The organism is Microbulbifer maximicatervae (SeqCode), assembly GCF_052467385.1.
Window position 1 is genome coordinate 1014033 of record NZ_CP174311.1, and the last position, 115343, is coordinate 1129375.

General features: G+C 49.8%; 99 protein-coding genes, 1 other RNA gene and 2 pseudogenes (2 of these 102 cut by a window edge). 64 read left to right on the top strand and 38 right to left on the bottom strand.

The genetic code is table 11. From position 1 onward, the window contains the following. The 3 genes from ACJJIR_RS04415 to ACJJIR_RS04425 form a co-directional block, all read right to left on the bottom strand. Positions 1-405, bottom strand: partial view of a succinylglutamate desuccinylase/aspartoacylase family protein gene (locus ACJJIR_RS04415; RefSeq protein WP_444907468.1) — the start only. It extends 1062 nt beyond the left edge of the window; only the first 405 of its 1467 coding nucleotides appear in the window; the start codon lies at positions 403-405; its stop codon lies off the left edge, out of view. Positions 406-526: 121 nt separating this feature from the next. Then, entirely contained in the window at positions 527-1957 is a 1431-nt protein-coding gene (locus ACJJIR_RS04420) for an MATE family efflux transporter (protein ID WP_444907469.1), read from the bottom strand. A 174-nt stretch (positions 1958-2131) separates the two neighbouring features. Next, positions 2132-2845: an alpha/beta fold hydrolase gene (locus ACJJIR_RS04425; RefSeq protein WP_444907470.1), complete on the bottom strand. Its 714-nt coding sequence runs from the start codon at positions 2843-2845 to the stop codon at positions 2132-2134. A 144-nt stretch (positions 2846-2989) separates the two neighbouring features. Here ACJJIR_RS04425 and ACJJIR_RS04430 point away from each other — a divergent pair, with 144 nt between their 5' ends. From ACJJIR_RS04430 to ACJJIR_RS04440, 3 genes are all read left to right on the top strand, one after another. Beyond that, positions 2990-3607: an HvfX family Cu-binding RiPP maturation protein gene (locus ACJJIR_RS04430; RefSeq protein WP_444907471.1), complete on the top strand. Its 618-nt coding sequence runs from the start codon at positions 2990-2992 to the stop codon at positions 3605-3607. A 47-nt stretch (positions 3608-3654) separates the two neighbouring features. After that, the gene (gene rhlB, locus ACJJIR_RS04435) at positions 3655-5163 is read left to right on the top strand and encodes an ATP-dependent RNA helicase RhlB (RefSeq protein WP_444907472.1); all 1509 of its coding nucleotides are present in this window, start codon (positions 3655-3657) and stop codon (positions 5161-5163) included. 243 nt (positions 5164-5406) lie between these two features. Further along, the gene (locus ACJJIR_RS04440) at positions 5407-6609 is read left to right on the top strand and encodes a hypothetical protein (RefSeq protein ID WP_444907473.1); all 1203 of its coding nucleotides are present in this window, start codon (positions 5407-5409) and stop codon (positions 6607-6609) included. Positions 6610-6662: 53 nt separating this feature from the next. Here the strand turns inward: ACJJIR_RS04440 and cysZ are convergent, their stop codons facing one another. The 5 genes from cysZ to gatC all read right to left on the bottom strand — a co-directional run bounded on the left by cysZ (position 6663) and on the right by gatC (position 11167). After that, entirely contained in the window at positions 6663-7493 is an 831-nt protein-coding gene (gene cysZ / locus ACJJIR_RS04445; RefSeq protein ID WP_444907474.1) for a sulfate transporter CysZ, read from the bottom strand. A 43-nt stretch (positions 7494-7536) separates the two neighbouring features. Further along, the gene (locus ACJJIR_RS04450) at positions 7537-7833 is read right to left on the bottom strand and encodes a PA4642 family protein (protein WP_444896334.1); all 297 of its coding nucleotides are present in this window, start codon (positions 7831-7833) and stop codon (positions 7537-7539) included. 66 nt (positions 7834-7899) lie between these two features. Next, positions 7900-9351 (bottom strand): Asp-tRNA(Asn)/Glu-tRNA(Gln) amidotransferase subunit GatB, encoded by a 1452-nt coding sequence (gatB, locus tag ACJJIR_RS04455; protein ID WP_444907475.1) that lies wholly within the window; start codon positions 9349-9351, stop codon positions 7900-7902. Between the two features lie 11 nt (positions 9352-9362). Continuing rightward, positions 9363-10808 carry an Asp-tRNA(Asn)/Glu-tRNA(Gln) amidotransferase subunit GatA gene (gatA, locus tag ACJJIR_RS04460; RefSeq protein WP_444907476.1) on the bottom strand — a complete coding sequence of 482 codons (1446 nt, stop codon included), beginning with the start codon at positions 10806-10808 and terminating at the stop codon, positions 9363-9365. A 71-nt stretch (positions 10809-10879) separates the two neighbouring features. Then, positions 10880-11167, bottom strand: coding sequence for an Asp-tRNA(Asn)/Glu-tRNA(Gln) amidotransferase subunit GatC (gatC, locus tag ACJJIR_RS04465; protein ID WP_444907477.1), 288 nt, complete (start codon positions 11165-11167; stop codon positions 10880-10882). A gap of 357 nt (positions 11168-11524) precedes the next feature. On the opposite strand from gatC, the gene ACJJIR_RS04470 reads away from it, so the two are divergent. The 7 genes from ACJJIR_RS04470 to msrB all read left to right on the top strand — a co-directional run bounded on the left by ACJJIR_RS04470 (position 11525) and on the right by msrB (position 21056). Then, a complete protein-coding gene (locus ACJJIR_RS04470) occupies positions 11525-12559 on the top strand; it encodes a rod shape-determining protein (protein ID WP_020412569.1) in 1035 nt (344 codons plus the stop codon). A 139-nt stretch (positions 12560-12698) separates the two neighbouring features. Next, the gene (mreC, locus tag ACJJIR_RS04475) at positions 12699-13541 is read left to right on the top strand and encodes a rod shape-determining protein MreC (protein WP_444907478.1); all 843 of its coding nucleotides are present in this window, start codon (positions 12699-12701) and stop codon (positions 13539-13541) included. Continuing rightward, positions 13528-14007: a rod shape-determining protein MreD gene (gene mreD, locus ACJJIR_RS04480; protein ID WP_444896337.1), complete on the top strand. Its 480-nt coding sequence runs from the start codon at positions 13528-13530 to the stop codon at positions 14005-14007. Before mreC ends, mreD begins: the two co-directional genes overlap by 14 nt. Positions 14008-14104: 97 nt before the next feature. After that, positions 14105-14716, top strand: a complete 612-nt coding sequence (locus ACJJIR_RS04485; RefSeq protein WP_444907479.1) for a Maf family protein — start codon at positions 14105-14107, stop codon at positions 14714-14716. Then, positions 14713-16200, top strand: a complete 1488-nt coding sequence (gene rng, locus ACJJIR_RS04490) for a ribonuclease G (protein WP_413663053.1) — start codon at positions 14713-14715, stop codon at positions 16198-16200. Before ACJJIR_RS04485 ends, rng begins: the two co-directional genes overlap by 4 nt. A 36-nt stretch (positions 16201-16236) precedes the next feature. After that, positions 16237-20439, top strand: coding sequence for a YhdP family protein (locus tag ACJJIR_RS04495; RefSeq protein ID WP_444907480.1), 4203 nt, complete (start codon positions 16237-16239; stop codon positions 20437-20439). 74 nt (positions 20440-20513) lie between these two features. Further along, positions 20514-21056: a peptide-methionine (R)-S-oxide reductase MsrB gene (gene msrB, locus ACJJIR_RS04500; protein ID WP_444907481.1), complete on the top strand. Its 543-nt coding sequence runs from the start codon at positions 20514-20516 to the stop codon at positions 21054-21056. A 59-nt stretch (positions 21057-21115) separates the two neighbouring features. Here the strand turns inward: msrB and yjgA are convergent, their stop codons facing one another. From yjgA to ACJJIR_RS04560, 12 genes are all read right to left on the bottom strand, one after another. Then, the gene (gene yjgA, locus ACJJIR_RS04505) at positions 21116-21631 is read right to left on the bottom strand and encodes a ribosome biogenesis factor YjgA (RefSeq protein ID WP_444896341.1); all 516 of its coding nucleotides are present in this window, start codon (positions 21629-21631) and stop codon (positions 21116-21118) included. Between the two features lie 46 nt (positions 21632-21677). Beyond that, entirely contained in the window at positions 21678-23045 is a 1368-nt protein-coding gene (mgtE, locus tag ACJJIR_RS04510) for a magnesium transporter (protein ID WP_413663049.1), read from the bottom strand. 99 nt (positions 23046-23144) lie between these two features. After that, on the bottom strand, positions 23145-23414 hold the full coding sequence (locus tag ACJJIR_RS04515; RefSeq protein ID WP_444907482.1) for an HPr family phosphocarrier protein: 270 nt from the start codon (positions 23412-23414) through the stop codon (positions 23145-23147). 19 nt (positions 23415-23433) lie between these two features. After that, positions 23434-24294: an RNase adapter RapZ gene (gene rapZ, locus ACJJIR_RS04520; protein ID WP_444907483.1), complete on the bottom strand. Its 861-nt coding sequence runs from the start codon at positions 24292-24294 to the stop codon at positions 23434-23436. A 105-nt stretch (positions 24295-24399) separates the two neighbouring features. Beyond that, complete coding sequence (gene ptsN / locus ACJJIR_RS04525; protein WP_444896344.1) at positions 24400-24861, bottom strand: PTS IIA-like nitrogen regulatory protein PtsN; 462 nt, start codon at positions 24859-24861, stop codon at positions 24400-24402. A gap of 3 nt (positions 24862-24864) precedes the next feature. Next, complete coding sequence (hpf, locus tag ACJJIR_RS04530; RefSeq protein WP_108734230.1) at positions 24865-25155, bottom strand: ribosome hibernation-promoting factor, HPF/YfiA family; 291 nt, start codon at positions 25153-25155, stop codon at positions 24865-24867. 196 nt (positions 25156-25351) lie between these two features. Further along, positions 25352-26818 carry an RNA polymerase factor sigma-54 gene (locus ACJJIR_RS04535; RefSeq protein ID WP_444907484.1) on the bottom strand — a complete coding sequence of 489 codons (1467 nt, stop codon included), beginning with the start codon at positions 26816-26818 and terminating at the stop codon, positions 25352-25354. Between the two features lie 194 nt (positions 26819-27012). After that, positions 27013-27738 (bottom strand): LPS export ABC transporter ATP-binding protein, encoded by a 726-nt coding sequence (lptB, locus tag ACJJIR_RS04540; protein WP_444907485.1) that lies wholly within the window; start codon positions 27736-27738, stop codon positions 27013-27015. Between the two features lie 92 nt (positions 27739-27830). Continuing rightward, positions 27831-28388, bottom strand: coding sequence for a lipopolysaccharide transport periplasmic protein LptA (lptA, locus tag ACJJIR_RS04545; protein ID WP_444907486.1), 558 nt, complete (start codon positions 28386-28388; stop codon positions 27831-27833). After that, positions 28375-28944 (bottom strand): LPS export ABC transporter periplasmic protein LptC, encoded by a 570-nt coding sequence (lptC, locus tag ACJJIR_RS04550; protein WP_444907487.1) that lies wholly within the window; start codon positions 28942-28944, stop codon positions 28375-28377. Before lptC ends, lptA begins: the two co-directional genes overlap by 14 nt. Further along, positions 28941-29480, bottom strand: coding sequence for a KdsC family phosphatase (locus ACJJIR_RS04555; RefSeq protein ID WP_444907488.1), 540 nt, complete (start codon positions 29478-29480; stop codon positions 28941-28943). The genes lptC and ACJJIR_RS04555 overlap by 4 nt, the downstream gene beginning before the upstream one ends. A gap of 91 nt (positions 29481-29571) precedes the next feature. Continuing rightward, on the bottom strand, positions 29572-30543 hold the full coding sequence (locus tag ACJJIR_RS04560) for a KpsF/GutQ family sugar-phosphate isomerase (protein WP_444907489.1): 972 nt from the start codon (positions 30541-30543) through the stop codon (positions 29572-29574). A 410-nt stretch (positions 30544-30953) separates the two neighbouring features. On the opposite strand from ACJJIR_RS04560, the gene ACJJIR_RS04565 reads away from it, so the two are divergent. The 5 genes from ACJJIR_RS04565 (at position 30954) to hisD (ending at position 35249) form a co-directional block, all read left to right on the top strand. Next, positions 30954-31607: an MlaC/ttg2D family ABC transporter substrate-binding protein gene (locus ACJJIR_RS04565; RefSeq protein WP_444907490.1), complete on the top strand. Its 654-nt coding sequence runs from the start codon at positions 30954-30956 to the stop codon at positions 31605-31607. 87 nt (positions 31608-31694) lie between these two features. Next, positions 31695-31928, top strand: a complete 234-nt coding sequence (locus tag ACJJIR_RS04570) for a BolA family protein (RefSeq protein ID WP_444896351.1) — start codon at positions 31695-31697, stop codon at positions 31926-31928. Between the two features lie 44 nt (positions 31929-31972). Further along, on the top strand, positions 31973-33235 hold the full coding sequence (murA, locus tag ACJJIR_RS04575) for a UDP-N-acetylglucosamine 1-carboxyvinyltransferase (RefSeq protein ID WP_444896352.1): 1263 nt from the start codon (positions 31973-31975) through the stop codon (positions 33233-33235). 50 nt (positions 33236-33285) lie between these two features. Next, positions 33286-33924, top strand: coding sequence for an ATP phosphoribosyltransferase (gene hisG / locus ACJJIR_RS04580; RefSeq protein ID WP_444907491.1), 639 nt, complete (start codon positions 33286-33288; stop codon positions 33922-33924). Positions 33925-33938: 14 nt separating this feature from the next. Then, positions 33939-35249: a histidinol dehydrogenase gene (gene hisD / locus ACJJIR_RS04585; protein ID WP_444907492.1), complete on the top strand. Its 1311-nt coding sequence runs from the start codon at positions 33939-33941 to the stop codon at positions 35247-35249. Between the two features lie 49 nt (positions 35250-35298). Here the strand turns inward: hisD and ACJJIR_RS04590 are convergent, their stop codons facing one another. Then, positions 35299-35727, bottom strand: coding sequence for a nuclear transport factor 2 family protein (locus ACJJIR_RS04590; RefSeq protein WP_444907493.1), 429 nt, complete (start codon positions 35725-35727; stop codon positions 35299-35301). Between the two features lie 20 nt (positions 35728-35747). After that, positions 35748-36890, bottom strand: coding sequence for a S1C family serine protease (locus tag ACJJIR_RS04595; protein ID WP_444907494.1), 1143 nt, complete (start codon positions 36888-36890; stop codon positions 35748-35750). Positions 36891-37281: 391 nt separating this feature from the next. On the opposite strand from ACJJIR_RS04595, the gene sat reads away from it, so the two are divergent. After that, positions 37282-38472 (top strand): sulfate adenylyltransferase, encoded by a 1191-nt coding sequence (gene sat / locus ACJJIR_RS04600; RefSeq protein ID WP_444907495.1) that lies wholly within the window; start codon positions 37282-37284, stop codon positions 38470-38472. A gap of 84 nt (positions 38473-38556) precedes the next feature. Here the strand turns inward: sat and ACJJIR_RS04605 are convergent, their stop codons facing one another. Next, complete coding sequence (locus ACJJIR_RS04605; protein ID WP_157954137.1) at positions 38557-38997, bottom strand: Z-ring associated ZapG family protein; 441 nt, start codon at positions 38995-38997, stop codon at positions 38557-38559. A 350-nt stretch (positions 38998-39347) separates the two neighbouring features. Between ACJJIR_RS04605 and zapE the strand changes: the two genes are divergently transcribed. The 9 genes from zapE (at position 39348) to ACJJIR_RS04650 (ending at position 47735) form a co-directional block, all read left to right on the top strand. Then, on the top strand, positions 39348-40472 hold the full coding sequence (gene zapE, locus ACJJIR_RS04610) for a cell division protein ZapE (protein ID WP_444907496.1): 1125 nt from the start codon (positions 39348-39350) through the stop codon (positions 40470-40472). A gap of 114 nt (positions 40473-40586) precedes the next feature. Next, entirely contained in the window at positions 40587-41015 is a 429-nt protein-coding gene (gene rplM / locus ACJJIR_RS04615) for a 50S ribosomal protein L13 (RefSeq protein ID WP_108734214.1), read from the top strand. Positions 41016-41030: 15 nt separating this feature from the next. Beyond that, positions 41031-41423 (top strand): 30S ribosomal protein S9, encoded by a 393-nt coding sequence (gene rpsI / locus ACJJIR_RS04620; RefSeq protein ID WP_413663030.1) that lies wholly within the window; start codon positions 41031-41033, stop codon positions 41421-41423. A 302-nt stretch (positions 41424-41725) separates the two neighbouring features. Then, positions 41726-42325, top strand: coding sequence for a ubiquinol-cytochrome c reductase iron-sulfur subunit (gene petA / locus ACJJIR_RS04625; protein WP_413663029.1), 600 nt, complete (start codon positions 41726-41728; stop codon positions 42323-42325). Next, positions 42322-44523, top strand: a complete 2202-nt coding sequence (locus tag ACJJIR_RS04630) for a ubiquinol-cytochrome c reductase (RefSeq protein WP_444896358.1) — start codon at positions 42322-42324, stop codon at positions 44521-44523. Before petA ends, ACJJIR_RS04630 begins: the two co-directional genes overlap by 4 nt. 107 nt (positions 44524-44630) lie before the next feature. Then, positions 44631-45257: a glutathione S-transferase N-terminal domain-containing protein gene (locus ACJJIR_RS04635; protein WP_108734210.1), complete on the top strand. Its 627-nt coding sequence runs from the start codon at positions 44631-44633 to the stop codon at positions 45255-45257. A gap of 25 nt (positions 45258-45282) precedes the next feature. Continuing rightward, the gene (locus ACJJIR_RS04640) at positions 45283-45678 is read left to right on the top strand and encodes a ClpXP protease specificity-enhancing factor (RefSeq protein ID WP_108735312.1); all 396 of its coding nucleotides are present in this window, start codon (positions 45283-45285) and stop codon (positions 45676-45678) included. Between the two features lie 138 nt (positions 45679-45816). Next, positions 45817-47004, top strand: coding sequence for a GGDEF domain-containing protein (locus ACJJIR_RS04645; RefSeq protein ID WP_444907497.1), 1188 nt, complete (start codon positions 45817-45819; stop codon positions 47002-47004). Between the two features lie 107 nt (positions 47005-47111). Then, positions 47112-47735, top strand: a complete 624-nt coding sequence (locus ACJJIR_RS04650) for a Yip1 family protein (protein WP_413663026.1) — start codon at positions 47112-47114, stop codon at positions 47733-47735. Between the two features lie 38 nt (positions 47736-47773). Here the strand turns inward: ACJJIR_RS04650 and ACJJIR_RS04655 are convergent, their stop codons facing one another. Then, positions 47774-49681, bottom strand: coding sequence for a M48 family metallopeptidase (locus ACJJIR_RS04655; RefSeq protein WP_444907498.1), 1908 nt, complete (start codon positions 49679-49681; stop codon positions 47774-47776). A 2-nt stretch (positions 49682-49683) separates the two neighbouring features. Further along, complete coding sequence (locus ACJJIR_RS04660; protein ID WP_444907499.1) at positions 49684-50280, bottom strand: LemA family protein; 597 nt, start codon at positions 50278-50280, stop codon at positions 49684-49686. Positions 50281-50454: 174 nt separating this feature from the next. Between ACJJIR_RS04660 and ACJJIR_RS04665 the strand changes: the two genes are divergently transcribed. Further along, positions 50455-51645, top strand: coding sequence for an acetyl-CoA C-acyltransferase (locus tag ACJJIR_RS04665; protein ID WP_444907500.1), 1191 nt, complete (start codon positions 50455-50457; stop codon positions 51643-51645). A 70-nt stretch (positions 51646-51715) separates the two neighbouring features. On the opposite strand, the gene ACJJIR_RS04670 is transcribed toward ACJJIR_RS04665, so the two are convergent. From ACJJIR_RS04670 to ACJJIR_RS04685, 4 genes are all read right to left on the bottom strand, one after another. Continuing rightward, positions 51716-52306 carry a BON domain-containing protein gene (locus ACJJIR_RS04670; protein ID WP_413663022.1) on the bottom strand — a complete coding sequence of 197 codons (591 nt, stop codon included), beginning with the start codon at positions 52304-52306 and terminating at the stop codon, positions 51716-51718. Between the two features lie 3 nt (positions 52307-52309). Further along, the gene (locus ACJJIR_RS04675) at positions 52310-52900 is read right to left on the bottom strand and encodes an SIS domain-containing protein (RefSeq protein WP_108734203.1); all 591 of its coding nucleotides are present in this window, start codon (positions 52898-52900) and stop codon (positions 52310-52312) included. 64 nt (positions 52901-52964) lie between these two features. Then, positions 52965-53327, bottom strand: coding sequence for a YraN family protein (locus ACJJIR_RS04680; protein WP_413663021.1), 363 nt, complete (start codon positions 53325-53327; stop codon positions 52965-52967). Beyond that, positions 53314-55227, bottom strand: coding sequence for a penicillin-binding protein activator (locus ACJJIR_RS04685; RefSeq protein WP_444896364.1), 1914 nt, complete (start codon positions 55225-55227; stop codon positions 53314-53316). Before ACJJIR_RS04685 ends, ACJJIR_RS04680 begins: the two co-directional genes overlap by 14 nt. A 39-nt stretch (positions 55228-55266) precedes the next feature. Between ACJJIR_RS04685 and rsmI the strand changes: the two genes are divergently transcribed. The 21 genes from rsmI to mutT all read left to right on the top strand — a co-directional run bounded on the left by rsmI (position 55267) and on the right by mutT (position 80444). Next, positions 55267-56109: a 16S rRNA (cytidine(1402)-2'-O)-methyltransferase gene (gene rsmI / locus ACJJIR_RS04690; protein WP_444907501.1), complete on the top strand. Its 843-nt coding sequence runs from the start codon at positions 55267-55269 to the stop codon at positions 56107-56109. Positions 56110-56168: 59 nt separating this feature from the next. Then, positions 56169-56525, top strand: an RNA gene (rnpB, locus tag ACJJIR_RS04695) — RNase P RNA component class A. Positions 56526-56980: 455 nt separating this feature from the next. Beyond that, complete coding sequence (gene mraZ, locus ACJJIR_RS04700; protein WP_282933875.1) at positions 56981-57424, top strand: division/cell wall cluster transcriptional repressor MraZ; 444 nt, start codon at positions 56981-56983, stop codon at positions 57422-57424. Positions 57425-57436: 12 nt separating this feature from the next. After that, complete coding sequence (gene rsmH / locus ACJJIR_RS04705; RefSeq protein ID WP_444907502.1) at positions 57437-58369, top strand: 16S rRNA (cytosine(1402)-N(4))-methyltransferase RsmH; 933 nt, start codon at positions 57437-57439, stop codon at positions 58367-58369. 4 nt (positions 58370-58373) lie between these two features. Next, entirely contained in the window at positions 58374-58649 is a 276-nt protein-coding gene (gene ftsL, locus ACJJIR_RS04710; RefSeq protein ID WP_413663017.1) for a cell division protein FtsL, read from the top strand. A gap of 188 nt (positions 58650-58837) precedes the next feature. Then, positions 58838-60598, top strand: coding sequence for a peptidoglycan D,D-transpeptidase FtsI family protein (locus ACJJIR_RS04715; RefSeq protein ID WP_444907503.1), 1761 nt, complete (start codon positions 58838-58840; stop codon positions 60596-60598). Continuing rightward, positions 60595-62127, top strand: coding sequence for a UDP-N-acetylmuramoyl-L-alanyl-D-glutamate--2,6-diaminopimelate ligase (locus ACJJIR_RS04720; protein WP_444893032.1), 1533 nt, complete (start codon positions 60595-60597; stop codon positions 62125-62127). The genes ACJJIR_RS04715 and ACJJIR_RS04720 overlap by 4 nt, the downstream gene beginning before the upstream one ends. Continuing rightward, positions 62120-63499, top strand: coding sequence for a UDP-N-acetylmuramoyl-tripeptide--D-alanyl-D-alanine ligase (locus tag ACJJIR_RS04725; protein ID WP_444893033.1), 1380 nt, complete (start codon positions 62120-62122; stop codon positions 63497-63499). Before ACJJIR_RS04720 ends, ACJJIR_RS04725 begins: the two co-directional genes overlap by 8 nt. Then, on the top strand, positions 63499-64584 hold the full coding sequence (gene mraY / locus ACJJIR_RS04730; RefSeq protein WP_444893034.1) for a phospho-N-acetylmuramoyl-pentapeptide-transferase: 1086 nt from the start codon (positions 63499-63501) through the stop codon (positions 64582-64584). The genes ACJJIR_RS04725 and mraY overlap by 1 nt, the downstream gene beginning before the upstream one ends. Before the next feature lie 8 nt (positions 64585-64592). Beyond that, positions 64593-65975 carry a UDP-N-acetylmuramoyl-L-alanine--D-glutamate ligase gene (gene murD / locus ACJJIR_RS04735; protein ID WP_444907504.1) on the top strand — a complete coding sequence of 461 codons (1383 nt, stop codon included), beginning with the start codon at positions 64593-64595 and terminating at the stop codon, positions 65973-65975. Further along, complete coding sequence (gene ftsW / locus ACJJIR_RS04740; protein WP_444907505.1) at positions 65972-67195, top strand: putative lipid II flippase FtsW; 1224 nt, start codon at positions 65972-65974, stop codon at positions 67193-67195. The genes murD and ftsW overlap by 4 nt, the downstream gene beginning before the upstream one ends. Continuing rightward, on the top strand, positions 67195-68292 hold the full coding sequence (gene murG, locus ACJJIR_RS04745) for an undecaprenyldiphospho-muramoylpentapeptide beta-N-acetylglucosaminyltransferase (RefSeq protein ID WP_444907506.1): 1098 nt from the start codon (positions 67195-67197) through the stop codon (positions 68290-68292). The genes ftsW and murG overlap by 1 nt, the downstream gene beginning before the upstream one ends. Before the next feature lie 29 nt (positions 68293-68321). Further along, complete coding sequence (gene murC, locus ACJJIR_RS04750) at positions 68322-69785, top strand: UDP-N-acetylmuramate--L-alanine ligase (RefSeq protein WP_444907507.1); 1464 nt, start codon at positions 68322-68324, stop codon at positions 69783-69785. 133 nt (positions 69786-69918) lie between these two features. Continuing rightward, positions 69919-70605: a cell division protein FtsQ/DivIB gene (locus ACJJIR_RS04755; RefSeq protein ID WP_444908402.1), complete on the top strand. Its 687-nt coding sequence runs from the start codon at positions 69919-69921 to the stop codon at positions 70603-70605. A 115-nt stretch (positions 70606-70720) separates the two neighbouring features. Next, positions 70721-71956, top strand: a complete 1236-nt coding sequence (ftsA, locus tag ACJJIR_RS04760; protein WP_282933862.1) for a cell division protein FtsA — start codon at positions 70721-70723, stop codon at positions 71954-71956. 88 nt (positions 71957-72044) lie between these two features. Next, complete coding sequence (ftsZ, locus tag ACJJIR_RS04765) at positions 72045-73286, top strand: cell division protein FtsZ (protein WP_413663008.1); 1242 nt, start codon at positions 72045-72047, stop codon at positions 73284-73286. A gap of 394 nt (positions 73287-73680) precedes the next feature. Continuing rightward, a complete protein-coding gene (lpxC, locus tag ACJJIR_RS04770) occupies positions 73681-74595 on the top strand; it encodes a UDP-3-O-acyl-N-acetylglucosamine deacetylase (protein ID WP_282933860.1) in 915 nt (304 codons plus the stop codon). A 157-nt stretch (positions 74596-74752) separates the two neighbouring features. Further along, positions 74753-75688 (top strand): M23 family metallopeptidase, encoded by a 936-nt coding sequence (locus ACJJIR_RS04775; RefSeq protein WP_444907508.1) that lies wholly within the window; start codon positions 74753-74755, stop codon positions 75686-75688. Between the two features lie 163 nt (positions 75689-75851). After that, entirely contained in the window at positions 75852-78602 is a 2751-nt protein-coding gene (gene secA / locus ACJJIR_RS04780; RefSeq protein ID WP_444907509.1) for a preprotein translocase subunit SecA, read from the top strand. 231 nt (positions 78603-78833) lie between these two features. Continuing rightward, on the top strand, positions 78834-80036 hold the full coding sequence (gene argJ / locus ACJJIR_RS04785; RefSeq protein WP_444907510.1) for a bifunctional glutamate N-acetyltransferase/amino-acid acetyltransferase ArgJ: 1203 nt from the start codon (positions 78834-78836) through the stop codon (positions 80034-80036). A gap of 9 nt (positions 80037-80045) precedes the next feature. Continuing rightward, positions 80046-80444 carry an 8-oxo-dGTP diphosphatase MutT gene (gene mutT / locus ACJJIR_RS04790; protein WP_444907511.1) on the top strand — a complete coding sequence of 133 codons (399 nt, stop codon included), beginning with the start codon at positions 80046-80048 and terminating at the stop codon, positions 80442-80444. 53 nt (positions 80445-80497) lie between these two features. Here mutT and yacG read toward each other — a convergent pair whose 3' ends face one another. The 5 genes from yacG to pilB form a co-directional block, all read right to left on the bottom strand. Next, complete coding sequence (yacG, locus tag ACJJIR_RS04795; RefSeq protein ID WP_108734183.1) at positions 80498-80713, bottom strand: DNA gyrase inhibitor YacG; 216 nt, start codon at positions 80711-80713, stop codon at positions 80498-80500. 52 nt (positions 80714-80765) lie between these two features. Further along, entirely contained in the window at positions 80766-81374 is a 609-nt protein-coding gene (gene coaE / locus ACJJIR_RS04800) for a dephospho-CoA kinase (protein WP_444907512.1), read from the bottom strand. Positions 81375-81484: 110 nt separating this feature from the next. Further along, on the bottom strand, positions 81485-82369 hold the full coding sequence (locus ACJJIR_RS04805) for a prepilin peptidase (RefSeq protein WP_444907513.1): 885 nt from the start codon (positions 82367-82369) through the stop codon (positions 81485-81487). A gap of 6 nt (positions 82370-82375) precedes the next feature. After that, positions 82376-83590, bottom strand: a complete 1215-nt coding sequence (locus ACJJIR_RS04810) for a type II secretion system F family protein (RefSeq protein WP_444907514.1) — start codon at positions 83588-83590, stop codon at positions 82376-82378. Positions 83591-83674: 84 nt separating this feature from the next. After that, positions 83675-85387: a type IV-A pilus assembly ATPase PilB gene (pilB, locus tag ACJJIR_RS04815; RefSeq protein WP_444907515.1), complete on the bottom strand. Its 1713-nt coding sequence runs from the start codon at positions 85385-85387 to the stop codon at positions 83675-83677. Between the two features lie 380 nt (positions 85388-85767). Between pilB and ACJJIR_RS04820 the strand changes: the two genes are divergently transcribed. Together ACJJIR_RS04820 and ACJJIR_RS04825 are read left to right on the top strand one after the other, a co-directional pair. Then, complete coding sequence (locus ACJJIR_RS04820; RefSeq protein ID WP_444907516.1) at positions 85768-86187, top strand: pilin; 420 nt, start codon at positions 85768-85770, stop codon at positions 86185-86187. An 81-nt stretch (positions 86188-86268) separates the two neighbouring features. Next, positions 86269-87108, top strand: coding sequence for a sterol desaturase family protein (locus ACJJIR_RS04825; protein ID WP_444907517.1), 840 nt, complete (start codon positions 86269-86271; stop codon positions 87106-87108). Positions 87109-87885: 777 nt separating this feature from the next. Here the strand turns inward: ACJJIR_RS04825 and ACJJIR_RS04830 are convergent. Next, on the bottom strand, positions 87886-89391 hold the full coding sequence (locus tag ACJJIR_RS04830; protein WP_444907518.1) for a Y-family DNA polymerase: 1506 nt from the start codon (positions 89389-89391) through the stop codon (positions 87886-87888). A 21-nt stretch (positions 89392-89412) separates the two neighbouring features. Next, complete coding sequence (gene imuA, locus ACJJIR_RS04835) at positions 89413-90120, bottom strand: translesion DNA synthesis-associated protein ImuA (protein ID WP_444907519.1); 708 nt, start codon at positions 90118-90120, stop codon at positions 89413-89415. 206 nt (positions 90121-90326) lie between these two features. Here imuA and dcd point away from each other — a divergent pair, with 206 nt between their 5' ends. From dcd to ACJJIR_RS04865, 6 genes are all read left to right on the top strand, one after another. After that, positions 90327-90896: a dCTP deaminase gene (gene dcd / locus ACJJIR_RS04840; RefSeq protein WP_282933840.1), complete on the top strand. Its 570-nt coding sequence runs from the start codon at positions 90327-90329 to the stop codon at positions 90894-90896. Positions 90897-90929: 33 nt separating this feature from the next. Then, positions 90930-92138, top strand: a complete 1209-nt coding sequence (locus ACJJIR_RS04845) for a BaiN/RdsA family NAD(P)/FAD-dependent oxidoreductase (protein ID WP_444907520.1) — start codon at positions 90930-90932, stop codon at positions 92136-92138. Positions 92139-92851: 713 nt separating this feature from the next. Further along, entirely contained in the window at positions 92852-93658 is an 807-nt protein-coding gene (locus ACJJIR_RS04850) for a TnsA endonuclease N-terminal domain-containing protein (protein WP_152454496.1), read from the top strand. Positions 93659-93720: 62 nt separating this feature from the next. After that, complete coding sequence (locus ACJJIR_RS04855; protein ID WP_216646258.1) at positions 93721-95805, top strand: TnsB C-terminal domain-containing protein; 2085 nt, start codon at positions 93721-93723, stop codon at positions 95803-95805. A gap of 59 nt (positions 95806-95864) precedes the next feature. Next, entirely contained in the window at positions 95865-97259 is a 1395-nt protein-coding gene (locus ACJJIR_RS04860; RefSeq protein WP_216646257.1) for an ATP-binding protein, read from the top strand. 22 nt (positions 97260-97281) lie between these two features. Continuing rightward, positions 97282-98697, top strand: coding sequence for a TnsD family Tn7-like transposition protein (locus ACJJIR_RS04865; protein WP_152454494.1), 1416 nt, complete (start codon positions 97282-97284; stop codon positions 98695-98697). Positions 98698-98706: 9 nt separating this feature from the next. On the opposite strand, the gene ACJJIR_RS04870 is transcribed toward ACJJIR_RS04865, so the two are convergent. Further along, positions 98707-99822, bottom strand: coding sequence for a hypothetical protein (locus tag ACJJIR_RS04870; RefSeq protein ID WP_152454493.1), 1116 nt, complete (start codon positions 99820-99822; stop codon positions 98707-98709). Positions 99823-100149: 327 nt separating this feature from the next. Between ACJJIR_RS04870 and ACJJIR_RS04875 the strand changes: the two genes are divergently transcribed. The 3 genes and pseudogenes from ACJJIR_RS04875 to ACJJIR_RS04885 all read left to right on the top strand — a co-directional run bounded on the left by ACJJIR_RS04875 (position 100150) and on the right by ACJJIR_RS04885 (position 103451). After that, positions 100150-100755, top strand: a complete 606-nt coding sequence (locus ACJJIR_RS04875) for a 3'-5' exonuclease (RefSeq protein ID WP_216646256.1) — start codon at positions 100150-100152, stop codon at positions 100753-100755. Between the two features lie 447 nt (positions 100756-101202). Beyond that, a pseudogene (locus ACJJIR_RS04880) lies at positions 101203-102408 on the top strand (IS256 family transposase). A gap of 102 nt (positions 102409-102510) precedes the next feature. Next, positions 102511-103451: pseudogene (locus tag ACJJIR_RS04885) on the top strand (IS1595 family transposase). 57 nt (positions 103452-103508) lie between these two features. Here ACJJIR_RS04885 and ACJJIR_RS04890 read toward each other — a convergent pair. Next, complete coding sequence (locus tag ACJJIR_RS04890; protein WP_152454492.1) at positions 103509-104252, bottom strand: transglutaminase-like domain-containing protein; 744 nt, start codon at positions 104250-104252, stop codon at positions 103509-103511. 555 nt (positions 104253-104807) lie between these two features. On the opposite strand from ACJJIR_RS04890, the gene ACJJIR_RS04895 reads away from it, so the two are divergent. The 6 genes from ACJJIR_RS04895 to ACJJIR_RS04920 all read left to right on the top strand — a co-directional run. Next, the gene (locus ACJJIR_RS04895; protein WP_444907521.1) at positions 104808-105170 is read left to right on the top strand and encodes a hypothetical protein; all 363 of its coding nucleotides are present in this window, start codon (positions 104808-104810) and stop codon (positions 105168-105170) included. 75 nt (positions 105171-105245) lie between these two features. Further along, on the top strand, positions 105246-106577 hold the full coding sequence (locus tag ACJJIR_RS04900) for a TolC family protein (RefSeq protein WP_152454491.1): 1332 nt from the start codon (positions 105246-105248) through the stop codon (positions 106575-106577). Positions 106578-106591: 14 nt separating this feature from the next. Further along, entirely contained in the window at positions 106592-107941 is a 1350-nt protein-coding gene (locus ACJJIR_RS04905) for an efflux RND transporter periplasmic adaptor subunit (protein ID WP_152456399.1), read from the top strand. Positions 107942-107954: 13 nt separating this feature from the next. Continuing rightward, positions 107955-111086: an efflux RND transporter permease subunit gene (locus ACJJIR_RS04910; RefSeq protein ID WP_152454490.1), complete on the top strand. Its 3132-nt coding sequence runs from the start codon at positions 107955-107957 to the stop codon at positions 111084-111086. 457 nt (positions 111087-111543) lie between these two features. Further along, complete coding sequence (locus ACJJIR_RS04915) at positions 111544-112161, top strand: cation efflux transmembrane domain-containing protein (protein WP_253868658.1); 618 nt, start codon at positions 111544-111546, stop codon at positions 112159-112161. Positions 112162-114559: 2398 nt separating this feature from the next. Beyond that, positions 114560-115343, top strand: the 5' portion of a protein-coding gene (locus ACJJIR_RS04920; RefSeq protein ID WP_152454489.1) for a LuxE/PaaK family acyltransferase. Its footprint extends 404 nt past the window's final position; only the first 784 of its 1188 coding nucleotides appear in the window; it begins with the start codon at positions 114560-114562; the stop codon falls past the right edge of the window.

Here is a 115343-nt window from a genome sequence, read left to right on the forward strand (position 1 = left end):
GGCCGTCTCTCCCGGAACCAGGGAGATGGTGCCGGGCTCCGGTAAATCGGGTTGAGGTATAACTATTTCAGTTTCTTTATCGGCAGTGGAAGTGGTTTCGGTAGGGGCTGCCGGTTTATCCAGTTCCTGGATAGGTTGGTCCAGCTCCAGATTTTCCGCTTGGGGCAGGGAAATTTCTTCAGAACCAGCATCTGCCGACTGGGATTGCTCTTCAGTAGGGGCAGCGTTGGTGGGTGGCCCCAGCTCTGTGATCACCGGTTGGTCCAGCTGCATATTGGCAGCCTGGGGGACTGCTTCTGTCTCTTCGCCAGTGCTGTCATCGGCGCTCAGGGCCTGGGTGGATGAAAGCAGTAAAGCCAGGCTTAGCAGGTGTCGGGTCCTTCGGGAGGATTGGCGCGGGATCATTCGGCACTCCGGTCAACTTCGTATATCTGGGTGTGCCGGAGAGCCTTGTGTCCGGCACAGATTGGGACTTTGGAGCGCCAGTATAGTCAATACGTTCCCGAGGAATGTGATACGCGCCGAATTACGTGTATCCGTAGGTTCGCTCGATGGCTCTGCGGCTGGTTCGCCAAAAGCGAATTCCCAGCAGGATTGAAGCCGTTCCCAGGCCGATACAGACACCGGTCCAATAACCGTATACCCCCCAGAAGCTCTCTCCCAGCCAGTAGGCGGTAGAAAGCCCCACCAGCCAGTAGGAAAATAGCTGTATAAACATGGGCGCACTGGTGTCCTTATATCCGCGCAGTGCGCCCCAGGTCATTGCCTGGGTGACATCCACGAGCTGGAATGCGGCACACAGCAATAGCAGGTTGGTGGCCACCGCGATAATTTCTTCATTGCTGGTGTAGGCCTGAACAAACAGGGTGCGCAGGGTAATCAAAAGAACACCGGTGCCCAGTGCGTAGATTAGCCCGCTACTGATGCCCACTTTGCCACAGAAGCGCGCGCGCTTTGGCCGTCCCTGACCGAGTAGTTGGGCGGTGCGGATACTCAGGGCCTGGGCCAGTGCTAGTGCGACCAAGTAAAAAATCGAGCCCACATTCATGCTGATCTGATGGGCGGCGACAATGGCTGCGCCATAAGGGGCAAGCAAAATAGTAAGGCTGGCAAAAAAAGTAACTTCACTGGCTGCACCCACACAAATTGGCAGGCCAACTGCGAGCAAGTGGCGCAGGGTTGGCCAGTGGGGGCGAGGCGGTAACAGCCTAAGTTTTAGCTTGTGGTAGACCGGATCAGTGTTCGCGTGCCAGAAGAGTGCCAGTGCGATCAGGCAGCTGACCGCTGCGGTCGCCCACCCACATCCTGCCCCTCCCATTGCCGGTATGGGGCCGGCACCAAACACCAAAAGAATATCCAGGGGAATATTTAAAATTGCGGCAGTGATATAGATGCGCATTACCGGGCGCACTTGTCCCATACCCTCACAGTAACCGCGCAACGCCGTGCCGAGTGCAAAAGGCAGGGTGCCGACAGTCAGGGCCAGTACATAGCCCTCCATCACCTTGCGGACAGGCTCTTCCGTGTCTATCCAGTGGCTCCAGATAGGAACCGCAAGCAGGGCGGAAAACACCAGGATGCCACCGATCAGTGCGATCCACAGCGCCTGGTGCAGTTGCCTGGCGCAGCCAGCTTCATCGCGGCCACCGCGCAAGTGTGCAACAACCGGGGAGATAGCAGCGAGCAGGCCGATTAGTGTCACTGCGCAAACAGCCCAAATACTGGCCCCCAGGGCGAGCCCAGCGAGACTTACTTCTCCAGCGCGTCCTGCTACCAGAGTATCGACAACTCCCATGCTCACCACAGCCAGGTTACTGACCACCAAGGGGCCTCCCAAGGTGGTTAGGTGCGACAGTTCGGTTTTAGTGGCATTTCGGTAAAGCTTGAACAAAGAAAAACCTGAGCTCTTGTTACTGGTCTCGATAGAGGGTTCTGGGGTCTGGGCTAATTTTGACAAAAAATTAATCCTGCGGGGGGGGTTGTTAACAGGCCCTGGCCTTCGCAAATACAGCTGAAAACGGGCGGCGGGCCAAAGTTCTGAGAGGCTTTCAGTCTGCCGGGAGAAGGCGGGGTAGTACTGCAAAAAGGTTCGACATTCTACGGTACAAACGGCGCCTGCGCCCAGTGCTGATTACGGACTTTCCTCAAGTAGTTTGGCCACAATTTCTGCCTTATTAATGATACAGTCGTGGTTTATTGCTACCTCCCGATAAAGCCACCCGCTTATCCGCTTTGCTTTGCGGCTACTGTAGATGGCTGGTGGGTACTCGGGTTGGGTGCAGTGAATGAAAGTACAAGGAGGGCCCTGTTCTGGAGGGCGCTGTAAATAGATCGGGTCCAGTAGTGTTTTGATGGGATGTGGGGTCATACGGCGGTTTAGCCAGCGGATATCATCGGGGTGGGTTATCCCTAGGTCTTCTGGTGGTGGCGGCATAATGCACAGAGTGCCGTCGATATTTTGCGCCTGCTTTAATCGCTGCTCCTCTATACCGCTGGGAAGTTGGCTGCTGAATGGGCGCCCTGGCTCAGGAACAGCGCCATCCAGGTAGATCAATCGGTGTACCCGTTCGGGTAGAGCGTCGGCGGCACCGGTTGCGGCCATTCCCCCAAAGCTGTGGCCCACAAGGGTGACTTGCTGCAACTCCTCCCAAAGGATTGTATTGATCAGGTCCTGGATAAAGGTATCCAGGCCAACGGAGGGAGAGAGTAGGTGTTTGCGTTCCCCCAGGCCACTATGGGTGGGGGTGAACACTCGATGTCCATTACGTTGCAGGAGGTGGGCGACTCTGCTCCAGCACCAGCCTCCATGAAATAGCCCGTGGACCAGTACGTAAGTTTTCCCCACCAGGTTGCTCTCAAGTTACTTGGGTTCTGCAAGCATAGATGTGCTTTCTTGGGCGCTGAGATAGGGCTGTGTAAGAGTTGGCGATATCACTCGACTAAAGTGAACAAAGACACCGATAAGAGAGTGAGCTAAATGAGTGGAGCTATGAATAGTCTGAGCGGTTGGTACAACTGCTTTGTACATTATGTACGCAAAATAGACTGGCTGGGGCCATTATTACTACGGATTTATTTGGCGCCAATTTTTATCCTGGCCGGCATGAATAAGATGAATAATATCGAAGATGTCGCTGCCTGGTTTGGCAATCCCGATTGGGGGTTGGGGCTTCCAGCGCCGATGTTGATGGCGTGGATAGCTGCATTGGTGGAATTCTTAGGTGGCATCGCCATCTTGCTGGGCGTAGCAACTCGGCTGGTGGCGATTCCCCTGATGTTTGTGATGGCAGTGGCAGCCTATACGGCCCACTGGGAGAACGGTTGGTCTGCGTTGCCGGATAAAACCTTGAGTGTGCCCTGGGAGTGGCGCAAGGATCTGATTGATGAAGCCTCAGTGCGTAAAGAGAAGATTGTCGGTTTACTCAAGGAGCACGGCAATTATGAATGGCTTGTGGAAACTGGAGGAGTGACCATCTTGAAAAATGGTATTGAGTTTGCAGCTACTTATTTCATTATGCTGCTGGCGCTATTTTGTAGTGGGGCTGGGCGGTTTTTCAGTGTGGATTACTGGCTGTGCCGTCACTATAGCGGGCAGGGATCCCCGTAGAGATGTTATACTCGCCGATTATTTGAACATTTGAGCGAGTATTTCACTTGATAGGAAAGTTGTTCCGCCGATCCTCCTCCAAAGAGGATAAGGGCTCCCGCCGGGGAGAAGACAGCTCCGGACGCCGAAAAGAAGGGCAAAAGCCGTCTGATAAGGCTGCCAAGGGGCGTACAAAATCCGCACAAGCGGAGGGGAAGTCGCGCCGGGGCGGTAGCAGAAATGCTCAAAAAGGGCGCCAGCGCAGCAGAAAGCCAGCGGCACCCGCAGCGCCCTGGTCCCTGGATGAATTCCAGGTTCCAGAACAGGAGGGCAAGGTCCGCTTCCACGACCTGGGACTGCCCAATGAGCTGATGCACGCTATCCACGATCTGGGTTTCCAGTATTGCTCGCCAATTCAGGGTCGCTCCCTTCCCCACACCCTCAATGGCCACGACCTGGTGGGTAAGGCACAAACCGGTACCGGTAAGACAGCGGCCTTCCTGATCACAGTGATTGACGATCTGCTCAAGCACCCGTTTGAAGGTGAGCGCTATGCCGGCGAAGCCCGCTCCCTGATTATCGCTCCGACCCGTGAGCTAGTAATGCAGATTGCCGATGATGCCAAGGCACTGTGTAAACACACCGAGCTGGAAATTCATACCCTGGTGGGCGGTATGGATTATGACAAGCAGCAGAGAAACCTGAATGAGCGGCTGGTGGATATCCTGGTGGCGACGCCGGGTCGCCTGCTGGACTTTGTCAGCAATCGGGATTGCTTCCTGGATCAGGTGGAAGTCCTGGTGATCGATGAGGCGGATCGCATGTTGGACATGGGCTTTATCCCCCAAGTGCGCCGCATTGTTCGTCAGACGCCGCGTAAAACTCATCGCCAAACTATGTTCTTCTCCGCCACATTTACTCCCGAAGTTGATGATCTGGTGGAGCAGTGGACGGATGATCCGGTAGTTGTGGAGATTGAGCCGGAGAGGGTTGCCACAGATACCGTGGAGCAGCATGTTTACCTGTCCGCCAGCGAAGAAAAGTACACCTTGCTTTACAACATTGTGCAGCGAGAAGAAGTGGATAGCCTGATTGTTTTTGCCAACCGCCGCGACCAATGCCGCCGCTTGCACGAGCAGCTTCTCGCTCACGGCATTTCTGCGGGCCTGTTGTCCGGTGAAGTGGCGCAAAACAAGCGGGTTCGCACCCTTGATGACTTTAAGTCTGGTAAAACCAAGGTGCTGGTAGCTACCGATGTCGCCGGGCGTGGTATTCATATCGACGGTATCAGCCATGTGGTGAATTTCACTTTGCCTGAAGAGCCGGAGGATTATGTTCACCGCATTGGCCGAACTGGTCGGGCGGGTAAAACGGGCACCTCTATCAGTTTCGCCTGTGAAGATGATGCCATGCGTCTGGAGCCCATTGAGCAGCTGCTCGGTGGCAAGCTCAAGTGCGAAGTGCCGCCAGAAGAGCTTTTGGTTGAACCGCCCAATGTGAAAGTTCAGCGCAGTCACGGCGATCGCGATGGGCGTCGCGGTGGCTCTGGAGGTCATCGTCGTCCACGTCGGCACTGATTCTCCTGTGTGCTGTAAGGGGGTTAGCCCTTACAGCACTTACTACCTGCTCGAGAATGCTTTTCCCCCTCCTGCTATTCACCGCTCCTTTGCTTTGTTAAGGTTTAAACTGTGACGAATGTACCAGTAGAGGCTTTAATTTGATTCAAACTTTCAAATCTGTCCTAAAATTAAACAAATTTGGCCTATTACGTGAAGTAAGGCCCTGCAACTTCAGATGACACCGGTAATACTGGAGTCTACTTGCGGCCTGAAATTGACATCCTTCGTTCAATAAAAATTACAGTTCATATTCGGATGCGTATCCTTTATTTACATATCGGTTTCCATAAAACTGGCTCCAGCTCCCTTCAATTGGCAATGAAGGAGCAAGTACAGGCTCTGGACCAGGCAGGCTTTGGATTTCTTTCCCTTGGGAAAAAGGGGAACTCTTCAGGGTGTATTGATGTATGCAAAGAGAAGGGTCGTGTCCATTTCCAGGTAAATTCCCGACTTGATGAGCTGCTTGCTGCGAGCCGCAGTGAGCAAGTGATAGTTTCAGCTGAGCATCTTTCCTATCTGTATCAGCGCGATAGTATCGAGCTTGTTCAGAGAGTATGTAGCAAGTATTTCGATAAGATTGTGGTAATTGTTTACTTGCGTAGGCAAGACTTACAGGCAATATCTTTCAAGAAGCAAGGAGCTAGAGGAGCGGCCTCCAATCGGAGCTCCTCGAGTAAATTACTCGGCCACGATGAAGGGGCTTTCCCTTCTTTCAGTAAAGATATTGAAATTTACTACGACTATTTTACCAAGTTAAAGTTGTGGGCGGATGTATTTGGAGCTGATTCCCTCAAAGTGAGGCTTTTCAGTCGGGAAGCCTTGCACGGTGGTGATATTGTGAGTGACTTTCTCGCTTTGCTTGGCGGGGGAGTAGAGCTTTCTGCTCGCAGAGTGAATGAGGGGGTAGGCAGAAAGGAGTTTTTGCTGACCCATAAATTACTGGAATTGGGGGTGGCGGAATCTGATTTGATTAAGCTGAAGCCAATGATGTTGGAGGATGACACTCAGTTGCTGCCTTCAAGGGGTGATGCCAAGCAGTTCTTTATGAGGTTCAAAAACTCCAACCATTTGTTAAATAATACTTTTCTTAGTAACGATTCCGGCCTGGCATTCGATACGGATTTTTCTGGCTATCCTGAGCAGGGAAATGATTGGATAACGGTTCGGGATCTGTCTGAGTGGATTCCTGAAATTCTTTCTGCAGGTATTCAGAGGCCAGAGGGGTTGCGTGATGCATTGTTGGCAGACAAGCTCCAGCAGATGGTAAGAAAAAAATTTTCAGGTGAAGTGCTTACCCAGGAGCTTGAGGATTTGGCCAATTGCCTGTCGGCTAGCGCTTATATCGCCAAGGATCAGCAGCCCTGGTATCGCGCACTGAAAAAGAAGAAAACATCGGGAAGATAGAGTCAAAATAAAAAGCCCTCTGTACGAGAGGGCTTCCTATCTTACTGGTAAGGTTACTGAAGTACTGGAGTTTGAGTCCCCGGATCCCCTTCAATACGAAGTCGCTCAATCCACAGAGCCGTACCGCCAGCAACTGCCGCAGGCATAATAAAGATATTTAAAATCGGCACCATTTTGGCAAGCATCACGGTCCCACCAAAGGTAAGGCTAGTGAGTTTACGGCGGCGCAGTACCGTTTTTAATTCATCGAATGGCCGCTGGTGGTTATCCAGTGGGTAGTCAACGTATTGAATAGCCATACACCAAGCGCCCCAAACTGCGGTGAGCACTGCGGGGATAATAATGGTCCAGCTGGTGATGGTGGCAATTATAAATACGATCAAACCCCAAAATATAAAGTAACCCAGCTTACGCAATTCCCGGCCCAGGGTACGCCATACCATTTGAATTATCGGCTCGGCAGGAGGAGCTTTACCGGTTAGCAGTTCCTCTACTTTCTCAGCGAGCAAACCGTTAAAGGGGGCGGCAATAATGTTGGTGATGACGCTAAATAAATAGCCGTAAGCAAGGAAAAATAGGAAAAGCACTATTAGTGCAATAATCCAGGCCAGCCAGCGAAAAACACTGGCGGTCCATGCTGCACCCTTGGCCATAATGGCTTCCCACCAGGACATATTCTCCGTATTTACCGGCGTGTGGGAAAGCAGGCTACTTATATAATCGGTAAGCCCTCCGAGCTGTGAAATCATTATGCTACTGATAATAATAAACAGCACCAGATTTATTAGTAATGGCACCAGGATAAATGGGCGTAACTCACGCCGGGTAATCAAGTGGATACCGCGCACCAATGCGTCGATACCGTGAACGGGATTTGAAGTCATACTCTCACCTTTCGCTGGTACGATGCCTAAATTTCCAGAGTTCTCAGTTGGCGCCAGCGGCTTTTAAAATCTCGCTATATTCTGCGCCCTGGCGGTGTTCAGCAATACGTGCCAGCAGAGTTTTTCCATCGGGACCAGGACTGTTCAGATCCAGGCCTTCAGCGAGAAATAATTTTATAAATGTGGCAAAGCTCTCTGCTTTCATACTTCGGTAGGCGCGCTCGAGAAGATGAAAATCCCGGTTTACGCCTGCGGGAGCTTCGCCAATCAAGAATCCAGCAATACGCTCCTCGTCAAAAACTTCTCCGAGTACTTTCTGTTTGTCTTTTTTCAGGCTCAAAACTATATCCTTGCTACATAAATAGGGGGCGGGCGAAGCCCGGCCCAGGTCTTGAAATGTTGAGGGTTAAAGCAGTGCGTCCAATTTTTGTTTGAGAATTTTATTAATCATCTGTGGGTTTGCCTGCCCTTTGGACGCTTTCATAATTTGCCCGACGAAATACCCCATCATTTTGGGGCGCTTTGATTCATCGGCCTTGCGGTAGTTTTCTACTTGGGCATCGCTTGCAGCGATCACTTCATCCACCATTTTTTCGATAGCGCCGGTATCCGAAACCTGTTTCAGGCCACGTTTTTCGATGACTTCGTCGGTACTGCCCTCTCCGTCGGCAATAGCCTCGAATACCTGTTTGGCGATTTTGCTGGAAATGGTGTTGTCTTTGATGCGCGCGATTAGTCCAGCCAGCTGGTCGGCAGAAACCGGGGATTGTGAAATAGTTAGTTCACGACGGTTGAGCAGCGCTGCCAGTTCACCGTTAATCCAGTTGGCAGCAAGCTTGGATTCGCCACAGGATTTACTCACAGTTTCAAAATAGTCTGCACTGGCACGCTCCTGTGTCAGCTGGTCTGCATCATAAGCGGATAGTTGGTATTCCGCTTGGAAGCGGGCTGCTTTTGCATCAGGCAGTTCTGGCAGGATGTTGCGCAGTTGCTCGACATATTCATCAGTGAGTACAACTGGCAGAAGGTCCGGGCAGGGGAAGTAGCGGTAATCATTGGCCACTTCTTTACTGCGCATAGAGCGGGTTTCATTTTTGTCCGCGTCGTAGAGGCGGGTTTCCTGGGTAATGGTGCCGCCGTCTTCCAAGATATCGATCTGACGTTCAGCTTCGACTTTAATTGCGCGCTCGACAAAACGGAAAGAATTGATATTTTTTAATTCTGTACGGGTGCCGAGTTTTTCTTCGCCTTTCAAGCGCACGGATACATTGGCATCACAGCGCAGTGAGCCCTGGGACATATCACCATCGGAAATGCCCAGGTAGGTTACGATGCTGTGAATTTTTTTCAGGTAGGCCACAGCCTCGGCGGCACTGCGCATATCCGGTTCAGAGACAATCTCAATCAGTGGCGTACCTGCGCGGTTCAGGTCGATACCGGACATTCCGTGGAAATCTTCATGCAGGGATTTACCGGCATCTTCCTCCAGGTGAGCGTGATGCAAACGCACCTTCTTACTGCTGCCATCTTCCAGGTGAATTTCCACTTCACCTGGGCCGACAATCGGCTGTTCCAATTGAGTGGTTTGATAGCCCTTGGGCAAGTCGGGATAGAAGTAATTCTTGCGTTCAAAAACAGAGCGCTTGCCGATCTCTGCGTTCATCGCCAGGCCGAACATTACTGCAAAGCGAAATGCTTCTTCATTCGGTACTGGCAGGGTGCCCGGCATAGCCAGGTCCACAGCGCAAGCCTGGGTATTCGGCTCGGCGCCAAAGCGGGTGCTGGCGCCGGAAAAGAGTTTTGACTGGGTGGAGAGCTGGACGTGAATTTCCAACCCGATAACGATTTCCCATTCCACAATTTATCTCCTTATACGGCGCTGGCTTTGTGCCAGTCGGTTACCTGTTGGTATTGGTGGGCGATGTTGAGCATGCGCGCCTCTTCCAGGTAATTACCGGTAATTTGCAGGCCCACCGGCATATTGTCCACCAGGCCACAGGGTACAGACATACCCGGCAGCCCCGCCAGGTTGGTGGCGATGGTGTAGATATCCTCCAGGTACATAGCTACTGGGTCAGCGCTCTTTGCGCCAAGCTCGAAAGCGGGGGAGGGGGTCGTGGGGCCCATAATCACATCCACTTTTTCGAATGCTTCGACAAAGTCCTGCTTGATCAGGCGTCGGGCCTGTTGGGCTTTGTTGTAATAAGCATCGTAATAACCGGCGGACAGGGCGTAGGTGCCTACCAGGATTCGACGCTGCACTTCTTCGCCGAAGCCTTCACCGCGGGAGCGCATATAGAGATCGCGCAGGTCTTTGGGCTCTTCGCAGCGGTAGCCATAGCGCACCCCATCGAATCGAGATAGGTTGGCAGAGGCTTCAGCGGGGGCGATCACATAGTAAGCAGGTATCGCTAACTCGGTATGTGGCAGGCTGATATCGACCAGTTGCGCACCCAGCTTTTCAAACTCTCTCAAAGCCTCCTGAACCCGGCTTGCGGTTTCAGGGTTAAGACCTTCCCCAAAGTACTCCCGGGGTACTCCGATCCGCAGCCCGGCAATCGGGTTATTCAGTTCGGCGGTAAAGTCAGTGGGCTGCTGCTTCAGGCTGGTGGAATCTTTCGGGTCGTGGCTGGCCATGGCGGATAGCAGGTAAGCCGCATCTTCTGCGTTGCGGGCGATGGGGCCAGCCTGGTCCAGGCTGGAGGCGTAGGCTACGATGCCATAGCGGGAAATACGCCCGTAGGTGGGCTTCAGCCCGGTGGTATTTGTCAACGCTGCCGGCTGGCGAATAGAGCCGCCGGTATCGGTAGCTGTGGCGCCGGGTATCAGTTGTGCAGCAACTGCCGCAGCTGAGCCACCGGAGGAACCGCCGGGCACACAGCGGGTATTCCAAGGGTTTTTTACTGGGCCGTAAAAGCTGCTTTCGTTGGATGAGCCCATGGCGAATTCATCCATATTGGTCTTGCCCAGGGAGACGGTTCCGGCAGCGTTGAGGTTATCTACCACCGTGGCATCGTAGGGAGGGATAAAATTATCCAGCATTTTTGAGGCACAGCTGGTGCGCACGCCGTTAGTGCAAATAATATCTTTGTGGGCGATGGGCACACCGCACAGTGCCGGTGCCTCCCCGTTGGCCAGGCGTTGGTCGGCGGCTGCGGCCTGTGCCAGAGCGCTCTCTTCGGTGACGGTAATAAAACTGTTGTAGTTGCTGTCCAGTTGCTGGATGCGGCCGAGTAAATGGCGGGTTAGCTCTGTACTCGAGAACTCTTTGCTCCGCAATCCACGGATGATCTCGGCGATAGTAAGCTGATGCATATTATTCCCTTAAAGGCTCTAGACGGGCTGAGGGCTGGGTATTTAGGTGAATTTCGTCAGTGTTGGGCCGGCTAATCAATTACTTTGGGAACCAGGTAGAGGCCTTCTTCGGTTTGGGGAGCCAATTCTAGGAAGTCTTTGCGCTTGTCAGTCTCTGTCACTGCGTCGGCACGCAGCTCCTGGATCTCGTCCAGTGGGTGCGCCATCGGAGCGATACCATCGGTATTGGTGGATTGCAGCTGGTCGACCAGTTGCAATACATCGCCGAGGCGGTTGCTGACTTCTTCGATGGTTTCTTTGGATATGGCGATACGGGCCAGTTCCGCCAGTTTTTCTACAGTTTGCGTATCCACTGCCATGGTGATGGACTCCTCCAGCTTGAGTTGCGAGTCGAAAACTGCCCGGATTATTTGCGGCGGGCAGAACCGGCAAATTTAGCACATTGGGGTTATATTCTCACCGGCTCCGGCAGTAATGGATAGCGGGCCTCAAATGACCTCCCTTCAGCCTTGCCCTGATGCCTAGCGGTTGTTAGAGTTTGCCGAATCCTGCCGAGTGATGAGAGACTCCGGTATTTTGCGTAGAATCCGATTCGAAATGCGGCTCGGAACTCAGAATTATTTTTGCGGACTAATTAGGATTTGTATCCATAAAAGAAGCCGCGCCCGCAGTGCCCAACCTGGGGGCTGATAATTAGTACAAGGTAATCGAATTCCATGTTTAAACGTTTGCGGGGTATGTTTTCCAGTGATCTCTCCATCGACCTGGGAACTGCCAACACGCTGATTTACGTTCGCGATCGCGGCGTAGTACTCGACGAACCCTCAGTCGTCGCAATCCGTCACTACAATGGCCAGAAAATCGTTGAGGCTGTCGGAGTAGAAGCCAAACGCATGCTCGGCCGGACTCCTGGCAATATTACCGCTATTCGCCCGCTGAAGGACGGTGTTATTGCCGACTTCCAAGTGACCGAGAAAATGTTGCAGCACTTTATCAAGAAAGTGCATGAAAATAGCTGGATGCGCCCAAGTCCGAGAGTGCTGGTGTGTGTTCCCTGCCAGTCCACAGAAGTGGAGCGCCGCGCGATTCGCGAGTCGGCCCTGGGTGCGGGTGCTCGCGAAGTGTCACTGATCGAAGAGCCCATGGCCGCTGCCATAGGCGCAGGCTTGAATGTCGAGGAAGCGAGCGGCTCCATGGTGGTGGATATCGGTGGGGGCACCACTGAGATCGCCATTATCTCCCTGAATGGTGTGGTTTATTCCGATTCGGTGCGTATCGGCGGTGACCGTTTTGATGAAGCTATCGTCAACTACGTGCGTCGCAACTACGGCAGTGTGATTGGTGATGCAACTGCTGAACGGATCAAAGAGGAAATTGGCTGTGCTTATGCAGGCAGTGAAGTTCGCGAAATTGATGTGCGCGGACGCAATCTGGCCGAGGGCGTGCCTCGCAGCTTTACCTTGAACTCCGACGAAATTCTCGAAGCCCTGCAAGAGCCTCTGACAGGTATTGTGCAGGCTGTCAAAAGTGCACTGGAGCAATCCCCTCCCGAGTTGGCTTCTGATATCGCTGAGCGCGGTATGGTGCTGACTGGTGGTGGTGCTCTGTTACGCGATCTGGACCGTCTGTTGATGGAAGAATCGGGCTTACCGGTAATTGTTGCCGATGACCCGCTGACCTGTGTGGCGCGGGGGGGCGGTAAAGCGCTGGATATGTTGGATCGCAGCCGTCTCTACCTGATGTCTAACTAGTAGACATCGGTATTATGAAAACTGCTAGGGAGCTTGTGGCTATATCCGCAAGCTCCTTGTAATAAAAAAATGCGAGTCATCTTTTGTGGCTTGTACTGTTCTCACCATCTTTGATTGACTTGTTAAGAGGGGATTGCCTGTGAAACCGCTATTTACCCGCGGTCCCTCTGCCGAATACCGCCTGGGCTTTCTCATCATACTCGCGATCACGCTGATCGTTTCCGATCATTACACCAATTGGTTTCAGCCTGTTAGAGAACGCTTATCAGGAGTTATTGCTCCACTGTACTGGGTTACAGGAGCCCCCGAGCGTGTGGGCGATTGGGCCGATGAGCAGTTTCGCTCTCGCGAAGAACTGCAAGAGGAAAATAGCCGCCTCAAGCGCCAGGTTTTACTGCTGGAGCAGCGCAGCCAACTATTGGCGGCCGTAAAAGCGGAAAACACTCAGCTCAAAGAACTGATGAACTCAGCAGAAATGGTCGATGACCGAGTATTGGTGGCTCAGGTAATTGGCGTTACCCCGGACCCTTTGGAGCATGTGCTGCTGATTGACAAAGGCCGCGATGACGGCATTGATATCGGTACCCCGGTAATGGATGCCAGTGGATTGCTGGGGCAGGTGATTGAAGCTGGCGACTCCTATAGTCGTATCCTGCTGATAACTGATTCCAGTCATGCCATTCCCGTCCAGGTTCTGCGCAACAGTATGCGCACCGTCGCCGAGGGTACAGGTGACCTGTATCGCTTGAAGTTACGCCATCTTGCTAATACCAGTGATATTCGGGAGGGCGATTTGCTGCTCAGCTCCGGCTTGGGTAGCCGCTTTCCCGCAGGTTATCCGGTCGGGGAGGTTATCTCGGTGCAGAGAGATCCGGGTAAACCTTTTGCGGAGGCTGAAGTGTTGCCGAGGGGGCGGATGAATCGCAGCCGCTTTGTATTGGCGGTCATTGGCAGTGGAGGACATTCTGTTGCAAGCGAATAACCGCTGGTTTATCGCGGTCACTATTCTGCTGTCACTGCTTCTCTCGGTTATGCCCCTGCCACAGCAGTGGCTCTGGTTTCGGCCGGCATTTCCGGCTTTGCTGGTGATATTCTGGATTACTCGAATGCCCCAGACCTTCGGGGTGGGGTTCGCTTGGATGATCGGTATTGTCCAGGATTTGGCTACGGGGGCGAGCTTGGGAACCCATGCCCTGGCCCTATCGGTACTCGCCTATTTCAGCTTACTGACTTACCAGCGCACCCGGGCATTTAATCCGGCCCAGCAATTGTTGTGGGTATTTGTTCTGGTGGGTATTCATCAAGTGGTGGGCAACTGGGTGCACGGCCTTGAGGGGAAATCGGTACCCGGGCTGACCTTCCTGTGGCCCGCCCTGACTACAGCCCTGCTCTGGCCCTGGGTGACCCCGTGGCTCAGGGGGCTTTCCGGGCGTTTACACGTTCGTTGACCGTCTCGTCGGCACTGTAAATCAGTGTAAAAAATCGATCATTTTTCGAACAGTGCCGCTATAATCAGCCGCTGACCCACAGGGAATATGTAATAGAGTGACAACAAGCGCTTCAGAAAATCGACTTCTTTTGGCCTCTGGTTCGCCGCGCCGCGCCGAACTGTTGGCCCAGATTGGGGTGCCTTTCTCCCAATTGTCCCCCGCTGTTGTAGAACAGCGCCAACCTGCTGAAAGCCCTCTTGAGTACATAGAACGCTTGGCCCACGACAAGGCTGTCGCCGGGTTTCAAGCCGCTGACAGCCCGCAGGGACTCTGGTCTTTGGGAGCGGATACGGTGGTTATGGCAGGTGAGAGGCTGCTGGAAAAACCCCAAGATTTTGCTGACTTTGAGTCCATGATGCTGGCGCTATCGGGAGTAGAGCACTCTGTTTTCACGGCAGTGTGCTTGCGTTCACGGAATCGACAGTTTAGCCGTGTAGTGGAAACTCGAGTCAGGTTCCGCCACTTGTCCAAAGCTCAAATAGCGGATTACTGGAGTACCGGAGAGCCTGTCGATAAAGCTGGCGGTTACGGTATTCAGGGTTTTGGTGCCGCCTTGGTAGAAGCTTTTAGTGGCAGTTACAGCAATGTTGTAGGGCTCCCATTGGAAGCTGTAGTCCCCATGCTGGATCATGCGGGCATTCCCTATTGGCAGGAGGGCCAATCTTGAGCGAAGAGCTGTTAATTAATGTTGCGCCGACTGAGACCCGGGTTGCGCTGGTAGAAAATGGTGTGCTCCAGGAGGTCTACCTGGAGCGGAGTGCGCGGCGAGGGATTGTAGGAAATATCTATAAGGGAAAGGTGATTCGCGTACTGCCCGGAATGCAGGCCGCTTTTGTCGACATAGGCCTCGAGCGTGCGGGCTTTATCCATGCCTCGGATATTGCACCTCTCGACGAAGAGGGTATGGAGGCGCGGGATGCCGAGGTAGCGGATATCCGCGCGCTAGTCAGAGAGGGGCAGTCACTGATCGTGCAAGTAGTGAAGGACCCTATCAGCAGTAAAGGTGCCCGGCTGACTACCCATCTGTCGGTTTCTGCACGTTACCTGGTGTATATGCCGCAGACGCGCCATATCGGTATCTCTAATCGAATTGAAGACGAGAACGAACGCGAGCGATTGCGCCAGTTGGTTGAAGCAGCTTCTCTACGCCTTGCAGAGGATGGTTTGTCGGCCGATGGGGGCTTCATTTTGCGTACCGTTGCCGAGGGGGTGAGTGAGGAAGAGCTGCTGAGAGATATCCCCTTTCTGTACAAATTATGGGGGGAGCTGGATGAGCGCATTAAGGAGCGTCCAGTGCCTTCGGTTATCTATGAGGACCTTCCACTATTTATGCGCGCATTGCGTGACCTTGCGCGCCCTTATACCGAAAAGATTCGTATAGACTCCCGAGAGGCCCACGGCCGTGCGGCAGAATTTGCCGGTAAATATGCGCCGGAAATTGCCGGTCGCCTGGAACACTATCCCGGTGAGCGCCCACTGTTTGACTTATACGGTGTTGAAGAGGAAATAAGAAGGGCACTACACAACAAAGTCACCTTGAAGTCTGGCGGCTATCTGATCGTAGAGCAGACAGAGGCGATGAGTACGATTGATGTCAATACCGGTGCTTTTGTTGGGCATCGCAACCTTGAAGAGACTATCTTCAAGACCAATCTGGAGGCCGCTACAGCGATTGCCCGCCAGCTGCGTTTAAGAAACCTGGGGGGGATTATCATTATCGATTTTATCGATATGAAAGATCCCGAGCACCAGCGACAAGTCTTGCGCACCCTGGAAAAGACCCTGGAGCGCGATCATGCCAAGTCCAGTATCACCGGGGTCTCTGAATTGGGGTTGGTGGAAATGACTCGCAAACGCACCCGTGAGTCACTGGGGCAGATTTTATGTGAGCCTTGCTCTGTTTGTAGTGGGAGGGGCACCTTAAAGAGTGCGGAGACAGTTTGCTTCGAGATTTTCCGCGAGATTATTCGAGAGGCGCGCTCTTACGATAGTGAAAAAATTATGGTACTGGCTAGTCAGGTGGTAATAGATCTTTTGCTGGATGAAGAGTCGGCTAATGTCGCCGATCTTGAAGAATTTATTGGTCGGCCGATTCAGTTCCAGGTAGAGCCCATTTACAACCAGGAGCAATATGACATTGTTCTTGTGTAATCCATTATTCACTCGCCAGCAAGCTAAGAGAGCTTATTGTCAGCGCTCGGTCCATGCCTGTTTGGTGGTGAGGGTATAGCGATGGTTGTAATACGCTGGATTGCAAGAAAGTTCTGGTTACTGTCGGTAAGTTTGGTGATTGCTCTGGCAATCATCGTGCAAACAGGCCGACTGCTGTCCCCGCAGGTAGAGAACTATCGTCCCCAGATTAGTCATTGGCTTAGTGAGCAGCTAGGCGTTCCTGTACAGATGGATCGTATTTCCCTGCGTTGGGAGGCCCTTGAAGTTGCATTGCAGCTGGATGGGCTGCGTCTGGGGGAACACGGTGAGCTGAGAATGGGGCACGGCCTATTCCAGCTGGATCTACTTTCCAGTCTCTGGAACCGGGAATTGGTCTGGAAAGACCTGCAAATGAATCAGTTTTCGGCCGGGCTCAACCGCGATGAAAATGGCCTCTGGTATCTACAGGGGTTTCCCGATGCCCCGCTTAAGCTTGAAGGCAGCACTGCACCCAATCCCGAAGCGGCAGATCCGGCCCGCCTATTCCAGTTGAGCCCCAAAATCCAAATCAGTGATGCAGCGATCACTGTTCGCCTTCCCGATGAGCAGCTGGCAGAAATCAATTTGCCTGAAATCCAGCTGGAAAATAGCGGAGATTTTCACCGACTGACTGCACGGGCTTTTATTTCCCGTGAAGGGGAGAGTAGCCAAGTTGATGAAGAGACCCTACGGGTTGTGTTAGAGGGGCGGGGCAATCCCAAAGATAAAGAGCACTTCTCACTGCGCGGCTATATGCAGCTTAATGAGTTGCTACTGGATGAAGACATTGTCAGCTTGCTTCACGAACTCACCCCGTTACCTGACCGGTTTCACTGGCGGGGGAAGAAGTGGGCAGACGGCCGCTTGTGGCTGCATAGTGATGCCGTAAGTGGGTATCGCATAGTGGGCCAGGTGGACTTGGCCCAAGTAGAAAGCCTGACCGATATGCAAAGGGCAGGAGATGATATAGAAGAGCATACACTGGCTCCGTTGCGCGCTTTTTCTGGCAACTTGTCGGGCCGCTGGTTGCCGGGAGAGCACTGGCGATTAGCGCTGCAGGATATTGAAATCGATTGGCAGGGCTTGAAAATGCCGTCGCTGAACCTGCAGGTTAACAGTGGCCAAGAGGGTATAGCCCTGATGGCAGATCTGGTCGATCTCGCTGGTTGGAGCAGTATCTTAAATCGCTTGTCGTTACTAGAGGGAGCTGCAGATGAATGGTTACGTGCACTAAAACCCCAAGGTCAGTTGCGCAGCCTGCGTCTGCGAGCTGGTGCGGACCGGCAGTTAGAGATCAGCGCAAACTTGGAAGATATTGCGGTCGAGGCGTTTCGAGGAGCCCCGGCAATTACTCAGTTGAGTGGATATCTTCAGGTTGAGGGCGCCAGTGGCCGGGTTGAACTCGACGGTACCTCCCTCGGGGCGCACTTTCCCAGTCTGTATAAGAATGCTTTTGGGTTTGAGCAAGCCAGCGGCACCATAGCCTGGGATGTCGATAAGGCGTTGAACGAAGTCAACGTATTGTCGGGCCCGCTGATGCTTGGCGGTGAACTTGGTCAGGTCGGTGGTCAGTTTATGCTGTCACTACCCTTCCACGCCCAAACACGACCTGTGGATCTGGTGCTTTCCCTATCGATAAAAGATGCGGGGGTTATTACCCAGGAAGAGCTGGTGCCATTTGTGGTTAGCGATGATTTGCGCAGCTGGTTGAAAACTGGCCTGGGTAAGAACAATCAAGGGCGCGTTGAGAGTGCGGCCTTTATCTATCGCGGCAGCAGTTATAGCAAAGAGGGTAAAGAAGAATTCCTTAGAGCATTCGCGACTCACCAGAAGCGCAGAACGATTCAGTTGGCGCTCGACTTTTCAAATGCGAGCCTAGACTACGCCAGTGAGTGGCCTGAGGTCAGGGATGTGGATGGCCGTTTGTTGCTCGATGATGAAATTGTGCGGGTCAATGCCGATAAAGCCAAGCTCTGGAATATGGATGCTGGAAATATTCTGGTTGCGGTAACCCCTCAGAAGGGTGGAGGCTCACGCCTTGATGTACAAACTGAGGTGGTTGGACCCGCTGCCGATGGGTTGCGACTATTGCGTGAATCACCACTCAGAGATCACCTTGGAAGTGCCTTTGATGATTGGAGCCTGACGGGGAATTTGGATGGCGTTGTATCCTTAACTCTACCCTTGGGACAGTCATCCGTAGTTCCCGAGCAACAGGTTGAAGTCAACCTGAAGCACGGTGACCTTCAACTGAAAGGGCTCCGCCTCGATGCGACTGCGTTGAATGGTTTGGTGAAATACGATAGTGCGACAGGCCTTGAAGGGACCCAGCTTAATGGCAAATTGTGGGGCCGCCCGCTGACTGCTCGTATCCAACATATTGGCGAGGGGGATGCACGGGATACCCAGGTGGTTATCGACGGCAATGCATTGGTTGAGTCGGTACACGCTTGGAGTTCGCGGCCAGAACTGCAGTGGCTGGAAGGAGAAATGGATTATCAAGCCCTGGTGACCATTCCTGCAAAATCAGCGGAAACCCCTTACGCCGCAGTATTTGAGCTCACTTCCAACCTGGCCGGTGTGGCTGTAAACCTACCTGACCCACTTGGTAAGACGGCGGAAACAGAAACCAATTTTGTATTGCGAGTGCCGATTGGAGAGCAGGGCAGCTTGTTCCACTTGGACTATGGAGAACATTTACAGGGGCAATTCTGGCTGATTGATGGAGAGTTAGATCGGGCTGCAATCGCCTTGAATGCTGAGGCAAATTTGCCCTCCAAACGGGAGTTGACGGTCACTGGAGATATTTCCACTGTTGACTTGCCTCGCTGGCAGTCTCTGCTGGATATTTACCAGTTGTCTGAACCAGCGAAGCCAAGCGCAGCCAGTTCTGTTGCAAGTAATGCAGAAAATCCAGGAGAGGCTGCGGGTAGTGGCAGTGAGCCACTTCCGATACGCCTGGATCTCAGTACAGATCAGCTTCGGTTGGGCTCTGCAGAAATTGAGCATATCCATGTTACCGGTGAGGGAGTGGGGACGGATTGGAAGCTCAAATTTGACAGTGAAATGATTGCAGGAAATCTAACAGGCTTATTGGATGGCAGTACACCGTTACGCCTCAAACTGGCTCATTTGCGTCTGCCTCAGCCAGAGAAACCGGCTGAAGTCAGTGATGAAGCTTTTCCCTTAGACCCCTTTGCGGAGGAGGTAGTAGCGGATCCTTTGGCGCAGTTTGATTTTACTAGTTTGCCTCAAATCGATTTTAGTGCTGATAACCTGCAAATAGGTGAAGAGGCCCTGGGCCCCTGGTCATTTAAGTTGAGGACAGCTGCAGATCGTTTGGTGGTGAGTGATATCCACGGCACGGTGAGAGGGCTCCGCATCGAGGGACAGGGCAAACACAATGGCGAGCTAGGTGCAGAATTGGTGTGGATGAGGGGTGCCGAGGGGCAGCAATCATCACAATTTATCGGCCGATTGGTGGCTGATGATCTTGCAGATATCCAGCGCAAGATGGGCCATGAGCCGTTGATTGAGAGTAAATCGGCGATCTTTGAAACTGCTTTGAAGTGGGAGGGGGCCCCGACTCAGGTGAAAGGAAGCCTTCTCTCCGGAGAGCTTAAGGTTGATATTCGCGATGGCCGATTCCTGCGATCAACCGGTGCGACAGGCTCTACCGTGTTGCGTCTATTGTCACTGTTTAATTTTGATACCTGGGCGCGACGTTTGCGTCTTGATTTCACTGACCTTTACAAGAGTGGTATGGCTTTTGATAGGGTGCGTGGCGAAGTAGTCTTTGAAGGCGATGGTCAGCTTTTAATCGCTGTACCCATCCAGGTAGAGGGACCCACCAGTGAACTGCAGATGGCGGGGCGGGTTAATTTAGTCCGCGAAGATCTGGATTTAACGTTGGTGGCTACTTTGCCAGTTGGGAATAACCTGGCTTTGGTTGCAGCTCTAGCCGGTGGCTTACCTGCAGCTGCGGGTGTCTACCTGATCAGTAAGGCATTTAAAAAGCAGGTGAAAAAGGTCGCCAGTGTCAGTTACCGAATTAGTGGTGGCTGGTCAGACCCGCAAATGCGATTTGAGAAATTGTTTGATGGAGATGGCGCCAAGCGAGAGGGCGCGGTTCTGGACCACGAGGGGAACAAGACACAGGTTGGGGTCGGCTCTGAAGAGAGGTCTCCTCCTGCAGCTTGAGTTTTAATATCCAGAGGCAGTGTGCAATAGCCATCTAATCTTAGTGAGGATCCCCTGTAAAAGGAGCACTGTAGATGGCGTTGCATTCATTATTGCCCCTCCTTCTTTTTACAGCCGTCACTCTTTCGGCGTGTTCTGAGGCAGATGACCATCAGCGCGACCAGAATATGACGGTCGCTCAAGCTGAAAAGCATATTGCAGAGGGGACTGATCTCGATCAGATCCCTAAGTCTGTGTGGAAGCAGATCCTGCCAGAGGATCGCTATAAGGTTCTCTGGAAAAAAGGTACCGAGCCCGCTTTTAGTGGCAAGCTTCTGAATAACAAAGAGAAAGGGATTTATGTCACAGCGGGTTGCCGTTTACCGGTTTTCAGCTCTGAGCAGAAGTTTGAATCGGGCACTGGTTGGCCCAGCTTTTGGGATGTTGCCTACCCACAAAATATTGTCTTAAAGGACGATTACAGCTGGGGCTTGAAGCGGACTGAGGTGTTATCAAAGTGCGGGGAACACTTGGGGCATGTTTTTAAAGATGGCCCGGAGCCCACTGGTTTACGCTACTGCCTAAATTCTCTCGCCCTGGACTTTGTGCCGGCTTCTGGGGATAAGAAATCGCAATAACTTCTGGTGTCTAGATTGCGGGCGCTGCCAGCCAGTTAACTCTGGAGCGCCCGGAGCCCTTATTCCGCTTCCTGGATAAAGAAGTCGCGAAGATAGCGGAATAATTTTCGTTGATTGGTTGGTGGCTTATTGTTTTTGATTTCTCGATGGGAGTCCCTAATCAGTTGGCGCAGCTGTTGATGGTCGACACCGGGATGCTGGTCAAAGAACTCACCCTGGGCACTATTGCCTTCTTCCAGTAGTCGTTTGCGCCAGTCTTCAGCCATTTTATCGAAACGCAGGTGTTGTTGGTCGCGCTCTTTAAAGCGGCTCAGCACTGTTTCTATCGCCTCTTGGTCGGCACTGCGCATCAACTTGCCGATGTACTGCATCTGGCGCCGGCGAGCTTCATTGGATTTGATCCGATGTAGCGTAGCAATAGCCTCCTGCAAGTCCTCATCTATGGGGACTTCAGCCAGTTGGGCCTTGGAGAGCTCGGTTAGTTGCTTGCCGAGATCCTGCAGCTCGTGCATTTCTTTTTTGACCTGAGTTTTACTTTTCGGCAGGTCGTCATCGTAGTCGTCGTATTCGTACATCTTTGATTCGCTTTCGGTAAATAAGGGGGCTTGGTTCAGAGGTGGTTTAGCTAAAGTACCAAGTGGCCAAGCCCAGAAAAGACATAAAGCCTACTACATCGGTGACTGTAGTAAGGGCTACCCCGCCGGCCAGTGCCGGGTCTATATTCATGGCACGCAATGCTACTGGTAATATCGCTCCAGCGAGTGCGGCGGTTAATAGGTTGATTATCATGGCGGCAAGGATAATTACCGCAATCCATATATCGCCAAACCACATGGCGGTTATCAAGCCCATCACAAGCGCCCACAAAAGAGCATTGAGTGCCGCCGAACCCAGCTCACGGGAAAGTAGCCAGCTTAAATTACTGCGTCCTATCTGGCCTAAGGCCATACCGCGAATGACCACTGTCAGCGTTTGGCTACCGGCCACGCCCCCCATGCTGGCGACGATGGGCATTAGGACTGCTAGGGCTACCACCTTGTCCAGGGTATTTTGGAACAAACTGATCACCCAGGAGGCAAGCAGAGCTGTGAGAAGATTAATACCCAGCCAAACGGCCCGACGCCGCGCAGTGCGTCCTACTGGGGCAAAGGTGTCTTCCTCCTCATCGAGGCCGGCAAGGCTCATCAGGGAGTGATCTGCATCCTCTCGGATAACATCTACTACATCGTCAATGGTGATTCGCCCCAGCAGGCGGTTATCTTCATCGACAACCGGTGCGGTAATCCAGTCATATTTCTCAAATAAGCGCGCGACTTCTGTGTCGGGCATATCTGCGGGTATTGGCTCCACATCGGTATTGACCACTTCGCGAACTGTCACCGATGGATCTGTGGTGAGAAGTTTGGATAGTGGCAAGAGACCGATATATTGGCCCCTCCGGTTAATCACAAAAAGGCTGTCGGTAGATTCCGGTAGTTGTTCATGGCGCCTAAGGTAGCGAAGTACCACATCGAGAGTCAGGTTGGGGCGGACAGAGATGGTGTCTGTATCCATTAAACCGCCAGCAGTGTTCTCATCATAGGCGAGAACACTTTCAACCCGGAGGCGGTCGGTTTCCGTCATCGATGAGAGCACTTCGGCAACAACTCGCTCCGGCAGCTGCTGAAGTATATCGGCGATGTCGTCGGCATCCAGGCCTTCCATCACCTCCACCATCTCCTCGGTATCCATAGTGGCGAGGATCTGGCTGCGCACATCGTCGGTGAGTTCCTGCAGGACCTCACCCTCTATTTCCCTATCCACCAAATTCCAAAGTACCTGGCGGATACGCGGTGGAGAGCTCTCCAGCAATTGCGCAACACTCTGGGGAGTCAGGGTCTTGAGCATGCGCCGGACTTCTTGTCCCGTACCGCTATCCAGCGCGGCATACAGCTCACCCAGCTGATTCTGTGCGCGGAATTTGATTTCGGCTTGGGGAGAGCTGGGCACAACAAGTCCTTACTGCTAGTGGTGGATTTGGGAGGCGATGTAAAAGCTTAGCGATTTAATGTTTAGAGTGAGCTTTTCGTGGCAATAGTATACTGGCCTCTATTCAGCTTCGCCGAATCGATCGGAGATCAGTGTGCTGATAGCTTCCAGGGCGGCACTTTCATCTGTCCCCTCTATTTCCAGTTCCAGCTCCGTGCCTTTGCCTGCAGCTAGTAACATTAGGGCCATCACACTTTTTCCATCTACGGCTTTACCCTGGCAATGCACTTTAATATTGGAGCAGAACTTGGAGGAAGTCTGCGCGAACTTGCTTGCAGCGCGGGCGTGCAAGCCGAGTTTATTGATGATGGTCAGTTGGTGTTTCTGCATTGCGCTGCTCGACAAAAATCTATTTTTGTTGCTCCCTGTGGCGTATCTGGACGTTATCAAACTCTTTGGAAAATTTCTTTACCAGCTGTTCAACCATATAAACTGATCGATGTCGGCCCCCAGTGCAGCCGATAGAGACACAGGTGTAGCTGCGATTACTTTTCTGGTAGGAGGGCAGCCAGTTTTCCAAAAAGTTGGTGATATCAGCCTCCATCTTTGCGGTCTCTGGGTGAGAGCGCAAGAATTCAGCGACCTCGATATCCTTACCGGTTTTTTCTCTTAGAGCTGGTTCCCAGTAGGGATTGGGTAGACAGCGCAAGTCAAAAATCAAGTCTGAATCCACAGGCACCCCATACTTGAACCCGAAGGACTGGAAGAGAATCGCCATGCTGTTTGATTGTTCACCAACAACACGATTTTTAATCAGTTCGCGCAGTTGGTGCAAACTCAGGGTGCTGGTATCAATAACCATATCCGCAATGGTTGAGATAGGGGTGAGCAGCTCTTTTTCCTGATTGAGAGCTTCTAGCAAATGGGTGCAATCATTGCTGAGAGGGTGCTTCCGTCTGGTCTCACTGAATCGCTGTACTAAAACCGGCTCGCGGGCATCGAGATAGATAACATCACATTGAACCCCTGTCTCGCGCAAGGACTCAATAACACTGGGAGCCTGTCTTATGTCTTGCCAGAGGTTGCGGGCATCGACGCCCAGGGCCAGGGGTGTGTTTTCTTTTGGCGGTTGTGCCTTGACCCTCTTAACCAGCTCCGGGAGCAGGCTGGTGGGAAGGTTGTCGATACAATTGAAGCCGACATCTTCCAGTAATTGCAGTGCAGAACTTTTTCCGGAGCCGGAGCGTCCACTAATTATCACCAAGCGCATGGAGAGCCCTTTTCTTTGATCAAGTCTTTATTATTTCGCTTGTTGCACTACCTGAACAATGAGGTGAATGTCAGCTCTGAGACTCAGTTACTAACAAAACCTCCTCTAGGCGGCTGCGGTACTATCAATAGCGAGGGCATATAGCTCATCACTACTTTGTGCTTGCCTTAGCTTATCTCTAACCTGGCTGTTGGAAAACAGAGCGGCGATTTCGGCTAGTGTATCCAGATGTTCCTGCTCAGCATCTTCGGGGACCAGAAGAGTAAATAGCAAATCGACAGGCTGGCGGTCGACAGAGTCAAAATCAATGGCGGGCTGGGTGGTACAGAGAACCCCAATGGGGCTATCACAGCCGGGTAACCTGCAATGGGGAATGGCAACACCATCGCCGATACCGGTGGAACCAAGGCGCTCACGGGCGATCAGTTGGTTAAAAACTGTATCGGAGTCGTGTTGGGGATATTGTTCGGCGATGGCCTGGGCAATATTGAGCAGTAGCTTTTTTTTGCTGCTCCCCGCCAGGTGGCAAAGGCTAAGGCGGGGAGAGAGTAATGCTTCCAGTGTCATAGTTCAGCGATGGTTCTGCAACTTCTCTTTGTGTTTTTTCAGTTGGCGGTCCAGCTTATCGGTGAGCGCATCAATTGCCGCGTACATATCTCTGTCTTCGGATCCAGCACAGAGGTCGTGACCGTTTATGTGTACCGTCGCCTCAGCTTTTTGGATCAGTTTTTCGACGGATAAAATTACTTGCGCGTTGGTGATGTTGTCGTAATGCCTGGACAGCTTCTCCATTTTGCTTTCGCAGTAGCTGCGCATAGGTGAGGTAACGTCAACGTGGTGGCCACTAATATTGATCTGCATGGATTTCTCCTTAAAGGTGCATCACAAGCCGGCGCTCACCCCCTATCGGGTCGCAACCCTACTAGGAAGTGGGCCAGAATGGAAGGATACACTCAAATTTTGGATTTTGGTTGCAGGTTGGGGGCGGAAGGCGCCAGTAGCGTATGACTAGAGGTGGGTTAGGGGTCAGATTAATTGGCTGTATTTAGGGTGTGACTTAAATGAGCCTCTTTCTCTCACTTGAGGAGGGGATACCCATAGATTCGCGGTATTTCGCTACCGTTCGGCGCGCAACCTTGATGCCTTGCTTGTCCAGCTCCTGGGTGATCTTGTTATCTGATAGCGGCTTTCGAGGTACTTCTGTGTCAATCAGCTTGCGAATCAGGGCTCGAATGGCGGTGGATGACGCATCCTCACCGGAATCTGTGCTGACGTGGCTTGAGAAGAAATATTTGAGTTCGAAAACTCCCTGTGGAGTCAGCATATATTTTTGGGTGGTCACTCGGGATATGGTGGATTCATGCATGCCAATGGTTTCAGCAATATCTGCCAGAACCATTGGTCGCATTGCCTCTGGGCCTTCCTCAAAAAAGCCTTGCTGCTTATCCACAATGGACGTGGCGACCTTTAGCAGGGTGTCGTGGCGGCTCTGTAGGCTCTTCAAGAACCAGCGGGCCTCCTGCAAGTGATCCCGCATGAAATTGTTTTCCCGGGAGTTGTCCGCCCGTTTTACCAAGGAGGCGTAGTGGCCATTAATCCGGATCTTTGGAGTGATTTCTGGATTGAGTTCGACCAGCCAGCGGTGATCCTTACGGGACACAATAATGTCGGGAATGACATAAGCGGGCTGTTCCCCGCTGAACTCCTCACCTGGGTTGGGGGTTAGTGTCTGGATAAGGCGGATCACTTCGCCGAGCTGGGCTTCGCTGAGGCGTGTGCGTCGGGTGAGTTGTCTGAAATCCCTTTTTCCAAGTAATTCCAAGTGGCGCTCAATGATGGTCTGCGCTTCGTTTAGCCACGGAGTTTCCGCTGGTAGCTGCTTGAGCTGGAGTAGAAGGCATTCTTGGAGGTTTCTGGCTCCACAGCCAGCTGGTTCGAATTGTTGTACAGCTTTAAGGACTGCAACTACTTCATCTTCTTCGAGCTGAAGGGAGGTGGCTACGTCATCAACGGTGGTATTGAGAAGACCGTTTGGGTCGATGGCGTCAATAAGGTGCTCGCCGATCCATTTATCGTGACTGGAAAGTGCTGTCAGGTTTAATTGCCAGCGCAAGTGGTCTTGAAGCGTGTCGGTGGAAGAGTTGCGCTCAAAATTGGGGTCGTCGCCCTCGGCGGGGCCACTGTAGCTGCTGTAAATGTCGTCCCAGTGAGAATCAACCGGCAGCTCTGTTGGAATATCCTGGTTCCAGTCGGAATCACCAAGCTCTTTTTCCTCAGCGGCTGCGTGGTTTAAATCCTCTCCTATAGCGGCTGGTGGCTCTTGTTGTGCATTGCTCTCGGTATTGGCTGTTGCTTGTTGAGCCAGATCTTCACCCTCAGCTTCCAGCATTGGGTTGCTGTCGAGGGCTGCCTGGACTTCTTGCTGTAAGTCTAGTGTGGAGAGCTGCAGGAGGCGTATTGCCTGCTGCAACTGGGGGGTCATGGTTAGCTGTGCGCCGAGCTTGAGCTGGAGAGACTGCTTCATAATTTAAAGTTGCAGGCCAGTGCGACAAAGGGTTCGTCAAAATTAACCCGAGATGGCGCAGACTACCTTGGCCCTCAAACTATTACAAGCAATAAGCGTGCCGACTATTGCCTGCCAGGAGGTCGATTTCTATGTGAAATATGATATGTTTTTCGAAATTTTACCTATTGAGTTACGCTTGTCATCATTTACCATTATATGGTGAACTCGTGTCCCAAATAGACTTCGCGCACTTGCTGATTAGCGAGGACATCATCGGGCGTGCCTGAGGCAATAATATGTCCCTCGCTAACGATATAAGCAGTTTCACAGATATCCAGGGTTTCTCTCACGTTGTGATCTGTGATCAAAACGCCGATATCCCTGTCCCGTAAGTGGCGAATAATGTGTTTGATATCGTTAACTGAAATAGGGTCTACGCCAGCAAAGGGTTCATCGAGCAAGACAAAGCTTGGGTCTGTAGCCAAGGCTCGTGCAATCTCTACCCTGCGCCGCTCTCCGCCAGATAGGGCCATTCCTAGGCTGTTTTCAATGTGTGTGATATTGAACTCTTCGAGCAACTCCTGGGCTTGCTCTTCGCGCTCTGCACGATTGAGTCCTTTTCGGGTTTCGAGGATTGCGAGAATATTGTCACGCACTGACAGGCGGCGAAAAACAGAGGCTTCCTGGGGCAGGTAACCGATTCCTTTGCGGGCGCGCCCGTGCATTGATAGGCGGGTAATATCTTCGTTGTCGATCAGGACTTGCCCGGCATCGGCCTGCACCAGCCCAGCGATCATATAGAAGCAGGTGGTTTTCCCAGCTCCGTTGGGGCCAAGTAAGCCAACGACCTGTCCACTTGAGACGCTGACAGAGACATCTTGGACAACTTTTCTTTTCTTATATTGTTTGGCGAGGTGTAACGCTTGTAGCGTTGGCATAATGAGTCCTGAAATCTAACCGCGGCCGAGAGGGGCAGCGGATTACATCATTGTAAATAGCGCTGTTTTACAGGCATTGAAATTTGGATGAACTACTGGTCTGTGTCGGTATTAGCTTCAGCAGGCTCGCTGGCTTCGGTGCTCTCAGGTTTCCAGATCATCTCAACTCTGCCTTGGCCAGGCTGGCTGCGAGCGCTCATTTGCTCAGTTGCGAGATCGTAGTCGATTTTCTCCGCAGTTAGGGTGTTGCCATCGCGATCGATATAAGCTTGCCCTGTGAGCTGCAGTTCTTCAGAGCTGATGACATACTCTATGCGCTCAGCGCGGGCTTTAACTGGTTCCTCGCTCTCCAGTATCTTTTGCTGGAAGTGCGCGGGGCGGCCCACAGCAATGACCCGGCTGATTTCATCGCTGGCCGTAAAGTACACTTCCACGCGATCTGCCCTGATTTGGAGTGAGCCCTGTGTGATGACCACATTGTCGCTATATACCACTAAGTTATTGGCGCGGTCGGCTGACATAGATTCCGAGCCCACAGAGATTCTCTGGGTTCTATCATCAGGTAAAGCCTGTGCTACGGTGGTAATAGCTGCCAGCGTAATCGCAGTGAAGGTCTTAAGCATAGAGGGATAGCGGTTATTGGGTGTCATAGCTGCTCTTCACGTCGGATAGAATTTCCATCCGGTTTTCTTTCAGGTAAGCGCGCATCCCCGTTCCTTCAGTGCGGTTGGGGCCGGAGCTAATAGTAACAACTTTGTCGGTCTCGGCGAATTCCCTGTCAGGGAAGATTGTGATTCGCTGTGTCTCCAATTGGATGCCATTCGGGCCAGGGAGTTCATCAATTTGAACGTCGCCACTAAGTACGATACGTTCTCCTCGATTGAAGGCCACACCCCTTTTGGACCGAGTTGCCCACTTGGGCTGGTCGTCCGTATAGAACAGCATGCGCGGCTCTTTAAGGTTGGCTCGATCCCGACGTTTAAATTGAAAATAGGTGATTTGCTCTGCATCCACTCGATAAGCTAGGTTGCCTGCCTGGTCAAAATGGCGAGTTTCAGCCCCTTTGATAACAAGGTCCGCAGCCCGATTTTGTTGCTGAGGAGTGGGCCTTTTGCCTAAGAACTGTTCTGGCGGACTCTCGGAAAACCAGAGCCCGGCACTTATAAGCAGAATGACCAGTATGAGAGGCAACCACGAGCGCATCATTTTTCTCCGATATAGGGGGCGAGCGCCGCGTCAAAGGTCCCTTGTGCAATCATAATGCGGTCGCAGACTTCGCGTACAGCGCCCTCGCCGCCACGGGCCTCTGTGATCCACAGGGCTCGCTCCCGTACGGGGGGGGCTGCATTAGGTGGTGCGATGGGGCATCCGACCTTGGTCATTACCAGTAGATCGGGATAATCATCCCCGACATAGGCGATATCTTCCAGGCGGCATGACTCTTCAGAAAGTAACTCCTGTAGTGCGGCAAACTTGTCCTCCCGGCCCTGAATCAATTTATTGATACCCAGGTCGTGCGCTCGGCGCTCTACAACATTACTGCGCCGGCCGGTAATGATTGCTACACGTACACCAGAGTTTTGCAGCATTTTAATGCCATGCCCATCCAGGGTGTGAAAGGTTTTGAGTTCGTTGCCGCTATTGTCAAAATAAAGCTTGCCGTCTGTCAGGACGCCATCTACGTCTAATACAAGCCAGCGTACATTTCTAAGGGAGTCGTTTAGTAGTTGTTCATGGATCACTAGGGTTATTCCTATAAACTTACTGTCGTGTGCCAATACAAGTCTTTCATTTGAAGTTGCACGATTTATTCCGTGCGCTTCATTTTACTTTTCAGATAACACCGGCACGTAGAATGTCGTGCATGTGAAGTACGCCAAGGGGGTGATGCGTTTCATCTTCTACTACTAGAGCGGTAATCTTGTAGTCCTCCATAATTCGTAGAGCCTCGGCTGCCAGTGTGTCGGTAGAGACCGTTTTGGGGCGGCGGCTCATAACTTCTTCCATAATTGCTTTGTCTAGCTCAATCTTTTGATCGATTACCCTGCGCAAATCTCCATCGGTGAACACTCCTAGCAGCTCTCCCTCATCGTTCACTACGGTGGTTATACCAAAGCCTTTGCTGGTCATTTCAAGTAGGGCTTTTGAAAGTAATGTCTCCGGCGTTACTTGCGGAAGTTCGTTACCGACATGCATTACATCTTCTGTTTTCAATAAAAGCCTGCGCCCGAGTGCGCCACCGGGGTGAGAGAAGGCAAAGTCTTCGGCGGTAAAGCCGCGAGCCTCGAGTAAAGCGACCGCAAGGGCGTCTCCCATCACGAGAGTGACAGTTGTTGAAGAGGTAGGTGCAAGGTTGAGGGGGCAAGCTTCTGTTTCTACAGAAATATCTAAATTAACTTCTGCGGCCTGAGCGAGGGGAGAGTCGGTTTTGCCAGCCATGCTAATAAGTGGAATACCTAAGCGTTTTAATAGCGGCAGTAATGTGAGGACTTCAGCGGAGGAGCCAGAGTTTGATATGGCTATAACAACGTCATCTCGTGTGATCATACCGAGATCGCCGTGACTCGCCTCGCCGGGGTGAACAAAAAAGCTTGGTGTGCCAGTGCTGGCAAGGGTGGCGGCTATCTTGCGGCCAATATGCCCTGACTTGCCCATGCCGGTAACAATTGTACGGCCACGACATTGCATAATCAATTTACAAGCTTGCTGGAATTCTTCGTTTATTCTGTTTTCCAGTGCTGCTACGGCATCGGCTTCCATGCGGACGGTGCGGCGCCCAGCTTCCAAAATTAGATCCTGTGTCATCAACTGCCTCGAATCGCTTACTAGTGCTTTTTAAAAGTTGCCGTAAAACTGTCTAATTATGCGACAGTTTCGATATTTACTTATGCGACAGCGTGGATAATTTTTGTCATATGAGTCCAGTATTTAAAGGCGACTCGACTTTTTGCTGTCGTGCTAATCTATATTAGCGGGCTACTGGCGGCGAAAAAAGCCAGTGCGCATTTTAGATGTGTCAAATGACACGCTCGTACACCGCCACATTACCGGGTGCGGCCATGGTATAGTTTGCCGTCTCCGCTGTCAGCTATGTCACTCAATGGATGATCGACACACTCTCAGTTGGGCTGCGGGAAGGTTGATATGTGGTATTGCTATGGCACTAAATTCTGTCATATGCGTCCAAGGAATGATTTGCTAACTGGAGATAATTTGTGAACGCATCATTTTGGATTGGCCGAAACGGTTTGTCGCGGTGGATTAGATTTGCGCTTTGTGTTGTTTTTGCTTCTGCAGTGGTGCCTGTAGCCAATGCGGCCCAAAATCCATATGTAATGATTAAAGGGGTTTCCGATGAGCTTTTGGGGGTAATTCGTACCAATGCTCAGTATGCAAATTCAGACCCACAAAGATACTACAGTGCTGTTGAAGGGGTGCTAACCCCGGTTGTTGATTTTGACTTTATCGCTCGTGGTGTAATGGGGCGCTATGCCAAGCAGGCGACTGCCGATCAACGCTCTCGCTTTACGGATGCTTTTCGTCGCGATCTTGTAGCGACATTTGCTCGTGGCGTGGCAAATTTTGGCGACCTGGATGTAAAAGTGGTCAATCCCGGCACCACACCTCAAGGTAATCGTGTAAATGTACTGCAGGAAGTTCGCAGTAAAGAGGGTATAACAAAAGTTTCGTATACCTTGGTGCGCAATCGGGCAGGTCAGTGGAAGTTGATCAATGTGATTCTGAATGGGGTCAACCTGGGTAAGACTTTCCGCAGTCAGTTCTCGCAGTCAATGCAGACTTATGGGGACATCGACAAGGTGATTTCTAATTGGTCAGCGGCAGACGATGCCGCAAATAAAGTGAGTTGATCCGCGAACTTTGGAGTGCGTAGCTGCGCACTCCGCTTGATTCAAGTACACTTGCGTGCTGTTTTTAACCAATCGCAAGTCCCTCCTATGCAACCAGACGAAATCAAGGCCCTAATTGAAGGGCAAATTCCCGACAGTACTGTTGAAGTGGCTTTTGAAGGTAGTCACCTGATGGTCACTGTAGTGAGCAGTTCCTTTGAAGGTCTGAGTCGTTTAAAAAAGCAACAGCTTGTCTATGCCGCTCTTGGTGAAAAAATCGCCGACGGCACCTTGCATGCCGTGCAAATGCAGACTCTGACTCCAGAAGAAGCCAGTCGTTAACTTGCCATTGCCACTGAGGTGTTGGCTATCTAGAAAGAAATTGAATGGATAAGTTGATAATAGAGGGCGGCAGCCCAATTTCCGGGACTCTGCGGATTTCTGGTGCTAAGAATTCAGCCTTGCCGATTTTGGCTGCTGCTTTGTTGGCTGACGGGCCCGTGCAAATCGATAATTTGCCGCATCTCAACGACATTACCACCATGATTACCCTGCTCCGGTGCATGGGGTGTGATGTCACTATTGATGAAAAGCTGGGTGTTGAAATTGACCCTCGCTCAGTCAATGACCTGACCGCTCCCTATGAGCTGGTTAAGACGATGCGGGCCTCAATCTTGGTTCTTGGGCCCCTGCTGGCTAGGCATGGAGTTGCGAATGTCTCCTTTCCCGGTGGTTGTGCAATTGGTAGCCGCCCAGTCGATATTCACCTGAAGGGCCTTGAGGCGATGGGTGCTGAGATAACCATCGATGGTGGTTTCATTCGGGCGCGCTCCAATGGTCGTCTTAAGGGAGCCAATATTGTCATGGAGAAAGTGACAGTTGGCGGCACTGAAAACCTGTTGATGGCAGCGGCACTGGCAGAGGGAACTACGACTCTGCACAACGCCGCTCGCGAGCCTGAAATCGTCGATTTGGCAGAGTTCCTTATTGCTATGGGGGCTCAGATTGAAGGGGTTGGCACTGACACCCTGCGTGTTCACGGTGTACCTAAGCTTACCCCCTGCAAGTTCACTGTTATGCCGGACCGTATTGAAACTGGAACCTTCCTTGCGGCAGCTGCAGCGGCGAGGGGCAAAGTGCGCCTGCTCAATACTCGTGCCGATATCCTCGATGCGGTTATGGTTAAGTTCGAAGAGGCTGGGGCTCATATCAGTTGTGGTGATGATTGGATTGAGCTGGATATGAAAGGCAATCGCCCTAAAGCGGTGAGCTTTCGTACAGCGCCTTACCCGGCTTTCCCTACAGATATGCAGTCCCAGTTCACAGCAATGAACGCTGTAGCCGAAGGAAAGGGGACTGTAGTTGAGACAATCTTTGAAAACCGCTTAATCCAGGTTCATGAGCTGAATCGAATGGGAGCGGATATCACCCTGGAAGGCAATACGGCAATTGTTACCGGGGTGGAGAAGCTTAAGGGCGCTCCAGTAATGGCTTCAGACCTGCGCGCGTCAGCTAGCTTGGTTATTGCTGGTATGGTGGCAGAGGGCACTACTATGGTGGATCGTATTTACCATATTGACCGCGGCTACGAGTGTATTGAAGAGAAGCTCCGACAGCTGGGCGCGAATATTCGGCGTGTTCCCGGTTGATTGCTACGAAGTTAATCCCAAGAGCCAATGACGGACTGGCGTAAATCGAAATGACTGCACAAATTACAATCGCACTGACAAAAGGGCGGATTCTTCAGGAGACCCTACCGCTTCTTAAGGCGGCAGGGTTGGAGCCTGCTGAAGAACTAACTAAAAGTCGAAAGTTGATATTTCCGACGAATCGCGAAGGGGTGCATCTCCTCCTCCTGAGGGGAGTGGATGTGCCCACTTATGTGCAGCATGGAGCCGCAGATATTGGTGTGGCGGGGAAAGACACTCTACTCGAGCATAGTTCTGATGGTATATACGAGCCTCTCGATTTGGGCATTGCCCGCTGCCGCCTGATGACCGCTGGTGTTAAGGGGGGGCAACTGCCCAGTGGCCGAATTAAGGTCGCTACCAAGTTTGTACAGAGTGCCAAAAAGCACTATGCCTCGATTGGCCGTCAGGTTGACATTATTAAGTTGTATGGGGCTATGGAGCTTGCTCCGCTAATGAATTTGGCCGACGAGATTGTCGATATTGTAGATAGTGGCAATACGCTAAAGGCCAATGGCCTTGAAGCCCGAGAGACTATTGCGCAAATCAGTAGTCGATTGATCGTCAACAAGGCAGCCATGAAGATGAAATATGCACCAATCAATAGTTTGATTGAGAAGTTGGCATCGGCTGTTGCACAAACCAAATAGATACCCGAAGCATTATGACGAGCAAAGTAATTCGCCGGCTAAATACGGTCGATAGAGATTTCGATGGCCAATTGAAGCAGCTATTGGCTTGGCAGGCAGTGGCAAATCAAGAGGTTGGAAGTATCGTTGCAGAAATATTGCAGCGTGTTCGCGCTCATGGTGATAAGGCTGTTATCGAGTTCACCAACCGCTTTGATCATCGGCACCTGGAAAGCGCGAAAGACTTTGCTCTGCCGGCTGCTGAGCTTACCGCGGCTCTAGATCGTATAAGTACCGAGGAGCGCGAGGCCCTGGAGGCAGCTGCTAATAGAGTTAGGCGTTACCACGAGCATCAAAGACAGGAGTCCTGGCGCTATACGGAGGCCGATGGGACTGTGCTGGGGCAGCAGATTACCCCAATGCAAAGTGTCGGCATTTATGTTCCTGGAGGTAAGGCGAGTTACCCTTCTTCCGTGCTTATGAATGCAATTCCTGCAAAAGTTGCTGGGGTTGACGCCGTAAATATGGTGGTGCCGGCTCCGAAAGGGGCGCTGAACGACCTGGTGTTGGCGGCAGCGGCAATAGCAGGGGTGGACCGGGTGTTTACGATTGGTGGTGCCCAGGCAGTAGCGGCACTAGCCTATGGTACTGAGTCTATTCCTGCGGTGGATAAAATTGTTGGTCCGGGGAATATCTTTGTGGCCAGTGCCAAGCGTGCTGTTTTTGGTCATGTTGCTATCGACATGATTGCGGGCCCTTCTGAAATTCTGGTTATTTGCGATGGGCAAACAGATCCTGACTGGATTGCCATGGATCTATTGTCACAGGCTGAACACGATGAGCAGGCGCAGTCAATTCTATTGTGTCCTGACTCCAAATACTTGGATCGGGTTGAGAGTTCGCTGCAAAGGCTTTTGGCCGAGTTGCCCCGAGCTGAAATCGCTTCCCGCTCCCTTGCTGATCGTGGGGCGTTGATCCAAGTGGAGTCTATACAGCAGGCGATAGAAATCTCTAATCAGGTTGCACCGGAGCACCTGGAAGTTTCAGTAGGTAATCCTGAGGCTTACCTTCCTGAGATCCGGAATGCCGGAGCCATTTTCCTCGGGCGCTATACGGCAGAGGCATTGGGGGACTACTGTGCTGGCCCCAATCATGTCCTTCCTACCAGTGGCACTGCCCGTTTTTCCTCACCGCTGGGGGTTTACGACTTCCAGAAGCGCAGTTCGGTGATCTACTGTTCTGAAAAAGGCGCTGATACCTTGGGGCGCGTAGCGCATACTCTTGCGCTCGGGGAGGGGTTAGAAGCTCATGCCCGCTCTGCGGGTTTTCGGGTCAAGGATTTCTGAGTAATACACCCCGACAGATTCCTCTATGCGGGGTGTGTACATAGTGCACTTATTCTGTAGGGGGTATGCGGGTAGCCTGCCAGGCTAGGGCGCGCCACTCACCGTCTCGTTTAACAAACATGCCGGTGTTGAAGTAATAGCTTTGTTCCCTTTTACTGCTGTCATTAGTCGATAGTTTAAATGCAGCAATAGCGGTATCTCCTAACAATCGAATGTCAATTTCCTCGGCGGCATAGCTCGTTGTCACTGGTTCAGTGGGAGGTGTTTGCATTCCTTGCATAATTTCGCTTTTGCCAAAGCGCTTTCCGTTTGAGCTGGTGTATACCAGGTCCTCGGCCCAAAAGCGTTGGTGGGCCTGGGGATCAGAGGCAGCTTTGCTGATAAAATCAATCAGCAGTTTTTGTAAGTCTTCCTTATCTTCCGCTACTGCGGGGGTTACAGTTATTGTAAAAAGCAGAGCTAAAACCATTGAGCGCATGGAGGCTCCTCCTTGAGGGGTTATTCTATTGCTGTTTTTGTCTGTGGCTCTTCTGAAACTGTGGCATTAACTGTATGGGAAGCACCTTCTCTAATAAAGGTTATTGAGATGGTATCGCCGGGGCGCAGAGTTGCCATGGTGGCCTCTCCCTGTTTGCCATCGCCGATAGGGAGACCGTCAATATGTGTGATGACATCTCCGGGCTGAAGACCTGCAATGTGCGCGGGGCCCTCATTGTAAATAGCTGTTACTAATACGCCACCAGTAGAGTTTAAATTGAACTCCTTGGCCATTTGAGGGCTAATGCCAGTAGCTTCAATGCCCAGCCAGCCGGGTACAACCCGTCCGTAAGCGATAATATCTTGCATGACTTTGAAGGCAATATTGGCAGGAATAGCAAAGCTGATTCCGCCTGAATAGCCGGATTGATTGAGAATTGAGGTGTTGATGCCGAGCAGACGCCCTTGAGAGTCAACCAGTGCGCCGCCAGAGTTTCCAGGGTTGACCGCAGCATCTGTCTGCAAAAAGTTCTGTAAGTAGCTGCCGGTACCTGAGTTTTCAAGGTGGCGGCCTTTCGCACTGATAATGCCTTGAGTCACAGTTTGCCCGACTCCAAAAGGGTTGCCGATTGCGAGGACGATGTCGCCCACCTGTGCTCTGTCGGGCTCACCAACAGAAATGGAGGTCAGGCCGTCAAGGTCAATTTTGAGGACGGCCAAGTCAAAATCTGTATCGCTTCCGACGAGTCTTGCCTGTGCTTCCCGTCCATCAGCTAAAAGAATAACAATGGCATCTGCCTGGTCGACTACATGATGATTGGTCAGGATGTAACCGTTGTCACTGGCAATGACACCTGAGCCAAGATTGGATTGCATCCTCTGTCTTTGCGGGACATCCATGTTGTCGAACAAGCGCCTAAAAAGGGGGTCATTGAACAGAGGGTGCTGGCGTTGTGGCATGGCCATTCGGGTGTAGATATTGACTACAGCAGGGCCTGCCACATTGACGGCATGGGCATAGGAAACCGGACCTTGGGTATTATTTCCATTGGCCTCAGGGGCGATACCACGCAGTTGTGGGAATATAACCAAGAGCAGGGCAGCCATGGCAAGGCCTACCAGGGTTGGTAGGATCCAATCTTGTAAAAATCGGTTTTGGGACACTCGTGACTCCTCTTTGCGCTGATTATACACACGTCTCCGGGCGGAATCGCTGCACATGGACTTTGTTAGAGGAAATAGTTTCTTTTGGCTGGGTGGTTGTTCACGGCACAACAATTAGCATATAGGGGCTCTACAAAATGGCTTGGACAGAGGGGCAGTTTGTGAGCCTAATTGGAGGGCGCTTGTATTTCTCACTCCACTATATAGCGATTGCCCAGTGTCCGGGTCTGCTTGCTTGGTTTTTGAGACCCTGGAGTTGCTCAGGGAGTGGAATTTGGGAGGTATAATCTAACTCCTGTATGGCAATGGCATTGGTCGCTTACGATAGATGCGTATAATGGCCAATCGAAATTTTAAGACTAACCGGTAACTACTGTTTTTGGAGACCTAAATGTCCCTAGTTCGCCCCCATGGCAGCGTTGAACTTCAGCCACGCTTTGTATATGACAGTGAGAGGCATCACCAGTTGATGCACGAAGCGGAGTCCCTACCGTCAATCGTGGTCAGTTCGGCAGCTGCCGCTAATGCGGTAATGCTTGGGGCAGGATACTTCAATCCGTTACACGGCTATATGAACCTGGCAGATGCCATGAGTGTTGCTGAAACCTTGCGCACAGTAGATGGCCTGTTCTGGCCGGTGCCGGTTGTTAATGTTGTTAAAGACGCCAGTGAAATTGAGGGTGCCTCCCGTATAGCCCTGCGTGACCCAAATGTCGAGGGTAATCCGGTTCTCGCCGTGATGGATGTTGAGGCGATCGAAACCATTTCAGAAGAGCAAATGGACACCATGGCTGAGCTGGTGTTTGGCACTCTGGATGAGAAACACCCCGGTGTCGCAACCTTTAAATCTGCGGGGCGAACCCTGATATCGGGCCCGATCGAAGTGCTGAACTTTAGCTACTTCCAGAATGACTTCCCGGATACTTTCCGCACTGCAGTAGAGATTCGCAATGAGTTCAAGGAGCGTGGCTGGAATAAGGTTGTAGCCTTCCAGACTCGCAACCCGATGCACCGCGCGCACGAAGAGCTGTGCAAGATGGCCCTCGACGGGGTGGAGGCCGATGGTGTGCTGATTCATATGCTGCTTGGCCAGCTGAAGCCCGGTGATATCCCCGCTCCGGTGCGCGATGCTTCCATTCGCAAGATGGTAGAGCTGTACTTCCCGGCGAATACTGTGATGGTTACCGGTTACGGCTTTGATATGCTGTATGCGGGCCCGCGCGAAGCGGTATTGCATGCGGTATTCCGCCAGAATTGTGGCTGTAGTCACCTGATTGTCGGTCGCGATCACGCCGGCGTTGGCGATTACTACGGCGCTTTCGATGCTCAGACAATCTTCGATGAAAAGGTGCCTGAAGGCGCTCTAGAGATTGAGATTTTCCGTGCTGACCACACCGCTTATTCCAAAAAACTGAATAAGGTGGTGATGATGCGTGATGTTCCTGATCACACGAAAGAAGACTTTATTCTGCTTTCAGGTACTAAAGTGCGTGAAATGTTGGGTGATGGTATTGCGCCGCCTCCTGAGTTTTCTCGCCCTGAAGTGGCGCAGATTTTGATGGATTACTATCAGAGCCTGTAAATGCCGAATAAAAAAGGCGGGTGATTACCCGCCTTTTTCTATCTCTTGGAAAGCTGCGCTTCATCTCGTACAGCTTGTTAATTATTAGCTGCTCTCATGGGCCTCTTTTTCGAGCCCGTAGTCCTCAGCAAGTGTGCCTTTGGCGCCAGGTTCCTTAGGGGCCCAGTCGCGAGGCGGCTCTATATCCTGCAATTTCTCATCGTTGTCTTTTAATTTTCCACTGCCGGCTTTTAGCATCTGGCGGCCAATATCCTGGCTAGATAAGCGCAGCGCACTATTAGATAGGTATTCGTGAACCTCTTTATAGCTCTCGGTGAGGTTGTGAACAAGTTGTGACGTTTGATCAAAGTGATCGTTGACCTGCAACTGGAAATCTTCGAGTTTGTTGTTGGCTTCGCGGAGTCTCTGCTCCAGTTCCTCTGAGCGCTCCACACTGGTACGCCCGCGCACAGCCAGGAATGCGAGGAATGCACCCAGGGTCATACCGAGGACGCCGACTAGAATTAATACCGATGTAGAGTGCACTTACTACCTCCTCAACTTGCTTTTTTATTGTACAGATCGCCTCGCGGAGAGATGAGGCTGCCAATCTTGGCCCAGCCGGTTTCTGCACTTTGGGTAGCCCGCGTTCGTGGCTATTGCCCCTCATAATAGAGAGGCCAGTATACGCGATTATTACGCTGACAATTAATGTTGTCGGTCAATTGCGGCAGAATGGTTAGTGCCTGGTTCCAGTTTGCGGGGAGGGCTGGCTATTTCGGGTAGTTGCACTGTTGTAAAGGGTGCCAACCATGTCTCTCCGCGGTCTATGCGTAGATTGGTTGAATTTGATAGAGTGCGCGCCAGTTATTCAGTAGTCGAAGAAATTTTCCTCTATGTTGCCCGCCAAACCACTATTTTCTTCCCCTCTTGAGCGTTATGAGAGTGATCTTCAGCGTCCAGACTTTGTTGAGGATCAATCCCAGCGTCAGGCAGTTGAGGAGCTGCAGGATCTTCATCGGCGCCTGGTGGCCCGGTCTGAGCGCGGTGCGATCATCAGTTTTTTGTCCCGCATTCGCTGTCGCGCTAATGAGCCCGAGAAGGGTCTCTACTTTTGGGGTGGGGTAGGCCGCGGAAAAACCTACCTAATGGATGCGTTTTTTGAGTCCCTGCCGTTCGCGGAAAAACAGCGCACCCATTTCCATCGCTTTATGCGTCGGGTTCACCAGGATCTAAAGGAGTACGCAGGGGAGAAGAATCCGCTGGAGAAGGTGGCGGATAAGATTGCCCGCCGCGCTCGGGTGCTCTGCTTTGATGAGTTTTTCGTCTCAGATATTGCCGATGCCATGATATTGGCCGGTCTGTTGGATGCGCTGTTCCGTCGGGGGGTGGCCCTGGTGGCGACTTCGAATATTGTGCCCAAGGGCTTATATAAAGATGGGTTGCAGAGGGTACGGTTCCTTCCGGCCATCGATCTGCTGGAGAAGTACACCAAGGTGGTTAATGTCGATAGCGGTACCGATTACCGGCTGCGCACCCTGGAGATATTGGAGTTATATCATTCTCCGCTGGGACCTGAGGCGGATAGCAGTCTGGAGCAGAGTTTTTCGCAGCTGAGTGTCAGCGGCTGCGAAGCTCGTAGCGAAGTTCAGCTGCAAGTGGAGGGGCGCCCAATTCGAGCCTTGAAAGTAGCGGATGATGTTGCGTGGTTTGATTTTGTGGATTTGTGCGATGGGCCGCGATCGCAAAATGACTATATCGAGCTGGCCAGGGAGTTCCATACGGTGCTTCTGGGGTCGGTGGTCAGGTTTGATGAGCGTATGGATGCCCAGGCGCGTCGCTTCATTAATCTGGTGGATGAATTTTACGACCGGTGCGTGAAGTTGGTGATTTCTGCGGAGGTTCCAGCTGAGGAGCTGTACGTCGGCCGGAATCTTAAGTTTGAGTTTGAGCGCACGGTGAGCCGGCTTTTGGAGATGCAGTCCCGCGAATATCTGGAGCGACCCCATCGCCCCGAATAAGTCTGTCGAGTCGGGGTAAATTCCGCTTGAAAAGCATACACTCCTTTTGTACTATCCGCGCTCTTTTGTGGGACGGCCCCTAATTCTGGGGGTCATATTACAGGTGTTTATAACATGAAGACTTACAGTGCCAAGCCAGAGGCGGTAAAACGCGACTGGTACATTGTTGACGCTGCGGACAAGACCCTCGGCCGTATTGCTGCCGAGATCGCAACCCGCCTGCGCGGCAAGCACAAGCCTGAATACACGCCCCACGTGGACACTGGCGATTACATCATTGTAATCAACGCAGAAAAGGTTCGCGTGACCGGTAACAAGGCCAAAGACAAGATCTACCACAGCCACTCCGGCTACCCTGGTGGTCTTAAATCCATCAGCTTCGAAAAGCTGATCGAAAAAGCGCCCGAGCGCACCGTTCAAAGCGCCGTTAAAGGCATGCTGCCGAAAGGTCCTTTGGGTCGTGCCATGTTCAAGAAGCTGAAAGTATACAGCGGCAGTGAACATCCTCATGTGGCTCAACAGCCGATTGAACTGGCGATCTAAACGGGAATTAATCTGATGGCAACTACTCAATACTACGGTACCGGCCGCCGCAAGACCTCCACTGCTCGTGTATTCCTCACAGCAGGTGAAGGTAAGATCACCGTAAACGGTCGCACCCTGGACGAATACTTCGGCCGTGAAGTGGCTCGCATGATCGTGCGTCAGCCGCTGGAAAAGGTTGAAATGGTCGAGAAATTCGACATCACTGTTACTGTTAAAGGTGGCGGTTCCTTTGGTCAGGCGGGTGCTATCCGTCACGGCCTGACCCGTGCCCTGATGCAGTACGACGAAGCGCTGCGTCAACCGCTGCGCGCCGCTGGTTATGTTACCCGCGACGCCCGTGAGGTTGAGCGTAAGAAAGTGGGTCTGCGCAAAGCGCGTAAGAAGCCGCAGTTCTCCAAGCGTTAAGCTTTCTTTTTGGCCCGGCTTTTGCCGGGCTTTTTTATATTCCCGTATCTGTGGTTATCCAGCGCTCTTATGACTTTTGCTGGATTTATCGCGGTTTCGCCGCGTGATTCCCGACGTTCCCCATAGCATTGCCTTGTATCAAATTGGCATTTTCTTTAACATTGCGCCGATTTGTATCCGCTTGATTTGTGGGGTTTATTCGCGCGGGCAATCTGCCGGGGCGGGACTTCTTTCAAGACTTTTTGGGTTTGGGCCAGCGAATCTCCGGGCTATCGGGGTCGCTGTGATGGGAGAACTACGTCATGAGTGATGACGGTGTAAATGTAGGACGGCGCCGTTTTCTAACCGCTGCCACCTCAGTTGTTGGTGGCGCGGGTGCGGTGGGGGTTGCCGTTCCCTTCGTCGCTTCCTGGAAGCCGAGTGCCAAGGCGAAAGCTGCGGGCGCTCCGGTTAAATACAACATTAGCAAAGTTGAGCCGGGCCAAATGGTCACTGTAGAGTGGCGAGGTAAGCCGGTCTATGTTGTGCGCCGTACCGATGAAATACTGCAAGACCTGGAGAAAGTGGAGCCTCTACTGCGCGACCCTAACTCCGAGGAGTCTATCCAGCCAGCTTATGTAGATCCGGAAAACCGCTCTATCAAGCCAAAGCTGTTGGTGTTGGTTGGTCTGTGTACGCACCTTGGCTGCGCGCCTATGTACCGCCCGGAAGTGGGTGCTGCCGATCTGGGTGGCGATGAGTGGATGGGTGGCTTCTTCTGTCCCTGTCACGGTTCCAAATACGATATGGCTGGCCGTGTTTATACCGGTGTTCCCGCGCCTACCAACCTGGAGGTGCCGCCTTATTCCTATGAAAACGACGATGTAATCGTGATTGGCGTAGACCAGGAGGGCACCGCATGAAATGGCTCGCAGATTTCGGTGATTGGGTAGATCAGAGACTACCCATTTACCAGGCCTGGGATAAGCATATGGGCAAGTACTACGCGCCCAAAAACTTTAACCTGTGGTATTTCTTCGGCGTTTTCTCCCTATTGGTCCTGGTCAACCAGCTGTTGACCGGTATTTGGCTCGTTATGAGCTACAACCCCTCTGCCGAGGAGGCATTTGCCTCGGTTGAGTACATCATGCGCGATGTGGAGTGGGGTTGGTTGATACGATATCTTCACTCCACAGGTGCGTCTGCCTTCTTCGTGGTGGTGTACCTGCATATGTTCCGCGGTTTGATGTACGGCTCTTATAAGCCGCCTCGCGAGCTGGTGTGGATCTTCGGTATGTGTATCTACCTGGTGCTGATGGCAGAAGCCTTTATGGGTTACGTACTGCCCTGGGGCCAGATGTCCTACTGGGGTGCCCAGGTAATTGTTTCTCTGTTTGGAGCAATTCCCGGTATTGGCGATAGCCTGGTTGAGTGGATTCGCGGAGACTACCTGATCTCTGGTATTACCCTGACCCGCTTCTTCTCCCTGCACGTTATTGCACTGCCGCTGGTATTGGTATTGCTGGTAGTTCTGCATATCCTGGCGTTGCACGAAGTGGGTTCCAACAACCCAGACGGCATCGAGATCAAGAAGAACAAGGATGAGAACGGCATCCCCAAAGACGGTATTGCTTTCCACCCTTACTACTCTGTTCACGACCTGGTAGGTATCGCGGTATTCCTGTTTATCTTCGCAACTGTTGTGTTCTTCTTCCCGGAAATGGGCGGCTTCTTCCTGGAGTACGCTAACTTCGAAGAAGCGAACCCGCTGAAGACACCACCGCATATCGCTCCGGTTTGGTACTTCACGCCGTTCTACGCAATCCTGCGTGCGGTTACCATGGATATCGGTCCGCTTACTGCGAAATTCCTTGGCTTGGTAGCTATGGGTGCCGCTATTGCTGTGCTGTTTGTGCTGCCTTGGCTGGACAAGAGCCCGGTTCGCTCGATCCGCTACAAGGGTTGGTTGCCGAAGGGCTTGCTGCTTCTGTTTGCTGCAGTATTTATTATCCTTGGCTACCTGGGTGTTAAATCTCCGACCCCGGATCGTAACTTCCTGTCTCAGGTAGCGACCCTGTTCTACTTCGCCTTCTTCCTGACCATGCCGGTTTGGACGAATCCGAAGAGTAAGAAAGGCATTGGCTCCTGGGCTGTTTGTGTCATCTTCGGCGTGCTGTTCCTGTGGATGGCGGTAGCTAATTACTCCGTGAATACTTTCATGGTGGTTGTAACTCTGCTGCTCGCTGCCTTCTTTACTTTGCTGCCCTGGATTACCAATCGCGATGAGGTTTACCCAGAGCCCGAGCGTGTAACCAGCCCGTCTGGTGGTAAAACTTTCGGCATCCTGTTTATCGGTATTATCGTTGTCGGCCTGCTGACCTTTATCCCGATTAAAGCGGTAGGTGCAGAATCTGAAGTGGAGCTGGATCACATCAATATCGATCTGCGGGACAAGCCGTCCCTGCAGCGCGGTGCCAAGTACTTCGTCAACTACTGCATGGGGTGTCACAGTGCCAATTACTCCCGTTGGGAGCGTGTGGCCACTGACCTGGATATCCCGGTTGAGTTGATGATGGAGAACCTGGTTTTGGGTGATGACAAAATCGGCAACCTGATGACGATCTCCATGCGTCCAGATGATTCCAAAGTATGGTTCGGCGCCGCGCCGCCGGACCTGACGCTGGTTGCTCGTTCTCGCTCACCGGAATGGCTCTACACTTACCTCCGCAGCTTCTATAAGGACGACAGTCGTGCTACCGGGGTAAATAATAAGGTCTTCCCGAGTGTGGCCATGCCTCACGTTCTGATGGAGCTGCAAGGCTTGCAGGAGTGTGCCCCTGGCCCTAAGCGCGACCACGGTAAAGTTGTCCGCGATGAGCTCGGCAACCCGATTATGGATGCTGCCTGTGGTAGTCTGGAGGTGGGTAAGGTGAAAGGCTCTATGACACCTGAAGAGTTTGATGGGGCAATGTATGACCTCGTCAACTTTATGGAGTACATTGCTGAGCCGATGGCTGAAGATCGCAAACGTGTTGGCTTCTATGTGCTGGCGTTTATTTTTGTGTTCTTTATCTTCGCCTGGTTGCTGAACCGCGAATACTGGAAAGACGTGCACCACTAAAGCCGTCGCTAGTTTGTCTCTAATGGGTGGTGGGTTTACTCACTGCCCTTTTATATTTTGAATAAATGGTCGGCTCTAGCCGGCTTAAAGTTTGAGGTAGTTTGAACATGGGTGTGCCTACCAACAAGCGCTCCTCGATGACCTTCTTCTCCGATGGTCGCAGCCACTATAGCCACCGAGTACGTATCGTACTTGCAGAGAAAGGGGTTTCCGTCGATATCACCGATGTGGACGCCGATGATAAACCAGCTGAACTCGCTGACCTCAATCCTTACAACTCCCTGCCAACCCTGGTAGATCGCGACTTGGTTCTGTTCGAGACCAAAGTGATGATGGAGTATCTGGACGAGCGTTTCCCGCATCCGCCGCTGCTGCCAGTTTACCCGGTTGCCCGCGCGCAGAGCCGCCAGATTATGCATCGTATCGAGCGCGATTGGTGTCCTCTGGTGGACAAGATCCTTGCCGGTGGTAAGGACGCGGCCTCCGCTCGCAAAGAACTGCGCGACAACCTGGTTGGTATCGCTCCGATGTTTACCGACCTGCCGTACTTCTTTAATGAAGAGTTTTCTCTGGTAGATTGCTGCATGGCCCCGCTGTTGTGGCGCCTCGAGCAGTTTGAAATCAGCCTTCCGAAAACCAAACAGGTTAAGCCGTTGCTGGATTATATGGACCGCCTGTTTGCCCGCGAGGCATTCCAGCAGAGTCTGACCGAATACGAACGGGAAATGCGTTGAGGGAATACTGGTGAGCAAGCCGGCCATGACATCCAATCGTCCCTACATTCTGCGGGCGTTTTACGAGTGGATAACCGATAACCGGTGCACTCCTTATATTCTGGTTGATACGCACCTCCCCGGTGTTTTGGTGCCGCAACAACATGTGAACGACGATGGTCAGATAGTGCTGAACATCTCGGAATCAGCGGTTGCCAGTCTGACTATGGATAATTACGCCATCAGGTTTAACGCCCGTTTTGGCGGGGTTCCGACAGATATCCAAGTTCCAGTGGGATCTGTGGTCGGAATCTACGCGCGGGAAAACGGGCAGGGGATGGTATTTGAGGCCGAGGAAACTCCAGAGCCGCCCGAACCGACGCCACCCACCAGTTTGGGTAAAAAATCGGTGAAAAAACCGGCTCTGCGTGTCGTTAAATAGTGCTCCTTTTCGCTGGTAGGGCAGATTTCTAAGGCCCTGCCAGCTCCCCCCTTCGCTTCAATTTTGTGACCTAGTTCCGGGTATACGCTTGTCCCAAGTCCGTATAATGGCGCGTTATCTTTTATTGCCGCGAATGTCATGCCGCCATACCTTCAATGGCTGCGCTTTATTTGGCTGCCAGGGATGCTTCTGGTGCTTCTCGTTGCGCAGTATCTTCCCTGGATTGATCTGACCCACTTATACAGTCCGCAGTTGCCAGTCTTATTATTGGCTGTGGCGGTATTGCTCAGTTTTGGTTTTCGCTCGAGCCGGGTTGCGCTTTCAGCACTGCTTATCATGGCCCTATACATAGCGGCTCACTCCCAATTGCTCCCCAGCTTGCACAGGGATCTCCCGCTTTATCTCTCACTGGTTGCAGTAAATCTTGTTCTGTTTACTTGCAGCCGTGATCGCAGTGTCTTCAGTATTTTTGGGCTGCTATGGGGCCTGTTTTTGCTGGCTGAGGGGGTGGGTTTTGTCTTGCTCTATGATTGCTGCGCGCCGCTGAGGTTGGCATTTCCTGTCGAGAATTTGCCCAGCGGGTTGTCCGGGTTTTTACCCGACGCATTTTCGTTGCCACAATTGATTGGCGCTGTCTCCGCTCTCGGTGCTTTTGCCTTACTTTTTCTCTACCCTGGCCCCACCGCTATGGGTCTATTTAGCTGTTCTATTTTGCTGTTGTGCAGTGTTTGGTTGAGCCTTCCTCTCGAGTTTACCGGCTCTGTAGCCGGAATATTATTGGTCGCTTCGCTGCTTGGGGCCAGTTATGAATTGGCGTTTCGCGATGAGCTGACTGGGCTTCATTCCAGGCGGGCCTTCCGCTATCAGATGCTGACGCCAGCATGGAATTACAGTCTTGCCATGGTTGATATCGATTATTTTAAAAAGCTGAATGATCGCTATGGCCATCAGGTGGGTGATCAGGCTTTGCAAATGGTTGCGGCTCAACTCGCGCGCCACTCTCACGGTACCGTGTTTCGCTATGGCGGTGAGGAGTTTGTTATTTATCTTCCGGGCCGCAGTCGCCAGGCGAAAGAAGCTTTATTGGAAAAAATCAGGGAGAAAATCTCAAGTTACCCACTGCGCCTAAGGTCATCGGGGCGTCTTTCCGCAGGGGCTTCGCTCAGGGGGAAGGGTGGGGGGAAGCCAGTAAAAGTTACCGTGAGTATTGGCGTTGCCCACCGCAATAAAAAACTAAAGAAACCCGAGAGTATCCTTAAAGCGGCTGATCAAGCGCTTTATAAAGCAAAGCGCAGCGGGCGAAATTGCCTGTCTGTCCACAGCTGATATAAATCAAGTAAATTTGAAAGTGACGCTTAATTCCCTTTTGGCATTGGTCAATCTGTTGTGCGCCACCGATACTGCAAAGCAGGGCATTGGAAGGGAGATTTGGTGTGCGGATACTCAGTCATACAATAGGTATTCTTACCAACCCGGAAAAAGAGTGGAAAGCGATACGCGCTGATCGCCATTCTTTTTTTGAGGTGTTTGTAACTCATGTGCCGCTTCTGGCGTTGATTCCTACCGTGGCCGGTTACTTTGGGGTTACCCGGGTAGGCTTTCAGGTTGGGGGACATCTGGCAAAGCTGACACCTGAAAGTGCAGCTGTTCTGTCGGTTGTTACTTATTTTGCATTGCTGGTTGGCGTCTATTGCCTCGGAGAGTTTATTAACTGGATGGCGCGATCCTACGGAGTTGAGGGAGATGAGCCCACGCGCCATTATGAAGGCACGGCACTTGCGGTGTTTATTACTACGCCAATCTTCCTGGCGAGTATCGTCGTCCTTTATCCACACCCCTGGCTCACGATGGCGTCGGTAGGCATTGCCGGGATGTATTCTATTTACCTGGTCTTTGCTGGCATTCCGATCCTGATGAATATGAATAAGGATCGAGCATTTCTGTATGCCTGTGCAGTATTAACCGTTGCCTTGGTAATGATGGTTACGGTGCTTATTGGCTCCGTCATTTTATGGAGTGTGGGCATCGGGCCGGTTTATCAGCACCACGCCCATTAAGGTTTCACAACGCCAGCATTTGTGCTGGCGTTGTGCGGCTACCTAGACTTATCGACAATCGGTGGCATAGGGCAGTCCAGGCTGTCAGCGACGGCCCTTAACAGTTCGATCTCCTCCGCTTTAATTACCCCATTGTGATTCAAGGTGATCACAATCGCTTTCAGTAAGTCGGGTTTCTCCAGGGGCGGTATAAGGCTGGCGATTGCAATGGCCTTGTCCAGTCTTGGCAGGGTGATATCAGCGATGCCGGGTAGCGGGGTTATTTCAAGCCTGAGAGCACTGAGTCCCTTCTCATGAGCACGTTTTGCTGGAAGGTATTGGCTGTTTCCCGCATGGGCGATGGCTGCAATGATAAATCGTGAAGCATCTTTGTTGGCATGTTTGCTATGGGACAGGCGCTGTCGATCTGGAGCGCCGTCGAGCGCGTGCATTAATACCCGGTACAGGGCCCATTCCCAAACTTCAACTTTCCCATCGCTGTGTAGAAGCTTGATAAGATTTCGTTTAAAGATCTGGTACTGCTGAGGGACTAGGGCACGTAAGGCCGGGATACATAGGTCAATCAATGCGAGGCGAGCGTTGCTCGGCAGTGATTCCATATGTGGTGTGAGTTTTTTCATCTCGCGGATAACAGCAGGATGGGCAATTTTCTCCAAGAGGTTTAGCTGTTTGTCTCGCTCGGTTTTATCCTTGTGCAGAAGAAGGTAGTAGACCAGTGCCCGGGCGGTAAAAGGTTCGTGTGCAGCCTGTTGGATAAGGGGTGGAATAGAACCCAGCAGTTGATGTCCAAGCTCAACTTGGTGTGTATCTGGTTTGGCAATACTGTTGTCCACTGCATCCAGAGCAGCCTGGAAAGGCGTCGTAGGAGCGGCCATGGCGAGCTGCGGATTTTGCAATTCACTGAGTTTTACAGTCTCGGCTTCACTTTTTACCTGTTCTTCCGTATTGGCGAATAGGCCATTCCAGGTGGGTTCTAGCCTCTTGATGCGCACTGGCAGTGGAGGGTGAGTGGCAAAAAGGCTGAGCAGGGAGCGTTTTACCCCAACCGCGAACAACATATGGTTAAACTCTGCTGCGTTGGGGCTGCTGAGTTCTGAGCCTAAATCGCGGCCACCGATCTTTTTCAGCGCGTTGGCAATACCGAGGTTGTTGCGAGTAAATTGTACTGCGGAGGCATCGGCAAGAAACTCCCGTTGCCGACTGACAGCGGCCTTGATCAGGTTGCCGATTAGCGTACCGGTGTAGCCGAGGATAATCAGAGTTATTCCCAGGCCTAGTAGAGGATATCTTATGGGGGTTACGCGCCGGTGGGGTGCCGGGCTTCTGACAAGGAGCTGTCCCAAAAGTCCAATAATTAAGATTCCATGTAACAGCCCGGTGATCTGGGTGTTTAGACGAATGTCTCCATTGAGAATATGACTGAACTCGTGGGCAACAACGCCCTGTAGCTCCTCCCGGGTAAGCTTTTCCAAGGAGCCCCGCGTCAGGCCAATAACGGCATCGATAGGGTTTTGGCCAGCGGCAAAGGCATTGATGGTGCTGTCCTCAATGATGTAGACATCGGGTACCGGAATACCTGTTGCAATAGCAATCTCTTCCACAATATTGAGTGCTCTCTTTTCCCGCTCAGTTCGCGCGGAAGTATTAAGTTTGTGCCCTCCCAGGGATTCCGCCACAGCCTTTCCCCCAGGAGATAATTGATGGAACTTGTACAGACTGCCCAGGATAACAACGGTACCGATGACAAAGGCTATTGAGCCAAGGGTCTCCCAGCCCAGAAGTTGCACAACTTCAAAGGGAGTAAATGGTTGGCCGCGAGACAGTGACACCATGGACGCCGTAGCCAGGGTGCTCAAACTAATTAGGGCAATGAGGGCCAGGCTGAACAGGAAAACCAGCAAACGACTGCTGTGCTTGGCTTTGTCCTGGTGAACGTAAAAGTTCATATTTAAAACTCGATACGTGGCGCGACTTGAAAGGTTTCTGAGTCTGCGAACTCAAGCATTTGGGCGTTGGCTCTGTGGCCAAAAAGGCCGGCCAGAAATACTGGAGGGAAGCTCTGTTTGTAGATGTTGTAGCTGGTGACGCAGTCGTTAAAAGCTTGGCGTGCAAATGCCACGCGGTTTTCGGTGCTGTTTAACTCCTCGTTGAGTTCGCGAAGGGTCTGGTCGGCTTTCAGTTCCGGGTAGGCCTCAATCACCATATTCAGGCGACCCAGAGCGCTGTTGAGAAGGCCTTCTGCGCGGCCGAGCTTATCGATAGCGGCCGGATTGGTAGGGCTTTTAGCGGCAGATTTAAGGTCTGAAATTGCGGTATTACGCGCACTGATTACCGTTTCCAGGGTTTCCCTCTCGTGATTCAGGTATGCCCTGGCACTCTCTACCAGATTTGGTACCAGTTCGTGGCGTCGCTTTAACTGTATCTCTATCTGCGCAAAAGCATTTTCGCTGTGGTTTTTCAGTGAAACCAGTTTGTTAAAGATACTGATGATGAAAAAGAACAGTGCGATGACCACCGTCAGCACAATAAGTCCCGTAGACCCCATAACGCTCCCCTATTTATCCCTGTTGGTGGCGTAAATAGTAACACGATGGGCTGATACTGATACGCACCGGCCGCACCCCTGGCGGAGCGGGGTGGGGCTTCGGCTATAATGCGGCGACATTAAAACAATTGCCGCCACCACAGTGATGGCGGCACAGAACTTGGAGCAGCCAGAATGAGTGATGTAACTTCGGACCCTGTAGTGATTGTCGGAATGTCGCGTACGCCAATGGGCGCTATGCAGGGCAGCCTTTCAGCCCTCACTGCCCCGCAGTTGGGTGCTGCGGCGATTCGCGCAGCCCTTGAGGACGCGGGTGTGGCACCTGCCGATGTGGATGAAGTGCTGATGGGTTGTGTGCTCCCGGCAGGTGTCGGTCAGGCTCCGGCACGCCAGGCATCACTGGGTGCAGGCATCCCTGTCGGCACTCCTTGCACCACTGTTAACAAGGTGTGTGGCTCCGGAATGAAGACTGTGATGATGGCCCGCGATGCCCTGCTGATGGGTGAGGGTAAGGTTATCGTTGCTGGTGGTATGGAAAGCATGAGCAATGCCCCCTACCTGCTGGCCAAGGCCCGCTCTGGTATGCGCCTCGGTCATGGAGAGGTCAAAGATTCCATGTTCCTGGATGGCCTGGAAAATGCTGCAGATGGCAAGCTGATGGGTACTTTCGCCGAATCTACTGCCGATAAGTACGATTTCACCCGCGAAGAGCAGGACGCTTTTGCCCTGGAATCTCTGGCGCGTGCCCAGGCCGCGATTGAAGGTGGTGATTTTACTCGTGAAATCTCCCCGGTCACGATTGCCTCTCGCAAAGGTGAGATTGAGGTCAGCGTCGATGAGGCCCCAGGTAATGCCCGTCCAGACAAAATCCCTCAGCTAAAACCGGCGTTCCGTAAAGACGGCACTGTAACTGCAGCGAACTCAAGCTCTATTTCTGACGGTGCTGCGGCGCTGGTGTTGATGCGCAAAAGTGAAGCTGAGAAGCGCAGCTTGAAAATTCTGGCTGTTCTCAAGGGGCAATCCCAGTTTGCCCGTGAGCCCGAGTGGTTCACTACGGCTCCGGTCGGCGCTATGCACAAGCTGCTGGAAAATGCCGGTTGGTCTGCGGCGGATGTGGACCTATTCGAGATTAATGAAGCATTTGCGGTAGTGACTATGGCTGCAATGCGTGAGCTCGATTTGCCCTGGGAAAAGGTCAATGTTAACGGTGGTGCCTGTGCCCTCGGCCACCCGTTAGGTGCTAGCGGTGCCCGTATCCTGGTTACCCTGTTGGCAGCGATGGAAAAGCGCGATGCCAAGAAGGGCGTGGCAAGCCTGTGCATTGGTGGCGGTGAGGCTACAGCGGTTGCTATAGAGCGCGTATAAGTTACAGACTTGAGCGCTAACAAAAACGGAGGCAGTTGCCTCCGTTTTTGTTTGTGTAGTGAGGGAACTATTAGTTGATGTATTCCACTGCTTTTACAACCTTCTGTACCCCGCCTACCGAGCGGGTCACTTCGGCTGCCCGTTCCGCTTCGGCAGGAGTTAGCAGTCCCATCAAATAAACAACTCCATTCTCGGTCACGATTTTGATGCGACCACTGTCTACTTCCTTATTGGCAAACAGGTTGCTTTTCACCTTGGTGGTTAGCCAGGTATCGCTGGTGCTAGCCAGTAAAGTGACTTTACCGCGCACCTGAATTTCGTTGTAGACCTGGCGAACGTTTTGTACTTGTTCCGCCGTGCGTCCGGCAAGCAGGCGCAGTTCCTGGCTGGGCACCTGGCCGGTGAGCAGTACAACACCATTAAAAGAATTGATATTGATATTCGAGGTTTTCAGGTCCGGGTGAGCTTTGTTGATATTGACTGTGGTCACCGTCTCGATACGTTGGTCATCAATATAGGTGCCAAAAGATCGCTCGCCGGGGTCCTGTTGTATGGGGCCGTCATGGGTGGCCTCCAATACAGTGCTGCATCCCGCTAACAAGGTGGTTGCCGCAAGGGCAGCCAGGAGATATTTCCCCAGGGTCAACTTTTTGTTGTTCATCGTTTATTCCTCGTAGCCACCAAACAAACTACTGTCGATTAGGTCGCACAGGCAAAAAATTGTCAGAAGATGTACTTGGTGTACCTCTGCTGCGACATCGGATGGCACCCGTAGTTCAATATCATGGGTATCGAGCAGGGCGGCGCAGTCGCCGCCATCACCGCCGGTCAGTGCGAGTATGCCCATATCCCGGTCCCGAGCCGCACGCATGGCCTGAACCAGGTTTGAGTCGCGCCCATCGCTGCTGATAATTACGAGAAGGTCACCGGGCTGCCCCAGGGCGCGAACCGGGTGTGCGAAGGTGTCTGCACCGCCGTGGTTCGAGGCAACGGTGCCCATGGAGACGCCGTCGCTGTTGAGGGCCATAGCCGGTAGGCCGGGGCGTTCGCGCTGGAAGCCGCCGGTCAGTTGCGAGCTAAAACTTTGCGCCAATGCGCCACTGACACCATTGCCACAGAGCAGGACTTTGCTCTCTGCCAAGAGTGTATGCACCACCATTTCGCTGGCTTCTGCAATCAGCGGGGCCAGTATCTCGCCAGCGTTCATTGTGGCTTCAAGGCTGTGGTGAAAAAGGGTTACGACTCGCTGTTCCATTGTGTCCTTAATTCAGGTGAGTTCGAACTCACCATAACTTGACAGGGTAAATCTCGGTTTTGCCTCAGGCTTCGAAGGCGCTTTTAATCCACTGGATGTTTTGTGCATCGCCATCTATGGCCAGGACATCGAAGCGGCACGGACAGTCCAGTTTATGTTGCTGCAAATAGCGGCTGGCAGTGGCCAATAGCTTAGCTTGCTTGCGTGAATCCACGCTGGCTGCGGCCCCGCCGAACTGGCTCTTGCGGCGGAAGCGCACCTCCACGAACACGACAGTATCGCTTTCACGGGCGATAAGGTCTATCTCTCCGTGTGAACTGCGATAATTGCGCTCCAGTAAGGTGAGCCCCGCGCGCTGCAAATAGCGGGCCGCGGCAGCCTCCATTTGGCTGCCGACAGTGCCGCTTGAGCCCTTAAAAAGCCTCACGATTCCCACTTAATTCGATCGGCTCCCGCTGCGGCAATTGGGGCTCGACGGTAGTGATGGGCACCGGCACCCCTTTGTCGATTCGCGCCCACATTTGTTCGCGCACTATGCGGCCATCAGCGCTCAGGCTCAATGCGCCAGTGAGACCGTGTACTTTCTGCTCCGGGAATTGGCGCAGCATCGGCAAGCGCGGGTAGAGGCGGAAGGCATCGGCACCTAGGGCATACAGTCTGGCAAAAGCCGGTGCGGGCGACGCCTGCTCCTCGATATCTTGCTTGGTTTGATTGCTTTCAAACAGCCAGGGCAGGGCGGTAAAGCGAATACCGTTCATATCCCTGTCGCGATTGCGGTTGATGCTGCCACCAAAGACATGAGAGGTGGCGTATACGGGCAGGTCACTGGCGTAGTAGTAGGTCAGCATGGGGTTGAGCTGGCGCGCCTGCTGGGGTTGTGCTGCCAGGAATACCATATCGACATCGTCACGGCGTCTGGGGGTAAATTCCAGCTTTGCCGCCAGCCGACTCTGCAATTCCTTCTTGCGCGCGTTGCTGGCGGGAATTAACAGGGCATCGCTGACCAGGGCTGAGAACTTGCTGTTGTCCTTAAACGTCCGGCGAATGCTGACTGAGCCACCGAGGCGCAGCCACTCTTCTTCAAATGCTTCAGCGCCGCGCTGCCCCCAGCTATTGTCAGCGGTGAGGACCATTGCCTGTCGCTTGCCTTGCCGGTAAGCGTGCTGGGCAATTTGCCGCGCTTCATCTTCAATTGCCAGGCCAAACTGGACCAGGTCTGTGGTCAGGCGCCCCTCATCGCCGTAGTTGAGGGCGAGAGTAGGCACTGGCAGCTTTTCTGTGGCAAGCAGGTTGGCTACCTTGCTCTTATCCAGTGGGCCAACAATCATCTGCGCACCGGCATCTACGGCGCTCTGGTAAATTTCCTCAAATGGCTGATCGGAACCGGTGTCGTAAACCATCACTTTCGGAGTTGCGCCGCCAGCATTCAGAGCGGTGTAGTGGGCGGCCATAAAGCCATCCCGGATTGCCCTGCCGGCGTTGCCCAGGGGGCCGGACAGTGGCAGGAGCAGCGCCACGCGGTCTGCCCGCTGGGCGGCCAAGCGCTCTAACAGCTGCAATGCCTGTGGCGGATGGGAATTGGCACTATGGGCGGGCCAGCGCTCGCGCCAGCGGCTGAGGGCGGTCAGCTGTGAGCTGATATCCGTCTGGGTGTCGCGGCCCAGCAGGGCGAGTTGATACCAGGCGCGCATCTGGGTGTCATTGCTTTGGGTGGCGCGAGCCTGCAATTCACTGGAGGGCAGCTGGGTCAAGAGATGCCAAAAGCCGTTGTTATTCTCTGTGATCGCTTCGTCGGACTGGGCGATATAGGAGATTTCGCGCCGCTCACTAATAGCGCTGTCGAGATTTCCCAGAAGTCCCCATAGGTCAGCGCGCAGGCTGCGTAGAGGTAAGGCAGTCTTCTGTGGCAACTCCGACCACACATTTTCCAGGCGTGGAGAGGCTGCCAGGTCGAGGGCCTCAAAGAAGTCGTCGTCTGCGGCAAGTAGGCTGCCATAGACCTGTGCATAGCTGGCGAAGAGGTTGTCGTCCAGCTGTTCGGGCGTAATTTTGATTACCGCCTCTTTTGCCGTCTCTTTATCTCCCAGCTCGTATAGAATAGCGGCCGCTTGCAGGCGCTGTTGATCCCGCGCCGGTGCCGGCAGGGTGTCGGCACTGCGCAGCATACGTACAGCTTCACTGCGGCTTGCGGTGTGGCCGGCCGAATAATCCGGCTGGTAAACGTTTGGCCGGGAAGCCGGTGTCTGGCAAGCAGCCAGTGCGACTGCCAGTGAGGCAGCTGCCATTCTGGTGATTACAGTAGAGGTGCGCCGGGAAGAGGCGGACATAATCTTCTCCCGCAATATTTATATTTGGAGTGAACAGCTATGGGGCCGGATCAGGCGCTGCTTTATATTGTCGCTACGCCCATTGGTAATTTGGCCGATATGGTACCGCGAGCGATCGAAGTTCTACAATGTGCCGATCTGGTTGCGGCGGAGGACACACGTCACAGTCAGCGATTATTTTCCCATTTTGATATCGATACGCCATTGATGGCATATCACGATCACTCGGATAACAAGCGCACAGAGCAGATTTTGCAGCGTTTGGAGCAGGGCCAGACCATTGCCCTGATTTCCGATGCGGGCACCCCACTGATCTCAGATCCCGGCTATCGCCTGGTACGTGAAGCCCGGGAGCGTGGAATCAAAGTCTCCCCGATACCGGGGGCTTGTGCTTTCGTCTCCGCACTGAGTGCCGCTGGACTCCCCAGTGACAAGTTTAGTTTCGAGGGATTTCTGCCGGCTAAGTCCGGTGCCCGTGAGCGAGCCCTGCAGGAATTGGCCAGTGATACCCGTACCCTGGTGTTCTACGAGGCCCCGCATCGGGTTGCTGATACTCTGGAAGCAATGGCTGTCGTATTCGGCGGTAATCGAGAGGCGGTGATAGCCCGCGAGGTCAGCAAGGCCTTTGAAACTTTTCAGTTGATGCCTCTGGCTGAGTTGGTTGAGTGGGTCCGAGCTGACAGCAATCAGCAGCGCGGTGAGATTGTTTTGATGGTGCGTGGTGCAGAGCGCTCTCGTGACAGTGAGCTGGATGGGGAGGCACAGCGTGTAATGTCGCTGTTGCTGGCGGAGTTGCCGCCGAAAAAGGCGGCGGCGATCGCTGCCGAAATTACTGGAGTGAAAAAGAAAGTCCTGTACAACTGGAGCCTGGAGCAAAAATAAGGCACTGATTGCTGCAATTGCCTGTTGCAATCCGTCTGTCGCCTCTTTACTCTTCGCCGCGAGCTGGCCGGGCAATCGCTGTCGCCTTGTGCGATGGAGGAAAGTCCGGGCTCCATAGGGTGGAACGCCAGGTAACGCCTGGGGGGTGCGAGCCTACGGAAAGTGCAGCAGAGAGTAGACCGCCGATGGCTCCTTTTTTGGGAGTACAGGTAAGGGTGAAAGGGTGCGGTAAGAGCGCACCGCGCGGCTGGTAACAGTCCGCGGCATGGTAAACCCCGTTCGGAGCAAGACCAAATAGGCCCTCTATAGGTGTGACCCGCACTGAGGGCGGGTAGGTCGCTTGAGGTGTCTGGTGACAGGCATCCCAGATGAATGATTGTCCTCGACAGAACCCGGCTTACAGGCCAGCTCAACAATTTCAAAAGCCCGGCATTTGCCGGGCTTTTTTGTTTGCCTGATGTGGTGGTCCCGGCTCCGGTAGCCCTCTTTGTATTCGCCTATTTCTTCTCGTTTAATTTCGGCTAAAGCCTCTTCTTGGCGCAAAAAAATTGATTAACTGTTAAGGGGGCGATCGTGCCAGATAGTGCTGTTCCGACTAGTTTCAATGTGCCAATATGCGCCACATCTCTGGAGGCCGCGATTTTACAAGGGGTTATGGGGACTTTGGGGTCGAATTCCTTGACTTTGTGTCGACCAGTTTTATAGTGTCGAGAGTGGGAAAAAGTGGAAAATCGTGGAAATTTGTGGTTTATTCGCGATAAGTAAGTGGGTGTTCACACCGCCAGGTTAAAGTCGAACATCTTTCTCCATTGACCTGCCATATGGGAGTGAGTCGCGAGAGGCGCGATCTCCAAAGCGAGAACCACTAAACGTGTATTTGGGCAGCCACGCAATCAATATGGACGCCAAGGGGCGTCTGGCAATACCGGCTCGCGTCCGCGATAGGCTATTGGATGAGTGTGCGGGGTGCTTGGTGGTGACTGCCCATACAGAGGAACGCTGTTTGTTGGTGTATCCGTCGCCTCAATGGCAGCAAATTCTCCCGAAGATTGAAGCATTGCCCAGCTTTAACAAAGTGGCTCGGCGCGCTCAGCGCCTGCTGATCGGGTATGCCTGTGAGCTGCAGGTGGATGGCAATGGCAGGGTATTGATTCCGCCAACTCTGCGTGAGTACGCGGGGCTGGAAAAGAAATTGATGTTAGTGGGTCAGGGGAAAAAGCTGGAGCTCTGGAGTGAGGAGCGCTGGATGTCCTGGCTCGATGATAGTGAAGACGAAGAGGGTATGCCTGAGGAAATGGCATCCCTCTCTTTATAAGGGGAGTACCGGGTGTCTCAAGAATTGCATCGCAGTGTGTTGTTACGCGAGGCCGTAGACGCTCTGGTGACTGAGCCGGATGGGTTTTATATCGACGGCACCTTTGGCCGGGGTGGGCACAGCGCCTCAATCCTTGAGCATTTGGGGCCCAATGGCCAGTTGGTAGGGGTGGATAAAGATCCCCAGGCTGTTGAATTTGCAGAACAGCGGTTTTCCGGTGAATCCCGTTTTTCCATTTGGCATGGGTCTTTTGCCGATATGGATAAGGCTGCCGGGCAAGCTGCCGGTAAGGTCAGTGGAATATTGCTCGATCTGGGGGTGTCTTCGCCGCAACTGGATCAGGCCGAGCGCGGTTTCAGTTTTATGCAGGATGGGCCCCTGGATATGCGTATGGATACCAGTCGAGGTATCAGTGCAGCGGAGTGGGTCAACACTGAGGCTGAGGCCGAAATGGCCCGGGTGTTTAAAGAGTACGGCGAGGAGCGTTTTGCCCGCCGAATGGCTGCTGCCATTGTAAAGCGCCGGCTGGAAAAACCATTTGAGCGCACCCTCGATTTTGCCGAGGTTGTGAAAGAGGCGAATCCGGCTTGGGAAAAAGGTAAACATCCCGCTACTCGAGTCTTTCAGGCTATTCGTATTCATATTAATGGCGAGTTGGATGATCTGCAGAGTGCGTTGGATAAATCCCTGCAGTTGCTGGCACCGGGTGGGCGTCTGGTGATTATCAGTTTCCACTCTCTTGAAGACCGAATGGTGAAGCGTTTTATTCGGGAAAAAGAGCGCGGTCCCCAGTTGCCTCGTGGCCTTCCGGTTATGGATAGTCAGATAGCCAAGTCACTGCGTTCGGTGGGCAAGGCAGTGAAAGCCAACACGGTTGAAGTGGATGAAAATCAGCGGTCCCGCAGTGCAGTAATGCGGGTGGCAGAAAAGCTGGCGGGAAGCTGAGTTTATGTCTGGCAAGGCTCTACTTGGAGTGGGGGTAATGTGGATAGCGGTAATACTGTCGTCGCTATCTGTTATTCATACCACCCAACAAAGCCGAGAGTTAACTGCTGAGCTGGGTAAGGCACAAAAAGCCCACGATGAATTGCGCTATGAGCAGGAGCGCCTCCTTTTGGAAAAAAGTGCCTGGTCTGCCTATAGCCGGGTCGAACAGGTCGCTCGAGAAAAATTAAAAATGCATATGCCAGCACCTTCGGAACAGGTATTGGTAGTGGCGGATTAAGTTTTAACCGCCTTGGATGAAGACGTAAGTACCCCACTGCTTGCCCGGTGGGGTTTCTGCGTTTGGGGGCTTTGGCCTTTAAATAATTATAAAGAATTTTGCGTTAATTGAGTTTTGGAGTTCAGGCCCTGGAGAGTGGCATGCTCAGCCGGGATGCAAAATAAATAGATAACGCCAACTGGGAAAACATGGGCGCAGTCAAAAAAAAGGATATTCAGCCGGGTATAGCCCGCTGGCGCTTTGCGCTGGTGGCGGTCCTGCTGTGCCTGCTCGCTCTTACCCTTGTGTTCCACTTGGCCAAACTGCAGGTAGTGCCTGCTGCTGAGCGCGGATATCGTTTCCTGCAAGACCAGGGCCGGGCCCGCACCTTGCGCACCGAAGAGATTGCTGCCTATCGGGGCTCAATAGTCGATCGAAACGGTGAGCTTCTTGCTGTCAGTACACCGGTACACAGCCTGTGGGCCAATCCCAAGCTGTTGAGTGAAATAAGCGATGCGAATTTAGTGCGCCTGGCTCGCGCGCTGGATTTACCGTCTTCCAAACTGGGCTCTCGCCTGAAGAAATACCGAAACAAAGAATTTATGTACCTGCGCCGGCACCTGTCTCCAGAAGAGGCTGAGAAAGTGCTGGACCTGGGTATTACAGGTGTTTTCAGTAAAAAAGAGTATCGGCGCTTCTATCCTGCTGGGGAGGTCGTAGCCCAACTTCTCGGTTTTACCAACATCGATGATCGCGGCCAGGAAGGAATGGAATTGGCCTACGACGATTGGCTGTCCGGACAGCCGGGATCACGTCAGGTAATTAAAGATCTGAAAGGGCGCACGGTAAGGGATTTGGCAATTCGTCAGGAAGCGCAACCGGGCAGGGATCTGCGTTTGTCTATCGATATGCGCCTGCAATATTTGGCCTACCGGGAATTAAAGCGGGCGGTGTCGGAAAACGGCGCCGCTTCCGGCTTTATGGTGATTCTCGATACTCACAGTGGCGATGTGTTGGCCATGGCCAACCAGCCTTCATTTAATCCCAATGACCGCAAAGGGGTTAAGTCGGCGGCTATGCGCAACCGTGCGCTGATCGACCAATTTGAGCCGGGCTCTACAGTGAAACCCTTAACAGTATTGGCGGCTTTGGAAACCGGGCGCTACACCCCAAGAACAGAAATAAACACCAGTCCTGGATATATTCGCGTGCCGGGAAAAACCCTGGTGGACCCGGTTAATTACGGAAAAATAGATCTCACCAAGATTATTACCAAGTCGAGCCAGGTGGGAATTACAAAAATTGCTCTCGATTTGGAACCAAATTCTCTGCGGGGACTCTTTTATCGCTTGGGTCTGGGCGAGGCTGTGGGCAGTGGCTTCCCCGGTGAAGCACAGGGGATCTTGCCCAGTCGCAGCCGCTGGCACCCAATCGAGCGAGCTAATTTCGCCTTCGGCTACGGTTTAACAGTTAACGCCGTGCAGCTGGCACAAGCCTACAGCGTACTGGCGAATGAAGGGGTTAAGCGTCCTGTTTCCCTGGTTTTATCCGGTGACAAAGTACCGGGCGAGCCTGAGCAGGTTATTGAGCAGTCCTTGGCTGGGCAGGTTACTGCGATGTTGGAGACGGTGATTGGTGCTAAGGGTACCGGACGCCTTGCCGCTGTAGAAGGTTATCGTGTCGCCGGCAAGACCGGTACTGTGCACAAAGTTGGCAGTAGTGGCTATGCGGATAATCGCTATCGCTCAGTATTTGCGGGCTTTATCCCCGCTGATAATCCGCGCCTTGCCGCGGTAGTTGTTATTGATGATCCCAGTCACGCCAAATATTACGGTGGTGAAGTTGCTGCACCGGTATTCGGTGCGGTGATGACTGGTGCTATGCGCCTGTTGCAGGTTCCGCCGGAAAAAATTAAATCGGCGGAGGGGCAATTGGCCGCGCAGTTAAGCGAGAGGGGTTCAAAATCGTGAGTCAGCGCGAAAAACATTCTGTTTCTATCAAAGAGTTAGTGCCGGGTTACGCCGGTATTCCCGATATTTCTGTCACTGGTATTGCCCTGGATAGCCGCAAGATAAAAGCGGGCGATGCATTTATGGCCTTGCGCGGTTCTGTGGTCGATGGTCGGGAATATATCGATGCGGCAATTACTGCAGGTGCTGCGGTAGTGCTTGCCGACGGTGACAAGTTGGAATGTAAAAGCCGTGGTGATATCCAGGTGGTCAGTGTTCCCGGTCTGGCAAAGCGGGTAGGGGAAATTGCCGCGCGCTTCCACGGTAACCCCAGTGGTGAAATGCACTTGGTTGGAGTGACTGGCACCAACGGTAAAACCACTTGCGCCTATTTGACTTCCCAATTACTGGCTCGCCACTATGGCAGTGCAGCATTGATAGGCACCATTGGTAATGGGGTCTGGAAAGATAACCAAATCGAATTGCAGGAAACGGGTTTAACAACGCCTGACCCGGTGAGTTTACAAGCGGACTTTGCAAATTATCGCGATAGTGGTGTTGCCGCTGCCGCAATGGAAGTTTCTTCGCATTCCCTTTCTCAGGGACGTGTGCATGGGCTGATTTTTGATACGGCAATTTTTACCAATTTGAGCCGCGATCATTTGGATTATCACGGCAATATGGCCGCTTACGGCGCAGCCAAAGAGAAACTTTTCGGACTGCCAAAATTGAAGCGAGGAGTCATTAACCTGGATGATCCGTTTGGCGCCCAGTTGGCAGAGCGCTGCAAATTGCGTGGCCTGCGCGTTATTACTTATGGGCTGCAGGCGGGTGATTTATATGTTGCAGACCTGCGTCGCCATGAGCGCGGTTTTTCTGTAAAACTTAATTCCCCTTGGGGTAGCGGTGAGCTGCACGCACCCTTAATTGGCGATTTTAATATTCACAATGCCTTGGCTGTCGTAGCTGCTGCAGCGGCAGAGGGCATGCCTTTTGAAGATATTCTTGCCGCTTTCCCCACTATCAAAGCGGTGCCGGGGCGTATGGAGCGTGTCCTGGTTGAGGGTTCCGATGATGTGGGTGTATTGGTGGATTATGCCCATACACCAGATGCTCTTCGCGCGGCTTTAGCAGCAGCGCGCCCTTACTGTCGCGGTAATTTGTGGTGTGTTTTTGGTTGTGGCGGCGACCGGGATACGGGTAAGCGCGCGGCGATGGGGCGTATTGCCTCCGAGATGGCGGACCGTGCCATTGTGACTAGCGATAATCCGCGCAGCGAAGAACCACAAAAAATTATCGACGATATTCTCGAAGGGGCTGCCAGTAATATCGAAGTTGAAATTGATCGCGCGACAGCGATATCTCAGGCGGTATCTGCAGCACAACCGGGGGATATTGTATTGATCGCCGGTAAAGGGCACGAAAATTACCAAATTATCGGCAGTGAAAAAATTCACTTCTGCGATCGTGAGCAAGCTGCTGCAGCTCTCAAAGCCCGCGTGGATGAATCGGGCCAGTCAAGTGAAGGCAAGGAGAGCCAAGGTGATTAATTCCCTTACGTTGCAGCAACTGCAAAGCCGTTTTGGTGGTGAGTTAATCAATGGCTCTGTGGAGTTTGAACTGGTTTGCACGGATACCCGCAAGCTGGACCCCAAATCTTTATTTGTTGCTCTGGTTGGCGAAAATTTTGATGCTCACGACTTTGTCGGTGAGCTGGATGGCCAGGTATTGGGGTTGGTTGTCGATCGTGAAGTGCCTAGTTGCAGTTTACCGCAGTGGCGCGTTGAAGATACGACGGTCGCATTAGGACAAATTGGCTTACTGTGCCGTGAACAGTTTGACGGTCCGGTTGTGGCGATTACAGGGTCCTGCGGTAAAACTACCGTTAAGGAGATGCTGTCTGCAATTTTTTCCCAGAGTCATACACCCTGTGTAACCGAGGGAAACCTGAACAACCAGTTCGGTTTACCCATGACTTTGTTTGGGCTGACAGCGCAACACGATGTGTTGATTCTCGAAATGGGAGCTAACGGCCCTGACGATATTGGCTACCTGTGTAGTATCGGCAAGCCGCAGGTGACGGCGGTAAATAACGTAATGCCAGCGCATGTCGAGGGCTTTGGCTCTGTTGATGCTATCGCAAAAGCCAAGGGCCAAATTTATACCAGTTTGGATGTATCGGCGACGGCGGTGATCAATACCGATGATGGCTATGCGAATTACTGGTTGGAGAATATGCCCGAAGGGGTAAAGACTCTGGGTATTGGCTTATCTAATGAGTGTGCTATCCATGCGGATAATATTGTATTGAATCCTAACGGTTGCCCTTCATTTGACTTGGTAATTGAAGGCGTTGCTCACCCTGTTAGCCTGAAATTGCTTGGTGAGCACAATGTTCACAACGCTCTGGTTGCTGCTGGATGTGCTTTTGCTGCGGGAATACCTGCGGTGGAAATTATCAGCGGACTTAACACGGTGACCGGGGTTGCTGGGCGCTTGCAGGAGCAGGCAGGTATAGCCGGTGCAACCGTTATTGATGACAGTTACAACGCGAACCCGGGTTCAGTAGGTGCGGCCATTGAATTGCTGTCACAGCGTTCAGGGAAAAAAATTCTGGTGCTGGGGGATATGGCGGAGTTGGGGCCGGACGCGGAGGAAATGCATAGAAGCGTTGGAGCTTTGGCACGAGAGCGGGGCTTGGATGCGCTGTTTACATTGGGGCCGCTGGGTACTGCCGCCAGCATGGCCTTTTCTGCGGGGAGGCAAGAGTCGCTGCGCAATTATCGCGAGAGAGAACCTCTGGTTACTGCTCTCACTCAACAATTGGATGAACAAACCACAGTTTTGGTTAAAGGATCACGCAGCGCCCGTATGGAATTGGTAGCGCAGGCACTGCTTGGCAATAGCAGAGGGGAGAAGTAATGCTGCTTTGGCTAGCGGAGCTATTACAACAACATGTCAGCGGATTTTCGGTATTTAACTACCTGACAGTGCGCGCAATTCTTGCTGCGTTGACGGCTCTGGGTATTTCACTACTTGTGGGTCCGCGCATGATTCACTGGTTGAATCATTTACAGGTGGGACAGGCTGTTCGCGATGATGGTCCGCAAAGCCATTTGAGTAAATCTGGCACCCCGACTATGGGCGGCACCTTGATTCTCGCCTCCATTTTTGCCTCAGCCCTACTCTGGTCTGATCTCAGCAATCGTTACGTGTGGGTTACTTTATTAGTTACCTTTGTTTTCGGTGCTGTGGGCTTCGTGGATGACTATAAAAAAGTCGTTTACAAAAATCCCCGTGGCCTTATTGCTCGCTGGAAATATTTTTGGCAATCCGTTGCCGGGTTGGGTGCAGCTATTTATCTGTATATGAGTGCTTCAAGCCCGGCAGAGACCCAGTTTTTTGTTCCCTTTTTTAAAGATGTTGCGATAAACCTGGGACCGGTATCTTTTATATTGCTGACCTATTTTGTTGTTGTTGGCTCCAGTAATGCGGTTAACCTGACTGATGGCCTGGATGGCTTGGCGATTATGCCTACTGTGATGGTGGGTGGAGCACTTGGGGTGATTGCTTATCTATCCGGCCATATGGAGTTTGCTGACTACCTGCATATTCCCGCAATTCCAGGAGCCGGGGAGTTGGCGGTGTTCTGCGCTGCCCTCGGTGGTGCCGGACTCGGATTCTTATGGTTTAACACTTATCCGGCCCAGGTGTTTATGGGGGATGTGGGCGCTCTGGCACTGGGGGCGGCGCTGGGAATTATTGCGGTAATTACCCGTCATGAAATTATTCTGTTCATTATGGGCGGTGTGTTTGTGATGGAAACGGTTTCCGTAATTTTGCAGGTGGCATCCTTTAAATTAACGGGGAAGAGAATTTTTCGTATGGCGCCTCTGCACCACCACTTTGAGTTAAAAGGGTGGCCGGAGCCCCGAGTCATTGTGCGCTTTTGGATTATTACCGTCATTCTGGTCTTGGCTGGTTTGGCAACACTGAAAATTCGATAAATAGATAAATGAGCCTGATCGCGACTTCTTCACAGCAGAAAGTGGTAATAGGTCTTGGTGCTACCGGAAAGTCGGTGGTGCGCTACCTGCTGCGTCACGGCCATACGCCGGTCGTGGCAGACAGTCGCGATAACCCGCCGGGGCTCGAAGCTTTTCGTCAGGATTTCCCAGAGGTTGCGGTGGAAACAGGTCCATTGCGCCCGGGGACAATACTCGCGGCGAGCTTGATTATTGCCAGCCCCGGAGTTGCGCTTGCTGAACCCGTATTGCAGCAGGCGATTGCGGATGGGATTCCTGTGGTTGGGGATATTGAGTTATTTGCCCAGGCCCTGACTCGGATGCAATCGACAGCGAAGCTCGCCGCGATTACCGGTTCCAACGGAAAGAGTACAGTGACCACACTCCTGGGGGAGATGGTTGAAGAGGCAGGGCTGACAGTTGGTGTGGGCGGCAATATCGGTGTGCCGGTGCTGGATTTACTTGAGAAACCTCTGCCGGACATCTTTGTTTTGGAGCTTTCCAGTTTTCAATTGGAAACCACCTACTCGTTGGCACCTACTGTAGCCACCATTTTAAATATGAGTGCGGACCATATGGACCGCTACCCTAGTATGGTGGAGTACCACCGGGCCAAGCAGCGCATTTATCGCGGAGCGGATCAGTTCGTGATAAATCGCGCGGACCCCTTATCCCAGGGGCCTCTTTCCCGAGAGAGACGGGAGTGGAGTTTTGGGCTTGATCAGCCGGATCTCAATCAGTTTGGCCTGCGCTTGCATGAGGGGCAGAACTGGTTGGCTCGAGGCACAGAAGTTTTAATGCCTGTGGCCGATTTGGCTATGGTGGGTAAGCATAATATTGCCAATGGTTTGGCAGCCCTGGCAATGGGTTATGCACTGGGCCTACCCACTGAGGCGATGCTAAAAGTTTTACGCAACTTTCGCGGGTTGAAACATCGCTGTGAGCGCGTGGCTGATTTTGAAGACGTTGTTTATGTTAACGATTCAAAAGGTACCAATGTAGGAGCAACCCAGGCGGCATTGGATGGCTTGGCTACGGCATCCAGTAAAATAGTGCTTATTGCTGGAGGGGATGGCAAGGGTGCTGATTTTGCTCCCTTACGAAAAAGTGCAGGAGCACTCCGGGCCCTGGTTTGTATCGGTGTAGATGGAGACAAAATAGCCGGTGTCTTTGATGGCCTGTGCGAGATTCGCAGGGTCAGCACAATGGCAGAGGCCGTCGCTGAGGCCAGACAATTAGCCAATGGCGGTGACTATGTATTGTTATCACCGGCATGTGCCAGCTTTGATATGTATAAGAATTTTGAAGCCCGCGGTGATGATTTTCGCCAGGCCGTTTTGAAATTATGCGATACCGCTGGAGGCTCCCAGTGAGTGCTCAGGCAATCAAGGCTCAAGGTAGTGAATGGCAGGATGGGCTGCTGCTACTCAGTGTTCTGGTTCTGGCTAGCATCGGTGTGGTGATGGTTGCTTCAGCATCTATCGCCTTCGCTACGGATATTTATGGTGACCCCTGGTATTTCCTCAGGCGTCATTTGGCTTTTTTGATGGTTGGCGGATTAGCTGGATTTGTCGTTAGTCAGATTCCCCTGTCAATTTGGTCGCGACTGTCCTGGCCATTATTACTGTTTGCTTGCCTGTTATTGATTGCAGTGCTTGTGCCGGGGATTGGACGGGAGGTGAACGGTAGCCGGCGTTGGCTGGTATTTGCAGGCATAACTGTGCAACCCGCGGAAGTGGCTAAGTTCTGTCTGCTAGTTTTTTTTGCCAGTTTTTTAACTCGTCGAAATAAGCAACTACGCCACTGGACCAGCTTTATGGTGCCAGTGGTGATTCTCGCAACGGTTGCTTTGTTATTGCTTTTACAACCGGACTTCGGTTCGGTGGTTGTAATTTCAGGCACCGTATTGGCAATGGTTTTTTTGGCGGGAGCGCGTCTTCCACATACTTTTTTATTGGTAGCTGCGGCTGCGAGTGGACTGGCGCTAATGGCACTGATGAGCCCCTATCGCTTACAACGATTGCTGACGTTTCTGGATCCTTGGGGGGATCAGTTTGCCAGTGGCTACCAACTTACCCAGTCCCTAATTGCATTTGGTCGCGGAGAGTGGTTTGGAGTTGGTTTGGGCAATAGTGTGCAGAAGCTGTTTTACCTGCCTGAGGCCCATACGGATTTTATTTTCGCCATTCTGGCAGAGGAATGGGGAATGTTGGGTGGCGTAGTGCTGGTAGGGCTTTTTGTTGTTCTCACCTACTCACTGCTCCGCCTGGTAAAAGAGGCTCTGGTGCAGGAGAAGTTTTTCGCTGCACTTCTAGCTTTTGGTATGGCAGTGCTATTGGCAGGACAAGCTTTCGTGAATATGGGCGTTGCTTCAGGCCTGTTGCCGACTAAAGGGCTAACGTTGCCATTTGTCAGCTCTGGTGGCAGCAGCCTGATTGTATGTTGTGCATTACTAGGCTTGGCGATGCGGATTCGGGCTGAACTAAAAGAGCCTGCTGAAAACGGAAGCGGGGGGCTTGAGCTTTTGCGTCAGCTGCCAATATTCCATTCACCCAAGTCCAGTGTGAAGGGCAGCAACGGAGAAACGGTTTGATGTCTGAAGTAAATAAGCGTTTTTCTGGAAAGAAGTTTTTGCTGATGGCCGGTGGTACCGGCGGTCATGTGTTCCCAGCGTTGGCTGTGGCTAAAGCGTTGCAAGAGCAGGGAGCTGTTGTCGAGTGGTTAGGTACTGCCCGTGGGATTGAATCCCGATTAATACCTGCGGCGAATATTCCTTTGCACTGCATTAAAGTGGAGGGTATTCGGGGGAAGGGAAAGTTGGCCTTACTCAAAGCCCCGTTGCAAATTTTGCGGGCAATTGCTCAGGCCAGGGCAGTTGTTAAGCAGGTACAACCTGATGCAGTACTCGGCTTTGGCGGCTTTGCGACCGGCCCAGGGGGCGTTGCAGCCCGTCTCGGGGGGATACCGTTGATTATTCACGAGCAAAATGCTGTTGCCGGAACGACAAACCGCTTGTTAGCGCGTATTTCCAGCCAGGTGCTTGAAGCATTTCCCAGTGGGCTACCCGGTGCCAGGCAAGTGGGCAATCCAGTGCGCAAAGAGATTGCAGAATTGCCTGAGCCAGAAACTCGAATTGGTAGCCAGTCGTCTCTGCGCCTTTTGGTATTGGGCGGTAGCCTCGGTGCTGTAGCAATTAATGAACTGGTTCCTAAGGCAATCGCATTGCTGAAACCCTCCCTGCGCCCGGTAGTGGTCCACCAGGCTGGAGAGCGCCACCTTCAGGCTGCCAAAGACGCCTATAAAGAGGCGGCAGTAGAAGCAGAGGTGCTCCCTTTTATTGCGGATATGGCTGAGGCCTACCGCTCTGCGGACCTGATTATTTGCCGTTCCGGGGCTTTGACTGTTTCTGAAATTTCAGCGGCGGGAGTCGGTGCAATCATGGTGCCTTTCCCCTTTGCAATTGATGATCATCAAACGCGTAATGGCGAGTGGTTGCAAAATGCTGGCGGAGCGATTGTTATGCAGCAGCGGGAAATGGACGAGCAGAAGTTATCCGGCTTGTTAAAAAGCCTGTTAGAAGATCGTCAGAAACTATTGCAAATGGCGACCTCCGCGCGGCGCGCGGCAAAAACTGATGCGACTGAGCAAGTGGTTAACGCTTGCAGAGAAGAGCTGGCCTCGGCCAGGTAACACAGAATAAGTGGACGAAGGTTAAAGTAATGTCTTCAGTGCGGACAAACGAAGATAAAAGTTATGCGGTACCGGCCATGCGCCGTATCCGCCGTATCCACTTTATTGGGATCGGTGGTGCCGGTATGAGCGGCATTGCAGAGGTACTGCAGAACCAGGGCTACGAAGTCTCAGGTTCGGACCTGCGTGAATCTGCGGTTACTGATAGATTGCGCAAATTGGGCGTTAAGGTCCAAATCGGGCACAGCGAGGAAAATGTTCGCGGCGTTGATGTTGTGGTCAATTCCTCTGCCGTACATGGCGATAACCCGGAGCTGATTGAAGCGAGAGAAAAGAGAATCCCTATTGTGCGCCGTGCCGAAATGCTCGGTGAACTGATGCGCTATCGCTATGGCATTGCTGTGGCGGGAACCCACGGAAAGACCACCACGACCAGCTTAATCGCCTCAATCTTTGCAGCAGATAAAAAAGATCCGACCTTTGTTATCGGTGGCCTGGTCAACGCTGCCGGTGCCAATGCTGCCTTGGGCGAAAGTCGCTATCTAGTGGCTGAAGCTGATGAGAGCGATGCGTCTTTTATTCACTTACAGCCGATGGTGACGGTGATTACCAATATCGATGCGGACCATATGGAAACTTATGGTGGCGACTTCGAAAAGGTGAAACAGATCTTTATTGATTTTGTACACAACCTGCCATTTTACGGTCTGGCGGTAGTTTGCGGGGATGATACCAATGTTCAGGAAGTCATCCCCAAGTTTTCCCGCCCGGTTCTGACCTATGGATTTGATGAGGGTAATGACTACCGCATCGTTGAAGTAAAGCAAGAACCTCTGCGCAGCCATTTCACGGTACAGAGACCCAAGGGTGATCTATTGCAGGTTTCTGTGAATACACCGGGTATTCATAATGTTCTCAATGCGACTGCAGCAATTGCTGTAGCTAGTGATGAAGGCGTTAGTGATGAAGCAATTCGCCAAGGTCTAATAGGCTTCCAGGGCGTTGGTCGTCGATTCCAGATCTACGGTGATTATGCAGTTAGCGATGATACCGAAGCTGATAAGGTGATGTTGGTAGATGACTACGGTCACCACCCACGTGAGGTAGCGGCTACCGTAAAGACAGTTCGAGATGGCTGGCCGGATCGTCGCTTGGTAATGATTTATCAGCCCCACCGTTATACCCGTACGCGGGACTTGTTTGAAGACTTTGTCCAGGTCCTCTCTGAGGTGGATAAGTTAATTTTGCTGGATGTATACAGTGCCGGTGAAGCGCCAATTGCTGGTGCCGATGGCCGAACGCTTGCGCGAAGCTTACGCAACAGGGGACAGGTAGATCCGATTTTTATGGAAACTATCGATCAGGTTCCCCCGGTATTAGCTGATCTGTTGGAGCCAGGTGATATTGTCCTGACCCAGGGAGCTGGCAACGTCGGAGCACTTTCGCAAAGGTTGGCTGATTGGCGCTTGGGTGAGCGCAGCTGTGAGGGCTAGGTAGCGAGTGAAAGGGGCTGGAACGAAATCAACCTCCAGGAAAAAAAAAGCTGCTCGCGGTGCGAGCCCCTTAGGGGCCAGCGATTCTGAAAAGCTTCGCCTGAACTGGGGGCGGTGTTTTTTTTTGCTGGTGATGTTCGCAGGCTTTTCGGCTTTGCTCTATGGTGCAGTCTGGTTGTGGCGGTGGGCGCCATCGGTTGAGCTGAGTAATGTTGATGCCCTGGAGCAAGTTGAGGTGCGCGGGGCTTTTAATGCGGTAACTGAAGAAGAGTTAAGAGAGGTGCTTCTTCCTCACTTGAAAGCAGGCTTTTTTTCAGCGGACATTCAGGCGATGCAGCAGACATTACTGTCTAACCCCTGGATTACTTCCGCCTCGGTGAGCAGGCGTTGGCCGAAGGGTGTTGAGGTTGATATCACTGAAGCGCAACCTCTCGCCACCTGGGGTAAAGATAAATTGTTGGTAGCGAGTGGGGATCTGCTACCGCGTCCGTCACATATGGGGGTTCAGTCCCTGCCCGAGCTTGCCGGGGATGAAGAATTGGTAGAGCGGATTATGCTGCAATACCGCGCGCTTGCGGGGTTACTGACCACGCGGGATATGGAGGTTAAACGGTTGTCATTTGACGACCTAAGCGGTTGGCATCTGGAGTTAGTGTCGGGAATTGAATTAAAACTTGGCCATGATGCTTTATTGGAGCGGGTACACCGTTTTCTGTATTTGAGTCGGGGTGTACTGGCGCCGCACTTGCAAAAAGTTGTCAGCGTCGATACGCGCTACAGCAATGCGGTAGCGGTTCAGTGGAAAGACGAAGAAAAGTAAACATCGAGGCAGCCCGGGTGGCTGTTTTATAGATAAAAGTTTAAAAGCGAATGCTGTGTTCTGGTCCGATAGCAGAACCTGAAACAGAATGCAGCTCAGCGAGGTTGGCACGAAAATGACACAGGTATCCGATCAGCGCATGATTGTTGGACTGGATATAGGCACCTCTAAAGTAGTCGCTATTGTCGGTGAAGCTTCCGGTGATGGGGAACTTAATATTGTCGGTATCGGCTCTCATCGTTCCACTGGAATGAAAAAGGGCGTAGTGGTTAATATTGAATCAACCGTGCAATCTATACAGCGCGCTGTGGAAGAAGCTGAGTTGATGGCGGGTTGTGAAATTCACTCTGTGTACGCAGGGATTGCGGGAAGTCACATTCGCAGCTTGAACTCTCACGGTATAGTTGCGATTAAGGATCGAGAGGTTACCCAGCAGGATCTCGATCGTGTTATTGATGCTGCCAGGGCTGTCGCTATTCCTGCGGACCAGAAGATTTTGCACACGCTTCCGCAGGAATACCTGATTGATAATCAGGAAGGGGTAAAAGAACCTCTCGGAATGTCTGGTGTTCGCCTCGAAGCAAAGGTCCATTTGGTCAGCGGTGCAGTGAATGCTGCACAGAATATTGAAAAGTGTATTCGTCGATGTGGTCTGGAAGTAGAAGATGTCATTCTTGAACAATTGGCTTCAAGTTACGCAGTCCTGACCGAAGATGAAAAAGAGTTGGGAGTATGCATGGTAGATATTGGTGGGGGAACCACCGATATTGCTGTGTTTACTGGTGGATCTATTCGGCATACCGGTGTGATACCGATTGCTGGAGACCAGGTTACCAATGATATTGCCATGGCTTTGCGCACACCGACACCGCACGCAGAAGATTTGAAAATCAAATATGCGTGCGCGTTGGCAAAACTCGCTCGCGAAGGTGAGACCATTAAGGTACCGAGCGTTGGTGATCGCGCGCCCAGGGATTTATCCCGACAGGCATTGGCCGAGGTCGTTGAGCCGCGCTACGACGAATTGTTTACATTAGTACAGGCGGAGTTACGTCGCAGCGGCTTCGAAGATTTGTGTGCGGCGGGTGTAGTACTTACCGGCGGCTCTTCAAAAATGGAGGGCGCGGTTGAACTGGCTGAGGAAATTTTTCATATGCCGGTTCGCCTAGCAGTGCCTCAGGGTATTGCAGGTTTGACGGATATCGTCAGCAACCCAATTTATTCCACTGGAGTTGGATTATTGATGTATGCGATGCAGCAGGAAGAGGCTCGAGAGGGCAAAATACAGCCTGTGCGCAACGATAATCAGTGGTGGGACAAGGTAAAGCACTGGTTTCGCGGAAATTTGTAATAGAGTGCAACCAGATTTAGCCATCCGGTGAAGGATTTTTTTTAGGCATGGCTGTAAAATTCGACATGAGCAAGAAAGGGGAACAGCAATGTTCGAACTAGTTGATAGCGTACAGGATAAGCCTGTCATCAAGGTGATTGGTGTCGGCGGCGGTGGTGGTAATGCTGTTAAGCATATGATCGCCAATGATGTTGAGGGTGTAGATTTTATCTGTGCAAATACAGATGCACAGGCCCTCAAAGATGTTGAGGCCCGCACTATCCTGCAACTGGGTAACACAATTACACGCGGTTTGGGCGCAGGGGCAAACCCGGATATTGGCCGTCAGTCCGCACTTGAAGATCGCGATCGCATTGCTGAGGTATTAACCGGTGCGGATATGGTATTCATCACTGCCGGTATGGGCGGTGGTACCGGTACCGGTGGTGCGCCGATTGTCGCTGAGATTGCAAAAGAACTGGGTATCCTTACCGTTGCTGTGGTTACTCGCCCATTTAAGATCGAAGGGCGCAAACGCACAGTTGTAGCTGAAGAGGGTATCCTCGAGCTGCGTGATAAAGTTGATTCTCTGATTACTATCCCCAACGATCGTTTGCTGGAAGTACTCGGTAGCAAGATCACAATGAAATCTGCTTACAAAGAGGCAGATAACGTTTTATTGGGTGCTGTACAAGGCATTGCCGACCTGATGATTCGTCCGGGCATCATGAACGTGGACTTCGCCGATGTGCGCACCGTAATGTCTGAAATGGGCATGGCGATGATGGGGTCCGGTTCTGCCGTCGGTGAAAACCGTGCGCGCGAAGCGGCTGAGAAAGCCGTGCGAAGCCCGCTACTGGATAACGTCAACCTGGCAGGTGCTCGCGGTATCCTGGTGAATATCATCACCGGTAGCGAAGAGGCGGGCTGTCAGGAACTGACCCTGGGTGAGTACTCTGAAGTAGGTGAGATTGTCCAGGAAATCGCCTCCGATGAAGCTACTGTGGTTATCGGTACAGCGGTAGATGATAAGCTCGGTGATGAGATGCGGGTTACCGTTGTGGCCGCAGGTCTTGGCGAGGGTACTCCTGCAGCGCGTCCGGCGAAGGTGGTGGATAATACTCGCCGCCCAGAGCCTCGCGAGCCTGTTCGTGAAACCCGTGAGGTTCGCGATAATCACAGCGCTCACGCTGGCCACAGCTCTGCGGGACTGGCAAGCCGCGAGGCCATTGATCCGCGCCCTCGTGCTGAAGCGGAGCGCCCCAAGCGCCCGGCTCCTGCCCTGAATCCCGCTGATGCGGATATGGAGTACCTGGATATTCCAGCCTTCCTGCGCCGTCAGGCAGACTAGGAAGCGGTACCGCAGAGGCAGAACACCGCTCATGTCTGCCCGGCTCCGGCTGGGTATTGCCGCTGCGGTGCGGCTTTTGCTCGGGTCTACCTTGTCGAATGGGTGGGCCCTTGCCCCGTTTGTGTAGATTTTGATCAGAACTGGTGAGTCGCAATAACTATCTAAAATAATTAACAATTATTAACAGCGCTTGCGGAGCTTAGGATCTTAGAATGCTGTCATAGCGACATGCGTTGGCGCTGCAATCTTTGCTTGATCTATCCTCATATAGGTAGGTGGTGCACAGTTGTGGTGACCACTCGCCCAGAATTGGTATTGGCGTCGCAATTGTGCTAGTATCGATGGCTTGCTGCGCCTTAGGGGCGTAGTCCACCGACGGGGAAAAGATAGTTTCATGATCAAACAGCGCACGCTTAAGAATGCTATTCGCGCCACTGGCGTAGGTCTGCACACTGGCAAGAAAGTTGTACTTACCCTTAAACCAGCGCCCGTAGACACCGGTATCGTGTTCCGTAGAACCGATTTGGACCCGGTAGTTGAAATCGAGGCTCGTGCGGAAAATGTCGGCGACACTCTCCTTTCAACCACCCTGGAAAAGGGTGATGTTCGCATTGCTACGGTAGAGCACCTGCTCTCGGCAATGGCGGGCCTTGGCATTGATAACGCGGTTGTCGAGTTATCCGCTCAAGAAGTGCCTATTATGGATGGCAGTGCCGGCCCATTTGTATTTCTAATTCAATCTGCAGGTATCCAAGAGCAAGCAGCTCCGAAGAAATTCCTGCGAATCAAGAAGCCAGTAACTGTAGAGGATGGCGATAAGGTTGCCAGCTTCCTGCCTTTTAATGGCTTTAAAGTATCCTTCACAATCGACTTTGACCACCCGGTTTTCCAGGGGCGTAACCTGAGTTCATCCGTGGACTTCTCCAGCACCTCCTTTGTGAAGGAAGTGAGTCGCGCCCGTACCTTTGGCTTTATGCACGAAATCGAGTACCTGCGCTCCAAGGGCCTGGTTCAGGGCGGTTCCGTTGATAACGCAATTGTGATTGATCAGTACCGCATTCTGAATGAAGGCGGGTTGCGTTATGAAGACGAATTTGTGAAACATAAAATTCTGGATGCGATTGGCGATCTCTATCTTCTGGGGACTAGCCTGATTGGTGAGTTCAAGGCATTTAAGTCTGGCCATGCGCTGAACAATAAATCCCTTCGCAACCTGATGGCTCAGGAGGATGCTTGGGAAATGGTCACCTTTGAAGGTGAGCAGGAAGAAGCACCGATCTCTTATATCAAACCTATTTTGGCAGTTTGATACTTTCGCAAGAAGCCGGCATTATAGTGCCGGCTTTTTTGTATAATTGTTTCACAGAGAAAGCCTATAGATTTTTGGTATCCTTATTGGTTTGGCACCTCGGCTTGTGAGCTGGGGACTAACGAAAATTAAAAATGTCGAACTTCTCACAGCTCCTATGAAAGTAATCCTGGTTAATGAGCGCGGTGCGACTCGCAGCTTTAATTTTGGCAGTTTGAGCAAAGCCCTGTTGGGGTTGTGCTTGCTGAGCCTCCCTGTGGGTGCATTTCTGCTGGGGGCGAATTTACCGGTTACTAAAACTGACCTATTTGATTCCCGAACGGCCAAGGCCTGGAGTCGCGCACTGCGCAAACAGCAGGAAGAAATTGCTGAAGCAGATAGAGAGGCGCGGGAGCAGCTGGCAGCTCTTACCGTTAAGCTTGCGGAGTTGCAGGCACGTTTAACTCGCCTTGATGCACTGGGTGAGCGTTTAACCTCTGTTGCCAATCTCGATGAAGGAGAGTTTGAGTTTGGCAGTGCACCTGCTATTGGTGGGCCGGAAGACCCCGGAATCGCAGGTGCATCGGAGTTGCCGTATCAGCCACCGGAATTCCTGGATGTTATTGGAGATCTCTCTCATCAGCTTGAAGATCGCCAGATGCAGCTGAACACACTCGAATCCCTGATGGCCAACCTCAAACTTGAGGACGAGCAGTTTTTGGCGGGCCGCCCGATCAGCAAGGGATGGATGTCTTCCCGTTATGGTTATCGCACCGATCCATTCACTGGCCGTAGGACTTGGCACAAGGGTGTGGATTTTGCTGGCAAGATGGGCTCCGATGTTGTTTCGGTAGCCGCAGGTGTTGTCACCTGGGCTGATGAGCGCCATGGCTATGGTCAGTTGGTAGAAATTAATCACGGCAATGGTTATTCAACCCGCTATGGGCACAATAGTGAGCTGAAAGTGGGATTGGGTGACGTGGTCAAGAGAGGGCAAATTATTGCCCTGATGGGTTCCAGTGGCCGTTCTACCGGGCCCCATGTTCACTTTGAGATATATAAGAACAACCGCACGGTTGATCCAGCTAGCTATATCCGCCGCACAGGCAGATAAGAACTATCCTTCCTTTACGCGTAATTGTTGGTAGCTTGGCATAAGAGTTGCCAGCGCTTGCGCCTTCCTGTTTACTTGCACCCCTCGCATAAAGGAGCGTCGGTGCATCGATCTGCCCGATATTAGCGCCGACAGCGCAAATAAGATAAGTGGTTTCTAGATAATGATTGGCAAACTGATTAAATCGGTCTTTGGTTCAAAAAATGACCGCGAGCTGAAGCGCATGCGACGCGTCGTGGGAAAGATCAACGCTTTGGAAGAGGATTTCCAGAAGCTTGACGATGCAGGCCTGCGGGCTAAAACGGATGAGTTTAGGCAGCGACTCGCTGACGGGGAAAAACTCGATCAAATCCTGCCTGAGGCGTTTGCGGCGGTGCGTGAAGCGGGTCGCCGGGCCATGGGTATGCGCCACTTCGATGTTCAGCTGATCGGCGGGATGACCCTGCATGAAGGGCGTATTGCAGAAATGCGTACCGGTGAAGGTAAAACCCTGGTTGCAACCCTGCCGGCCTATCTGAATGCACTTGAAGGCAAGGGCGTTCATATTGTTACGGTGAACGATTACCTCGCTTCGCGGGATGCCAATTGGATGCGCCCGGTGTATGAATTCCTGGGTATGACAGTGGGAGTTATTGTTTCCCAGCAGCCACCGGAAGAAAAGAAAGCGGCCTATGAGGCTGACATTACTTACGGCACTAATAACGAATTCGGTTTTGATTACCTGCGTGACAACATGGTGTTGCGCAAAGAGGACCGTACCCAGCGCCCTCAGAACTTCGCTATTGTCGATGAGGTGGATTCCATCCTGATCGATGAGGCGCGTACTCCGCTAATCATTTCTGGAGCCGCCGAAGACTCGTCCCACCTTTATATGGCAATGAATAAGTTGGTTCCCCAGCTGGAGCGTGCCGAAGAAGGTGGGGAGGGGCACTACACCGTTGATGAAAAGACTCGCCAGGTTGAGCTGACGGAACAGGGCCACTTGTTGATCGAAGACCTGTTGTCACGCAGCGGGTTGATGAAGGAAGACCAGTCCCTTTACGCCCCTGGGAACCTGGGCCTGTTGCACCACGTGCACGCCGCCCTGCGCGCGCATGTACTGTTTAATCGCGATGTGGATTACATCGTGCAGAATGGCCAGGTGGTGTTAATTGATGAGCACACCGGCCGGACCATGCCGGGTCGCCGTCTCTCCGAAGGCCTGCACCAGGCGCTGGAAGCAAAAGAGAGTGTGCAGATTCAGAGTGAGAGCCAGACCCTCGCTTCTACAACATTCCAGAACCTGTTCCGCTTCTACCCCAAACTTGCGGGAATGACCGGTACAGCGGATACAGAAGCGTTTGAATTTCAGCAAATTTATGGCCTGGACGTGGTGGTGATCCCCACCAATAAGCAAATTCAACGTGAAGATCTCAATGACCTGGTTTACCTAAGCCAGGAAGAGAAGATGGAAGCGATTATTGAGGATGTGAAGCACTGTCGCGAAAAGCAGGCTCCAATCCTTGTAGGTACCGCTTCTATCGAAACCTCTGAAGAAATGTCCCGCAAGTTGCAAAAGGCGGGCATTAAGCACCAGGTTCTCAACGCGAAATACCACGAGCGCGAAGCACAGATTATCGCCCAGGCGGGTCGCCCGGGTGCAGTGACTATCGCTACCAATATGGCTGGTCGCGGTACCGACATTGTTCTCGGCGGTAATTGGGAGGCTGAAGCGGCAGCCCTGGCCCAGGAGAAGGGTAGTGAGCTGACCGAAGCGGAGCTCGCACAAGTCAAGGAAGATTGGAATAAGCGCCACGAGCAGGTGATCGCTGCGGGCGGTCTGCATATTATCGGTACTGAGCGCCATGAGTCCCGCCGTATTGATAACCAGCTGCGAGGCCGTGCAGGTCGTCAGGGTGACCCGGGTGTTACTCGTTTTTACTTATCCCTGGAAGATAACCTTATGCGCATCTTCGCCTCTGACCGGGTGAAGAATTTTATGCAGATGCTGGGTATGGAGCGCGGTGAGGCGATTGAGCACCGCATGGTTTCCAACGCTATCGAAAAAGCCCAGCGCCGTGTTGAAGGCCGCAACTTTGATATTCGCAAACAGTTGCTGGAATACGATGACGTGGCCAATGACCAGCGCCAGGTGATTTACGGCCAGCGCAATGAGCTGCTGGAAGCTGAGAGTATCAGCGATACGATCTCTGCCATTCGTGAAGATGTGGTTGATGGCATTGTCTCCGGTTCTATCCCCCCCCAGAGCGTGGAAGAGCAGTGGGATATTCCAGCCCTGGAGCAGCAGCTCTCTGGCGAATTGGGCATCCAGCTCCCGGTTCAGCAGTGGCTCGATGAAGATCGCACTCTGCACGAAGAGAGCCTGCGGAAAAAGATTACTGTTGCTGCGCAGGAAGCATATGCTGCAAAAGTTTCCCGCATTGGCGAGTCTTCTGGTGATGCCAATCTGATGCCGACTATCGAGCGTCAGATTATGCTGCAAGTGTTGGATCAGTTGTGGAAAGAGCATCTTTCCAGCATGGACCACCTGCGTGCGGGTATTGGATTGCGGGCTTACGCCAACAAAAACCCCAAGCAGGAATTCAAGCGCGAGTCTTTCCATCTGTTCCAGAGCATGCTGGAGAACCTCAAGCATGAAGTGGTGCGTATTCTTGCCCATGTAGAGCCGATGACTCGTGAGCAAGCGGAAGAGATGGAGCAGCGTCGCCTGGAAGAGCAGCGCAGGCAGCAGCTTGAGCTGCAACACGCTCAGGCTTCGGCGCTTCCGGAAAGTGAGCCTAAGGAGCAGCAGCCCGCTACTCCGGCACCGGAGCGTCGCGGTCCTAAAGTCGGGCGCAATGATCCCTGCCCCTGTGGTTCCGGGAAAAAGTACAAGCAGTGTCACGGTAAGCTGGCTTCCTCTACCCAGAGCTAATTATTTACTGCTTGAATTCAGAAAGTGCCCCGCTTAGCGGGGTATTTTTTTAATTGGTAAAAGAATTATCTGCGGAAAAAAGTTTCCATTCCGCAGATAAGTCTATTTTTGGCTTGCCTTACTGAGGTTCGGCTTTGATAATGTCGACCGCTCATTTATTTCCGCTAATCCGTTTGGGTGGACCGGGGTCTAGGTTTGCCTGTGCTGTGATAGCCCAAAGTCGTTATTCTTATGCCTGAATTATCCATACCCGTTGTCGAAGGAGTTCGCCTCGCCAGTGTACCTGCCAGGGTCAAAGACTGGGAACGCAATGACCTGTTGTTGGTTGAGCTTGCTGAAGGAACTTCAGTTGCAGCCACTTTTACCCAGAATACTTTTTGTGCGGCTCCAGTAACGGTTGCTAAAGAGCATATCGCCAAAGGAGAAGTGCGAGCCCTGGTCGTTAATGCCGGCAATGCCAATGCCGCTACTGGGGTAAGGGGGCTGGCGGATGCCCGGGCTACTTGCGAGGCGGTGGCAGATGCACTGAAGATTTCTGCCGAACAAGTATTGCCTTTTAGTACTGGCGTCATTGGTGAGCACTTACCGATGGAGAGGTTACTCGCTGCTATTCCGGGGTCTGCTGGACAGCTTGATCCCGCCGGATGGGAGTTGGCGGCCGAGTCCATTATGACTACGGACACCCGGCCAAAGATTGCGAACCGCAAGTTAATGATTAATGGTGAAGAGATTGCCGTTGTCGGTATTGCCAAAGGTTCCGGCATGATCCAGCCGAATATGGCTACCATGCTCGCCTATGTCGCCACTGATGCCGGTGTAACGCAGCCCCTGCTAGATCAAATGGTGCGCGAAGTTGTCGCGGCTTCATTTAATCGAATTAGCGTAGACGGAGATACCTCGACGAATGATGCTTGTGTTTTGATGGCCACAGGTGCGCGGGGGGAGATGATCAGCAGCTCTGAGAACACTGGCTACATGAAGCTGTACAGAGCAATTTCGGAAATACATATAGAGCTGGCCCAGGCCATTGTCAGGGACGGTGAGGGGGCGACCAAGTTTGTTACCGTACAAGTGGATGGCGCGCTCAGCAGTGAAGAGGCCTTGGCAGTAGCTTTTGAAGTCGGTGATTCTCCGCTGGTGAAAACTGCACTTTATGCTTCAGACCCTAACTGGGGTCGGCTGGTTATGGCGATCGGCAATGCTATCCAAGGCGAGTTAGACACCGATAAGGTGGAGATTTTCCTCGATGATGTACAGGTGGTAAGTGCCGGTGGGCGCGCATCTGGATATCAAGAGCAGGCTGGAGAGCGGGTATTTTCAAAACCCAAATTTAAAATCCGTATAGAGCTGGGTCGCGGTGTCTGCAGTGAGCATATCTGGACCTGTGACTTCTCTCACGAGTATGTCACCATCAACGCAGAATATCGGACTTGAGGTAGTAGAGTGAGTAAGGTTGTCCATGTTGCTGTCGGTGTAGTAACCCGAGGGGATGGCAAGATCCTGATTGCCCGCCGTCCCGACCATTTGCATATGGGAGGGCGCTGGGAATTTCCCGGTGGCAAGGTGGAAGCTGGTGAGTCTGTGCAGGAGGCGCTCTATAGGGAGCTACTTGAAGAAGTGGCCATTGAAGTACAGGAGTTGCAGCCGCTGGTGGAAATTCGTCACGATTACCCTGAAAAAACCGTGCTGCTGGATACCTGGCAGGTAACGCGGTTTACGGGTGAGGCCCTCGGGCGAGAGCAGCAGGAAATCAAGTGGGTATCTGCTGGGGAGCTGGACAACTTCCACTTCCCCGACGCCAATCAAGCGATTATTGAAGCGGTAAAAGGGAGTTTCTCCTAAGCTTCATCTTGAACAGCTGCTTGCAGGCAGCTGTTCAAGTGAGTTGGATGGCCTTAATGGCGGGGCTTGTTCGGGTCCAGGTCATCACTCAGCACATCGTCATACACTGACTCCCCGGGAATCTTGTGTCCCTCACTAGCCCATTCGCCGAGATCAATCAGCTTGCAACGTTCGCTACAAAAAGGTTTGAAGGGAAACTTATCGCTCCACTCAATGGGCTTTTTGCAGGTAGGGCAGTTGAGTGTCGGCGTTACGCTGGATTTAGGCATAAGTTAGCTTGGGCTCTAAAGTGATCTGAATCGGAATTGTACTCTAATTAACTTAGCCCGATTGTTTCAACCGGACAATCCGTAAGTACTCCCGATGGAGCTGCTCTATTTGAGCTTTGAGTGAAGCTAAGTCATTAGCGTTATTCAGCACATCATCCGCCTTCTCTAGTCTTTGCTCCCTTGTCAGTTGGGCCGTCATGATTTTGCGAATCTGTTCCTGCTGGCTGTTATCGCGCGCGCTGGCGCGCTCAAGCTGCAAAGCCTCGGGTAGATCGACTACACAAATCCTGTTAACGAGCTCATATTGGCCTGACTCAATCAGGAGGGGGGACTCCAATATTGCGTAGGGCCCCTGGCTTCCGTTCAGTGAGGAGGTTATCTCCTCTCTTATCAGTGGGTGTAATAGACTTTCCAGCCATTGCCGTTCGCCTGGGTCGTCAAATATCAGTGTGCGCAGTTTGCTCCGGTTTAATTCGCCACTTTCCAGTAATACATCGGCCCCGAAGTGTCGGGCTATCTGTTCTAGAGCGGGCTTTCCCGGTTGTACCACAACCCTTGCCGCCCAGTCAGCATCTATTACATTAATGCCCAGGTCACGGAAATACCCAGCGGCTGCTGACTTTCCGCTACCGATTCCGCCGGTTAAACCTACGGTAAACAATGGCTGCCCTCCCCAAGAATAAATAGGTTGCGCTAGAAATAAAAACCCCGGCCAGATAGCTGGCCGGGGTCATAGTAAAGCAAATAGGCAGAGAATGGTGAGCTGGTCGCCTAGCTGCTAAGACCAGAGATGTTGAAATACCAGTTCATGATTTGATCCCCCCACAGCATGGCGATCCAGCCGGCACCAGCGAGATAGGGGCCAAAAGCGATGGGCAGGCTGCGATCTCGCCTTACGGCGATACTCCAGGAAATTCCCGCGATAGCCCCTACGACGGCAGAAAGTAGGATGACCATCGGTAGCACCTGCCAGCCAAACCAAGCGCCGATAGCTGCCAGGATTTTAAAGTCACCAGCCCCCATACCTTCTTTGCCGGTAACAATCTTAAAGATGTGGAACACCAGCCAAAGAGATAGGTAGCCGGCAATAGCACCGATTACTGCGTCCTGTAGAGAAGCAAACACTCCCCAGATATTGATGATTAAACCGGCCCAGAGTAGCGGCAGAGTAATACTGTCTGGAAGCAGTTGCTTGTCAAAATCGATACCTGTTAAGGCGACCAAAGCCCAGGTAAAAAAGCATCCAGCCAAAGCCTGCCAGGTGAAGCCCAATTGCCAGACAACGATAGCGGTCAAAATGCCGGTAATCAGTTCCACCATTGGGTAACGTTTGGAAATGGAGGTACCACAGGAACCGCACTTACCGCGAAGAAATAGGTAGCTAATAACGGGGATATTTTGCCAGGCTTTGATCTCAACATGGCATTTGGGGCAGTGGGAGTGTGGTAGCACCAGATTAAAAGGCTTTTCTAACTCTTTCCGCTCCTCGGCAGAGGGCTTTGTATCAAAGTAGCTATAGAAGTCACGCTTATATTCCCGCTCCATCATAACGGGGAGGCGCAGAATTACGACGTTGAGGAAGCTGCCCACAATAAGGCCTAAAATAAAAGCGCTGCTTAGGAGCAGCGCTGGATAGTTAGAGAAAGATTCCATCATGAATAACTAGATTACTTTTCCGAGCTGGAAGATGGGAAGGTACATAGCAATAAGTAAGCCGCCGACTAATACACCGAGAATAGACATAATCATGGGCTCAAGAAGCGTGGTTAAATTATCAACGGCATTATCGACAGCCTCTTCATAGAAGTCTGCTGCCTTGCCAAGCATCTCATCGAGTGCTCCAGATTCTTCGCCGATAGAAGTCATCTGTACCAACATAACGGGATAAAGGCCGGATTGGCGCATTGCACTATTGAGAGGGATGCCTGTGGCAACTGAGTCGCGAATTTTTAATGTTGCTTGTTCGTAAACACAATTGCCAGTGGCGCCTGCAACGGATTTAAGGGCATCAATAAGAGGAACACCTGAGGCAAAAGTTGTGGACAGAGTTCTAGCAAATCGAGCGGCAATAGAATTATAAGTTATGGGGCCCAACACAGGTAGCTTGAGCATCAGTCTGTCAAAAAATTGGGCAACGCTTCTATTACGCTTTTTAGCTTCGATGATCCCTCCCACTGAAAAAATTACACTAAACAGAGCAATAAACCAGTAGGCTTGCATCCATTCAGAGATGTTAACAACAAATTGGGTGAAAGCAGGTAAGTCTGCACCAAAGCCCGCAAAGGTTTCTGCAAATTGAGGTACAACCTTTATTAATAGGATTGATGTAACGATGATCGCAACTACAACAACTGCAAGAGGATAGGTCATCGCCTTTTTAATTTTCGCCTTGAGGGATTCCGTTTTTTCCTTATAAGTGGCAATACGGTCGAGCATGGTTTCTAGTGCGCCAGATTGCTCTCCAGAGGCTACTAAATTGCAGAATAGGTTATCGAAATAAAGCGGGTGTTTGCGTAGGGCATCGGCAAAAGCTGTGCCGGAAGCAACCTCATCACGAATTGTAAAAATCAGATCTTTTAGTCCTTGGTTGTCAAGACCGTCCGCGACAATCTCAAAACTCTGTACCAGAGGAACACCGGCCTTCATCATGGTGGCAAGTTGCCGGGTAAACAGGGCTATATCTCCCGGTTTTACTTTTTTCTTGCCCCCACCAAACAGTGGTTTAGGTTTTTTTTGTACGCGGTTGGCAATAATGCCCTGCTTGCGAAGTTGCGCCTTCACTAGTGCCGAGCTAGTCCCGCTAACTTCTCCTTGAACCTTAGCCCCTTTGCTATCCACGCCTTTATAGACATATGCTACTGCTGCAGGATTGGCCATAGTATTTATTCCTGATTCTTTCTCTGGTGGAGCTTACGCCATACCTGTCTACAGATTTCAACATGTAAAGACTTTTTCACATGTTCAATCCTTGGTTACTCGGTTGGCCTCCTCCAAGCTAGTAATGCCCATCACCACTTTACGTAGTGCAGAAGTTCTCAAATTGTTAAAGCCATCCTTGCGAGCTTGATCGGCAATCTGAATGGAGTTGCCGCCCTCCATTATAATTCTGGAGATGCTATCAGTGATGCGAACCACTTCATACACGCCTACGCGTCCCTTGTAGCCCTTGGAGCAGTGTTCGCAGCCAACTGGTTGGTAGATTGTCCATTCTTTATCGGGAATGCTTACTGCTGAGAAGCCTTCTGCTTCCAGTACTTCACTTGGAAGGGTGGCGATCTTTTTACACTCACTGCACAAGCGCCTTGCCAAACGCTGGGCAATAATAACACTGACGGACGTTGCGATATTAAAAGTGGGCACTCCCATATTCATTAGGCGAGTGAGAGTTTCCGGTGCGGAATTTGTGTGTAATGTTGAGAGAACTAAGTGCCCAGTCTGTGCAGCTTTAATGGCAATTTCCGCGGTCTCCAGATCCCGAATTTCGCCCACCATCACGATATCTGGGTCTTGTCGCAGGAATGAGCGTAGCGCTTCAGCAAAATTAAGGCCCACCTTGGTAGAGACGTTTACCTGGTTAATGCCCTCTAGGTTGATCTCTACCGGGTCTTCTGCGGTGGAGATATTGCGCTCAGCAGTATTTAGTATATTAAGGCCGGTATAGAGGGAGACTGTTTTGCCTGAGCCTGTCGGCCCTGTCACCAGAATCATGCCTTGGGGTTGGGCGAGGGCATCCATATAGATCTGTTTTTGCTCGTCCTCATATCCGAGCGCATCAATCCCCAGTTTGGCTGATGAAGGATCGAGAATCCGCAGTACAATTTTTTCCCCCCAAAGTGTCGGCAGGCTGTTTACCCGGAAATCGATAGCTTTAGTTTTGGACAATTTCATCTTAATTCGGCCATCTTGAGGAACCCTCCGTTCAGATATGTCCATTTTTGACATCACCTTTAAGCGGGCAGATAGCCGTGTTGCCAGCTGAATGGGGGGCTTGGCAACTTCATGCAGCACACCATCGGTACGGAAGCGAACCCGGTAGGATTTTTCGTAGGGTTCAAAGTGGATGTCGGAGGCTCCGGTGCGAATAGCGTCAAGTAAGACTTTGTTGACAAAGCGAACAACCGGGGCCTCATCTCCTCCCGGCTCGCCCTCATCGTCGGACTCCGCATCGCTTTCGCCTACATTGAGTGAGTCCAACTCCTCATCATCAATGCCATCCAGGCCGCCACTAATATCTCCGCCATCGGACAGGTAGCTCTCAATCGCTTTTCCCAGCTTGTCAGCTTCTACCAAAACTGCATCTGTGCTGAGGCCGGTGTTGAAGTTGATTTCATCTAACCCTGCAAGATTGGTTGGGTCTGCCACCGCAATAAAGAGGCGATTCCCCCGCTTATATAAGGGTAGGGCGAAATGTTTGCTAATCAGCTTCTCATCAACCAGCCCTTTGGGAATCATCTCGAAGTTATAACTGCCAAGGTCAAATAAGGGTGTGCCGAAGGCCTGGAAGGCAATGGTGGCAAGTTCGCGGCTTTTTACCAGCTTGGCGTCCACGGCATGCTGGGCAAAAGATTGTCCTGCTCGACGGGCGGCCTGCGAGGCGGAGGTGGCGGTGGCTTCATCGAGGATTTGGTCTGCTACCAGGCGTTTCGCCAGGCCACTAAGGGGGGAGCTTGTCATGGGGAAAACCGCTGTTATTGCTTCTGCACTCTCAGGCTAAGCAGAGGGCACTACTGTCTGATTTGTTCCAATGAAGACTATGACAAAGGAGCTAAGTGTGAGGCAAATATAGCGAATAAAGTTTATTGAGCCAATCTAAGCTTTTAGCGATCCTCGCAATATGCGCCGGGCGTCCAAAAGTGACCTTTTTTGTCAATAGTAGGATTGGTTTGTCAAAATTTTTGTAGCCTAGAAATAAATTGTAGTACCAGTGATGGCTATCTCACTTATGAAAATGAAGTAATGTCTCGTCTTGCCAAACTTGGCACAAACCTTGTATCTTGTTTGCCGACTTCCTCGCGGGATTCACTTTATTAAAAGTCTGTATGGAGACGGTTACAATGAAAAAGCAACAGGGTTTTACTCTTATTGAATTGATGATCGTGGTAGCGATTATCGGTATTTTGGCTGCGGTAGCGATTCCGGCATATCGCGAGTACGTTGCTACCTCTCACGGTGGTGCGGCGATGAAAGGTGTGAGTAGCTTTGTCACCAAATCCCAAGCTTGTATCCAAACCGGCATCGGATGTGACACTTTGAATACTGAAGTTGGGGCCGAAGGTAGCTTGACTGCGTCAACAACTGTAGCTGAAGCTACAGCGGTTAATTTAACCTGGGATGATGGCACTTGTGCTGTTACTGCTGCTATTACTACGGATGGTGCTGTTACTTATACCGCTAATACATCAGATGCTGCAGCTGCTTCTCAGAACCAGTGTGAAGAAGGTGCTGGTGTTGCGCTAACAGCAACAACTCTGTAATTCCTTAGATGGCCACTTTTAACAAGTGGCTATTGCTTACGAGTTGAAAAATCCCCGGCTTTCGGGGATTTTTTTTGGTTGATGACCGTCTCCGATGGGGAAGCTAAGCTGATGTTTGAAGTACTTGAGGTGTCGGCAGAGGCGCTTGCTGAGGCATTGACGAACCTTTTGCTTCCCGCAGTTATTTTTTTTCTCTTTTCATTGCTTGTTAAGGGGAGAGCTGCTTTTGAGGCTATAAAAGGTTGTTTTTCTGAGAATATACAGAACCTTTTTTGGTTGACGTTAAATACAGTACTCGTGACGCCTTTATTGATTTTACTCTATCGCTGGGTGAATTTGTCAGGTGTGACACTGGATTATATGGAGATGCTTTGGGGGAGCATACCAGGTTACATCGTGGTTTTTTGTGCTGTTTTTTGTGGAGACTTTATAGGTTATTGGCGTCATAGGCTGGAACATACGAGATTTCTGTGGCCAGGCCACTTGATCCACCATTCCGACAGGAAAATGTCATGGCTTACACTTGAGCGTTTTCATCCAGTAAATCGTCTATCCACTTTTTTTATTGATAGTTCATTATTGTTGTTTCTTGGGTTTCCCCCTTATGCGGTCATTGCAAATAGCCTGATCCGTCATTATTACGGTTTTTTTATTCATGCGGACCTACCTTGGACATATGGCAGGTGGGGGAAGATTTTTGTCTCCCCAGTAATGCATCGCTGGCATCATGCTGAAGAAAAAGCCGCACATCACACTAATTTTGCCAGCATTTTCTCTGTTTTTGACCAATGGTTTGGCACATATAGAGTGCCGGGCTTATGTAATAAACCACTAGGGGTTTCTAATAGAGTGGGTGCCAGTTTGATAGGTCAGTTATGCTACCCATTTAAAGTTGAAGCTTATCGGAAAAGGAGTGATTAGTCTGTGAGTTGAGAAGGGGGGCTTTCAATTGCCTGAAATTATGATTGCATCCTTTTCAGGATTTTTGTGAAATGCTTAGTTGAATGGTATTTCTTGCCGGTTTATATAAAAGACTTTCTGTCACACTAATATGAGCTATTGCTTCGAATGGCAATTTCTTAGCTAGCTTGAATATTTTTTCTCGCCTCTAGAATCCATCTTTTTGTAATCTCTGATTTGTTGAGTTCCTATTTTCTTCAGATGCCAATAGTTGTCGTGTCGATTTCATTCCAATGGTGTGAGGAGAATTGCACCTGGGGTGTTTTCCGGTCCTCAACAGAAAGTAATGAGGAGGGCAGCTACGAAATTCCTTCGTCATTGTAGCAAGTAATTTATCCTGCTGAGGTATGTTTATAAATAGTTTATTTTTGAGTATTAGGGCGGTTTTGTGTCAATTTAGGCCTGGGTCGAAATTTGTATGTGTTCTATGAGTGTTGTTAGTGGTGGTAATAAGTAAGATCGTGTCTGCTTTAGTGCGGCTCTATTAATCGAAAGTTGACTAGGCATTATGATAAAGATTATCTATAAAAACCATGAAAAGTAATAGCGCCTGCCAGTATAACAATTGCCCTTTTGATAGCGTGCTGTACTAGTAAAGCTGGGAAGGGAACTCCAATAATATTGACCTTTTAGGTTTCTTTGGTTTTCAGTGTTTGACAGAATGATAGCTCTGAATTTATTGGCTAGCTTCTATATGGTTAAGATGATAATGGTCGCTATACAGGGCGAGATTGAGCACTAACTATAAACCCCATGCAAAAACCACTCTCCAGTCGTAAGATCCTGAAAGACCCAGTAGAGCTCATCTCTTTTATTTCTTGCGATATAGTAATCCCGCCCATGACGCCCGTGCTGCCACCAATAGCCATCAATTCGCTCTGGCCCCTGTAATAGTTGTAACTCTCCCTGATAAAATAATTTGTGCTCGCTACTTTCCAGTTTGGTTGGACGAGCTAATAGCCAGTTGGGGCGCGGTGCTTGGATGGGCTTAATTTGCTGTCCCTTAGCGTTACTTTTAATTATCAGGGTATCTGTATTTTGCCAGGCCTGCTCTGGTAGGTAGCTTTCTTTTAGGGCAATTCCCGAGAGTGCTTGATGACCGAGGCGGGCTTTTAATTTGTCTAATAGCTGTTGATTGCGTTTATGTTGGCTGCCTTCACCAAATAAATCTTCATCCAGTGATCCCTGCTCCAAGGGGATTAAATGCTTGCAATTTAAGCTGATGGACTGCACTGGCTGATCAAGAGTTACTCTTTCCATTTGCAGCTTGGTTAGTGCTATTAAGCGTTGAGGATCCAACTGCGGAGTGGAGAGTTCTACGGTTATTTCCTGAGATTTATTTTGGCCGAAATCCATATGCCAATTTAACTGTTGTGTGTAGAGCTGGCGTCGATGCAACTGGGAGCATAATTCCCTTAGTAGGCGACCGATAGGAAATAGCAGCTGTTCGCTATTATCCAAGGGGCTGGGGAAAAATAGCTCGCTGCGGAATTGTGCTGGGGGCTGATAACTACAGACTGGATCTTGGCGAGTTCCGTTCAGGCGAGCCAGGTAGTCCACAAATGGGCGACCAAAACGAGAGCCTACCTCAGAGAGTGGAATAGCGAGCAGCTGGCTTACTCGCTTGATACCACATGCGTAGAGCTTGGAAATAGTTTTGTTGTCGCAACTAAGGAGCTTGGATGGGGCAAAGCTAATCCACTGTCTCCACTGCTGAGGGCTGGGCGGAGAATCTGATTGCGCAAGCCAGTGCCGGTGTTCTGTCAGTTGGCTTAGCATATGAGCTGCACTAGGGCTGTGGCCTAGGCCCATCAGACTGTGGATTCCCATCTGTTCAAGCTCTTCACTCAGCTGCTGTATCAATGCCTTGAAGCCACCGCTGGCTTTTAGGCAGCCACTCAGTTCCAGGTAGAGGTGGGCGGGAGTGCTCTCACCATTGCTCAAAGGCCCTGCGGACTGAGGTGATACAAGTGGTGTAAAGCTGTATGCCCACTGGGCCAGTTGCTGTAACTCTTGTTGTTCCCGCTGGGAATCGCGTTGTAACAGCTGTAAGTCTGCACAGAGAGCAGACGCAGTGGCAATACTGAGCCCGGTCTCAACGCCGCATTGGGATGCCGCTGGGTTTTTATCAATCACCAACTGTTTTTCAACCACAACTTGGGGTAGAGCCTCTTCTCCTTGTTGCTGAGCGCGGGTCAGAACCTCTAACGGAAGCCTGGGGAATTGAATACAAAGCCAGAGCATGGAGCTATCCCTCGAAACCGTTCAGTGCATTGGTTGGTCCCGGCGGACCAGTTTTGCTGCTCTTGCCAAATAGAGGTTTTGGCCAGAGTTTCCGCCCAATTGCTTTGAAAGCCTTATGGCCAGCTCTCCTTCCCTGGGTGTGAGCTGTAGGCGCAAGCTCGCGGGTGAGGGGTTTGCTGATTCACACTGAGGGCGAAAGTGGAAGTGCAGGCAGTCCCCATTGCGGGCAGCGAGTTGCAGGCGACGAAGATCTTTATGGTTCAGGGATTGCCGCCCCTGCCAGCTGAGTAAGGCACCACAGCTTCCGGATTGTAGGGACTGCTCGATCGCCCAGAGAGTATCCTTGGGGCCTCGGGGGTGCAGGATCAGCAGGTTCTCAAGGCGGATACCACTGTTGGCCAATGAGGGCGCATAGGGGATATGGGGTGGATTGACCAGTATGACCATTTGCCCCCTCTGAGTGAGATCCGCCAGGGCCGGTAGTATTAAGGTGAGTTCACCGATACCCATCTGGTCCATGAGTAGCTCAGTAGTGGCCCCTCTTGGCCAGCCGTGGTTCGCTAGGAGGGCATCGAGGCTTGGATAACCACTGGCGATGCCGTTTCGCGGTCGTCGGGGTTCATTCGCTGCTTGCCAGATATCGGCTCTGGTGAGTAGCTGTGCCAGTTTCTGGTGTTTTGCCTGGCTTTCTAACTGATTGTTTTCTATGAAGTTTTCTGCGCTGCCCACGATTCCACCACTGAATTTTAGTCCGATCTGGCCACTGTCTTCGTCTTAAGCTGTATGTGTATACAGTGATACTGTTAATTTATACAGTATCTATCCAGTGGCAACAAGTGAGAATTCATTGGATAGGCACTTTTTTGCACAGCCTAAACCGGCTATGATTCCGCCTCTTTAATTGAGCACTAATTATTCTATTCAGGGGGGACGGAGTGAGTATCAAGTCCGACAAGTGGATTCGCCGCATGGCAGAGCAGCACGGTATGATTGAGCCTTTTGAGGCCGGTCAGGTGCGTCATAACGATAATGGCGATCGACTCATCTCCTATGGCACCTCCAGCTATGGCTACGATGTTCGCTGTGCTCGTGAATTTAAGATTTTCACCAATGTTCACTCAGCGACAGTTGACCCCAAGACCTTCGATGAAAACAGCTTTGTGGATGTTGAAGGCGACCACTGCATTATTCCGCCAAACTCCTTTGCCCTGGCGCGTACAGTGGAGTATTTCCGTATCCCGCGCTCTGTATTGACGGTTTGCCTGGGTAAATCCACTTATGCCCGTTGCGGTATTATCGTCAATGTGACGCCACTGGAGCCGGAGTGGGAAGGTCATGTGACTTTGGAGTTCTCCAACACCACTAACTTGCCTGCGAAGATCTATGCCAACGAGGGTGTGGCACAGATGCTGTTCTTCGAATCCGATGAAGTTTGTGATGTGTCCTATGCCGATCGTGGTGGCAAATACCAGGGCCAGCGCGGCGTTACCCTGCCTCGCACCTGATCACCGGTCTTACTGCAGTACTATTTCCTACCTATGACAGAGGTTTCTACCAGCCAGCTACCTGAAAGCGTCGATGTATTGGTCATTGGCGCTGGGGCAGCTGGACTAATGTGCGCGGCTACAGCGGGCCAGCGCGGGCGCAACGTGTTGGTCCTGGACCACGCCAACAAAGTCGGAAAGAAAATCCTGATGTCTGGTGGTGGCCGTTGCAACTTTACTAATCTCTACACCAGTGCAGAGAACTTCTACAGTAATAACCCCCATTTCTGTAAGTCCGCCTTGGCTCGCTATAGCCAGTGGGACTTTATTGCATTGGTGGAAAAGCACGGGGTTGCCTATCACGAGAAAACTCTCGGTCAGCTCTTTTGCGACAATAAATCAAGGGATATTGTCGACTTGTTACTAGCGGAATGCCGTGCGGCCAAGGCACAGATCCGCACGCGCTGTAGCATTACTCAAATTCGAGCTTTGGGGCAGGGGTATAGGGTCGAAACCAGTATGGGGACGGTTACCTGTGAATCCTTGGTCGTGGCTACTGGAGGCCTTTCTATTCCCACCATGGGGGCGAGCGGGTTTGGCTATGAGATCGCTGAGCAGTTTGGGCTTGATTTAGTCCCAACTCGAGCAGCGCTAGTGCCATTCACCCAGCATAAACGGCAATTGGAGCGTCAGGGTACCTTGCCTGGAACCTCCCTTTCAGTGACTGCTTCTTGCGCTGAAGGTAGTTTCCAGGAGCAGATGCTGTTCACTCACAGGGGACTGAGTGGGCCAGCGGTTTTGCAAATTTCCAGCCACTGGCGAGAAGGTCAAACGGTAATATTTGACTTGGCTCCAGAGAAAAATCTGGCAGAGTGGTTACCGCTGCGCCGACAGCAGAGCCCGGATAGCCACTTACACAGCGTTTTGGCTGAGGTTTGGAGTAAAAAGTTAGTACAGTTTTTCCTGCAGCGAGCGCAAATTACCAGCCGCCCCCTAAAACAGTTTGGGGAGGGGGAATTACAGCAAGCTGGGGAAAAGTTACAAAGCTGGAAATTGGTACCGGCGGGCACTGAGGGTTATCGCACTGCTGAGGTAACATTAGGTGGAGTCGATACCGCACAGGTCTCTTCCCGTACTATGGAATGTAAAACCCGGCAGGGGCTTTATTTTATTGGCGAGGTTCTCGACGTAACCGGCTGGCTCGGCGGGTTCAATTTCCAATGGGCTTGGGCTTCAGGTCATGCTGCAGGAGAGGTGGCTTAATGGTGTGCCGGTACAATAAAGTTTGAACACTGTAGAAAAAGTTTGAACACTGAATAATAAAGTTTGAACACTAATTATAAAGTGTGAATATTGCCACATCTGCGAGTGCACTCAGCGGGAGAGGTAGTCGTGCAGCCTATGCAGCAGGAATAAATGAGGATGAATATAACAATATATCCTTCGTTACTAGTTCAAAATCGATAACAAACCAAATCTTATATATAGATATTAAGTGCAAACTGTTGATTTGAATGCCACCTTTTAAGGCCTTCCGTATTTTAAGCCAAGCTCAGAAGTTGTGTAAGGCTTTATATGGCTCACAAAATACTCATTAAATGAGTCATAGAGCCTATTTCTATGACTCACAAAATACCCATTAAATGAGTCATAGAGCCTATTTCTATGACTCATAGTAGATTTACTTTGGCTGAAAATTTTATGAGATATTTTCTTTTTATAAGAAATTATCAAGACAATCCTTAAATCATATAACATAAAAAAATCAGATTTATAATAGGTAGAAACACTCTACGGTTTAGGCGTAGCGGTCCTACGAATTTGTAAGATCTGCTAAATTTCATAATGTTTGAATAAGGATGAACACAACCACTTAAATATGACCTCAGTATGTATACTATAGATACCGGATTAATAAATCTTACAGACCTAAGATGTTAATGCTTTAGTCATAAATCAGATTGGGGTGAAAAGTTTTGGCGCGACACAGAAGGTTAGAGAGGCTAACTGATTTTCAAAGAGCTCTGAAAAACAAGTATGGGCTGGGAGCTGGAGAAGAATACAAACCCTGGCTGAGAGTTCAGGATGTTAAATCTAAGGGAAATAGTGGAAAAATTCAGGGTATTAAAGTTAATAGAGAGCATCATACCCTCTCAGAAAACGAAAGCTGTCTCTTCTATCTGGTTGAAAACTGTGATTCAGTAATCGATATAAGGGAACAGTTTCCCCTTCTCCCCCTAGACTTTTCTATCAAGATTGCAAAGAATCTAGATATAAATCATCCAAAAGTGCCTGGTTCTGGATCATACAATGTCATGACTACAGACTTTGTTTTGACTTGCACAGATAAACACGACTTTTGGTATGAGGCTATCTCTGTTAAATCAGCCCAAGAACTATCAATAAAGCGTACAGCTGAAAAATTAGAAATTGAACGTATTTGGTGGGAGCTTCTGGGGGTAAATTTCCATATATATACTATGAATGAAATATCGGTTATTCAATCTAAAAATATTCAGTGGTTTACCTCTGCATATAGACAAGGACGTAGATTTAAGGAAAGTATAGAAAAGCAAGCCATAAAGACATTACATGTCGGGATCAATTTGATCGAAGATATATGCAATGGATTCTGTAAAAATGTAGATGTTAAGAACGATGAAGCTTTAGTACTTTTGAAGCATTTAATCGCTATTAAGAAAGTTGAGGTAGACTTAAGTAAACCGATAGCAGAGTCTGGAGTTATAGATATAACAAATATTCTTTCATCAATCGGTAGGTAAGCATGCGAGTTGAACGAAACAGTGTTTGGAGTATAACTGATATTGATGGGGTTGATAGTGGTGTGTATCGTGTTCTTGAACTTTTTTATGATATAAATATTCTGGTTCTTTTTAATCTTGAAGAATCTGGAGGTTTAAGAAGGCCTATTAAGATTGATAGCTCCAGATTTTTGTGTGCGATTAAAGGAGGAGCTGTGAAAAGAAACTTTAGTCCTCTTCCCTACTATCAGCTAGCTGATGAGGGGTTGATACCTGAAGCTCATATTAAAAAACGTGATAGAAATATTGAGCTGATAAGTGAGCTAATAGAAAATCCAGATTTTCTCCTTGAGATTTCTACTGAAGAAAGAAGCAAAGTTCTGGTAAATCAGGCGAAAAGTAAAGGGGTAAGGGCTCAGAGAATATATAGGTTATTAAATCAATATTGGAGGGGTGGGCAAGAAAGAAATGCCCTCCTGCCTGCTTACAAGAATTCTGGAGGAGCTGGAAGAGTTAGGGTCTCAGGAGGTCTTAAACGTGGAGCTCCAATAAGAATGCTTACACCGAGCATGGAAATACATCAAGGGGTTAACACTTCGGAAAATGATAAGAATAATTTTATTTTAGCGATGAAGAAGTATGGCTTGAAAGGGCGTCGAGTTCCATTTAGTCAAGTTTATGAAAAAATGTTGAAGGAGCTATACTCACAAGAACTAATACTGGCAGAGAGTGAATCTAGGTCGCCGAATGTTCCATCATATCGTACTTTTATATATTGGGTTAAAAAATTAATCCCAAAAAATGAAATAATCCGAAAGCAAACTACAGTGGGTGACTTTGAAAGAAACAAGCGTGGGTTAAGAGGAGCTGCGACAGATCATACCGAAGTTCCTGGAAGTTGCTTTGAATTGGATTCAACAGTACTGGATGTTCATATTGTCTCTGAATTTAGGCGCTCTCATGTTCTAGGTAGGCCTACTGTTTATTGTGTGGTAGATAAAGAAAGCAGGATGATTGTTGGGCTTCACGTTTCTATGGAATATGCTTCTTGGCGTGCGGGTCGTCAAGCTCTTGTCAATAGCTTTACGGATAAGAAAAGTTATTGTTCTAGGTTCGGTATCGAAATCGAAGATCATGAATGGCCTTGCCATCATATCCCCCAGCGTTTGCTTTGCGATCGAGGGGAGTTTATATGTAAGAGCGCTGAAAAATTAGCCGTTCCATTAATCGGTCACCTGAGTATAGCTCCACCTTATCGCGCCGATCTTAAAGGCATTGTGGAACGAAGATTCGAAATATTGAATAAAAATCTAGTCCATGAATTATTAGGGACAACTAGAGGACATCATTATATTCGAGGTGATCGTGATCCACGTCTCGATGCAACATATACATTAGATGAAGTAACAAAATTACTTATTGATGAGGTTATGGAGCATAATAATTCTCTATTTGACGGTTTAGCTGCACAATCCGTCTTGTTAGTGCAAAATGGATTGCCCCCTACACCGCTTAATTATTGGAATATCCATCTAAAAAAGCATCGGCATGCTTTAAGTAGATCAGAGGAGTCCGAAGTAAGGGCTAAACTTCTACCTGCGGTAGAAGTATCTATGACGAGTAAAGGTATCCGCTTAAATGAGGATATGTACTATGAATGTGACCGGGAAGAATTTCAAGAATGGAAAGTGCTTGCCAGGTCTACCAAGTGCTGGAAAATGGAAGCTCGTATCGATCAAGATAACTCTTCATTCATATATGTTCGCCTTAAGGAGCGCGAAGGGTTCACTAAATGCAACTTGATGAAGTTTTCTGCAAGCCTTAGTGATAAGCATCAAGCTGATATATTGTATTTTAAAGATTGGAAAAAGAAAGAAAAATGTAAAAATAAACCAGGTAAAAAGTCTATAGAAAGACATAATAGACGTAAATTAGTTAGCCAAGTAGCAAAAAGTGAAACAAAAAAAGATGTACAAGATAAGAGTAAGACTGAGCGAATAAAGGGAATGAGAACACGAAGAAAAGAGGCGGTTCTTGATAGACGAATTGAATACGGTGAATCCATTAGAGAAGAGAAATCAGAACTATATCCCGATGATGAGAACTTAGAGTCAAAAAGGAAAAATGAAGCTGTCTCATTAATAAAAAGGAAGAGGCGGAACCAGTGAGAGGTGTAAATTATGCAGAGTATAACATTGCAATACTCCCGGAGCATCGGGGGAACCCCTTGATCGAAGCATTACCAAAAAAATTGAAAGATGAGGATTTGGTAGAAAAATTAAGTAGCTATCCTTCATTTTCTGAAAACGAGAGAAAGTTGAGTGCTTTCGAGCGTATTGAATACCTTACAAGAATCGAAGAGTTAAGGCAGCCTCTTCCAGTATATCTAGAATGCTTTAGAGCAATTGAAATTGCGATTAAGAAAGGTTATTCAAGCAAGAATCCCCTGTCGCCGACAACCATGAACTATTTACACTACCCTGTAGACCAACGATCTAAAGTTGCTCCTAGAACAGGTTATTTCAAATCTAACGGGAGTGGTATAACTTTACTTGGGGAAAGCGGTGTCGGAAAAAGTTGTATGCTAGAGCAGATTTTAAATTGTTTTCCAGAAGTTATTGAGCATCGTAAATACCAAGGTGAGCCTTTATATATTAAGCAAGTAGTATGGGCTAAAGTAGATTGCCCAGAAAACTCAAGTATCAGAGCCCTTTGTCTTAAGATTTTATCGGAAATTGATAGAAAGCTTGGAGGAGAAGAGACTAAGCCAGAAAAAACGAGTGATCTACTTGTTAAGCAAATTGAAGCTAAAATAAAGTCTAGCTTTTTAGGTGTCATAATAATAGATGAAATGCAGCATTTAAATTTGGCAAAAGCTGGAGGCGAAGATAAATTTCTGGGGTTTCTTCATAATCTTATGAATGAATTGGGAGTTCCCATTCTTCTGTGTGCAAACCCTCCTTTTGACAAATTATTAGGGAAAACTCTAAAGACAGCAAGACGTGCAGAAAGTCAAGCTTCTTTTACTATGGACTTGATGAAAAATGATGAGGAGTGGACCATGTTTGTTGAAGAACTTTGGGTGTTGCAATGGACAAAGGAAAAAACTCCTTTAACTAAATCTCTTAGTGACAAATTATATGATCTATCTATTGGTAATATGGATCTGGCTGTAAGAATTTATAGGGAGTCTCAGCGTTTAGTAATTGGTTCAGATAACGAGTCTATAACAGAATATGTCCTGGAGTATGCAGCAAAAAAAGCTATAAATTTCTCCAAAAAATCTGTAGATGAAGCAAGGATAAATAGGCTTGAAAAATTTCGGCGTATCAGAAGGGAAAAGAGTAATAATAGGTCTAAGGTCGAAACTAGTGAAATTTCCGTTAAATCTATAGATACTTCGAAATCAGAAGTTATGATTATCCCCGGAGATTTAAATCGCCCCCAGCACCATGAATTTCATCAGAAGCTATCTTACTTGCAATCTATTGGTGACTTAAATGAACTTATTAAAGATCCAGACTTGATAAGGCGAGCATCTATTGCAGAGAATCCTGAAGCTGAGTTAAAAAAAATGGAAATTTTATTTAAAAATCCGATCAAGCATCTATCCTCAAAGTAAGTTTCACCCCATATTTGACAATATGCTCCTGCCCAAAGCTTTTCCTGATGAACTTTTCTTTAGTCGAATTATTCGCTTTGCTACTATTTCTGGATTAAAGGGTAAAGAGTTTAATAAAATATATCTTGCTGAGGAGAGGGCCTCCATACACCCCTTTTTGACATCGAATCTAAAAAAACTTTCAGCCCTGACAGATGATGAAGCGTACGAAATTTTATTTGGTCAGACATTGGCTCCAATATATATATTTTATTTGCCTAAGTATTCAAATAACATAATAAAATTTATGTTGAGTAATGATAGCGCGAGATCAATAAGGGAAAGTCAGCTCCCATCATTTGGTGCAGGTTCTTCGCTATGCTTGAAATGGTGTCAAGAGTGCGCCTGTAGCGATATAAATCAATATGGAGTTGCTTATTGGCATAGGTCGCATCAAATCCCTGGGGTCTCTTCTTGTGGTATACATCCAGTACTCTTAGAGAGAATTGACTTACTTAATCGTCAACGAATTAACCTTGGATTGTTACCATCAGTGACCTGCTGTGCTAAAGAAGCATCTAGTGTTGAATATAAGGTAGGTAAGTTTGGATATGATTTTTTAAGAAAGATCAAATGGCCTATTCCGTTAATAGATGTTACTTCAAAATATCGCCTTAAATTAAATAATATGGGCTTGGTAACGAATAGTGGCCGTATTAGGCGTCTAAAATTAATGCAAAATTTTTATGTATATTCACAGCAGTATCGGCCATTTTATAATAGCTCGCTCCCAAAATCTTCTGAAGACTTCAGATATGTTTCTCAACTTTTAGTTCAAGGAGCAAGCCATAATCCCTTCCAGCACATTTTTTTCTCAAGTTGGCTTTTTTCTACCTTCCAGCAATTATTAGAGGATCATAATAGTGTAGAGTTTGAATTCCAAACCCGTAAAAAGGATTTTGCTATGAGGACGAAAAGGAAAGAGAGGAAATGTATTGATATTCTACGAAGCAGGTCGCTTAATGAAACCTCTAAAATTACAGGGAAAAGTAGAACTTATCTGAAAAGACTTGCAGCGCTCCACGATATCCCCTTGAATCTTAAGCCAAAGAAATTATCTAAGGCTTGTAGAGATGAAATTATTCACCTTGGGTATACAAGAATGAACCGGCATCGAATAGCTACAATTTGTAAAATTGGTGTAGGATCAGTAGAACAAGTTATCTCAACTCATCCTGAACTAGTAACTTATCGTAAACGATGCCATATGGAGTCAATGCGACGTCGCTATAGGCTAAAAATCCTTAAATATTACAAATCCCACCCTAAAGCAATTCGTAAAGATATTAAGTTACACTGTAATAAAGCCTTTTATTGGTTGTATTTATATGATCGTGAATGGCTAGAGGTTGCTCTACCTAAACCTCTAAAGGCTAAGGGGAGGTATCCTAAAAAATAGAGAACATATTTATTGATTGAGAGGTGCAGGAAGGCCTAAGGGATGTTTATAACCATACTTCTTGCGAAACTCATATCTCTGTATGTTTAGCCAAGTAATAGCACATCTTTTTGTAAAGTCAATATAATTATTGCTGTTAATTTCCATTCTTGAATAATCGCTTTCACGAGAGCTAGCTATAACACCAGAAATTGAACAGTCAGTGAAAGAATCTATATTCCATCGGGAACAAGATGCGCAGGCTCCCTTTTTATCTTTAAGTATAGGGAACTCCATTCCCCATCGTTTAACTTTTATAGTTTCAAAATTTTCTTTTTCGAAGTTTTTAATGATTTTATAGTTTGATTGCAATTCTTTACTGTACACATCATAAAAACTCATATGACAATATCTCTTCAATCTTGCTCTTAAGAGGTTCAGGTCGCTCTTCGTGGGTTCTGCTGATCTCCTATCAGAAAATTTCCCAATGTAATTTTTCTGATAGGATAAAGTCTGAACAAAATATTCTATGTAGGTTAGTTTTGCACAGGGAGAAAAGTAAAGTTTCCACTTACTTATGGGGTCCTCATAATGTTTATTATTGTAAACTTCTGAAGTTAAATGTTTTATTGAGCTGGATACTTTCTCCCAGTTAGCCGATAAAACACCTAAAATCACGCTTTTAATTTTGTTTTTTACTGAAGGGGTTCTTTTGATTTGCCATAACGGACAGTTATGCTTTTCGCAATATGATATATATAACCACTTGCTTTCGAAAAACGCATGGCCCTGATTTGCAAGTTTTTCTTCAATACACCTTTTACAAAACTTAATAGGTATTCGTTTTCCAGTAAATTGTCCATGAGAGTAGTTAAGAATTTGCGGGAAGCCTTTAAAATGTGTAAATCTATTTCTGCTAAAAGTGTCCTCTGTTCCGATAGAGTAAGTAGAGTCAAAAATGTCAATCAGTACTTTCTCGGGATAAAAAGTGAAATATTTTTTGGCTGTATCCGGAATTGAAGGGTACTCTCTCCATCCACCCCCGCCAGCTATTAAGCTATTTATATTCCGAAACCCAGCTTTTATAAAAACTCTTAATATAAAGGAATGGATGGATTCACCCGGCTGTTGCAGTGCTCTAAACATAGTTATACCATATTGTAAAGATAGAAATATTGTGTGGTTTGTAGTTTCTCTATCTAGCTTGCTGATAAGTTTGTTCTGAGAGCTATAGAGCTTCATAAATATACACACATATATTTTGAAATGGCTTATTATTTTTTATGAATACCTAATGATATACCAAGAAATCTAATATTTAATAATTAAAAGTACTTAAAGGACATGTTATTGTTTCCATATAGTATATCCCTTGAAAAATTTACAATACTCTATTGAGCCATGTCAATTGATGACGGGCTCGTTCTAAATATCTCACTCTGTTTATATGTATATTATAATTTTCGTATACTAATGGGATTTTTTTCATTTTTAAAAAATACTATAGGGTTTAGCATGGTTTTTCAGAATTGCTTCAATGGTATTAAGCACCTGCTGATTGTAGATCTTGAGGCAACTTGTTGGAATGATCGCCCACTATCTGTTGGGGTAATGGAGGTCATTGAATTCGGACTTGTACTGACTACTTTGGATGGTGAAATCTTAGCTAGTCATAGTCAATTTGTTAGACCAATGATTAATCCGAAACTTAGTAAGTTTTGCAGTGAACTTACAGGTATCAAAAATAGCATGGTGGCTAGTGCGCCTGATTTCAGAGAAAGCACGAGTCTCCTTAACTTATGGTTATCTCATTATGAGTATCAAGCCTGGGCTAGCTGGGGGGAATACGATTGGAAGCAGATCAAAGTAGAGCTGATACGGCACGGTTGCGCGCCAGATTTTTTTGCTAAACCGCATATCAACCTGAAAGCAGTATGGCAAGAAAAGACAGGTAAGAAGCGTCGTTCAGGACTTGGATCTGCTCTACAGTCTCTCGGTATTGTCTTTGAAGGTCAGCAGCATCGCGGTGTGGATGATGCACGTAATATTTCGAGAATACTTCCTTACTTGACTATTTAAAAAATGTATCGTTGGTTTGATGCGAATAGGTGATGTACTTATTATAAATATAATTTTGATTGTATGAGAGGCTTAACCTCTGCCTTTCATGTCATAGAAATTTGTCTCATTTATTCATAGATGGCTATTGTATTTTATGACTCTTAATCTTTTATTGCGGGAAGATCAAGAGTACTCGATTTAATATTGTTTAGATACTCCGCTTTGATTGGTTGTTGATATGAAAGTTAAATTATTTTATATGATTATGTAATCCTGGGTTTGTTCAAAAAGATTGTTTTATATTTTCTGGGACTCATTATAGATATCGTATCTAAAGGAAATGATACCCACCATATCTCCTATAGTGGCAGTTAAGTTACATATTTAGATCTCAGACTAGAGCTAGAGGGGTAGTGTTCAGAATTCTGTGTCATTTCTTTACTATTAGCAAAAAAGAGATGACCCATGACCAAACCTACTTTCGATATGGATGCCGCCGTCAAAGCCTTATGCGAGGGTAAAGACCTCAATGGCAAAGATGGCATCCTCACCCCTCTGATCAAACAACTCACTGAAGCTGCCATGAAAGCGGAGCTGGAAGAGCACCTCGCCAGCGAGGATAAGCCCAACCGCAAGAATGGCACCACCTCAAAAACTATGAAAAGCCCCGCTGGCAGCTTCGAGCTGCAGGCGCCGCGGGATCGTGCCGGCACCTTCGAGCCTCAAATCGTCAAGAAGCATCAAACTCAGCTTACCGACGAACTGGAACGCAAGATTACCGCCCTGTTTGCCCTGGGTAACAGCTATCAGGACATCCGCACACATATTGCCGATATCTACGGAATGGAGCTTTCCAACGGCACCATCAATGCCGTTACTGACAAGCTGCTGCCTGAACTACAAGCTTGGCGTGAGCGCGACCTGGAGGCTGTCTATCCTATTGTCTGGCTCGATGCTATCCATTACAAAATCAAGGAAAACGGTCGTTATGCCAGCAAGGCCATTTACACGATTCTTGGCCTCAATATCGAAGGCAAGAAGGAGTTATTGGGGCTCTACCTATCCGATCAAGAAGGCGCACATCATTGGCTGAGTGTTCTGACCGATCTCCACAACCGTGGGGTCAAAGATATCCTCATTGCTTGTGTTGATGGCCTGCAGGGTTTCCCTGAGGCCATAGAGAGCATCTACCCTAAGACCGAGATCCAGCACTGCATCATCCATCAGATCCGCAACTCACTAAAGTATGTAGCTTCAAAGAATCAATAGGCCTTTATGGCCGATCTCAAATGCATCTACAAGGCGGCAACGCTCAATGCCGCCGAGCACGCTTTGGACGAGCTGGAGACCAAGTGGGGTGACAAATATCCAATGGTGATTAAGTCCTGGCGGGGTAAATGGCCGACTCTCTCGGCCTACTTTAAATACCCGGAATACGTCCGCACACCGATCTACACTACGAATGCGGTGGAGGCTGTACACAGGCAGTTCCGCAAGTTGACCAAGACCAAGGGCGGCTTCGCCAATGAGAATAGCTTACTGAAGCTTCTCTATGCCGGTATACTAAAAGCCTCCGAACGCTGGACGCACCCAATTCAAAATTGGAATCTGACACTATCACAGCTGACGATCCACTTCCCAGATCGACTGGAGAAATACATCAGCCTATGAGGCTATTTGGCTGACACAGAGTTTCCTAATTACCACCCTTGCTAAGTCACATGTAACTGTATATAAATACAGCTATCATGTTGATCTGTAAGGGAATACACCATGGCTCGCAACAAGGTACAGTTCCAGAAGGGTATTAGTTTGACCCAATTCCTTAAAGCTTATGGTACAGAAGAGCAGTGCTTCGATGCTCTCTGTCAATGGCGTTGGCCAAATGGCTTCTGTTGCCCTCACTGCGGACATGACAAACATTGCAACCTCGCTTACCGCAAGCTCAAGCAATGTAACCGGTGTCGACGTCAGACATCGATTACTTCTCGTACGATATTTGACTCCACCAAACTGCCCCTTACTACTTGGTTTCTCGGTATCTTTCTGATTACCCAGGATAAGAAGGGTATTTCCTCTATGGAGCTGGCTCGTCATCTGGGTCTCTCTTACAACGCTGCCTGGCGTATGAAGCAGAAACTCATGCAGGTGATGATGGAGCGGGACCAACAGTACAAGCTATCCGGTTTTATTGAATTGGATGATGCCTATCTCGGTGGTGAACATACTGGATGCAAGCCGGGGCGCGGAGCTAAGGGTAAAACTCCCTTTGTGGCTGCCGTTGAAACTACCAAAGATAGACGTCCTACTCGTATCAAGCTCTCTATTATCAAGGGCTTCAGGAGCAGTGAGATTTCTACCTGGAGCAAAAAGCATCTTTGCAGCGGTAGCATGGTTATCTCAGATGGCCTTGCATGCTTCAATGCTGTCACAGAGGCTAATTGTGTACATGACAAGATTGTTTGTGGTGGTGGTCGAGCTTCTGTTGAAGAGCCTGAGTTCTATTGGGTGAATACGGTACTCGGCAATCTAAAAAGTGCACTGCGTAGTACCTACCATGCGATTAGGCCGAAATATGCGCAGCGATATTTGGCAGAATTTCAATATCGATTTAATCGACGGTTCGACTTATCAGCACTCATTCCAAGACTTTTTTTTTCTCTCTTCGGACACCTCCAATGCCGGAAAGACTGCTGAAAATTGGCTTAGTATAGGTGGTAATTAGGCAGAGTTTTGAACACCCTCGCTAGAGGTGGTATCGCTATACTTTATCAGCTTAATTCTAAGGTATTACATTTACCTAAGCCCTTTGCTCGAATCCGTTTAACATTGATATTTATTAAATGACGGATCACGAAGCGAAATAGTAATTTCTTAATGCCAGTTAAATTACTTCCATAGAGCAGATAAAAATCATCAGGTTGCGTATAAACTCCGAAATCGTCTGCGATACCTTCTTTCTGTATAAATGTATCTTTATCCTCCCAGTCAATGGGTGGGTTTTGTAGGCATTTTGTGGCAATACCATAGCCTTTAAACTCAGAGCATTGATTACGGAACCCTTCTTGGACTTTGTTCAGGTATGGGCGGTCGATAATATATCCTTCAAGGTTGATCCACCTATCATTTGAATATACTTCAACCCAGCTGTGGATAATTCGTTCAGGTACGATATAGAATAGATAACTAGGTATGGCACCTTTCTGAAGGTCTTTAAAAATAGTAAATCCATGAATGCGTGTAGGAATGCCAACAGCGCGAAGCAAAGCCATTAGCAATGTTCCTTTAGTGTTACATTGTCCGTACCCGTCTTTCAGTACCCTGCTAGCCGGAATACGATCATCACTATTGTAACCAAATAAAATATCATCACGAACAAACTTATAGATGGCACCAATGGCGTCATACTGAGATAGCTTACGCCATTTCTTATTTTCAATTAACATCTGAATGGTTTTATTCTCAAAGTCAAGCATAGGGGTTTCTGATAAGTATTCACGAGTAAGTGTCTTCATTCATTTGTTCTCCAAGGTAAGTTATAATGTGGGCTTATTTAAACTCTGCCCTCTCGTATAATTGAATAAACCTCCTAAGACTTCACGAAAGCTCTCTTATCAAAATCATTCCTAAATGAATGTCGCATAGACTTTTATTTGGGCTGCTTATTCAAAGTTAATCCCCCACTTTCATGCAAGGTTAACGGTTCCTGAAAGAATTTTAATCTACTTAATGAATTTAACATTAGTATTATGATCTCGCATCCCGATTACTTGAAGAATATAGCCCTTTTAAAGCTCTACCTTTCCAACCCAAATTCCGTGGACTATGGGACCGATAGACTCCTTACTAGTGTAAGTGTCGTTAACTGTAAATTGACCTCTTCTAGAGGCTGACTCCTCACTTGGAGAGAAGGTGTGACCAAATAGCCACTTTGGGGTTAATGATAACTTTAGGGCAGTGAGTTAAGTTGAGGTGTCTGAATTTACTTGCTAGAATCCCATTCAGTAGATTCTGGTCTCTTTGTAACTTTTATGAATGTAGTTCGACTATCATTTCTATTAATTGTGCTTATGGTCTTTCAGACCGCAGGTGCATTCTATGATAGCCATGAAGAAGTTCAGGAGGTAACGAATCACCTGTCTCTACATCATGATGAAGATCTGCCCGGCAATTTACCGTTTCAACCGGACAGCTCCCCTTCTGATTTAAGCTTACAGATCCCCTCCAGCGGGGATGAGGCTGATCAATCTTCGTTTCTTCTGGATTTATGTAATCACTGCTGTCATTGCCATGGAAGTACCTTTACCGCCCTGGTAGGTCAATCATTACTCTCTATTCTGAGCGGAATCGTTAATTATCGAGAATTCGGCAATACACGTGTTCCCAGTGGTTATTTTACCCCTCTACTCCGCCCACCTATAACCCAAGTCTGATTGCTCTAATGCCGCGCGAGTAAGGAGAGCTACAAGGCCCCCTTGCGCAATTAAAAACTGACTTGGGAGATACCCATGGATTTTTACTGCACGCTCACTGAGAGTGTGATTCGTCGTCGTGCCATATTCCAGTTGATGGTGGCGATAATGTATTTAGCTGCGCAATCAGTATCCGCGCAGGAGGGGGATTTACTGACATTACCAGATGCGATTGAGCTGACGCTCGCACAGAATCCGGAGCTTGCGGTATTCCCATTACAGAGAAGAGGTCTAGATGGTGCTGAAGAGACTGCAGCACTGCGGCCTGCGTTAAGCCTAGGAGGTGAGGCTCAATACAAGAACTTTGGTGATGGTGGCTCCAATAATGCGCCAGATCCCGAGGATGATGCCGACAATGAGCTTGAGTTGACGGTAACTTTATCCTCCGTAATTGAGCTAGGAGATAAACGTAGAGCTCGAATAGATGTAGTCAATGCCCAGCGTAATTTACTGATCGCGGATGAGCAAGCTAAGGCGCTAGATCTTCTGGCAGAAGTTATCCGTCGCTATGCTCAGGTTCTTGCTGCCCAGGAATTAGCTGTATTGGCTAGGGAGAAGGTATTACTCGCACGTGAAACGCTAAGCGCTGTCAGCGCCAGAGTCAGCGCTGCTGCTAGCCCGGTTTCTGAACGCCTACGAGCGGAGTCCGCCCTGACAAAAGCAAGCCTCGCTAAGCAGACGGATGAGAGCATGCTAGTGTACTACAGGCATGCCCTATCGGCTCTGTGGGGACAGCCGAGTATAGATTATCGAGTAGACTCCAGTGAGCTCTATCGTTTTGAGCCCGGCGCTAGTTTTGAGGAACTTTATGCGCGTGCGCAGGAAAACCCAGCTATAGCGCGCTTTGCTTCCGAAGAGCGACTGAGTGCTTCACAGCTTCGTCTCACCCAGTCCAACTCAAAGCCTGATGTTGGATGGTTTGCAGGTCTTCTCGTGAATCGGGCTGTTGACGAAACTACAGCTTTAGCTGGTTTCGAAGTTCCACTCTTTACCGCAAAACGCAATCGTGGTGCCGAGCTAACAGCAATGACTGAATTGGATGAGGTTATGCTCCGTCGTGAGGCGGCATTACTACAACTTTATCCTCAGCTATTTCTTGCCGTAACCGGTCGCGAACAGGCCCTGGCTACTGTCTCCAGTTTGCAGGATTCTGTAATCCCTAAGCTTCGCGAGGCATTGACTGAAGTAGATCGTGCCTATCGTCGTGGCCGGAGTTCTTATCTTGACTTAATTGTTGCTCGGGAAGAGTTGCTCGATGCTGAACGTGCACGAATCGAAGCAGCGCGGTCTGTACTTCTTTTCGGCGCTGAGATTGAGCAGCTTACAGCAGGGCCTTTAGGTTCCGAGAGTGTAGGAAGCGGAAAATAATTTTGGATTTAGATATGAGCAGATTAAGTAAAGTAATTCGCCTGGCAATATTATCCATACTCCTCATTTTCTCTGGATTTTGGATTGCAAGCCTGGGTCATGCAAATGGTGGTCATGATGAACATGTTAAGCAAGATGAAGAGCTGGGCTCCAATGATAGCCATGATGAGCATGATGAACAGGAAGGGAAACAATTCTCTAGTCATGGACATAGTGATAACCATGGCGGACATGATGAGCATCAGGAGGAAAAGGGCCCCAATGGTGGCCGTTTACTGACTGAGGGGGATCTAACGGCCGAGTTGCTTATTTATGAAAGTGGTGTAAAGCCAGAGTTTCGAGCCTGGATTTCTCTTAATGGTAAACCTTTAGAGAATGCTCGTGTTTCCGTAGAGCTTGAAAGACTTGGTGGAAAAGTGGATCAAATACCCTTTGCCTGGGAGGATAGTGTTGGGTATTACCGCGGTGAAGGCGTAGTAAAGGAACCTCACTCTTTTGATGTTGCCGTTTCTGTTTTTTACAACGGCGAGCGCACAAGTTGGGATTATGAGTCCCATGAAGGTCGAGTGCAGATCTCTGAACAAATGGCAAAAAAGGCAGGCATTAAAACTGCAATTGCTGCTCCAGGTATAATTAAAGAAAGCGTTACCTTATATGGTAAAACTGCGATAGATCATCGTAACCTCAGTCATGTGCGTGCACGTTACCCAGGAACCGTAATCACTGTTAAAAAAACGCTTGGCGATTTGGTAGCGAAAGGGGAAGAGCTTGCTTCTATCGAATCCAATGACAGCTTGCAAATTTATCCATTGGTCGCTCCTATTAGCGGTCAGATAATTGATAAGCAAGCCAGCCAAGGTGAATTCAGTGGCGAACGGGTGCTGTTTACCATAGCTAACTACGACCAGCTGTGGGCTGAGTTGCAAGTATTTCCGATGCGTCGCGATCAGATCAAATTAGGGCAACAGGTTTCAATTACAGCTGGTGAGCGTTCTTTTGAGTCAACTATCAGCAGCCTTGCTCCGAGCAGTAATGGTCAGCCCTTCGCGATTGCAAGAGCGGTGATTGAAAACCCCAATGAGCTCTGGACTACCGATCTAATGGTCCAAGGCCAAGTAGTAACCAATGAAAAATCTGTGCCTTTAGTGGTCGAGAATCGTGCACTACAACCTTTCCGCGATTGGACGGTGGTATTTATCAAAGTGGGAGAAACCTATGAAATTCGTCCACTAAAACTCGGCCGTAGCGACGGCACTGTAACCGAAGTGCTGAGTGGCCTCAATGAGGGTGATCGCTATGTCACCGAGAACAGCTACCTGATCAAAGCGGATATTGAAAAGTCCGGCGCTGCACATAGCCATTAAATGAGGCCAGAAGATGATTGAAAGTATACTGCGCTTCTCAATTGAGCGGCGCTACTTCGTACTGTCCCTGATCTTTGTATTGGTGGGCCTGGGGGTTTGGAGTTATCAGAGACTTCCAATTGATGCGGTTCCCGATATCACCAATGTTCAGGTACAGATTAATACCGAGGCTCCTGGTTATTCACCTTTAGAGGCGGAGCAGCGGATTACTTACACTGTGGAGGCGGCACTCGCCGGCTTGCCTAATTTAGAATATACCCGTTCGCTCTCTCGCTACGGTTTGTCCCAGGTCACTGTTGTTTTTAAAGAGGGTACAGATCTCTATTTTGCTCGGAACTTAATTAATAGCCGTCTCAGTAGTATTAAAAGTCATTTGCCTCCGGAGTTAGAGCCTGAAATGGGTCCCATTGCTACCGGACTCGGTGAGATTTTTATGTACACAGTGGAGGCTCTGCCTGGCGCCACCCAGCCCAATGGGCAGCCTTACGACGCCACTTCACTGAGGGAAATTCAAGATTGGATTATAAAACCGCAATTATCCTTAGTCCCCGGAGTTACTGAAGTTAATACCATCGGTGGCTATAACAAGCAGTATCACGTAACACCCGAACCTCGACAGATGCTTAACTTTGGCGTATCCATGGAAGATATCGCTCTAGCGCTGAGCCGCAATAACGAAAGTCGCGGCGCTGGTTACTTGGAGGGGAATGGACGGCAACTTCTGGTGCGTTCACCAGGGCAGTTGCGAAATATTGCCGAAATTGAGGATGTGGTAATTACCAGTCGCGCCGGGGTGCCGGTTAAAATTTCGGATGTAGCCGAAGTAGCTATTGGAAAAGAGCTTCGCACCGGTGCTGCCACTCGCGATGGTGAAGAGACCGTATTGGGCACAGCTATGATGCTGGTAGGGGAAAACTCCCGGGAGGTAGCTCGAAGTGTAGCGGAAGCCTTAAAGCGAATAAAATCAACCGTACCTGAAGGTATTAAGGTAGAGGCGGTTTATGATCGGACCACTCTGGTAGATAAAGCTATCGCTACAGTGCAAAAAAACCTTGTTGAGGGTGCGCTGCTGGTTATCGTGGTATTGTTCTTGTTGCTGGGAAATATTCGAGCCGCCTTTATTACTGCAGCGGTAATCCCGCTTTCCATGCTTGCCACCATTTTCGGCATGGTGCAAACGGGTGTTTCCGCCAATCTGATGAGTCTCGGAGCCCTTGACTTTGGCCTGATTGTCGATGGGGCCGTGATAATTGTGGAGAACGCGATTCGCCGACTTGCCGAAGCCCAGCATCGCAACGGAGGCAAGCTGCCCCTACAAGAGCGTTTGGAGCTAGTATTCCAAGCTACCAACGAAGTGATTCGCCCAAGTTTGTTTGGTGTTTTGATCATTACCGTGGTGTATATCCCTCTATTTTCGCTTACAGGTGTGGAAGGGAAGATGTTCCACCCCATGGCTGCCACTGTAGTGATGGCTTTACTCGCTGCACTGGTGCTTTCATTGACCGTTGTGCCTGCAGCAGTTGCTGTTTTCCTGACAGGTAAAATCAGTGAAAATGAAAACAAAGTTATTGTTGCGACCAAATCTTTATATAAACCACTGTTGATTGCTGCAATGAAAGTGCGCTGGTTAGTACTTTCTGGGGCTCTTGCATTAGTACTGTTCTGCAGCTGGCTTGCAACAACACTGGGTTCTGAATTTATTCCTCAGCTCAATGAGGGTGATATCGCTTTACACGCCCTGCGTATTCCTGGTACCGGTTTAGAGCAATCTGTAGAAATGCAAAGCTTGTTGGAGCAGCGTATTAAGGAGTTTCCTCAAGTAGATAAAGTATTCGCAAAAATTGGTACACCAGAAGTAGCAACAGACCCAATGCCGCCAAATGTAGCCGACAATTTTGTGATCCTGAAGCCCCGTGACCAATGGCCCGATCCGAAACTGCCCCAGGAACAATTGGTTGCTGAAATCGAAGAAGCTGTGCGTCAGTTACCGGGAAATAACTACGAGTTCACCCAACCAATCCAAATGCGCTTTAATGAACTAATTTCCGGCGTACGTGCAGACCTGGGTATTAAAGTATTCGGTGATGATCTGGATCAGCTGGTGGCTTCTTCAAATGAAATTCTCGGTGTGCTAAATGGAATTGAGGGTGTTGCTGATGCTCGTGTAGAACAAGTGGAGGGTCTACCGATTCTATCAATAGTGCCGAATCGAATCGCACTCGCCCGCTATGGAATAGATCTGCAAACCTTGCAAGATTTGGTTTCAGCGGCTATTGGAGGTGAAGAGGCTGGATTGATTTACGAAGGCGATCGCCGTTTTCATCTGGTAGTGCGTCTGCCGGAAGGCTTGCGACGAGACTATGAGAACCTTGGGGATTTACCTGTTCCGTTACCTACTGGTAGCCCATTGGGTAGCTATGTGCCCTTGTCAGAAGTTGCTAACTTGGAAATGACCCCTGCCCCCAACCAGATCAGCCGGGAAAATGGTAAGCGCCGTGTTGTGGTAACTGCCAACGTCCGCGACCGTGATTTGGGGTCCTTTGTTGAAGAGGCGAAGAGCCGTATTGATCAGCAGGTCTCTTTGCCTGCAGGTTACTGGCTAGTATACGGCGGCACTTTCGAGCAATTGGAATCCGCCAGTACTCGCCTCTCAATAGTGGTTCCACTGACACTATTGGTAATTCTGGGACTTCTGGTGATGGCCTTTGGTTCATTCAAGGATGCCTTAATTATTTTCAGTGGAGTACCCCTGGCGCTTACTGGAGGTGTCTTGTCCCTATGGTTGCGCGATATGCCTTTATCTATTTCTGCTGGAGTAGGATTTATTGCACTATCTGGTGTGGCGGTGTTAAACGGTTTGGTAATGCTCTCCTTCATCCGACAACTTCGTCAGCAAGGTGGTGAGTTGCTCACATCCATTATCGATGGTGCTATGATCCGCCTGCGTCCAGTATTGATGACTGCGTTGGTTGCAAGTCTCGGTTTTGTTCCTATGGCTTTGAATGTAGGTACTGGAGCAGAGGTTCAAAGACCACTAGCTACGGTGGTAATTGGAGGCATAATTTCTTCTACTCTCCTAACCTTGTTTGTACTGCCATTGCTTTATCGGATAGTGCATGGAAGAGAAGGTATATTGAAAATATAAACATAATTTATGATGCTCACCTTTGCTTATATTTAGGTAGGGGTGAGCAAAATTTTAATGAAAATATTTAAGTGTTTGTTGGTTCATTTTTGAGCATGAAAGAAATGGATGCGCTTGATATTTATATAAGATAAATAGAAAATAATAGATGTTTCTATTGCCTCAATGGAGTGACGGGTTTTTAGTGTGTAGGTTTAGTATGAGTTTACTGCTTGCAGATTTTTATTCTAGTTCAATGCCAACCTTTATAGGTCCTAAATTGAGTGGGCGGAAGTGCTGGTGCCCTTGATCTCTGATTTTAGTGAATTGTAATTTGACTTCTCATGAGGTTGACTAATAAATATGATCTGAATTTTTAAAGAAAGACAGGATCTAGCCTCGAGAGAGAATTTGAAGTAAGTAATTGTTGATGTTTAAAACATAAATATCCCTAAGTGGAGTTCTGTTTAGAGAGGGCATGAATATGTCTGAATGTGGTTGCGGTGTAGAGCAAGCAGATAAATTAGAGAGAAGCACTTTAATGGTGCTGCTAGTGATCAACGCAATTATGTTTGTGTTTGAATTAATTCTTGGATGGTTTGCTCAGTCAACAGGACTGATTGCTGACTCTCTAGATATGTTGGCTGATGCTGCTGTGTATGGGATCTCTTTATTTGTTGTAGGTAGAGGGGTTATATATCAAGCTAAGGCAGCTAATGTCAGTGGAATAATTCAAATTATATTGGGATTGTGGGTGTTGTATGAGGTTTGTAGGAGATCACTTTTTGGAAGCGAGCCAGAAAGTATACTAATGATATCAATAGGGGCCTCTGCCTTGTTAGCAAATGTTGTTTGCCTCCTAATAATATCAAAGTATAGGGAAGGGGGTGTACATATGAGAGCCGCTTGGATTTTTTCAGCCAATGATGTTGTCGCAAATTTAGGAGTGATTGTGTCAGGACTACTAGTGGCGGTAATCGATAGTCGTTTTCCTGATCTTGCTATAGGCTTAATAATTTCGGCTGTTGTCACTCGAGGTGGTTTTTTGATTCTTAAAGAGGCGAGGGAGTCCACTCGAAAAGCCAAAATATCCTAAGTGACCTTAAGGTTTTAATAGTATGAGTAATATCAACTTCTTAGTGGCTTGTCTAAAATAGTTTGTAGATCAATGGGAGTCTTACCTGAAGATGCTTGTCACTAATTTCTGAGAGCAAAAGATGCAATGATCCCTTAAGGTTTGAGTTGGCGAACTTATGAGTGCTTTTCTCTCATAGAGCAGTTTTGTGCATCCATTTTAATGCGTTATGACATGACGCACTTTTTTCACCTTTGACCTAGATGGTCTAGGCAGAAATTTTATTATTATATGCTGCCGAATATTCCCTTACAGCCTCCAAAGGATCTAGTCGAAGTATTGTTAGGTGTTGAATATCTTTCATTGGGGCATAAAAGCCTAAGAAGTCCTCAAGTGTTTTTTTTATAGCTCTAAATTTTTAGCCGACTGTAACTAAAAATTGATACGTACCTTCTGTTGAAAAGAATATTGAGCCGCGACATTAATGTCTACTAGGTGAGCTTCATGGCAAAGTATGGTGCAATGCTTTAGATCGGTGATTTGATCTATATCTCTTCAGTCTTAAAGCCGTATGGCAAATAATTGTCGAGCAGCTGTTTCATCGAGTTAGATGTTTCAGAAAGTTCTCTGTCGCTCATATTCTATAGGTAATATTGGTAATGATAACGATTTTCAATTAAGTGTGTGGTTCTGTGCCTGTAAAAATTTATACTCTTCATAACTTCCGGTCTAGTGGATACTTTTGGTGGGAAAGTTGAGTTTAATAATTTAACACTAAGTTAGGGTGAAGTATGGGGCTTAATTGGGAGGTGGCTCGGAGGTACTAGGAAGGTGTTCTGTTTCTTTTGATACTAAATATCGCCATTGCTAGATGAAATAAGAAAATGTTACGTAGATTGCGTGTGCCGTATGCTCTCTCATTTTGCAAAGTACTCCTAAAGTTAGCTAGAAATCAGATCTTATCTTCAGCCACATCTACGAGGTTTGGTATGCGCTTTATAATTGAAGCCGATTTTGTAGTGCTTCTTTAAGCTGGCCGGCAAAGATAATGTTTTTCAGTTCATCGGCGGATGTAGGTAAATCTATCCCTGGTGCTCAGCTTTCAGCATTTTTAGTTTGGTGGATGCTTCTAAAGTGCCTGCTGAATAGATATTTTCCCATGGTAATAAAATGTGTAAGCACGATTGGGTATTTCTGAGGGATGTCTAAAGCGGTATTCTGGTTTTTTGTGTGTTGAAAATGGCCATTGTTTCTGTGGTTTTAATTGTGCAATAGGGAATCTCGCAAAGATAATGTGGATAATTTTTTATTGATAGTTAAAAAATAAAGAGTAATAAATAGATTATTATGGATGGTTGTCATAAATGAGACTGAGTTTTCTATTTTAGTCATGAGAATTAATGGCGTTTAGTTGGTGTAGGTAAAAGAAAAGGAGGTGGAAGTACAGTTGCGCCTTACTTGGTACTATTCTCCTTAAAGTAGATCGTTGTAATAAAAAAATATCCAATAAATTACTTGGTGTTGCGGGGCGTGTTGTTAATTGTGGTGTGGTTTATATGAATGTGATGTATCAATCTTTACTTAAAAATACGAATTTTCTGCTGAAAAATAGCAGGGAGATTAAAGATTGAGGAAAAACGACAATGTAAGCTTGAATATTTGTGCGAATTTACTCTACCCCTAAGATTGAATTAATTCTATTAAGCTTGTCATCAAATAGTTTATATTTGTTAATTGGCTGGTCACAATATGTTACCAAAATATAAGCTGTAATTTGCTGTAATTGGCGGCAAGGTGCTTTCTTGGGTTTCCCGTTGGGAGTCGGAGTTCAGGTGTGAGTGCAAGCTTCAATAGTAAAAAAAATATGTATAAAGCCTGTTCGTTTTGTTGTGAGTTCATGATCGCAAGATGATTTTTATGTGATTGGCGGACCGATTGTTCTGGCTAATTTTTAGAGGTAATTTGAAGGGGTAAGATTGTAAGTGGGTGTAAGTGAGAGGGGCTGGTCATGTAGCAAAAAAAACCATACTACGCGGCAAGAAAAATAAAAAAATAAAGAAAATTACTTTGAAGTGATTGTTAAAATTTCTAATGTGTTTAATATTTCTCTCGGAAAATAATAAATAGAATCGATAAGTAGAGACTCTTGATGGTGGTCAAAGATTTACCCGGCAGATTTACCCGGCAGATTTACCCGGCAGATTTACCCGGCAGGTTTACCCGGCATGATTCCCGGATGGGTCTTTCAGTCGAGTTCTAAATTCTCTGATGTTTAAACCATTCTTAATTCAAGCTTTGAGGTTTTTGTTAAGTTTTTTGATATATATCAGCTTGATTAAAACAGTAAAAAAATAGCCTAAATGCCTCCGCATAGACGATTGAGGCCGTGTCTTATTTGACTTTAAAAATGGAGATTGAAATGTCGATACAGTTACAAAACATACTCAAGGAAAACGGGTTAGACCCTTTAAAGGTGGCACTGTCATCTGTGGCGGAACTCTATTCGATGACAGAGGATAACTTACTGGATTTCAAGACAGGCTTGATCCATGAGGCATTCGCTTATCACTATGAGAACAATGCTTTTTTCCGCTCCGCTTGCGATAGCAAAGGAGTGACACCGGATATGATCTCAACTCCAGCTGACCTGATCAAAATACCTCTGATTCCCATTGAGCTTTTTAAATCAAACGATAGCCATAAGTTACTTTCAGTCAGCCTACGTGATGTAGAGCTAGAAATGCGAAGCACAGGTACCTCTGGTATTCCCAGCGTTTCGCGCCGCTGCGCGGACACCGTTGACAATGCGGTGCTGGGGATTTACTCGATGTATCGCGAATTCCTAAAGATCTCCAAAGGTGCCGGCCTTTATCTTTGCCCCTCAACCGAGGAAATTCCTGAAATGGGCATGATCAAGGCCCTCAATATGCTCGCAGGTCTGCTGGACACTCATAGATTCATGGTTCGGCAAGAATCTTTTAAGCCCGAAGAGGCCTTAGAACAGCTTGAGGATTGGAATGATAAATTCAGTCGCCATTTGATTGGTCCTCCATTCCTGATCAATCGTTTTATCAGCTACCTCAAAGCTACCAACACCCGAATTAAACTCGATAAGAGTAGTTACATCATCACTCTTGGGGGGTGGAAGCGCTTCTCAGGCCAGATGTTGTCACGTGCAGAATTCAACAGTGAATGTATCGAGT

Bases quoted from the DNA above. Each gene is read 5' to 3' on its own strand.
- ACJJIR_RS04640 (WP_108735312.1), top strand. From the start codon at position 45,283: ATGACATCCAATCGTCCCTACATTCTGCGGGCGTTTTACGAGTGGATA.
- pilB (WP_444907515.1), bottom strand. From the start codon at position 85,387: ATGACAAGCTCCCCCCTTAGTGGCCTGGCGAAACGCCTGGTAGCAGAC.
- ACJJIR_RS04715 (WP_444907503.1), top strand. From the start codon at position 58,838: ATGGGCGCAGTCAAAAAAAAGGATATTCAGCCGGGTATAGCCCGCTGG.
- rplM (WP_108734214.1), top strand. From the start codon at position 40,587: ATGAAGACTTACAGTGCCAAGCCAGAGGCGGTAAAACGCGACTGGTAC.
- ACJJIR_RS04870 (WP_152454493.1), bottom strand. From the start codon at position 99,822: ATGTTTAGAGCACTGCAACAGCCGGGTGAATCCATCCATTCCTTTATA.
- gatA (WP_444907476.1), bottom strand. From the start codon at position 10,808: ATGCATCAGCTTACTATCGCCGAGATCATCCGTGGATTGCGGAGCAAA.
- murC (WP_444907507.1), top strand. From the start codon at position 68,322: ATGTCTTCAGTGCGGACAAACGAAGATAAAAGTTATGCGGTACCGGCC.
- ACJJIR_RS04910 (WP_152454490.1), top strand. From the start codon at position 107,955: ATGATTGAAAGTATACTGCGCTTCTCAATTGAGCGGCGCTACTTCGTA.
- argJ (WP_444907510.1), top strand. From the start codon at position 78,834: ATGCCTGAATTATCCATACCCGTTGTCGAAGGAGTTCGCCTCGCCAGT.
- petA (WP_413663029.1), top strand. From the start codon at position 41,726: ATGAGTGATGACGGTGTAAATGTAGGACGGCGCCGTTTTCTAACCGCT.
- ACJJIR_RS04810 (WP_444907514.1), bottom strand. From the start codon at position 83,590: ATGGCCAATCCTGCAGCAGTAGCATATGTCTATAAAGGCGTGGATAGC.
- murA (WP_444896352.1), top strand. From the start codon at position 31,973: ATGGATAAGTTGATAATAGAGGGCGGCAGCCCAATTTCCGGGACTCTG.
- ACJJIR_RS04895 (WP_444907521.1), top strand. From the start codon at position 104,808: ATGGTCTTTCAGACCGCAGGTGCATTCTATGATAGCCATGAAGAAGTT.
- ftsL (WP_413663017.1), top strand. From the start codon at position 58,374: ATGTCTGGCAAGGCTCTACTTGGAGTGGGGGTAATGTGGATAGCGGTA.
- ACJJIR_RS04675 (WP_108734203.1), bottom strand. From the start codon at position 52,900: ATGGAACAGCGAGTCGTAACCCTTTTTCACCACAGCCTTGAAGCCACA.
- ACJJIR_RS04560 (WP_444907489.1), bottom strand. From the start codon at position 30,543: ATGACACAGGATCTAATTTTGGAAGCTGGGCGCCGCACCGTCCGCATG.
- ftsZ (WP_413663008.1), top strand. From the start codon at position 72,045: ATGTTCGAACTAGTTGATAGCGTACAGGATAAGCCTGTCATCAAGGTG.
- ACJJIR_RS04685 (WP_444896364.1), bottom strand. From the start codon at position 55,227: ATGTCCGCCTCTTCCCGGCGCACCTCTACTGTAATCACCAGAATGGCA.
- ACJJIR_RS04865 (WP_152454494.1), top strand. From the start codon at position 97,282: ATGCTCCTGCCCAAAGCTTTTCCTGATGAACTTTTCTTTAGTCGAATT.
- ACJJIR_RS04755 (WP_444908402.1), top strand. From the start codon at position 69,919: ATGTTCGCAGGCTTTTCGGCTTTGCTCTATGGTGCAGTCTGGTTGTGG.
- ACJJIR_RS04820 (WP_444907516.1), top strand. From the start codon at position 85,768: ATGAAAAAGCAACAGGGTTTTACTCTTATTGAATTGATGATCGTGGTA.
- ACJJIR_RS04665 (WP_444907500.1), top strand. From the start codon at position 50,455: ATGAGTGATGTAACTTCGGACCCTGTAGTGATTGTCGGAATGTCGCGT.
- murG (WP_444907506.1), top strand. From the start codon at position 67,195: ATGTCTGAAGTAAATAAGCGTTTTTCTGGAAAGAAGTTTTTGCTGATG.
- ACJJIR_RS04645 (WP_444907497.1), top strand. From the start codon at position 45,817: ATGCCGCCATACCTTCAATGGCTGCGCTTTATTTGGCTGCCAGGGATG.
- ACJJIR_RS04655 (WP_444907498.1), bottom strand. From the start codon at position 49,681: ATGAACTTTTACGTTCACCAGGACAAAGCCAAGCACAGCAGTCGTTTG.
- zapE (WP_444907496.1), top strand. From the start codon at position 39,348: ATGTTGCCCGCCAAACCACTATTTTCTTCCCCTCTTGAGCGTTATGAG.
- yacG (WP_108734183.1), bottom strand. From the start codon at position 80,713: ATGCCTAAATCCAGCGTAACGCCGACACTCAACTGCCCTACCTGCAAA.
- rapZ (WP_444907483.1), bottom strand. From the start codon at position 24,294: ATGCGCTTGGTGATAATTAGTGGACGCTCCGGCTCCGGAAAAAGTTCT.
- ACJJIR_RS04470 (WP_020412569.1), top strand. From the start codon at position 11,525: ATGTTTAAACGTTTGCGGGGTATGTTTTCCAGTGATCTCTCCATCGAC.
- ACJJIR_RS04570 (WP_444896351.1), top strand. From the start codon at position 31,695: ATGCAACCAGACGAAATCAAGGCCCTAATTGAAGGGCAAATTCCCGAC.
- ACJJIR_RS04515 (WP_444907482.1), bottom strand. From the start codon at position 23,414: ATGCAGAAACACCAACTGACCATCATCAATAAACTCGGCTTGCACGCC.
- ACJJIR_RS04845 (WP_444907520.1), top strand. From the start codon at position 90,930: ATGACAGAGGTTTCTACCAGCCAGCTACCTGAAAGCGTCGATGTATTG.
- secA (WP_444907509.1), top strand. From the start codon at position 75,852: ATGATTGGCAAACTGATTAAATCGGTCTTTGGTTCAAAAAATGACCGC.
- lptB (WP_444907485.1), bottom strand. From the start codon at position 27,738: ATGCCAACGCTACAAGCGTTACACCTCGCCAAACAATATAAGAAAAGA.
- gatC (WP_444907477.1), bottom strand. From the start codon at position 11,167: ATGGCAGTGGATACGCAAACTGTAGAAAAACTGGCGGAACTGGCCCGT.
- ACJJIR_RS04830 (WP_444907518.1), bottom strand. From the start codon at position 89,391: ATGCTCTGGCTTTGTATTCAATTCCCCAGGCTTCCGTTAGAGGTTCTG.
- ACJJIR_RS04590 (WP_444907493.1), bottom strand. From the start codon at position 35,727: ATGCGCTCAATGGTTTTAGCTCTGCTTTTTACAATAACTGTAACCCCC.
- ftsA (WP_282933862.1), top strand. From the start codon at position 70,721: ATGACACAGGTATCCGATCAGCGCATGATTGTTGGACTGGATATAGGC.
- msrB (WP_444907481.1), top strand. From the start codon at position 20,514: ATGGCGTTGCATTCATTATTGCCCCTCCTTCTTTTTACAGCCGTCACT.
- hisG (WP_444907491.1), top strand. From the start codon at position 33,286: ATGACTGCACAAATTACAATCGCACTGACAAAAGGGCGGATTCTTCAG.
- ACJJIR_RS04535 (WP_444907484.1), bottom strand. From the start codon at position 26,818: ATGAAGCAGTCTCTCCAGCTCAAGCTCGGCGCACAGCTAACCATGACC.
- ACJJIR_RS04670 (WP_413663022.1), bottom strand. From the start codon at position 52,306: ATGAACAACAAAAAGTTGACCCTGGGGAAATATCTCCTGGCTGCCCTT.
- cysZ (WP_444907474.1), bottom strand. From the start codon at position 7,493: ATGACTTCAAATCCCGTTCACGGTATCGACGCATTGGTGCGCGGTATC.
- ACJJIR_RS04635 (WP_108734210.1), top strand. From the start codon at position 44,631: ATGGGTGTGCCTACCAACAAGCGCTCCTCGATGACCTTCTTCTCCGAT.
- mraY (WP_444893034.1), top strand. From the start codon at position 63,499: ATGCTGCTTTGGCTAGCGGAGCTATTACAACAACATGTCAGCGGATTT.
- ACJJIR_RS04660 (WP_444907499.1), bottom strand. From the start codon at position 50,280: ATGGGGTCTACGGGACTTATTGTGCTGACGGTGGTCATCGCACTGTTC.
- murD (WP_444907504.1), top strand. From the start codon at position 64,593: ATGAGCCTGATCGCGACTTCTTCACAGCAGAAAGTGGTAATAGGTCTT.
- rpsI (WP_413663030.1), top strand. From the start codon at position 41,031: ATGGCAACTACTCAATACTACGGTACCGGCCGCCGCAAGACCTCCACT.
- lptC (WP_444907487.1), bottom strand. From the start codon at position 28,944: ATGATGCGCTCGTGGTTGCCTCTCATACTGGTCATTCTGCTTATAAGT.
- ACJJIR_RS04805 (WP_444907513.1), bottom strand. From the start codon at position 82,369: ATGATGGAATCTTTCTCTAACTATCCAGCGCTGCTCCTAAGCAGCGCT.
- ACJJIR_RS04900 (WP_152454491.1), top strand. From the start codon at position 105,246: ATGGATTTTTACTGCACGCTCACTGAGAGTGTGATTCGTCGTCGTGCC.
- ACJJIR_RS04890 (WP_152454492.1), bottom strand. From the start codon at position 104,252: ATGAAGACACTTACTCGTGAATACTTATCAGAAACCCCTATGCTTGAC.
- ACJJIR_RS04825 (WP_444907517.1), top strand. From the start codon at position 86,269: ATGACCGTCTCCGATGGGGAAGCTAAGCTGATGTTTGAAGTACTTGAG.
- ACJJIR_RS04905 (WP_152456399.1), top strand. From the start codon at position 106,592: ATGAGCAGATTAAGTAAAGTAATTCGCCTGGCAATATTATCCATACTC.
- sat (WP_444907495.1), top strand. From the start codon at position 37,282: ATGTCCCTAGTTCGCCCCCATGGCAGCGTTGAACTTCAGCCACGCTTT.
- rsmI (WP_444907501.1), top strand. From the start codon at position 55,267: ATGGGGCCGGATCAGGCGCTGCTTTATATTGTCGCTACGCCCATTGGT.
- hisD (WP_444907492.1), top strand. From the start codon at position 33,939: ATGACGAGCAAAGTAATTCGCCGGCTAAATACGGTCGATAGAGATTTC.
- lptA (WP_444907486.1), bottom strand. From the start codon at position 28,388: ATGACACCCAATAACCGCTATCCCTCTATGCTTAAGACCTTCACTGCG.
- ACJJIR_RS04875 (WP_216646256.1), top strand. From the start codon at position 100,150: ATGGGATTTTTTTCATTTTTAAAAAATACTATAGGGTTTAGCATGGTT.
- hpf (WP_108734230.1), bottom strand. From the start codon at position 25,155: ATGCAGATCAATATTAGTGGCCACCACGTTGACGTTACCTCACCTATG.
- yjgA (WP_444896341.1), bottom strand. From the start codon at position 21,631: ATGTACGAATACGACGACTACGATGACGACCTGCCGAAAAGTAAAACT.
- lpxC (WP_282933860.1), top strand. From the start codon at position 73,681: ATGATCAAACAGCGCACGCTTAAGAATGCTATTCGCGCCACTGGCGTA.
- ACJJIR_RS04775 (WP_444907508.1), top strand. From the start codon at position 74,753: ATGAAAGTAATCCTGGTTAATGAGCGCGGTGCGACTCGCAGCTTTAAT.
- ACJJIR_RS04915 (WP_253868658.1), top strand. From the start codon at position 111,544: ATGAATATGTCTGAATGTGGTTGCGGTGTAGAGCAAGCAGATAAATTA.
- ACJJIR_RS04430 (WP_444907471.1), top strand. From the start codon at position 2,990: ATGAATAGTCTGAGCGGTTGGTACAACTGCTTTGTACATTATGTACGC.
- ptsN (WP_444896344.1), bottom strand. From the start codon at position 24,861: ATGACACTGGAAGCATTACTCTCTCCCCGCCTTAGCCTTTGCCACCTG.
- ACJJIR_RS04630 (WP_444896358.1), top strand. From the start codon at position 42,322: ATGAAATGGCTCGCAGATTTCGGTGATTGGGTAGATCAGAGACTACCC.